This window comes from Ferrimonas sp. SCSIO 43195 (genome assembly GCF_023716685.1).
GTDB lineage: Bacteria > Pseudomonadota > Gammaproteobacteria > Enterobacterales > Shewanellaceae > Ferrimonas > Ferrimonas kyonanensis.
On sequence record NZ_CP072679.1, the window covers coordinates 3,436,539 to 3,551,881 of the forward strand.

The 115,343-nt window shown below is 55.9% G+C and carries 111 protein-coding genes, 1 tRNA gene and 1 pseudogene (2 of these 113 cut by a window edge); 63 read left to right on the plus strand and 50 right to left on the minus strand.

Annotation, left to right across the window (positions count from 1 at the left end; translation table 11 throughout):
- On the minus strand, positions 1–850 hold the beginning of the coding sequence (locus J8Z22_RS15900) for a VolA/Pla-1 family phospholipase (protein WP_252007039.1). 1,568 nt of this gene lie to the left of the window's left edge; 850 of the gene's 2,418 nt are visible here — the first part of the coding sequence; it begins with the start codon at positions 848–850; its stop codon lies beyond the left edge, outside the window.
- Positions 851–1,168: 318 nt separating this feature from the next.
- Here J8Z22_RS15900 and J8Z22_RS15905 point away from each other — a divergent pair, with 318 nt between their 5' ends.
- Entirely contained in the window at positions 1,169–1,912 is a 744-nt protein-coding gene (locus J8Z22_RS15905; protein WP_252007040.1) for a YciK family oxidoreductase, read from the plus strand.
- A gap of 225 nt (positions 1,913–2,137) precedes the next feature.
- Positions 2,138–4,789, plus strand: a complete 2,652-nt coding sequence (locus tag J8Z22_RS15910) for an EAL domain-containing protein (protein WP_252007041.1) — start codon at positions 2,138–2,140, stop codon at positions 4,787–4,789.
- A 57-nt stretch (positions 4,790–4,846) separates the two neighbouring features.
- Here J8Z22_RS15910 and rluB read toward each other — a convergent pair whose 3' ends face one another.
- The 5 genes from rluB to J8Z22_RS15935 form a co-directional block, all read right to left on the minus strand.
- A complete protein-coding gene (rluB, locus tag J8Z22_RS15915; RefSeq protein WP_252007042.1) occupies positions 4,847–5,710 on the minus strand; it encodes a 23S rRNA pseudouridine(2605) synthase RluB in 864 nt (287 codons plus the stop codon).
- Positions 5,711–5,722: 12 nt separating this feature from the next.
- Entirely contained in the window at positions 5,723–6,301 is a 579-nt protein-coding gene (gene scpB / locus J8Z22_RS15920) for an SMC-Scp complex subunit ScpB (protein WP_252007043.1), read from the minus strand.
- On the minus strand, positions 6,298–7,101 hold the full coding sequence (locus J8Z22_RS15925; RefSeq protein WP_252007044.1) for a ScpA family protein: 804 nt from the start codon (positions 7,099–7,101) through the stop codon (positions 6,298–6,300). Before J8Z22_RS15925 ends, scpB begins: the two co-directional genes overlap by 4 nt.
- A gap of 63 nt (positions 7,102–7,164) precedes the next feature.
- Complete coding sequence (locus J8Z22_RS15930; protein WP_028112964.1) at positions 7,165–7,785, minus strand: L-threonylcarbamoyladenylate synthase; 621 nt, start codon at positions 7,783–7,785, stop codon at positions 7,165–7,167.
- Entirely contained in the window at positions 7,782–8,615 is an 834-nt protein-coding gene (locus J8Z22_RS15935; RefSeq protein ID WP_028112965.1) for a PHP domain-containing protein, read from the minus strand. The genes J8Z22_RS15930 and J8Z22_RS15935 overlap by 4 nt, the downstream gene beginning before the upstream one ends.
- Positions 8,616–9,138: 523 nt before the next feature.
- Here J8Z22_RS15935 and J8Z22_RS15940 point away from each other — a divergent pair.
- The 29 genes from J8Z22_RS15940 (at position 9,139) to J8Z22_RS16080 (ending at position 35,825) form a co-directional block, all read left to right on the plus strand.
- Positions 9,139–10,152 carry a bifunctional 3-deoxy-7-phosphoheptulonate synthase/chorismate mutase gene (locus tag J8Z22_RS15940; protein ID WP_028112966.1) on the plus strand — a complete coding sequence of 338 codons (1,014 nt, stop codon included), beginning with the start codon at positions 9,139–9,141 and terminating at the stop codon, positions 10,150–10,152.
- Between the two features lie 2 nt (positions 10,153–10,154).
- Entirely contained in the window at positions 10,155–11,708 is a 1,554-nt protein-coding gene (locus J8Z22_RS15945; protein ID WP_252007045.1) for an anthranilate synthase component 1, read from the plus strand.
- The gene (locus tag J8Z22_RS15950; protein WP_252007046.1) at positions 11,705–12,301 is read left to right on the plus strand and encodes an aminodeoxychorismate/anthranilate synthase component II; all 597 of its coding nucleotides are present in this window, start codon (positions 11,705–11,707) and stop codon (positions 12,299–12,301) included. Before J8Z22_RS15945 ends, J8Z22_RS15950 begins: the two co-directional genes overlap by 4 nt.
- Positions 12,295–13,317, plus strand: coding sequence for an anthranilate phosphoribosyltransferase (trpD, locus tag J8Z22_RS15955; protein ID WP_252007047.1), 1,023 nt, complete (start codon positions 12,295–12,297; stop codon positions 13,315–13,317). The genes J8Z22_RS15950 and trpD overlap by 7 nt, the downstream gene beginning before the upstream one ends.
- Positions 13,318–13,320: 3 nt before the next feature.
- Entirely contained in the window at positions 13,321–14,673 is a 1,353-nt protein-coding gene (trpCF, locus tag J8Z22_RS15960; RefSeq protein ID WP_252007048.1) for a bifunctional indole-3-glycerol-phosphate synthase TrpC/phosphoribosylanthranilate isomerase TrpF, read from the plus strand.
- Positions 14,674–14,694: 21 nt separating this feature from the next.
- A complete protein-coding gene (trpB, locus tag J8Z22_RS15965; protein WP_252007049.1) occupies positions 14,695–15,882 on the plus strand; it encodes a tryptophan synthase subunit beta in 1,188 nt (395 codons plus the stop codon).
- Entirely contained in the window at positions 15,879–16,682 is an 804-nt protein-coding gene (gene trpA / locus J8Z22_RS15970) for a tryptophan synthase subunit alpha (protein WP_252007050.1), read from the plus strand. Before trpB ends, trpA begins: the two co-directional genes overlap by 4 nt.
- Before the next feature lie 105 nt (positions 16,683–16,787).
- Positions 16,788–17,339, plus strand: a complete 552-nt coding sequence (locus J8Z22_RS15975) for a septation protein A (protein ID WP_028112972.1) — start codon at positions 16,788–16,790, stop codon at positions 17,337–17,339.
- A gap of 179 nt (positions 17,340–17,518) precedes the next feature.
- Positions 17,519–18,310, plus strand: coding sequence for a helix-turn-helix domain-containing protein (locus J8Z22_RS15980; RefSeq protein WP_252007051.1), 792 nt, complete (start codon positions 17,519–17,521; stop codon positions 18,308–18,310).
- Positions 18,307–19,662: a L,D-transpeptidase family protein gene (locus J8Z22_RS15985; protein WP_252007052.1), complete on the plus strand. Its 1,356-nt coding sequence runs from the start codon at positions 18,307–18,309 to the stop codon at positions 19,660–19,662. Before J8Z22_RS15980 ends, J8Z22_RS15985 begins: the two co-directional genes overlap by 4 nt.
- 226 nt (positions 19,663–19,888) lie before the next feature.
- Entirely contained in the window at positions 19,889–20,080 is a 192-nt protein-coding gene (locus J8Z22_RS15990) for a Flp family type IVb pilin (RefSeq protein WP_028112975.1), read from the plus strand.
- A gap of 43 nt (positions 20,081–20,123) precedes the next feature.
- A complete protein-coding gene (locus tag J8Z22_RS15995) occupies positions 20,124–20,699 on the plus strand; it encodes a prepilin peptidase (protein ID WP_252007053.1) in 576 nt (191 codons plus the stop codon).
- Between the two features lie 150 nt (positions 20,700–20,849).
- A complete protein-coding gene (locus tag J8Z22_RS16000; protein ID WP_035415805.1) occupies positions 20,850–21,044 on the plus strand; it encodes a Flp family type IVb pilin in 195 nt (64 codons plus the stop codon).
- Between the two features lie 189 nt (positions 21,045–21,233).
- On the plus strand, positions 21,234–22,538 hold the full coding sequence (locus J8Z22_RS16005) for an AAA family ATPase (protein ID WP_252007054.1): 1,305 nt from the start codon (positions 21,234–21,236) through the stop codon (positions 22,536–22,538).
- Between the two features lie 37 nt (positions 22,539–22,575).
- A complete protein-coding gene (cpaB, locus tag J8Z22_RS16010; protein ID WP_252007055.1) occupies positions 22,576–23,406 on the plus strand; it encodes a Flp pilus assembly protein CpaB in 831 nt (276 codons plus the stop codon).
- A 34-nt stretch (positions 23,407–23,440) separates the two neighbouring features.
- Positions 23,441–24,895, plus strand: coding sequence for a type II and III secretion system protein family protein (locus J8Z22_RS16015; RefSeq protein ID WP_156896997.1), 1,455 nt, complete (start codon positions 23,441–23,443; stop codon positions 24,893–24,895).
- Positions 24,896–24,905: 10 nt separating this feature from the next.
- Positions 24,906–25,181 (plus strand): hypothetical protein, encoded by a 276-nt coding sequence (locus J8Z22_RS16020; RefSeq protein ID WP_035415806.1) that lies wholly within the window; start codon positions 24,906–24,908, stop codon positions 25,179–25,181.
- A 37-nt stretch (positions 25,182–25,218) separates the two neighbouring features.
- On the plus strand, positions 25,219–26,559 hold the full coding sequence (locus tag J8Z22_RS16025; RefSeq protein WP_252007056.1) for a pilus assembly protein TadG-related protein: 1,341 nt from the start codon (positions 25,219–25,221) through the stop codon (positions 26,557–26,559).
- A gap of 2 nt (positions 26,560–26,561) precedes the next feature.
- On the plus strand, positions 26,562–27,023 hold the full coding sequence (locus J8Z22_RS16030; protein ID WP_252007057.1) for a TadE/TadG family type IV pilus assembly protein: 462 nt from the start codon (positions 26,562–26,564) through the stop codon (positions 27,021–27,023).
- On the plus strand, positions 27,020–27,487 hold the full coding sequence (locus tag J8Z22_RS16035) for a TadE/TadG family type IV pilus assembly protein (RefSeq protein ID WP_252007058.1): 468 nt from the start codon (positions 27,020–27,022) through the stop codon (positions 27,485–27,487). Before J8Z22_RS16030 ends, J8Z22_RS16035 begins: the two co-directional genes overlap by 4 nt.
- A 22-nt stretch (positions 27,488–27,509) precedes the next feature.
- Positions 27,510–28,754, plus strand: coding sequence for an AAA family ATPase (locus tag J8Z22_RS16040; protein WP_252007059.1), 1,245 nt, complete (start codon positions 27,510–27,512; stop codon positions 28,752–28,754).
- A 3-nt stretch (positions 28,755–28,757) separates the two neighbouring features.
- Positions 28,758–30,074 (plus strand): CpaF family protein, encoded by a 1,317-nt coding sequence (locus J8Z22_RS16045; protein WP_028112985.1) that lies wholly within the window; start codon positions 28,758–28,760, stop codon positions 30,072–30,074.
- A gap of 11 nt (positions 30,075–30,085) precedes the next feature.
- Positions 30,086–31,060, plus strand: a complete 975-nt coding sequence (locus J8Z22_RS16050) for a type II secretion system F family protein (RefSeq protein ID WP_252007060.1) — start codon at positions 30,086–30,088, stop codon at positions 31,058–31,060.
- Between the two features lie 2 nt (positions 31,061–31,062).
- Entirely contained in the window at positions 31,063–32,040 is a 978-nt protein-coding gene (locus J8Z22_RS16055) for a type II secretion system F family protein (RefSeq protein ID WP_252007061.1), read from the plus strand.
- 26 nt (positions 32,041–32,066) lie between these two features.
- Positions 32,067–33,107, plus strand: a complete 1,041-nt coding sequence (locus J8Z22_RS16060) for a lipopolysaccharide assembly protein LapB (protein WP_252007062.1) — start codon at positions 32,067–32,069, stop codon at positions 33,105–33,107.
- A gap of 136 nt (positions 33,108–33,243) precedes the next feature.
- Positions 33,244–33,543 carry a YciI family protein gene (locus tag J8Z22_RS16065; protein WP_028112988.1) on the plus strand — a complete coding sequence of 100 codons (300 nt, stop codon included), beginning with the start codon at positions 33,244–33,246 and terminating at the stop codon, positions 33,541–33,543.
- 17 nt (positions 33,544–33,560) lie between these two features.
- On the plus strand, positions 33,561–34,376 hold the full coding sequence (gene xthA, locus J8Z22_RS16070) for an exodeoxyribonuclease III (RefSeq protein ID WP_252007063.1): 816 nt from the start codon (positions 33,561–33,563) through the stop codon (positions 34,374–34,376).
- A 329-nt stretch (positions 34,377–34,705) separates the two neighbouring features.
- On the plus strand, positions 34,706–35,032 hold the full coding sequence (locus J8Z22_RS16075) for a hypothetical protein (protein ID WP_051252658.1): 327 nt from the start codon (positions 34,706–34,708) through the stop codon (positions 35,030–35,032).
- 295 nt (positions 35,033–35,327) lie between these two features.
- Positions 35,328–35,825 (plus strand): glycine cleavage system protein R, encoded by a 498-nt coding sequence (locus J8Z22_RS16080; RefSeq protein WP_028112991.1) that lies wholly within the window; start codon positions 35,328–35,330, stop codon positions 35,823–35,825.
- Between the two features lie 79 nt (positions 35,826–35,904).
- Here J8Z22_RS16080 and J8Z22_RS16085 read toward each other — a convergent pair whose 3' ends face one another.
- The 3 genes from J8Z22_RS16085 to J8Z22_RS16095 all read right to left on the minus strand — a co-directional run bounded on the left by J8Z22_RS16085 (position 35,905) and on the right by J8Z22_RS16095 (position 39,612).
- Positions 35,905–37,413 carry a DUF3360 family protein gene (locus tag J8Z22_RS16085; RefSeq protein ID WP_252007064.1) on the minus strand — a complete coding sequence of 503 codons (1,509 nt, stop codon included), beginning with the start codon at positions 37,411–37,413 and terminating at the stop codon, positions 35,905–35,907.
- A gap of 563 nt (positions 37,414–37,976) precedes the next feature.
- On the minus strand, positions 37,977–39,392 hold the full coding sequence (gene panF / locus J8Z22_RS16090) for a sodium/pantothenate symporter (RefSeq protein WP_252007065.1): 1,416 nt from the start codon (positions 39,390–39,392) through the stop codon (positions 37,977–37,979).
- A gap of 4 nt (positions 39,393–39,396) precedes the next feature.
- Positions 39,397–39,612 (minus strand): DUF997 family protein, encoded by a 216-nt coding sequence (locus J8Z22_RS16095; RefSeq protein WP_028112994.1) that lies wholly within the window; start codon positions 39,610–39,612, stop codon positions 39,397–39,399.
- Positions 39,613–40,303: 691 nt separating this feature from the next.
- On the opposite strand from J8Z22_RS16095, the gene pflB reads away from it, so the two are divergent.
- Complete coding sequence (gene pflB / locus J8Z22_RS16100) at positions 40,304–42,586, plus strand: formate C-acetyltransferase (RefSeq protein ID WP_252007066.1); 2,283 nt, start codon at positions 40,304–40,306, stop codon at positions 42,584–42,586.
- A gap of 142 nt (positions 42,587–42,728) precedes the next feature.
- Entirely contained in the window at positions 42,729–43,469 is a 741-nt protein-coding gene (gene pflA, locus J8Z22_RS16105; RefSeq protein ID WP_028112996.1) for a pyruvate formate lyase 1-activating protein, read from the plus strand.
- Positions 43,470–43,548: 79 nt separating this feature from the next.
- On the opposite strand, the gene J8Z22_RS16110 is transcribed toward pflA, so the two are convergent.
- Positions 43,549–45,057, minus strand: coding sequence for an MFS transporter (locus J8Z22_RS16110; protein WP_252007067.1), 1,509 nt, complete (start codon positions 45,055–45,057; stop codon positions 43,549–43,551).
- A complete protein-coding gene (locus J8Z22_RS16115; protein WP_252007068.1) occupies positions 45,050–46,075 on the minus strand; it encodes an HlyD family secretion protein in 1,026 nt (341 codons plus the stop codon). Before J8Z22_RS16115 ends, J8Z22_RS16110 begins: the two co-directional genes overlap by 8 nt.
- Before the next feature lie 196 nt (positions 46,076–46,271).
- On the opposite strand from J8Z22_RS16115, the gene J8Z22_RS16120 reads away from it, so the two are divergent.
- Positions 46,272–46,868 (plus strand): TetR/AcrR family transcriptional regulator, encoded by a 597-nt coding sequence (locus tag J8Z22_RS16120; protein WP_028112999.1) that lies wholly within the window; start codon positions 46,272–46,274, stop codon positions 46,866–46,868.
- Positions 46,869–46,927: 59 nt separating this feature from the next.
- Positions 46,928–47,566, plus strand: coding sequence for a hypothetical protein (locus J8Z22_RS16125; RefSeq protein WP_051252659.1), 639 nt, complete (start codon positions 46,928–46,930; stop codon positions 47,564–47,566).
- 4 nt (positions 47,567–47,570) lie between these two features.
- Here the strand turns inward: J8Z22_RS16125 and J8Z22_RS16130 are convergent, their stop codons facing one another.
- Positions 47,571–48,158 (minus strand): acyl-homoserine-lactone synthase, encoded by a 588-nt coding sequence (locus tag J8Z22_RS16130; protein ID WP_028113000.1) that lies wholly within the window; start codon positions 48,156–48,158, stop codon positions 47,571–47,573.
- A gap of 283 nt (positions 48,159–48,441) precedes the next feature.
- On the opposite strand from J8Z22_RS16130, the gene J8Z22_RS16135 reads away from it, so the two are divergent.
- From J8Z22_RS16135 to J8Z22_RS16190, 12 genes are all read left to right on the plus strand, one after another.
- Positions 48,442–49,365 carry a hypothetical protein gene (locus tag J8Z22_RS16135; RefSeq protein ID WP_252007069.1) on the plus strand — a complete coding sequence of 308 codons (924 nt, stop codon included), beginning with the start codon at positions 48,442–48,444 and terminating at the stop codon, positions 49,363–49,365.
- A 28-nt stretch (positions 49,366–49,393) separates the two neighbouring features.
- A complete protein-coding gene (locus J8Z22_RS16140; RefSeq protein ID WP_252007070.1) occupies positions 49,394–50,650 on the plus strand; it encodes an efflux RND transporter periplasmic adaptor subunit in 1,257 nt (418 codons plus the stop codon).
- A gap of 22 nt (positions 50,651–50,672) precedes the next feature.
- Positions 50,673–51,374 carry an ABC transporter ATP-binding protein gene (locus J8Z22_RS16145; protein ID WP_252007071.1) on the plus strand — a complete coding sequence of 234 codons (702 nt, stop codon included), beginning with the start codon at positions 50,673–50,675 and terminating at the stop codon, positions 51,372–51,374.
- Complete coding sequence (locus J8Z22_RS16150; RefSeq protein ID WP_252007072.1) at positions 51,367–53,784, plus strand: ABC transporter permease; 2,418 nt, start codon at positions 51,367–51,369, stop codon at positions 53,782–53,784. The genes J8Z22_RS16145 and J8Z22_RS16150 overlap by 8 nt, the downstream gene beginning before the upstream one ends.
- A 261-nt stretch (positions 53,785–54,045) precedes the next feature.
- Positions 54,046–54,783, plus strand: a complete 738-nt coding sequence (locus J8Z22_RS16155) for a LuxR family transcriptional regulator (protein WP_028113005.1) — start codon at positions 54,046–54,048, stop codon at positions 54,781–54,783.
- An 18-nt stretch (positions 54,784–54,801) separates the two neighbouring features.
- A complete protein-coding gene (locus tag J8Z22_RS16160) occupies positions 54,802–55,032 on the plus strand; it encodes a hypothetical protein (protein WP_252007073.1) in 231 nt (76 codons plus the stop codon).
- 885 nt (positions 55,033–55,917) lie between these two features.
- Positions 55,918–56,376, plus strand: a complete 459-nt coding sequence (locus J8Z22_RS16165; protein WP_252007074.1) for a DUF4231 domain-containing protein — start codon at positions 55,918–55,920, stop codon at positions 56,374–56,376.
- Between the two features lie 14 nt (positions 56,377–56,390).
- Complete coding sequence (locus J8Z22_RS16170; protein ID WP_252007075.1) at positions 56,391–57,476, plus strand: nucleoid-associated protein; 1,086 nt, start codon at positions 56,391–56,393, stop codon at positions 57,474–57,476.
- On the plus strand, positions 57,473–58,459 hold the full coding sequence (locus J8Z22_RS16175; protein WP_252007076.1) for a GTP pyrophosphokinase family protein: 987 nt from the start codon (positions 57,473–57,475) through the stop codon (positions 58,457–58,459). The genes J8Z22_RS16170 and J8Z22_RS16175 overlap by 4 nt, the downstream gene beginning before the upstream one ends.
- Positions 58,460–58,550: 91 nt before the next feature.
- On the plus strand, positions 58,551–58,685 hold the full coding sequence (locus tag J8Z22_RS22240) for a zinc ribbon-containing protein (RefSeq protein WP_252007077.1): 135 nt from the start codon (positions 58,551–58,553) through the stop codon (positions 58,683–58,685).
- 11 nt (positions 58,686–58,696) lie between these two features.
- A complete protein-coding gene (locus J8Z22_RS16185; RefSeq protein ID WP_252007078.1) occupies positions 58,697–58,924 on the plus strand; it encodes a DUF2188 domain-containing protein in 228 nt (75 codons plus the stop codon).
- A gap of 139 nt (positions 58,925–59,063) precedes the next feature.
- On the plus strand, positions 59,064–59,315 hold the full coding sequence (locus J8Z22_RS16190; RefSeq protein ID WP_252007079.1) for a hypothetical protein: 252 nt from the start codon (positions 59,064–59,066) through the stop codon (positions 59,313–59,315).
- Between the two features lie 201 nt (positions 59,316–59,516).
- Here J8Z22_RS16190 and J8Z22_RS16195 read toward each other — a convergent pair.
- The 11 genes and pseudogenes from J8Z22_RS16195 to J8Z22_RS16245 all read right to left on the minus strand — a co-directional run.
- Positions 59,517–59,879 (minus strand): annotated as a pseudogene (locus tag J8Z22_RS16195) (DUF4268 domain-containing protein); the annotation flags it as partial.
- A gap of 60 nt (positions 59,880–59,939) precedes the next feature.
- Positions 59,940–60,680, minus strand: a complete 741-nt coding sequence (locus J8Z22_RS16200) for a hypothetical protein (RefSeq protein WP_252007080.1) — start codon at positions 60,678–60,680, stop codon at positions 59,940–59,942.
- Positions 60,681–60,821: 141 nt separating this feature from the next.
- Complete coding sequence (locus J8Z22_RS16205; protein ID WP_252007081.1) at positions 60,822–62,537, minus strand: ABC transporter ATP-binding protein; 1,716 nt, start codon at positions 62,535–62,537, stop codon at positions 60,822–60,824.
- A 14-nt stretch (positions 62,538–62,551) separates the two neighbouring features.
- A complete protein-coding gene (lanKC, locus tag J8Z22_RS16210) occupies positions 62,552–65,215 on the minus strand; it encodes a class III lanthionine synthetase LanKC (RefSeq protein ID WP_252007082.1) in 2,664 nt (887 codons plus the stop codon).
- Between the two features lie 201 nt (positions 65,216–65,416).
- On the minus strand, positions 65,417–65,524 hold the full coding sequence (locus J8Z22_RS16215) for a class III lanthipeptide (RefSeq protein ID WP_211227286.1): 108 nt from the start codon (positions 65,522–65,524) through the stop codon (positions 65,417–65,419).
- 27 nt (positions 65,525–65,551) lie between these two features.
- Positions 65,552–65,659, minus strand: coding sequence for a class III lanthipeptide (locus tag J8Z22_RS16220; protein ID WP_211227287.1), 108 nt, complete (start codon positions 65,657–65,659; stop codon positions 65,552–65,554).
- A 159-nt stretch (positions 65,660–65,818) separates the two neighbouring features.
- Complete coding sequence (locus J8Z22_RS16225) at positions 65,819–65,926, minus strand: class III lanthipeptide (RefSeq protein ID WP_252007083.1); 108 nt, start codon at positions 65,924–65,926, stop codon at positions 65,819–65,821.
- Between the two features lie 26 nt (positions 65,927–65,952).
- Entirely contained in the window at positions 65,953–66,060 is a 108-nt protein-coding gene (locus tag J8Z22_RS16230) for a class III lanthipeptide (RefSeq protein ID WP_252007083.1), read from the minus strand.
- 26 nt (positions 66,061–66,086) lie between these two features.
- Positions 66,087–66,194, minus strand: a complete 108-nt coding sequence (locus J8Z22_RS16235) for a class III lanthipeptide (RefSeq protein WP_252007084.1) — start codon at positions 66,192–66,194, stop codon at positions 66,087–66,089.
- A 210-nt stretch (positions 66,195–66,404) separates the two neighbouring features.
- Positions 66,405–67,028: a short chain dehydrogenase gene (locus tag J8Z22_RS16240; protein ID WP_252007085.1), complete on the minus strand. Its 624-nt coding sequence runs from the start codon at positions 67,026–67,028 to the stop codon at positions 66,405–66,407.
- Between the two features lie 248 nt (positions 67,029–67,276).
- The gene (locus J8Z22_RS16245) at positions 67,277–67,876 is read right to left on the minus strand and encodes a short chain dehydrogenase (RefSeq protein WP_028113013.1); all 600 of its coding nucleotides are present in this window, start codon (positions 67,874–67,876) and stop codon (positions 67,277–67,279) included.
- 94 nt (positions 67,877–67,970) lie between these two features.
- Here J8Z22_RS16245 and J8Z22_RS16250 point away from each other — a divergent pair, with 94 nt between their 5' ends.
- The 3 genes from J8Z22_RS16250 (at position 67,971) to J8Z22_RS16260 (ending at position 70,198) form a co-directional block, all read left to right on the plus strand.
- Positions 67,971–68,876 (plus strand): LysR family transcriptional regulator, encoded by a 906-nt coding sequence (locus J8Z22_RS16250; protein WP_252007086.1) that lies wholly within the window; start codon positions 67,971–67,973, stop codon positions 68,874–68,876.
- Positions 68,877–68,944: 68 nt separating this feature from the next.
- Positions 68,945–69,020 (plus strand) — tRNA-Arg (locus tag J8Z22_RS16255).
- A 152-nt stretch (positions 69,021–69,172) separates the two neighbouring features.
- Positions 69,173–70,198 (plus strand): NERD domain-containing protein, encoded by a 1,026-nt coding sequence (locus tag J8Z22_RS16260; protein WP_252007087.1) that lies wholly within the window; start codon positions 69,173–69,175, stop codon positions 70,196–70,198.
- A 632-nt stretch (positions 70,199–70,830) separates the two neighbouring features.
- On the opposite strand, the gene J8Z22_RS16265 is transcribed toward J8Z22_RS16260, so the two are convergent.
- The 5 genes from J8Z22_RS16265 to J8Z22_RS16285 form a co-directional block, all read right to left on the minus strand.
- Positions 70,831–72,297, minus strand: coding sequence for a hypothetical protein (locus tag J8Z22_RS16265; RefSeq protein ID WP_252007088.1), 1,467 nt, complete (start codon positions 72,295–72,297; stop codon positions 70,831–70,833).
- 2 nt (positions 72,298–72,299) lie between these two features.
- Entirely contained in the window at positions 72,300–73,418 is a 1,119-nt protein-coding gene (locus J8Z22_RS16270; RefSeq protein WP_252007089.1) for an ATP-binding protein, read from the minus strand.
- Positions 73,419–73,521: 103 nt separating this feature from the next.
- Positions 73,522–74,637, minus strand: a complete 1,116-nt coding sequence (locus J8Z22_RS16275; RefSeq protein WP_252007090.1) for a site-specific integrase — start codon at positions 74,635–74,637, stop codon at positions 73,522–73,524.
- 106 nt (positions 74,638–74,743) lie between these two features.
- Positions 74,744–76,564, minus strand: a complete 1,821-nt coding sequence (locus tag J8Z22_RS16280) for a tetratricopeptide repeat protein (protein WP_252007091.1) — start codon at positions 76,562–76,564, stop codon at positions 74,744–74,746.
- A 43-nt stretch (positions 76,565–76,607) separates the two neighbouring features.
- Positions 76,608–77,150 (minus strand): hypothetical protein, encoded by a 543-nt coding sequence (locus J8Z22_RS16285; protein WP_252007092.1) that lies wholly within the window; start codon positions 77,148–77,150, stop codon positions 76,608–76,610.
- Positions 77,151–77,577: 427 nt separating this feature from the next.
- On the opposite strand from J8Z22_RS16285, the gene J8Z22_RS16290 reads away from it, so the two are divergent.
- Together J8Z22_RS16290 and J8Z22_RS16295 are read left to right on the plus strand one after the other, a co-directional pair.
- Positions 77,578–78,369 carry an alpha/beta hydrolase gene (locus J8Z22_RS16290; protein ID WP_252007093.1) on the plus strand — a complete coding sequence of 264 codons (792 nt, stop codon included), beginning with the start codon at positions 77,578–77,580 and terminating at the stop codon, positions 78,367–78,369.
- 39 nt (positions 78,370–78,408) lie between these two features.
- Positions 78,409–78,786 carry a DUF2784 domain-containing protein gene (locus tag J8Z22_RS16295; RefSeq protein WP_252007094.1) on the plus strand — a complete coding sequence of 126 codons (378 nt, stop codon included), beginning with the start codon at positions 78,409–78,411 and terminating at the stop codon, positions 78,784–78,786.
- Between the two features lie 18 nt (positions 78,787–78,804).
- Here J8Z22_RS16295 and J8Z22_RS16300 read toward each other — a convergent pair whose 3' ends face one another.
- Positions 78,805–79,752 carry a carbon-nitrogen hydrolase family protein gene (locus J8Z22_RS16300; protein WP_252007095.1) on the minus strand — a complete coding sequence of 316 codons (948 nt, stop codon included), beginning with the start codon at positions 79,750–79,752 and terminating at the stop codon, positions 78,805–78,807.
- A 244-nt stretch (positions 79,753–79,996) separates the two neighbouring features.
- On the opposite strand from J8Z22_RS16300, the gene J8Z22_RS16305 reads away from it, so the two are divergent.
- The gene (locus J8Z22_RS16305) at positions 79,997–80,356 is read left to right on the plus strand and encodes a group 1 truncated hemoglobin (protein ID WP_252007096.1); all 360 of its coding nucleotides are present in this window, start codon (positions 79,997–79,999) and stop codon (positions 80,354–80,356) included.
- A gap of 129 nt (positions 80,357–80,485) precedes the next feature.
- On the opposite strand, the gene J8Z22_RS16310 is transcribed toward J8Z22_RS16305, so the two are convergent.
- The 6 genes from J8Z22_RS16310 to J8Z22_RS16335 all read right to left on the minus strand — a co-directional run bounded on the left by J8Z22_RS16310 (position 80,486) and on the right by J8Z22_RS16335 (position 87,370).
- Positions 80,486–82,360 carry a DUF262 domain-containing protein gene (locus J8Z22_RS16310; protein ID WP_252007097.1) on the minus strand — a complete coding sequence of 625 codons (1,875 nt, stop codon included), beginning with the start codon at positions 82,358–82,360 and terminating at the stop codon, positions 80,486–80,488.
- Positions 82,361–82,640: 280 nt separating this feature from the next.
- The gene (locus tag J8Z22_RS16315; RefSeq protein WP_252007098.1) at positions 82,641–82,817 is read right to left on the minus strand and encodes a hypothetical protein; all 177 of its coding nucleotides are present in this window, start codon (positions 82,815–82,817) and stop codon (positions 82,641–82,643) included.
- Between the two features lie 157 nt (positions 82,818–82,974).
- Positions 82,975–83,532 (minus strand): cold shock domain-containing protein, encoded by a 558-nt coding sequence (locus J8Z22_RS16320; protein WP_252007099.1) that lies wholly within the window; start codon positions 83,530–83,532, stop codon positions 82,975–82,977.
- 204 nt (positions 83,533–83,736) lie between these two features.
- Complete coding sequence (azu, locus tag J8Z22_RS16325) at positions 83,737–84,186, minus strand: azurin (RefSeq protein WP_252007100.1); 450 nt, start codon at positions 84,184–84,186, stop codon at positions 83,737–83,739.
- Positions 84,187–84,296: 110 nt separating this feature from the next.
- Positions 84,297–85,676 carry a lyase family protein gene (locus tag J8Z22_RS16330; protein ID WP_252007101.1) on the minus strand — a complete coding sequence of 460 codons (1,380 nt, stop codon included), beginning with the start codon at positions 85,674–85,676 and terminating at the stop codon, positions 84,297–84,299.
- A 656-nt stretch (positions 85,677–86,332) separates the two neighbouring features.
- Positions 86,333–87,370, minus strand: coding sequence for an IS110 family transposase (locus tag J8Z22_RS16335; protein WP_252007102.1), 1,038 nt, complete (start codon positions 87,368–87,370; stop codon positions 86,333–86,335).
- A gap of 1,926 nt (positions 87,371–89,296) precedes the next feature.
- On the opposite strand from J8Z22_RS16335, the gene J8Z22_RS16340 reads away from it, so the two are divergent.
- Positions 89,297–89,932, plus strand: a complete 636-nt coding sequence (locus tag J8Z22_RS16340; protein ID WP_051252902.1) for a response regulator transcription factor — start codon at positions 89,297–89,299, stop codon at positions 89,930–89,932.
- A gap of 73 nt (positions 89,933–90,005) precedes the next feature.
- On the opposite strand, the gene J8Z22_RS16345 is transcribed toward J8Z22_RS16340, so the two are convergent.
- The 5 genes from J8Z22_RS16345 to J8Z22_RS16365 all read right to left on the minus strand — a co-directional run bounded on the left by J8Z22_RS16345 (position 90,006) and on the right by J8Z22_RS16365 (position 94,043).
- The gene (locus J8Z22_RS16345) at positions 90,006–91,772 is read right to left on the minus strand and encodes a hypothetical protein (RefSeq protein WP_252007103.1); all 1,767 of its coding nucleotides are present in this window, start codon (positions 91,770–91,772) and stop codon (positions 90,006–90,008) included.
- Between the two features lie 20 nt (positions 91,773–91,792).
- Positions 91,793–92,287 (minus strand): hypothetical protein, encoded by a 495-nt coding sequence (locus J8Z22_RS16350; protein WP_084144553.1) that lies wholly within the window; start codon positions 92,285–92,287, stop codon positions 91,793–91,795.
- A gap of 239 nt (positions 92,288–92,526) precedes the next feature.
- Positions 92,527–93,288: a CsgG/HfaB family protein gene (locus J8Z22_RS16355; protein ID WP_028114569.1), complete on the minus strand. Its 762-nt coding sequence runs from the start codon at positions 93,286–93,288 to the stop codon at positions 92,527–92,529.
- Positions 93,288–93,674 (minus strand): curli assembly protein CsgF, encoded by a 387-nt coding sequence (locus J8Z22_RS16360; protein ID WP_051252904.1) that lies wholly within the window; start codon positions 93,672–93,674, stop codon positions 93,288–93,290. Before J8Z22_RS16360 ends, J8Z22_RS16355 begins: the two co-directional genes overlap by 1 nt.
- Positions 93,675–93,692: 18 nt before the next feature.
- Positions 93,693–94,043 carry a curli production assembly/transport protein CsgE gene (locus J8Z22_RS16365; RefSeq protein WP_156897129.1) on the minus strand — a complete coding sequence of 117 codons (351 nt, stop codon included), beginning with the start codon at positions 94,041–94,043 and terminating at the stop codon, positions 93,693–93,695.
- A 243-nt stretch (positions 94,044–94,286) separates the two neighbouring features.
- Here J8Z22_RS16365 and yegD point away from each other — a divergent pair, with 243 nt between their 5' ends.
- The 6 genes from yegD to J8Z22_RS16395 all read left to right on the plus strand — a co-directional run bounded on the left by yegD (position 94,287) and on the right by J8Z22_RS16395 (position 101,977).
- Entirely contained in the window at positions 94,287–95,657 is a 1,371-nt protein-coding gene (gene yegD / locus J8Z22_RS16370) for a molecular chaperone (RefSeq protein WP_252007104.1), read from the plus strand.
- A gap of 136 nt (positions 95,658–95,793) precedes the next feature.
- Complete coding sequence (locus J8Z22_RS16375) at positions 95,794–98,646, plus strand: alkaline phosphatase family protein (protein ID WP_252007105.1); 2,853 nt, start codon at positions 95,794–95,796, stop codon at positions 98,644–98,646.
- A 222-nt stretch (positions 98,647–98,868) separates the two neighbouring features.
- Complete coding sequence (gpt, locus tag J8Z22_RS16380; protein ID WP_028114574.1) at positions 98,869–99,327, plus strand: xanthine phosphoribosyltransferase; 459 nt, start codon at positions 98,869–98,871, stop codon at positions 99,325–99,327.
- Between the two features lie 238 nt (positions 99,328–99,565).
- Positions 99,566–99,985, plus strand: coding sequence for a rubrerythrin family protein (locus J8Z22_RS16385; protein WP_028114575.1), 420 nt, complete (start codon positions 99,566–99,568; stop codon positions 99,983–99,985).
- A gap of 48 nt (positions 99,986–100,033) precedes the next feature.
- Positions 100,034–101,362: a heterodisulfide reductase-related iron-sulfur binding cluster gene (locus J8Z22_RS16390; RefSeq protein ID WP_252007106.1), complete on the plus strand. Its 1,329-nt coding sequence runs from the start codon at positions 100,034–100,036 to the stop codon at positions 101,360–101,362.
- 15 nt (positions 101,363–101,377) lie between these two features.
- Positions 101,378–101,977, plus strand: a complete 600-nt coding sequence (locus J8Z22_RS16395) for a DUF3501 family protein (RefSeq protein ID WP_028114577.1) — start codon at positions 101,378–101,380, stop codon at positions 101,975–101,977.
- Here the strand turns inward: J8Z22_RS16395 and J8Z22_RS16400 are convergent.
- The 4 genes from J8Z22_RS16400 to J8Z22_RS16415 all read right to left on the minus strand — a co-directional run bounded on the left by J8Z22_RS16400 (position 101,974) and on the right by J8Z22_RS16415 (position 104,608).
- The gene (locus J8Z22_RS16400) at positions 101,974–102,723 is read right to left on the minus strand and encodes a putative DNA-binding domain-containing protein (RefSeq protein ID WP_252007107.1); all 750 of its coding nucleotides are present in this window, start codon (positions 102,721–102,723) and stop codon (positions 101,974–101,976) included. The genes J8Z22_RS16395 and J8Z22_RS16400 overlap by 4 nt on opposite strands.
- Entirely contained in the window at positions 102,720–103,559 is an 840-nt protein-coding gene (locus J8Z22_RS16405; protein WP_252007108.1) for a DUF692 domain-containing protein, read from the minus strand. Before J8Z22_RS16405 ends, J8Z22_RS16400 begins: the two co-directional genes overlap by 4 nt.
- Complete coding sequence (locus J8Z22_RS16410; RefSeq protein WP_371878138.1) at positions 103,556–103,813, minus strand: DUF2282 domain-containing protein; 258 nt, start codon at positions 103,811–103,813, stop codon at positions 103,556–103,558. Before J8Z22_RS16410 ends, J8Z22_RS16405 begins: the two co-directional genes overlap by 4 nt.
- A gap of 156 nt (positions 103,814–103,969) precedes the next feature.
- A complete protein-coding gene (locus J8Z22_RS16415) occupies positions 103,970–104,608 on the minus strand; it encodes a TetR/AcrR family transcriptional regulator (protein WP_028114581.1) in 639 nt (212 codons plus the stop codon).
- A gap of 109 nt (positions 104,609–104,717) precedes the next feature.
- Between J8Z22_RS16415 and J8Z22_RS16420 the strand changes: the two genes are divergently transcribed.
- The gene (locus J8Z22_RS16420) at positions 104,718–105,584 is read left to right on the plus strand and encodes a LysR family transcriptional regulator (protein ID WP_252007109.1); all 867 of its coding nucleotides are present in this window, start codon (positions 104,718–104,720) and stop codon (positions 105,582–105,584) included.
- 326 nt (positions 105,585–105,910) lie between these two features.
- Here J8Z22_RS16420 and J8Z22_RS16425 read toward each other — a convergent pair whose 3' ends face one another.
- From J8Z22_RS16425 to J8Z22_RS16440, 4 genes are all read right to left on the minus strand, one after another.
- On the minus strand, positions 105,911–107,029 hold the full coding sequence (locus tag J8Z22_RS16425; protein ID WP_028114583.1) for a hypothetical protein: 1,119 nt from the start codon (positions 107,027–107,029) through the stop codon (positions 105,911–105,913).
- 199 nt (positions 107,030–107,228) lie between these two features.
- Positions 107,229–108,485 carry a hypothetical protein gene (locus J8Z22_RS16430; RefSeq protein WP_252010488.1) on the minus strand — a complete coding sequence of 419 codons (1,257 nt, stop codon included), beginning with the start codon at positions 108,483–108,485 and terminating at the stop codon, positions 107,229–107,231.
- Positions 108,486–108,631: 146 nt separating this feature from the next.
- Positions 108,632–109,027, minus strand: a complete 396-nt coding sequence (locus J8Z22_RS16435) for a cytochrome c3 family protein (RefSeq protein WP_371878139.1) — start codon at positions 109,025–109,027, stop codon at positions 108,632–108,634.
- 29 nt (positions 109,028–109,056) lie between these two features.
- Positions 109,057–110,574, minus strand: a complete 1,518-nt coding sequence (locus J8Z22_RS16440) for a flavocytochrome c (protein ID WP_028114585.1) — start codon at positions 110,572–110,574, stop codon at positions 109,057–109,059.
- 268 nt (positions 110,575–110,842) lie between these two features.
- Here J8Z22_RS16440 and J8Z22_RS16445 point away from each other — a divergent pair, with 268 nt between their 5' ends.
- Positions 110,843–111,769, plus strand: a complete 927-nt coding sequence (locus J8Z22_RS16445; protein ID WP_252007110.1) for a LysR family transcriptional regulator — start codon at positions 110,843–110,845, stop codon at positions 111,767–111,769.
- A gap of 95 nt (positions 111,770–111,864) precedes the next feature.
- Here J8Z22_RS16445 and J8Z22_RS16450 read toward each other — a convergent pair whose 3' ends face one another.
- Positions 111,865–112,845 (minus strand): MDR family oxidoreductase, encoded by a 981-nt coding sequence (locus J8Z22_RS16450; RefSeq protein ID WP_252007111.1) that lies wholly within the window; start codon positions 112,843–112,845, stop codon positions 111,865–111,867.
- A gap of 548 nt (positions 112,846–113,393) precedes the next feature.
- Here J8Z22_RS16450 and J8Z22_RS16455 point away from each other — a divergent pair.
- Positions 113,394–114,494 (plus strand): hypothetical protein, encoded by a 1,101-nt coding sequence (locus J8Z22_RS16455; RefSeq protein WP_252007112.1) that lies wholly within the window; start codon positions 113,394–113,396, stop codon positions 114,492–114,494.
- Between the two features lie 39 nt (positions 114,495–114,533).
- Here the strand turns inward: J8Z22_RS16455 and J8Z22_RS16460 are convergent, their stop codons facing one another.
- On the minus strand, positions 114,534–115,343 hold the final stretch of the coding sequence (locus J8Z22_RS16460) for a DUF885 family protein (RefSeq protein ID WP_252007113.1). It continues 1,029 nt past the right edge of the window; 810 of the gene's 1,839 nt are visible here — the last part of the coding sequence; its start codon lies off the right edge, out of view; it ends in the stop codon at positions 114,534–114,536.

Genomic DNA, 115,343 nt, shown 5'->3' on the forward strand with positions numbered 1-115,343 from the left:
CGGTCCAGACCGGTTTAAATGGCGCGTGCTCGTCGGCGGGAGACACCACCAGTTGCTTGGTGATCTCCAGTACGTCAAACACCGATTGAGTGGTGTAGACGCCACTGTAGGTGATGCTGTCCGGGTCGACACCAAATCCGGCGGCCAGGCTGCCTTCGTAGTTGTTGACCAGCGCCTGCAGGTCTCGGGAGCTCCCTTCCGGCAGTGGCTTGGTATTAATATCTAACTTCAGCTGTTTATAGGTTTCCGAGGCTTGCAACTGGCGGCCATCGGAGTCCTGCAGCAGATCGGTGGTGATGTACAGGTAACCACTGGTGGCTGGCAGCGGCTTCAGCGGCTGGGCGATCACGGTGTTGCCGGATACGGCGGTAACAAAGTCGCTGCCCCAAACCAGCTCCTCGCCCACCTTACACACGCTCAGTGACGGCGCAGCGCTGCACTCGGCATCCGGCGACAGGGCGCCGCCCAGAGTCACGGAGAACACCCGCACGGCACCGGCCTGGGCCACGCTGGTGGCGTCAATGGTTAAGCCTTCCGGCAGTTCGATGTTCAGCTGAATCGGCTGCGTGGTGGACCAGCCATCCAGTGCGCCCAGGGCGACCGTAGGATCGGTGTAATCCGGCATATCGCCGGCGGCCACTTCATCGGGAATCTGCAAGGTTCCGTCGGGAGTCCCCAGGAACAACAGGTCATTCGGCAAAGGCAGCACACCATTTGCCGGATCAAAGGCCACACGGGCTGAAACTGGAATCGGTTTGGCGTTGTTCACGTCGTCGTTGTAGCTGTCTCCGTTACAGCCTGACAGTGCCAAAGCCGACAGGACGGCAGTACTAACCAGCAGTCGTCTCATTTTCTCTCCCCAATCCTTGTTGTAACCCACGGCTGCCCCCAAGGGATTAAGGGCTGAACAGGTCTGCGACCGTGAGTATTAGTTTTGTTTTCCGTAATTAATTTCGTCACAATAGACGCGATTCTGGCGAATATGACGCTCTATATGCCGATTGCGACCTATTTCAAAGTAACGCAAAAACCATAACTTAGCTACATTTTTGCAACGAGCAACCGGTTCTGTGGCCCTAACAAAGCAATCAAATGTTTAAAACAACTGTTTGCCGCCGCCGCAAAGCCACAAATGACGCGTATTACAAAAAAAGGATGGCGTTAAAGGATGTTGGATTACAGCCCCAAAAAAGATCTGCTTACTGACAAGGTAATCCTGGTCACCGGCGCCGGAGACGGCATTGGCCGTCAGGCTGCCCTGACCTACGCGGCCCACGGTGCCACCGTGATTTTACTTGGCCGCAGCGTCAACAAGCTGGAAGCGGTGTACGACGAAATTGAAGCCCTTGGCGCGCCACAAGCGGCGATCATTCCGCTGGATATGCAGGGCGCCACCGAGCAGAACTATATCGACATGACCGACACCATCGAGGGCCAGTTCGGCCGCCTCGACGGCGTGCTGCACAACGCCGGTATGCTCGGCAGCCTGACCCCCTTGGAACAGGTCTCCACCGAGATGTTCAATGAGGTGATGCAGGTAAACCTAACCGCTCAGTTCGTGATGACCAAGGCACTGATGCGCTTGTTCCGGCAGCAAAATGCCGGCTCCATCATCTTCACCTCTTCCGGCGTGGGTCGCAAAGGCCGGGCATTCTGGGGCCCCTACGCCATCTCCAAGTTTGCCACCGAAGGGATGATGCAAGTGTGGGCCGATGAACTGGACGACACCCAGATTCGGGTCAACTGCATCAACCCCGGCGCAACCCGCACCAAGATGCGCGCCCTGGCCTACCCGGCCGAAAACCCGGAAACCCTGAAGACGCCACAGGAACTGATGCCGCTGTACCTGTACCTGATGGGCGATGACAGCCTCGAGGTTAATGGCCAGAGCATCGACGCTCAGCCCAAATAGCCGTCACGGCACCGCTGATTCCAGGCGCGGGCTGATCACATTCAGCCCGTTTTTTTTAAGACAGGGCGCAATACTGGCCAAACCTTTGCCGCATTCATAAGCACTCTGTAACGAATTCATTATAATAGCCTGACTTAAGAGGGTTTAATGATGAAACCGACGCCAGGTCGTGACACACTAGATGCCCCGTTATGATGCCCCTATAGACAGAGCCCTTTTGAGCCAATGAAATGGAATAATGCTGCCCCCCTTCCCTCTGCAGCCAAACGGAACAGCAAGCGCTCGGACTCCGGCCTCAAACCTCTTTATGGCGCCGTGGCAGCTTCGGCCATCTTTATCTTTACCCTGGCCCTGACCATCAGCGCCGCCAAGACCATCGAAAACTACGAGACCGACAAGCAACGCAACCAGATCTACGACTTCCTCAGCAGTGCCGAAGAACGCATGGTCTCCGAGGTCGCCAAGATTCACTCGGCCATCTACCTGGCCGCGTCCTCCATCCAGCAGCACCACCAACAGCCCGACCTCAAGCAGCGGTTTCAGTCACTGGCCTATCTGGTGCTGCAGAATAACCCCAGCGTCCTCAGCCTGGATATTGCCCCGGAGGGACGCATCTGGGCGGTCTACCCCCAGATCAGCAACAATGCCATTGGCCACGACACCAGCGACACCCTCTCCAGCCGCGAGGCAAGGCGACTGCGAAAGGCGGTGATGGGCGGCCCCTATACCCTGTACGCCGGCGGCACTGGCCTGGTGCTGAGCCAGCCGATTTTCGTCTCGGACAACGCGGAAAATCCGCCGCTGACACCGGCCGATGGCGAGCGGTTCTGGGGCTACATCAATGCAGTGATGCGCTTTGGCGACAGCAAGATGCTCAGTGGACTGGATATCCTCGCCAACGACACCATCAACTACAGCCTCTATTGCGGCAACGTCATCGCCAAGCATGTGTACAACAACAGCGGCGACCCGGTGGAAAAGGGCCTCAAACGCAGCTTCACCGTCGATGGCCTCAGCTGTGAGCTCAGGGCCGAATCCAAACTGCAACAGCAGACCCCGATCTCGGCGCTGTTTATCTTCCTGTGCGGCCTGGTAACCGCCACCCTGATGAGTTTCTGGGCCTGGCAACAGAGCACCGCCAAGCGGCAACTGGAGCTGCTGGTGGCGCAAAAAACCAAGGCTCTGCAAGACTCGGAACTGCAGTTTCGCGAGCTGTCGGAACGCTCACTGACCGGCATCTTTATCATCGTCCACGGCCGCTTTACCTATACCAACCCCACCATGTGCAACACCCTGGGTTACAGCGCCGATGAACTGTTCGCCATCAAGGATCTGTCGGAGCTGATTCATCATCAGGACTACCTGCGCATTCAGGAATGGCTGGACGATCCCAGCACGGTGGAAAGCCCCAATAACGAGCGGGACAGCCAGCATCTGCACCAGCGGGTGCGCTGCTTCAACAAAGCCGGGGTCACCAAACACCTGGAGTTTTACTGCGTGACCACCGAATATCGCGGCGAAACCGCCATCTTCGGCTCCATGCTGGACGTCACCAGCCAGGTGGCCGCCGAGCGTAAGATCACCTACCAGGCCTACTACGATCAGCTCACCGGCATGCCCAACCGGGCGTCATTTCAACAGCGAATCAAGCAATCCATCGCCGCCGCCAGTGGCCATCAGCAACTGGCGTTGATGTTCATCGACCTGGATAAATTCAAGACCATCAACGACAGCCTCGGCCACGACTACGGCGATCAGTTGTTGAAGCTGGCGGCCTCGCGACTCAAAACCTCGTTAAGAAGCGATGACTTCATCGCCCGCATCGGTGGCGACGAGTTCTCCATCCTCATTGAGGACTATCAGGATAAACATCAGATAGAACAGATCGCCCAGCGGGCCATCAATGCCTTTAAGGAGCACTTTACCCTCAAGGGCAAGAACTTCTACATCGGCCTGAGCATCGGCATCTGCCTGTACCCCAATGACGGCGAAGACGCGGAAACCCTGCTGAAAAATGCCGACATCTCCATGTACCTGGCCAAGAATAGCGGTGGCTCCAGCTACAAGTTCTTTGACGAAAGTGAATCCCACCTGTTCTACAGCAAACTGGATCTGGAGAACGAACTGCGCAACGCGTTGGATCAAGGCGGGCTGCACCTGGAGTATCAGCCGCAAAACTCGCTGGTCAGCGGTGACATCATCGGCACCGAAGCCCTGGTGCGCTGGTACCATCCGGTCAAAGGACGGATTCCTCCGGTGGAGTTCATTCCGGTGGCCGAGGAGAGTAGCCTGATACTGGAGCTGGATCGTTACGTACTGGAGCGGGGCTGTAAGCAGTTGGCGCAGTGGCAACAGAAAGGCATCAACGTCAAGCTGGCCATCAATATCTCTTCGGCGCAGCTGGAGAAAGGCGATCTGCTGGGGCTGGTCAGTACCTGCCTCGATACCTACCAGATTCAGCCAGACAGGCTGGAGCTGGAGATCACCGAAAACTCACTGATCAAGAGCCCAACCGAAGTGGCCGCCATTCTCAGTGGTCTGCAGGAGATGGGGGTCAGCATCGCCATCGACGACTTTGGTACCGGCTACTCGTCGTTTGCCCTGCTCAAAGATCTGCCCATCAATAAGATCAAGCTGGATAAGAAGTTCATCGACGCCATCGAAACCGATGCCAAGGATCGCAAGATCATCAACACCATCGGCGAGCTGGCACGGTCACTGCAGTTGCAACTGATTGCCGAAGGGGTAGAGAGCAACTCCCAGGTAATGCGGCTCTTGGAATGCGGCTGCTATCAGGGCCAGGGGTTCCTGTTTGCCCGCCCCATGAGCGCCAGTGACTATGAAGAGATGCTGGCCCACAGCCACATCATCGACTAATCCCGGTCACAGGCACAAAAAAACCAGCCACTTGGCTGGTTTTTTATTGGCTTGCGCTTAGCGCTTCGGCCCCTTCGCCGGGCGATGCTTCTTAACGGCACGGCGAATCTTACCGGTCTTAATCTTGTTCTGACGTCGAGCCGCCTGCTTGTCCTTATCCATCAGGGTGCGGGACTCGGTGCCCAGGTCCACCAACTTGCGCAGGTAGTTAACCTGGTCCAGCTGCAGCTCTACCCAACCGCCGCGAGGCAAGCCTTTCGGCAGCGTGATGTCACCGTAGCGGATACGCATCAGGCGAGACACTTGCATTCCCTGGCTTTCCCACAACCGGCGCACTTCACGGTTACGCCCTTCACTGAGGATGGCGTGGTACCAGTGGTTAAGGCCTTCGCCGCCCGCGGCAATCAGTCGCTTAAACCGAGCCGGACCGTCTTCCAGCTCAACGCCGGTGCGCAGCGCCTGCAGATTCTGCTCGGTGACTTCGCCAAAGACCCGTACGGCGTACTCCCGCTCCACTTCCCGAGATGGGTGCATCAGCCGGTTGGCCAGTTCACCGTCGGTGGTAAACAGCAGTAATCCTGAGGTGTTGATGTCCAGGCGCCCCACGGCCACCCAGCGACTGCCGCGCACTTTAGGCAAACGATCGAACACCGTCGGCCGCCCCTGCGGGTCGGTGCGGGTACAGAGTTCGCCTTCCGGCTTGTAGTACGCCAGCACTCGGCAAATCACTTCATTTTCAGCCTGAATGGACACCAGGTGGCCGTCAACCCGAATCAGAGCATCGGTACCGGTCTCAACCCTATCGCCCAGCTTGGCGACACTGCCATTCACACTCACTCGACCGGCCTCAATCACAGCTTCCATCTCACGACGGGAACCGTGGCCAGCTCGAGCCAACACCTTCTGTAGCTTTTCGCTCATCAAATCTCTTCTTTAATGTACGGAGTCTGCGCTTTTGCCGGTATCGAGCAGGGCCTCGATGGCACCTTCATCACTCAATGCCGGCAACTGTGCCAGACTCTCCAGGCTAAAATACTGCAAAAATGCATCGGTAGTCGCATAGAGGGCGGGCCGTCCCGGCACCTCCTTATGTCCCACTACCTTAACCCAATCTCGTTCTGTCAGGGTGCGGATAATATTGGAACTCACCGCCACCCCACGAATTTTTTCAATCTGTCCCCGAGTCACCGGTTGCCGATAGGCAATCAGAGCCAGAGTTTCCAGCAGCGCCCTGGAGTAACGGGGCGCTTTCTCCTGCCACAGGGCACTTAAATGGCCGCTCAGATCCTGGTTGCTCTGAAACCGGTAACCACCGGCCACCTTGACCAGATTAATGCCTCGACCGGCGTAATCGCCTTCCAGCTCGTCCAGCACCTCGTTGATGCGCCCCTGGCTGACCTGCAGGCTGGCCAGCACACTCTGGCGCAACCCCTTGGCAGACATCGGTGCATCTGCCACAAACAACGCCGCCTCAATCAACTGCTTTAACTGAGTGTCATTAATACGACTCATGCTCGGGCTCTCACGTAGATGGCACTGTCAGGCTGGGCCTGTTGAATCTCAACTAAGCGCTCTTTCGACAACTCCAGTATCGCCAAAAACGACACCACCACACCGGCGCGCCCCTCTTCCGGCGTAAACAGAGCCACGAAGGGCGTAAAACGTTCCGGTCCCAATTGACTCAGGATGCGGCTCATCCGCTCCCGGGTCGACAGGGCCTCGCGCGCCACCTGGTGCTGTTCAAACAACTCCGCTTTAGCCAGCATGCCCCGCAGCGCCGACACCAACTCGTCCAACTCTACCTGGGGCGGCACCACCTGGGGCACCAGGTTAGCGGCACGGGCCGCCTGAGCCACCCAATGTTCGCGCTCCAGCCGAGGCAGTTGGTCCATCTGCTCGGCCGCCTGCTTCAGCACCTCGTAGGCCTGAAGCTGGCGAATCAGCACCATCCTGGGGTCGTCTTCCTCCCCCTCTTCGGTAGCCGGTTTGGGCAGCAGCAACCGGGATTTTACCTCCGCCAGCGTCGCGGCCATCACCAGGTACTCCCCCGCCAACTCCATCTGCATCTGATCCATCAGTGCAATGTAGTCCATATACTGACGTGTGATCTCAAACACGGGGAGATCCACAATATCCAGTTTATGACGACGAATGAGGTACAGCAGCAGGTCTAACGGTCCCTCAAATGCTTCGAGAATAACCTCGAGGGCATCTGGCGGAATGTACAGATCCGCAGGCAACTCCACCATTGGCTTGCCGCGAACCACGGCAAGGGGCAGAGGAGGCTGAACCGTTAATGGGGCTTGAGTCATATCAGATCATGCTCATAGCAAACGCCGCTATTATAGGTATTTGGGGGTAAAAAGCTAACCATACTATAAAAACGGAGTCGAATCCCCCGCCCCTTCACGAACCACAACCACGTCATCGTCGCTGCAATCCACCACCGTGGTCGGGCTTTCGCTGAGGTAACCGCCGTGAATGATCAGATCCACCTGGTGTTCCAAACGGTCACGAATCTCTTCCGGATCCGACTCGGCGAACTCTTTCCCTGGCAAAATCAGGGTGCTGGACATCAGCGGCTCACCCAGCGCTTCCAGCAACGCCAGGGCAATGGCGTTGTCGGGAATGCGAATGCCGATGGTCTTACGCTTGTCATTCAACAACCGGCGCGGTACCTCTTTGGTGCCTTTGAAGATAAAGGTATAGGCCCCCGGGGTATTGTTGCGCAGCAACCGGTACGCCTGATTGTCCACTTTGGCGTACAGAGACAACTCCGACAGATCCCGGCACACCAGGGTAAAGTTGTGGTCACTGTTGATCTGACGAATGCGGCAGATCTGTTCCAGCGCCTTTTTATTGCCAATCAGGCAACCGATGGCGTAACCGGAATCGGTGGGATACACCACCACGCCGCCGTTGCGAATGATGGCCACAGCCTGGCTGACCAGCCGGGTCTGCGGGGTTTCAGGGTGTACATAAAAAAACTGACTCATACTTCCTCCAGGCCAAGCCGTTGCCAGACACCGGGAAGATCCGGCAGATGCAGATGCCTTCCCAGTTCAATCCAACGGCCCGGTTGATGAAAATCACTGCCGACCGAAGCCAGCAAACCGTGCTCCTGGCACAGTTGGGCTAAAAATTGTCGCTCCTGAGGTGGCTGCTGACACAACACCACCTCCATGCCATCCCCTCCCACCTCGGCAAACAGCGCCAACAGCTTGCGCAGCCATTTGTTGGAGAGACGATAGCGGCAAGGGTGGGCAAGCACCGCCAGCCCCCCCGCCTGGTGAATCACCGCCACGGCGGTCTCGATATCACACCAGTTATTGGGCACGTAACCGGCCTTGCCCTTGCCTAAATACTTATCGAAGGCCGCCTGTTGTTGGCTGACCAGTCCCCGGTCCATCAGTACCTTGGCGAAATGACCACGGCCGACCGCACCATTACCAGCCTTGCGTTTGGCCTCCTCATAGACCCCGTCGATGCCCCGCTTCGCCAACCGCACTCCGATCTCCAGCGCCCTGGCCTCACGGCGCTGACGCTGCTGCGCCAGCAGTTCCACCATTGCCGGTTCGGCCGGATTGATGCCCAGCCCGACGATGTGGATATCGAAACTGTGCCAACGCGCCGAGATCTCCACCCCGTCGATGATGGTCAATCCGGTTCCCGCCGCCGCCCGGTGCGCTTCCTCCAGGGCATCGGTGGTGTCGTGATCGGTAATGGCCAGCACCGCCAACCCCTGATTACGGGCACGACCCACCAGTTCACTCGGAGTCAGGTCACCATCGGAGGCCTTGGTATGGGAATGGAAATCAAACTTCATCTATCGCCTTTTGACCGCGCCTTGGCAATCTCTCATCAATACAAAACCGCCAGGAAGCTGGCAAAACGTAAACCGGGAAAAAACAACGGGACAGGACAGTCCAGGCAACTAACCCGCATTCTGTTCCCTCTATTGTACGTTAGTTTGTAATATTCGCACCCCCAAGCACGGCTAACCGCGGCATTGGCCTGCAATTATTCGCCGATTCAATCTGCGTCCTGGGGCCACAGCACTTCTGTTACAAACAGCAACAAGGCATTTGCGCCAAAGGTGTTGACACCTCAGCTCCAGCAAGGTAATTTTGCTGTAAACGCCAAGCGTAAACTTATAGATACGGATTTACAGCAATGACTCAGGTTTCCATCTTCACCTCAGCTCACACCACTCAGTGGTGGTGGCGCATCCCAAATAAGCGGGGTGTACGGTGGCCTGTGCCTGAGTAAAAAGAGCACAAACCAAACATCAAAAACCCGCTTTTTAACCGAAGCGGGTTTTTTTATACCTTTTTGACGAGAATATGAACATGATCATTATCTTAAAACCACATGCCAGCAAAGAAGAAGCGCAAAAGCTGCTTCAGCAAATCGAGCAAAAAGGCCTCAAGCCACTGTACATGCCTGGCGTGGAACGTACCGTTATCGGCGCCATCGGCGACGAGCGTGTACTGCAATCCTTACACCTGGACAGTCACCCGCTGGTGGATCAAATCAAGCCCATCCTGTCCTCCTACAAGCTGGTCAGCCGTGAACTCTACCCCATCGACACCCGGGTCAAGGTGGGCCGCCACGCCGTCGGTGGCGAAACCTTTACCGTTATCGCCGGCCCCTGTGCGGTAGAAAGCCAGCAGCAACTGGACGGCATCGCCGATTACCTGACCACCCACGCCGTGGCCGGCATTCGCGGTGGCGCCTACAAACCCCGCAGCAGCCCCTACAGCTTTCAAGGCCTGGGCGAAGAGGGGCTGAAGATTCTGAAAGCCACCAGCGACCGCACCGGCCTGCCAACCATTTCCGAGGTGGTGGACGCCAACGACGCGCCGTTGATGGCTCAGTATGTCGACTGCCTGCAGATCGGGGCCCGCAACATGCAAAACTTCCGCCTGCTGGAAGCCGTGGGCAAGTTGGACAAGCCGGTTCTGTTGAAGCGAGGCATGAGCGCCACCATCGAGGAGTTGTTGCTGGCCGCCGAGTACATCGTCAATGCCGGCAACCCCAACGTGATTCTGTGTGAGCGTGGCATCCGCACCTTCGAAACCGCCACTCGCAACACCCTGGACCTCAACGCCGTGGCGTACCTGAAGCAGAAAACCCATCTGCCGGTACTGGTGGATCCCAGCCATGGCACTGGGGTCAGAGAGTTGGTGATTCCACTGGCCCGGGCGGCGGCGGCAGTGGGCGCCGATGGCATCATCGTCGAAACCCACACCAACCCGGCCGAAGCGCTGTCCGACGGACATCAAAACTTAGATCCGCAGCAATTTGATGATTTAATGAGCTCACTGAAACCGTTTGTGGAAGCCGCCGGAAGGAGACTGTAATCATGACCGAACTGCAGCCGGGTCACAGCCATACCCTGACCCTGACCTGTCGCTATCAACATCAACCGGCGGCCCTGTTTCAGGCCCTGTGTGGTGACAAGGCCAACAGCATGCTGCTGGAGTCTGCCGAGGTGGATACCAAGGCTGGCACCCAGAGCCTGCTGATGATCGATGCCGCCCTGCGCATCGAGTGCAACGGTCGCCAGGTGCGCTGTGAGCCACTGACGCTCAATGGCGAAAGCCTGATTCCGCTGCTCAGCGAACGCCTGGCCGCATTTTCCCCGCAGCTGCAGCAAGGCACCCTGTGTCTGACGGTACCAGAGCCACCACGGGATCTGGACGAAGACAGCCGCCTCAAAGCCCCTTCGCCGCTGTCGGTGCTGAGGCTGATTCAACAAAGCATCGAAGATGACGACGCCTGTGCCCAGTCACTGCTGCTGACCGGCGCCTTCGCCTTTGACCTGGTGGCCAGTGTCGAGCCCCTGCCCACGGTCAGCGACGGCCCCAACAACTGCCCGGATTTTCTGTTCTACCTGGCGGAAACCACCCTGGTCATCGATCACGTCCGCCGAACGGCGCGGCTGGTGGGGGCCCTTCAGGGCGGAGACTACAGCGAGCGCTACCACCACCACCTGAGTCAACGCCTGGCGGACCTGGCCCGACAGGTCGATGAGTTCGACGGCAACGAAACTCTGACCCCGGCCCCGACCGCCGCCGTCAGCATTAATCAGGACGACGCCCTTTTCCGCAGCAAAGTCGAGCAGCTGAAGCAGCACATTCGCGCCGGCGACATCTTTCAGGTGGTGCCCGCCCGCCGCTTTTCCCTGCCCTGCCCCCAGCCACTGGAGGCTTACGCCCGCCTGCGCCGGGACAACCCCAGCCCTTACATGTTTGTACTGCAGGACGCCAGCTTTACCCTGTTCGGTGCTTCGCCGGAAAGTGCACTGAAATACAGTGCCGAAAGCAATCAGGTGGAGATCTACCCCATCGCCGGCACGCGAAAACGCGGCCGTAAGCCAGGCGGCGAACTGGACCATGACCTGGATGCCCGCATAGAACTGGGGCTGCGCCAGGATCAAAAAGAAACCGCCGAGCACATGATGCTGGTGGATCTGGCCCGCAACGACATCGCCCGCATCAGCCAGCCCGGCAGCCGCCAAATCCCCGAGTTGCTGAAGGTGGACCGCTACAGCCACGTGATGCACCTGGTGTCCCGGGTGACCGGCCAACTGCGCACCGATCTAGATGCCCTGCACGCCTATCAAGCCTGCATGAACATGGGCACCCTCACCGGCGCCCCCAAGGTGCGGGCCGCCCAACTGCTGCGCCAGGCCGAAGGCGAGCGTCGTGGCAGCTACGGCGGCGCCGTCGGTTATCTCAATGGCCGCGGCGACATGGACACCTGCATCGTGATCCGCTCAGCCCTGGTCAACGAGGGTACCGCCCACGTCCAGGCCGGCGCCGGGGTGGTCTTCGATTCCGACCCGCAATCAGAAGCGGACGAAACCTGCAACAAGGCCATGGCAGTCATTCGCGCCATCGGAGGTTCCCTATGACCCCCATCATCCTGCTGGACAACTTCGACTCCTTTACCTGGAATCTAGTGGATCAGTTCCGCACCCTGGGTCACCCGGTCACCGTGTACCGCAACGACATCGATGCCCACACCCTGGCCGATACCCTGATCAACCAGCACCACAATGCGGTGCTGGTGCTGAGCCCGGGCCCCGGTGCCCCAACCGAAGCAGGCTGCATGATGACCCTGCTGTCTCTGGTGGCAGGCAAGCTGCCGATTCTGGGGATCTGCCTCGGCCACCAGGCGTTGATCGAACACTACGGCGGCAAGGTCGGATTCGCCGGCGAAGTGATGCACGGCAAGGCCAGTCCCATGCGCCACGACAATGGTCCGCTGTTTGCCGGCATGCACAACCCGCTGCCGGTAGCCCGCTACCACAGCCTGGTGGCACACCAGGTGCCGGATTGCCTGTCCGTACCGGCCCAGGTCGGCGACATGGCCATGGCGGTGGTCCACAACCAGCACCGCGCCGTCGGCTTTCAATTCCATCCCGAGTCCATCCTCACTCAGGATGGCAGCGAACTGTTAACCCGAACCCTGAGCTTACTCACCAAGGAGAGCCCGTTATGCTAACCGAATTGATGGCCACCGTAATGAACGGCCAAGCGCTCTCCCAGACCCAGAGCCAGCAACTGTTCGCCCAAATCATGGCCGGAGAAGTGGGTCAGATTGAACTGGCCGGGATCCTCACCGCCATGAAGATGCGCGGCGAGACCGTCGATGAGATCACCGGTGCCGCCAGCGCCCTGCGCGCCGCCGCCACTCCGTTTCCCCGCCCCAAGGGGGATCTGCTGGACATCGTTGGCACCGGCGGCGATGGCGCCAACACCATCAACATCTCCACCACCTCGATCTTCGTTGCCGCCGCCGCCGGAGCCCGCATTGCCAAACACGGCAACCGCAGCGTCTCCAGCCAGTCCGGCGCCTCCGACCTGTTGACCCAGTTCGGCGTTAATCTGACCATGAGCCCGCAGCAGTCGGCCCGCTGCCTGGAACAGCTGGGAGTCACCTTCCTGTTTGCGCCGCATTATCACGGCGGCATCCGTCATGCCATGCCGGTGCGCCAGGCGCTGAAGACCCGCACCCTGTTTAACGTGCTGGGCCCGCTCATCAACCCGGCCCGCCCCAACCAGATGCTGTTGGGGGTCTACAGCCCGGAACTGGTGCAGCCCATCGCCGAAACCATCGCCGCCCTCGGCGTCGAGCGGGCGCTGGTGGTGCACGGCCTGGGCCTGGATGAGATTGCCATCCACGGCGAAACCCATGCGGTGGAGCTGCAGCAGGGGCAGCTGATTCAGCGCCAGTACACCCCGGCGGATCTCGGTGTCAGCCAGCACCATATCGAGGCCATTAAGGGCGGCAATCCGGCCGAGAACCACGCCATCAGCCAGGCCATTCTCGGCGGCGGTGGCACCGATGCCCAGCGCAGCGCGGTGGCGGTCAATGCCGGTGCCGGCCTGTACCTGACCGGCAAGGCCGACAGCCTGGCAATCGGCACCGAACTGGCGTTTGCCACCATGGACAGCGGCAAACCCCTGCAGCTGATGCAGGCCTTCGCCGAAATGAGCAATCAGCAACCGGAGCAGTAACCGATGAGTACCATTCTCGACACCATTGTCGCCACCAAGGCCGCCCACATCGAAGCGCTGTCGCGGCGCTACGGCGAACGGTTGAGCCAGCGAGCGCCAAAGAGTGAGCGCTCACTGTTTGACGCCCTTAAAGGCGGCAATGCCGGCTTTATTCTCGAATGCAAGAAAGCCAGCCCATCCAAAGGGCTGATTCGCCCTGATTTCGATCCGGTGGCCATTGCCACCCTGTACCAACCCTATGCGGCGGCAATCTCGGTGCTCACCGACGAACAGTTCTTCCAGGGCGACTTCGACTACCTGCAAGCGATTCGACAGGCGGTCGAGTTGCCGTTGCTGTGCAAGGACTTCATCATCGATGTGCGTCAATTGCGACTGGCCCGTCACATGGGGGCCGATGCCGCCCTGCTGATGCTGTCGGTGCTGGACGACCCAACATACCGCGCCCTGGCTGAGGAAGCCGACGCCCTGGGCCTGGACATTCTCACCGAGGTCAGCAACCAGCAGGAGTTGGAGCGGGCCCTGGCCCTCGATGCCCGCATCATCGGCATCAACAATCGCGACCTGCGCGATTTGTCCATCGACCTGACCACCACCGAGCGATTGGCGGCGCAGATCCCTGCCGATCGAGTCGTCATCAGCGAATCCGGTATCGAAACCCACCAGCAGGTCCGCCAGTTGGCTCCCCATGCCGATGGCTTCCTGGTCGGCAGCAGCCTCACCGCCCAGGCCGACATCGATCTGGCCTGCCGCACCCTGATTTTTGGCCACAATAAGGTCTGTGGCCTGACCCGGCCCGAAGACGCCCGCCATGCCGCAGCCGCCGGTGCCGTTCATGGCGGCCTGATTTTCGCCGCCAAATCCCCCCGCTGCGTCAGTGAAGCCCAGGCCCGGGAGATTCGAGCCAGTGCCAACCTGAAATTTGTCGGCGTCTTCGTCAACCAGGCCATCGACGAGGTGGCCCGACTGGCACACGCCCTCAAACTGGATGCGGTGCAGCTGCACGGCAGCGAAGATGACCACTACCTGGCCGCGCTGCGCCCCCTGCTGGCTGACACCGAAATCTGGAAGGCGGTCAAGCCCGATGGCAGCAACCGGGTCGACAGCGCCGATCGGCTGCTGTTTGACTCCGCCAGCAACGGTCGCTTTGGCGGCACCGGCGAAACCTTCGACTGGCAACGGGTCGGCAGCGAGCGCCGCAACGCCATGCTGGCGGGCGGCCTGACCCCAGACAACGTACAACAGGCCGTGTCGGCCGGATTCCTCGGCCTGGATCTAAACTCCGGACTGGAATCGGCCCCCGGCATCAAACACCCCGATAAAGTCTCGCTGGCGTTTGCCCGCCTGCGACAGTACTAACGAAGAGGCTTAAGGAAACCCATGACCATTCTCAACCCCTACTTTGGCGAATACGGCGGCATGTACGTGCCGCAAATTCTGATGCCAGCCCTTAAGCAGCTGGAACAGGCGTTTGTCGACGCCCAGCAGGATCCGGACTTTCAAAACGAATTCATGGATCTGCTGAAAAACTACGCCGGTCGGCCAACGGCGCTGACCCTGACCCGCAACTTCAGCCCCAACCCCAAGGTGAAAATCTACCTCAAGCGGGAGGACCTGCTCCACGGCGGTGCCCACAAGACCAACCAGGTACTTGGGCAGGCACTGCTGGCCAAGCGAATGGGCAAAAAGGAGATCATCGCCGAAACCGGCGCCGGTCAGCATGGGGTCGCCACCGCCCTGGCCTGTGCCCTGCTGGGACTGAAATGCCGGGTGTACATGGGCGCCAAAGACGTGGAGCGTCAAAGCCCCAATGTGTTCCGAATGCGGCTGATGGGCGCCGAGGTGATTCCGGTCCATGCCGGCTCGGCCACCCTGAAAGACGCCTGCAACGAAGCGATGCGTGACTGGTCCGCCAACTACGACCACGCCCATTACCTGCTGGGAACGGCCGCCGGACCGCACCCCTTCCCCACCATCGTCCGCGAGTTTCAGAAGATGATCGGTGAAGAAACCAAGCAACAGTTGCTGCAGAAAGAGGGTCGGTTGCCGGACACCGTCATCGCCTGCGTCGGCGGCGGTTCCAACGCCATCGGCATGTTTGCCGACTTTATCGATAACGAAGAAGTTGCACTAATTGGCGTCGAACCCGCCGGCAAAGGCATCGAAAGTGGTGAACATGGCGCGCCTTTGGCCCATGGCACCACCGGCATCTTTTTCGGCATGAAGGCGCCGATGATGCAGAATGAACACGGCCAGATAGAGGAGTCCTACTCGGTGTCCGCCGGACTGGATTTCCCTTCCGTCGGCCCGCAGCACGCCCACCTTGCCGCCAGCGGCCGGGCGAGCTACCTGTCGATCACCGACGATGAAGCGCTGGAAGCGTTTCAGAAACTGGCCAGCAGCGAGGGCATCATTCCTGCGCTGGAGTCTGCCCACGCCCTGGCCATGGCCCACAAGCTGGCCACCGAGGCAACCGACGACACCTTGATGGTGGTCAACCTGTCCGGGCGCGGCGACAAAGACATCTTTACCGTACACGACATTCTGCAGCAGGAGGGCAAGCTGTGAGCCGTTATCACACCCTTTTTGACACCCTGGCCCAAAAGGGCGAAGGCGCCTTTGTTCCCTTCGTAACCCTCGGCGATCCCGAGCCGGGAATGACCCTGGACATCATCGATGCCCTGGTGGCCGGGGGCGCCGATGCCCTGGAACTGGGCATCCCGTTCTCCGATCCACTGGCGGACGGCCCCACCATTCAGGACGCCACGGTACGGGCACTCAATGCCGGGACCACCCCGGCTCTGTGCTTTGAGATGCTGACCGAGATTCGCCGCCGCTACCCGCAACTGCCCATCGGCCTGTTGGTGTACGCCAACCTGGTGTTCTCGCCAGGTCTGGATGCCTTCTACCAGCGCTGCCGTGACGCCGGTGTCGACTCGGTACTGGTGGCCGATGTGCCAGTGGAAGAGAGTGCGGAGTTTGCCGATGCCGCGCGTCGCCATGGCATCGCTCCCATCTTCGTCGCCCCGCCAAACGGCGATGAGGCGACGCTCAAAGCGGTGGCCGAACAGGGCGAAGGCTACACCTACCTGCTGTCCCGGGCCGGAGTCACCGGCACCGAGTCCAAAGCCGGTAAACCGGTGGGGCCACTGCTGGACACCCTGAAGCGCTTTCAGGCACCGCCGGCCATTCTCGGCTTTGGCATCTCTGAACCGCAACAGGTCAAAGACGCCATCGCCGCCGGGGCCGCCGGGGCCATCTCCGGCAGTGCCACGGTCAAACTGATCGCCGAGCATCGGCAGGACCCAGCCGCACTGACCCAGGCCCTGACCCAGTTTACTCAGGCGATGAAAGCCGCAACCCGCTGATTTTCGGGTTTTCTGGACCTAAGGTGAACGCCACAGGGCGTTCACCTTTCCTGCCCAGCCGGGATTGGTTAGAATGTGGCACCCTGCTCGCTGAAAACAGAATCCATGAAACAAATACTCGACTTTCTGCCCCTGCTGGTCTTCTTTGGTGTCTATAAATTCTATGACATCTACCTGGCCAGCGGCGCCCTGGTAGCCGCCTCCGCGGTTCAAATCGCCCTGCTGTATCTGCTGTACAAGAAAGTGGAAAAGCAGCACCTGATCACCTTTGCCCTGGTGGCGGTGTTTGGCACCCTGACCATGGTGCTTCGGGATGACACCTTCATTAAGTGGAAAGTCACCGTGGTGCAATTCCTGTTTGCCGGCGCCCTGCTGATCAGCGAATTGATGGGTCGCTCGCTGCTCAAAGCGATGCTGGGCAAAGAGATGCCGTTACCGGATCGCATCTGGCGCAACACCAGCTTTGCCTGGGTGGCGTTTTTTATCGCCAGTGGCATTCTGAATATGTACATCGCCTTCAATATGTCTCAGGAGGTCTGGGTCAACTTCAAGGTCTTCGGCCTGATGGGGATGACCCTGGCCTTTACCGTCGGCACCATCGTCTACCTGTACCGACACCTGCCCAAAGATTTCAAACCGCAGGACAAACAGAAATAATCCCTTCCAGCCCGCACCACGCGGGCTTTTTTATCCCCGCATTTCTCTGTGACTCTCGCTCGTGAGTGGTTAATTCCTAAGCAGATACTTTGCCAAGCGGCGAGCTTTGTACTAGCTGTTAATACTAAAGCCAGCCACCTTCAGAGCAGGCAAGTGATCAACTTAGAGGAAAGGATTCGATGATGACCGTCGCTTCTCCTGGGGTTTCCCTGTGCCATTTCGATCAAGAGAGTCCCGGTAAACTGGCGGCTCAGCTCAGCGACGCCCTCAAAGTCACCGTCCACCGGGTTTCGGCGCTGCCCGACGGCAACGATCCCTGCATTGTGGTTATGAACAAGCAAGACCATCGGGAGATGGCGGCGATCGAGCAGATTCGCCTCAAGCAACCCGGCCGCTGCCTAATGTTGCTGATGCCGAGATTGTCAGTCCCGGCACTGCGCTGGGCCTTAAGCCACAGCGTCACCCAGGCCTACTCCTACCCGCTTTCGGCTCTGGAAGCGACCGAATTGAAACTGCAGCTGAATGAGCACTACCACTGCCCGAGCGTCATGCAACGACACACTCACGACAAACTGCGCCAGGTGCTGGATCTGATCGAACACACCTTCGATCGCCCATTAACCCTGAACCAGTTGGCAACCGAGGTCGGTATCAGCCACAGCCGGCTCAGCCACCTGTTTCGCAAAGAATTGGGGATCAAGTTCAGCCACTACCTGATCTGTCGACGGCTGGAAGCGGCACCGGCACTGCTTCACGAAGAGGGGCTGACCGTCGCCGCCATCGCCTATCGGCTGAGCTTTTCGACACCGTCGCACTTTTGCCGCGCCTTCAAGGCTCACTTTGGCCTGACCCCGTCGGAGTACAAACAGGGCGCAAAATCCGGCCAGTACAGCAACTCCTATCGCCGCTACCTTGAGTGCCGCCAGCCGCAGAACCTCCGTCACGGTATCGCCCTTGCGAGCCTGGCATGAGGACAGCGGCGCTGCTACTGATGCTGTGGGTCAGCCTGGGGTTGCCCGCCGCCCTAGCCAATCCGCCCTTGTCGAGCGCCGACGATGCCAGGGTATCGTGGCCGACCAGTTGGGTAGACCTGCTTCAGGATCTGGCACTGCTGGCCGAACAACCTCACTACAGCGATGCAGAGCTCAAACACGCCTCCAAGGCCTTCATCAACCTAAGAGGGGAGATGCAGCGCAAGTCGGTGACCGACGAGCAAACCCGGTTTGATGCGCTGCAGAACAGCCACCAGCTGGAAAACTGGATACGGCTAAACCAGCCCCAATACCAGGCCTTTAGGCTGTTGCAGCACGCGCTAAAGTCGGAACAGCAACTGCAGAGCCTGCCAAGGCCCAATACCGACCTGATTCGGCACCTGTCGCTGGGGCAGAGCCACCCGGAAGTCGTGGTGCTGCGCCGCCTGCTCGCCGCCCGACTGGGAGAGAGATTACCGGCCCACCTAAACAATCGTGCGGTATGGGACCCAGCGCTGATAGAGGCACTCAAGCGTTATCAGGGCCACAACGGTCTAAACACCACCGGCACCCTGACTTCGGCAACCATCGACTCCATCATCGCCAGTGGCGAGCACCGAATCAAAGCCATTCGATACAGCTTACGGCAGTGGCTGCAGTTGCCTCCCAGGCTCAACGGAGACAGCATCATCGTCAACCTGCCGCACTTTAACCTGCTGGTACTGCAAGACAACCAGGTTCGGCTGACGCTGCCGGTGATTGTTGGCAACCCCAACACCCCGACACCAAGATTCAACAGCCGCTTCAACTCCATCACCGTCAACCCCAGTTGGACTCCCCCCTACAGCATCATCAGTAGCGAGCTGATTCCAGCCTATCACCGAGATTCCCAAAGCCTGAAACGGCAGGGGTTCGAACTGCTGTCCGGCCCCCGCAGCGCCCCGGAAAAACTGCCCTGGTCAGAAGTGGAATCCCTTGAGCGTGCGCTGGCCAACCACCGACTGGTCCAGCGTCCAGGCAGCAACAACGCCCTGGGAAAGGCGAGGCTGAACCTGGTCAACAGCAATGCCATCTATCTGCACGACACCCCCAATCGCAAGCTGTTCCGGCAAACAAACCGGGCGCTCAGCCACGGCTGCATTCGGGTTGGTAACATCGATGCCCTGCTGACCTACCTGGCTGATCAAGCCCCCAGGGCCAGTCGCGATGCGGTCCGGGCCGCCCTGAAATCCGGCGACTCACTGACCCGGCGAATTCGCAGCAAAACAGAGGTGTACATCGTCTACATGCCCGCTTGGCCCAACGCCGATGGCACCCTGTCCATCGCCGCCGACATCTACAATAAAATTTAAAAAGGCACTAATATCAGCTTGATAGCAAGACAAATGGCATAAGTTATGCCGGGAATATCTCAGCAAAAATTCATTTTAATGAAAGAAATAGCAACTTGGTGTTAGGCACAAGCAATTATTTGAACTAACTTTAATTCTGTGTCGAGCATCCACATGTACCCTATGCTCAGACATTTCCTAGTGCAACAACTACTAGGCATTAATCTAACTGCGCGGAGATATTGCTATGTTTAAGAAAGCACTCGTTGATTTCTGGAATGACGAAAGCGGTTTATCCGCGGTAGAGTATGCTATTGCTGGTAGCCTTGTCGTAGGTGGCATGGTTATCGCGTTTGGTGAGCTAGGGACAGAGGCCACACAGGAAATTTCCGCCTTGTGCGCTGCAGTAGATGCTGCAGGTGACTGTGACGGCCAATAGACAGGGAAGTTTAAATACTTTGTCGCGTTAAGAGCACTGCTTTATGGGCAGTGCTCTGTTTATTTGGGGGGGCGTTTTTATGCCGGAGCTGACGTTAATACAAGCAAAATACATTCTTGCCTCGGTCGTATTCATTATCGCCGTCATCACCGATTTAAAAACAGAAAAAATTCCCAATACCCTGGTGTTATTCGGTGTGATCGCCGGATTCACCGTTCAAACCTTCTACAGTGGTTGGTTGGGCATCCTGCATGCATTCGCCGGTGCGCTGACGGCCGCCCTCTGTTTACTGTTCTTTTATGCGAAAAAAATGCTCGGCGCTGGCGACGTAAAATTGATGATAGCCATTGGCACCATACTCGGGCCCTACATGGTGTTCTGGAACCTCTGCTTTGGCATTATTGCCGGGGGACTGACCACGCTGATTTTTGCGTTTTCCCGGGTCGGTTGGCGCGGCGTCTACACCAGCCTGAAGCGCTATTATCAATGCCTGCTCACCCGTACCTATTACAAGCCTGCCGCCGATGAAGCCGCCGGGCTGCAGGTACCCTATGCGCCGGCCCTGGCCATCGGCTGGCTGATCATCATGTGGGCACCATTACGCTTGCCCGGGCTATGATAGGAAGCAGGTACTCCAGACCACTCTACGCAACTGGGTGACAGAAAACCCCACACCTTACGACTATGCTTTAGTCATTATCGACGTGATTTAGGCTGTTGAACGTCAATCAGTTACGCAAAGACACGACAACCGTGCTGGAGAGACTCCATGGCCATACTTCATGCCGTTCGTACCTTCTGGCTCGATGAATCGGGCTTATCTGCAGTTGAATACGCCATCGCTGGCAGCCTGGTAGCCGGCGGCATGGTGATTGCCTTTACCGAACTTGGCACCGAGACATCGGAGCAGATTTCGGCCATGTGCGCCGTGGTCGATGCCGCAGGAGATTGCGACGGACAGTAATTAAAATCGAAACATAAGATAAACAAATCGTATATTCGGGCACTGCTTGGCAGTGCTCGAATATCTGCGCACGAAAAAAACAAACCCCATAGAAATTAAAAAATCACGCCAGAACACCCCTGTTTTGAATTGCCTTTGACCGCATCTGAACTAACTTAAATATAAGTGAGTTTTTCAAAGGATAGGTTGATGAACAGCGAGGTTAATCACCCCAGTGCCAGCACTGCTAACCAACTGGCGATAAAGCCGGCCTCGATGGCGGCCGTCGGCGTCGACCCTCAGTTACTGCAAAGCCTGCTGTTGAAGCATCTGCTCGACGGCGATGTCCTGACCATGGAGAACCTCAATCAACGACTGGCCCTGACTGGAACTCTGGTACAGCAGCTACTGGATAACGCCAAGCAAAACAGTCTTGTCGAGAACAAGCAAACCACCAGCGATGGTCAGATGCGCTATACCCTCAGCCACCTGGGGCGCGAGCAGGCTGAGTACGCGCTGAGTCGCAGTGGCTACCTGGGGCCGGTGCCGGTGCCTTTGGACCAATACTGGCGCGTCTGCAGGTTGCAATCCAGTCGCCAACACACCATTACCCGACCGATCATCAACCAGGCCCTCGATGGTTTGGTTCTTCCTCACCGGTTGATGGAAGAGATAGGCCCAGCCCTGAACTCCAAACGGCCGGTGCTGATTTACGGTCCTCCCGGCACCGGGAAAAGCTACCTGTGCCGCCATTTTAACCAGGTTTTTGGGGATGATGTGTTGATCCCCCATGCCATCGCCATCGGCCAGGCCATCATCCAGATCTTCGACCCTCAGTTGCATGAACTGCATGAAAGCAACGGCGACAACCAGTCGCTGCTGCTCACCGAAGGCCACGACCCCAGGTGGCACCGCTGTCGCCGCCCTCTACTGGTGGTTGGCGGTGAACTGACCCAGGAGATGTTGAATGTCCATTACGATCACAACAGCCGCACCTACCATGCGCCAATTGGCCTTAAATCCAACAACGGAATATTGTTGGTCGATGACTTAGGTCGGCAGCAAATTACTCCAAAAGAGATATTCAACCGCTGGATTGTTCCCATGGAAGAGAGCAAAGATTTTCTCTCTCTTCCCAGTGGCGAACATTTTGACGTTCCCTTTGAGCAAATATTGCTTTTCTCAACTAACCTTGATCCAGAGCAGTTGGTTGACGATGCATTTTTAAGACGGCTGGGATACAAAATTCAATTTGCAGCCCTCAACAAAGAGCAATTTAGTGATATTTGGCGACAAAATTGCCATGACTTCAACCTGAATTATGATCCTCACATATGCGACTGGATTATTGCCAATCTCTATGAACCGGCAAGCAAACCTTTATTGCCCTGCCACCCGAGAGATTTGCTGTCCATTGTCGCGGATCAAATTAGCTATAACGAGTTACCCGCAGAGGTAACCCAACAATTATTGCAGCGGGCTTGGTCAATCTACTTTGTAAATAGCGCGCACTAGTCGAAATCACCTCGATACGGCATTGCTGGGAGGAGAGATGAATACCCGATCATTATTTTTCGTTCTGTTATCACTGGTGTTTGGCGTCGGCGCCGTCATGCTGGCTCAAAACTGGCTGAAACAAAGCCAACCAACCTCTGATCACCCCGATCAAGCGGTGGTAGTCACCATGTCCGTCAGCGTCCCATCCGGAACGGTTCTGGAAGCCAAACACCTGTCTCTCCAGGCCATTCCTAAAGCTTTGGCCCCCCGTGATGCCCTGACCTCCATCGACCAGGCCGTGGATAAAGTGGCCAAATTCCCGATGCTACAGGGTGACACCCTGCATCCGGATAAGCTGGCTCTACGAGGCGAAGGCAGCGTCCTGGCCAGCCTGATTGAGCCGAATAAGCGCGCGGTCACCATTCGAGTCAACGACGTGGTCGGGGTCGCCGGTTTCCTGCTGCCAGGCAACCGGGTCGATGTGCTGGTGACCTTTAAAGTCGGCAACGTCCGCAATGTGGCCGCCGAAACGCAAACCGAAGTGGTGCTCAGCAACCTGAAAGTGCTGGCGGTGGATCAGAAAGCCAACCAGGACAGCAGCCAACCGCTGGTGGTCAGGGCCGTCACCCTGGAGGTCACACTTGAGCAAGCGGAATCCCTGATGAGTGCAAGAGGCAAAGGCACCATTCAACTGGCGCTGCGTAACCCAACCGATGATTCCGAAGTGTCGGTCGCTCAGGCATCACCAGAGCCACAACCGGGCACCCCCGTCACTCAGCCAGAGGCGGTTCCCGCCAAAGTGGCCCCTCGCCCGCCAGAGCAACAAAAAATGAAAATCGAAGTGATACGAGGAACGGCCCAGCAGACCGTCACCGTGGAAAGCTGATCTCGACCACCAGCATCATTAGGAACGCGAAACTATGGATACACTGACTCAGAAAATGGGCAAACTCCTTGGCCGCATCGCCATGCTGTTGCCTCTTATCGCCGCCCTGCAGTGGCACCATGCTGCCGTCGCCGGTGGCCCGACGGCCCTGCAACTACAGAGTTTTCCGGTTCCCATCTACAAATCCAGAACCCTGCCAATCAAGCAGGCGGCAGCCCGGGTTTCCGTGGGTAACCCCAACATCGCCGATATTCTGATCATGCAGCCAACCGAGTTGTACGTGCTCGGCAAACAGCTGGGCAGCACCAATATCCTGGTTTGGGATGACGAAGACCGGCTGGTGGACATCATCGACATTGAGATCACCCACGATCTCAATGGCCTCAAAGAGAAGCTGTATCGTTTCCTGCCGGAAGAGCCCATACAGGTTCACAGCTCTCAGGGACAACTGGTCATCGGTGGTCAGGTCTCCAACCTGGACCGAATGAACATGGCCATGAACCTGGCCCAGGGCTATGCGGTGGCAGCGGACACGTCTGGCAACCCCAGCACCGTGCTGAACATCATGTCGGTAGGCGGAGGTCACCAGGTGATGCTGGAGGTGACGGTAACCGAAGTGCAGCGAGAACTGGCGCGACAGCTGGACTCGGATTTTCAGTTAATCACCGAAAGCAGCGATTTCATCGGCGGCATCGTCGGCGGTGACGGCATCATCAGCGACAAGGGCTTCTTCGGCAGCTACGTCAGCGGTGACTTCCTGTTCAACTTTGCTCTGGATGCGGCCAAGCAGCAAGGCCTGGCCCGAGTTCTGGCGGAGCCCAATATCACCGCATTGAGCGGTCAATTGGCCGAGTTCCTGTCCGGGGGGGAGTTCCCGGTGCCGGTTCCTAGCCGTGAAGGCACCACCATCGAATACAAAAGCTTTGGTGTCGGCGTTAAATTTGTCCCCACCGTGCTGGACAGCGGCCGCATCAACCTGAACCTGAATGTACTGGTGAGTGAACTCAGTAACGCCAACTCGGTGGGCATCGTTCCCGAAGGCTCCACCGCGGCTCTGGTGACCCCATCCATCATCAAACGCAGCGCCAACTCCACCATCGAGCTGGGCGACGGCCAGACCATTGCCATCGCCGGTTTGCTCAGCAACACCGTGCGCGAAAGCCTGGACGAACTGCCTGGGCTGGGTGAAATCCCGATTCTGGGCCAGCTGTTCAGCAGTCAGGAGTACCGCAATGGTGAAACCGAGCTGGTGATTCTGGTCACCCCGAGATTGGTTCGTCCCATCATTCGTGACGACCTGATTTTGCCCACCGATGGCTTCGTCTCACCCTCCGATGTGGGCTTCTATCTGCTGGGCGAGATGTCTCAACGCGAAGAGCAAGATCACATCGACACCAACCCCAATACCGTCGTCAGCGAACAACCCCTGGCACCGGTTCCGGCCACCGACAACGGCGGAACTCAAAACAAATACGGCCATTCGCTGTAAGGAGCTAACTATGAAACGTCCCCTGTTCGCTGGCCTGTTGTTCCTGCTCCTAAGTGGGTGCGCTTCCGACGTAATGACCCAGTTTGAACTGGGCACCACGACGGCTCAGCTCAAGCAACAAGAGATTCTGGATCCGGACGCGGTCGCCCGCAACGCGGGTAAGGTCAACCAGCTTGATGGCCAATACGGAACGGCGGTAATGGAAAACTACCGCACCTCGACCTACCGGCCAGAAACCGCCCGCAGCCAATTTATCGACGTCAGCTTAGGTGGCGAAAACAACTAAGTTGACCAGGAGTGACTCTTTTTCCTTGGAGGTGAACATGAACGTTTCACGACGCCATTTTCCGGAACGGACTCCAGGAAAACAGCGCGGAGCCATCGTGGTTCTAGTGACCATCGCCCTGCTGACCATCGTCATCATGGGCGCCATGGCGCTGGAAAGCGGTCACCTGCTGCTGAGTAAAACTCGGCTCCAGAATGCCGTCGATGCGGCCGCCCTGTCCGCTGCCGTGTCTCTGGATGATGGTAACAACCATGCCGCAGCTCGCCAGAGTGCCGTCACCACCCTGACCACGGTACTGGGTGCGTCGGATTTCAGCCAGCTTAGCGGCGACATCGATCTGGCCAGTGCGTCGTACAGTCAGAACCAGGTAACCGCTCAGCTGGTCATCGAATTCTCCCTGCAGCCGGATCCCTTTACGGTGACCACCGACGTCGACGCCAAGTACGCCCGGGTGCGGGTCGATGATGTGGAGTTGGCCACCTACCTGGGCAAAGCCATCAACATGGATAAGTTCACCAGCGCCTCCGCCGTGGCCGGTCCCAGTACTCCCTTGGTCAACTGCAGCCTCAATGTGCTGCCGATGATGGTGTGCGAAGGCGACACTCCCGGCGAGCCCTTTGGCTACCCTCAGGGCAACATCATGTCGATGAAGATCTCCAGCCAACAAGACTCGCCTATCGGCCCGGGCAACTTCCAGCTGATCCGCCTCGGCGACAACTCCGGCGCCGCCGACATTCGCGCCGCCATGGCCGGCGAAAATGCCGGCAACAACTACTGTTTCGGCGGCGACGACGGCATCTCAACCGAGCCAGGTAACAACGTCGGCCCGGTGGCCACCGGCATGAACACTCGGCTGGGTAAGTGGCATGGCGGCACCGTCAACTCCACCGATCACCCCAGAGACAAAGACATCTGCGTCGGTGAAGAGCTGGAGATCAACGACGATGAAGAGATTGTATTCTCTTCTGATGGCGCCCTGGTGGATGGAACCGTCGCCACGCCGTCGCTGTATCGCTACTCAGATTACGCCGACAACTACGTCGACAACACCATCGATGGAGGCTCGCTCTACCAGAACAGCTGCGCCGCCACCGGTGACAGCTGGGACTCCGATGGTGGCGACAACCGCCGCGAGTTTGCCGTCGTGGTCGGCGATTGTGACGGCCAGAGCAATGGCCAGAACAACGACATTCCCTTCAAAGGGTTTGCCTGCTTCTACCTGATGCAGGAAGTGATTCAGAAAGGAAACCTGGCCTACGTGCTGGGCGAATTTGTCGAAGACTGCACCGGTACCGGAGTGGCCACCGATGACACCTCGGTCACCGATGGCCCCTACACCATTGTCCTGTATCGGGATCCCGACAATAAGGACTCCTGACCATGAAAACCAATGCACGCTCACTCAACAAGCAACAGGGGCTGGCGGCCATCGAAGCGATGATCACCCTGCCGATCCTGTTTCTGTTCTTCTTTGCCATCGGCGAGCTGGGCCGGGTGATGTACCAGTACAACCAGTTGAACAGCATCGCCCGCAACGCCTGCCGCTACCTGATCAACAACGCCAAGCCCGGCACCACCTCGCTGATCGATCTCACCGACGCGGTTCAGTCCCAGGCCAAGGACCTGGCGGTATACGGCATTACTGGTGGCAGCACCTCGCTGTTAAGCGGCTTTAGCGTCAATGACATCAGCATCTCGGTTCCCGCCGGAACCGATGTCATTACCGTCACCGCCACCTACAACTGGACGCCGATCTTCAACGGCAACCTGGCCGGTGACTATGGCACCACCGTCGATTACAGCTTTCCCCTGACGGCCACCATTTCGATGAGGGCACTATGAATCACAAAAACCAACGAGGGGTCTATGCGGTAGAGTTCGCCATCGTTGCCACGGTGGTGTTTGTGATCATCTTTGCCTGCCTGGAGGTCTCCAGGCTGATGTTCGCCTACAACGTGTTGACCGAAGCCTCCCGACGGGCGGCCCGCCTGGCCACCGTTTGTGCCCCCGACACCTCGGGCAACCCGACGGCACCGGTAGCGTTGCAATCCCTGGCCTTGTTTGACGGCGCCAACTTCGGCCCGGCCATCACCAATGCCAACCTGAACATTGAGTACCTGACCCTGGCTGGCGTCACCGCCACCTCCTTCTATGACATCGCCCTGGTCAGGGCCTCGATCACCAACTATCAGCACACCTTTGTGGTACCCGGCATCACCCTGCAGATTAACTCTCCGGACTTTGTCACCACCCTGCCCAGAGAAAGCCTGGGTGCCACACGATTTGGGACAACCGTATGCATTTAAACACCTATAGGGAGTGACCAGTATGGACAAATCCAACACTCCGCTGGCTCAGGAACAGTGGCAGGACACCCAAACCCAATCCATTAAGCCTGCCCGGCCAAAAGCACTACCGGTGCCCATGAGTGCACTGCTGGTGGCAGCCAACCTCACCGACCAAACCGCACTGGTGGAGGTGTTGCGCTCCACTCCTAACCTGCAGCTGGACTCTCTGCCAATCAACCAGATCAATACCGATCTGCTGGCCGCTACTCAGTTGTTGATCCTGCTGGTTCCCAACGACCCCAAGCAGGCCACCACCCTGATTCAGAGCTTTGCCGGCAAAAGCAAAAACATGATCATCCTGGGCAAAGAAGCCTCGCCGGAGGTGCTGCGCATCGCCATGCAATCCGGCGCCAATGACTTCATTCCCATCGAGTCCTCCCCGGAGGAACTGACCACCGCCATCCATAAAATTGCTCAGGAGCTGGCCCATTCCATGCACCTGGCACCGGTCATCGCCGTGGTCAACGCCAAGGGTGGCGCCGGCGCCAGCTTCATTAGTACCTCCCTGGCCGACGAATTCGCCCAGCGCGACAAGAAAACCAACGTCGCCCTGCTCGATGGCGATCACCTCAACGGCAACCAGATGCTGCTGCTGGACACCAAGCCTCAGTACTTCTTTCATGATGCCCTGTCTCAAGTAGAGCAACTGGATGACACCGCCATTACCGGCCTGATGAGCCAGATAGACAACATTCACCTGCTGCCGGCGCTGCCATTCAGTCAACTGGACAATCAATGTTTTCAGTTTGAACACCTGCCGACCCTGCTGTTTAAGGTGCGTACCCACTACCAGTCGGTCACCGTGGACCTGTCCCGGGGTCCGGACAACTGGTCGCTGCCGCTGCTAGTGGACGCCCAGCACGTTCTGGTGGTGATACAGGACAGCATCGCCTGCCTGCGAGATGCCGCCGCGGCCATTCGCTACTTCACCCTGCAGCTGGGCATTCCGCAGAACCGTCTGCACATCATCTTCAACCGCTACACCCCCAACCGCAGCCAAATCACCGTGGCCGACGTTAAAGAGACCGTCGGCGTGGACTCGGTATTCACCGTTCGCAACGACTACAAACGCGTCAGTTGCTGTGTGGACGAAGGCAAACGTCTGTCTGAATTCGCCGCCAAAGAAGCGATCACCAAAGACATCCGCAAGATCTGCGATGCCCTTATCCCGAACGAGGGTGAACAGCATCAGACCGGAATCTGGGCCAAACTCTGGAGAAAATAAGCTATGGACGCCTCACAAGACATCAGTAACAAGCTGCTTAATGAACAGGAAAACATCATTAAGAAGGAGCTGCACGACCGCCTGATGCAACTGCTGGACGTATCCCGTCTGGAGTCCATCAGCGAGACCGAGGCCCGTCAGCAGATCTCCAAGATCTGCAATGAGATTCTGTATGAAAATCCGCGCCCCATTAACCTCAGTTCGCGGGAAAAGATCATCAAGCAGATCAACGATGAAGTGATGGGACTGGGCCCTCTGGAGACCCTGCTCGAAGACCCCACCATCTCAGACATCCTGATCAACAACTTCAACAACATCTTTGTCGAGCGCTTCGGTAAACTGGAACAGGTGCCGATGCAGTTTAATGACAACCAGCACCTGCTCAATACCATCGACAAAATTGTCTCCGGCGTCGGCCGGCGGGTGGATGAATCCAGCCCCATGGTGGACGCCCGCCTCAAAGACGGTTCCCGGGTCAACGCCATCATTCCGCCCTTGGCCCTGGATGGCCCCAGCATGTCCATTCGTCGCTTCACCGTCGATAAACTCACCGCCGAGCAGTTGGTGCAATTCGGTTCCATGACCCAACAGATGTCTGACGTGCTCAATGGCACCGTGCTGGGCAAACTCAATATCCTGGTCTCCGGCGGTACCGGCAGCGGTAAAACCACCCTGCTCAACATCCTGTCCGGCTACATTCCCGACGATGAGCGCATCATCACCATCGAGGACTCGGCAGAACTGCAGATTCAACAGCCACACCTGGTCCGCCTGGAAACCCGTCCCGCCAACCTCGAAGGACGGGGAGAGGTCTCGCAGCGAGAACTGGTGAAAAACTCCCTGCGCATGCGCCCGGATCGCATCGTCGTCGGCGAGGTTCGGGGCGCCGAAGCCATGGACATGCTCACCGCCATGAACACCGGCCACGAAGGCTCATTGACCACCTTGCACGCCAACTCTGCCCGTGACGCCCTGAGCCGACTTGAAAACATGGTGTGCATGGCCGGGTTCGACGTGCCGGTAAAAAACATCCGTACTCAGATCGCCTCGGCCATCGACCTGGTGGTGCAGTTGGAGCGGCAGGAAGACGGCCGCCGACGCATCGTCAGCATTACCGAGATCAACGGCATGGAAGGTGATGTCATCACCATGTCGGAGATCTTCAGCTTCCAGCGCCAGGGACGTAACGAGCAGGGACAGATTCAGGGGAATTACCGAGCCAGCGGCGTGATTCCACACTTCCATGACGAGTTGAACAAGAAAGGCATTGTGCTGCCGTTTGAGCTGTTTGGCGTCGATAACAACATGGACATCATGTAGGAGAGGCGGTCATGAGCATTCAAGTCATCTTTCTGGGCTGCGTTTTCGCGGCGGTGCTATTGCTGTCTCAGGCTCTGTTTTTACCGGTCTACCGACCTCAGCGGGGCGATACCCGAGTCATCAAAGACCGCCTCAAGCAGCTGGCCAAAGAGCGGGGTGACAGTGCCGACGACGTCTCGTTGCTACGCCGTAACCGGCTGCAGAAAGCTTCCTCGCTGGGACGCAGCATGGAGCAGTTCCCTTTTATTCAGAACCTGTCCTTTAAGCTGGAGCAATCCGGGTCTCGCTACTTGGGACACCAATACCTGATGATGGCCCTGTTTACCGCCACGGTGTTTACCCTGGTGTGCTGGTTCCTTTCCAAAGACTGGCTGTTCTGTGCGCTGGTGTTTCTGCTGACCCTGACCCTGTTTCACTTCAAGCTGTCGCGGGATTTTGACAAACGCATGGAGACCATTGAAGAACAATTTCCCGAAGCCCTGGACATTCTTCGGCGGGGTCTGCAGGCCGGTTACGCCTTCTCCGACTCGGTCAAGCTGACCTACGAGGAGATGGAAGGGCCGCTGGCATTTGAGTTCCGGCTGATGTTTGCCGACATCAACTACGGCAAAGACACCAAGCGGGCGCTGCTGCGGTTTATCGAGCGGGTACCGTCGGTATCGGCCATGGCTTTCTCCTCGGCGGTGCAGGTGCAGAAAGAGACCGGCGGCAACCTAGCCGAGAACATGAAAAACCTGTCCCGGGTCATTCGCCAGCGGTTTACCTTTAAACGCAAAGTGAAATCCATGTCGGCCGAAGGCCGAATGTCCGCCTGGGTACTGGTACTAATGCCCCTGGGGCTGTTCGCATTCCTGTTTCTGACCTCCCCCAGCTACGCCCGCGAACTGACCGACAGTGAGTCGGGCAACGATCTGCTGATGTACGGCGCCATCGGCATGATGATTGGCACCTATTGGATTGGCCGCTTGATTCGAATCGAGGTGTAACCATGGACTATCTCTTAAACCTCCTCAACGAGCTGCTGCAAAATCAGACCTACTCGGTCTACGTGGTCTACCTGATTGCCGCCGGCGCCGGGGTTACCCTGGCCATCGGTGTCGGACTGTTGTTCAGCGGCCTGTATTCCCCTGCCCGTCAACGGCTGGCCCACCTCAAAGCCACCGAGGGCAACGCCGCACAACTGCATGACGACTTCGACGATTCTCTGGAGCATGGCCTGCACCATAAGAAGCATCAAAAGCTGATTGGCCGCTTTGCCTTTGGCAACGAAGACACTCGAAAACGACTGATTCACTCAGGCTTCCACTCCAATAACGCCCTGGCCGTCTACAACGGCTGCCGCATCCTGGTGTTCGCCGCCGCCATTGCCGGCTGCATGTATATGCTGCGGACCTTCACCAACACTTCAGGCACCATCTTGTTTTACGGCATGGCGGTGATCCTGGGCGTGGCCTTTGTGCTGCCCAGCTTCATCCTCGACACCCTGGCCGACAAGCGAATGCGCAAGATGCGGGTCGGTTTTCCCGACGCCCTGGATCTGTTGGTGGTGTGCTGTGAGGCCGGCCTGGGGCTGCTGGCGGCGCTGAACCGGGTGGCCGCCGAGATTCGCCTCAGTCATTTCGAGTTGGCCGAAGAGTTGCAGTTGGTGTGCCAGAAGAACCGGGCCGGATTGCCCATGAACGTGGCGCTGCAAGAGTTTGCCGATCGCACCGGGCTGGAAGACATTCGCGGACTCAACGGCTCCATTACCCAGTCGATGCGCCTGGGTACCGGCATCGCCGAAACCCTGCGAGTCTACTCCGAAGAGTACCGGGAAAAACGGATTCAGGCCGCCGAGGAGATGGCCGGGAAACTGGGGGTCAAGATGATGTTCCCGATGATCTTCTGCATCTGGCCATCGTTCTTCATTGTCGCCATCGGACCGGCGATGCTGAAATTGGCCGAAGTATGGGATGTCGCCTTCTAAATTTGCGTCTTCAACAAGGAATAATCATGACTAATAAGCTTATCTCAGCCCTGTTGACCGTCATTGTCACCTTGCAGCTCAGTGGCTGCGCCTCGGCTCCGGAGCCACCGGCGTACGAGCCCCCGGACATCAATAACCTGCTTGGCCAGGCGCAGGCGGCGCAAAAACGCGGCCAGTACGATGCCGCCCTCAAACATTACCTGGAAGCGCTGGAACAGCAACCCGGCGATGCCGACATTCTGTTTCACATTGGCCAGGTCCAGACCCAGCTCGGCAACACCGAGTACGCCTTGCGGGCGTTTCAGGACGTGCTTAAAAAAGAGCCCGATAACATCGAGGCCCTAACCGCCCTGGCACTGCATAAGCTCAAGGCCGGTGAGAACCAGCAGGCCCGCACCTACCTGACCAAAGCCAAAAGCCTCGACCAGCAGCGACTCCTCAGCGCCAACCATCAGGTTCTGGTGGGAGACGGAGACGAGCAGGCGCTGCAGCCACTGGATAAGACCTCCCCGCTGCGATGCTACAACGCCCTGGGGATCCTGCATGACCTCAGCGGCGAATACGCACAGGCGAGAGAGATGTACCAGCTGGTGCTGGCCCGGGCTCCGGGCGCCGCCAATGTCCTCACCAACCTGGGCTACTCCTACTACCTGGACGGCGACCTCAGGCAGGCGGAGATCCACCTGAGGCAAGCGGTTCAAAAGCAACCCGACTTTAAACGGGCCTGGACCAATCTGGGGCTGGTGTACGCCCGAATGAAGCACTACAAACGGGCGCTGGTATCTCTGAAACAGGTCATGCCCGAAGCCGACGCCCTCAACGATCTGGGTTACTTTGCCATGCTGGAAGGCCGCTACGCCGACGCCAAAGAGCTGTTCTGGCGGGCCATCGACGCTTCCCCCATCTACTTCGCCAAGGCTCAGGACAACCTGGAGAAACTGCAGGAGATGCAAGGCAAGAGCGTCACCGCTCACTCCAGCTACCGCCCAATGCCTTTGCTCATGGAAGCGAACTACAAAGCCGAAGTAAGCAACTCTGTAACCGCAGAGATTGCAGGAGAAAATTGATAGCGGCCCCGCCAGCACTGGCGGGGCAATGAGCTAAATTCATGATCCGAGAATTGAATCCGGGATACGGCCTTTACTCTGGCACAGTGAGCACTGATAATCAGACGGATTTCACTCACAAAACTAGGATCGCTCTATGTGGTATATGATCTACTCCGAAGACGTGGAAAACAGCCTGCCGATGCGCAAAACCTCGCGTCCCGCTCACCTGGCACGACTGCAGCAACTGAAAGAGGAAGGCCGCCTGTTCGCCGCCGGCCCGCTGCCCGCCATCGACAGTGACGATCCAGGCGAAGCAGGCTTTACCGGCTCACTGGTTATTGCCGACTTCGACTCTCTGGCCGACGCTCAAAGCTGGGCCGATGCCGACCCGTACATCGAAGCCGGCGTCTACGCCAACTCCACCATCAAGCCCTACAAGCTGGTTCTTCCCTAACCCATTAAGGTGACGCTATGAAGTTTGTGTCATTCAACATCAATGGCATACGCGCTCGCCTGCATCAACTGCAAGCCCTGATCGACGTCCACCAACCGGACGTCATCGGCTTGCAGGAGATCAAAGTCGATGACCCACAGTTTCCGCTGGAAGCGGTACAGGCCATGGGTTATCACGTCGAGCACCATGGACAGAAAGGACACTATGGTGTGGCGCTGTTGACCAAACAGCCACCTAAGAACGTCCAGAAAGGCTGGCTGACCGATGATGAAGACGCGCAAAAGCGGATGATCATGGTCACCATTGACGATGACGATGGCAGCCCCATTCGAATCCTCAACGGCTACTTCCCTCAGGGGGAGAACCGCAGCCACGAAACCAAGTTTCCCGCCAAGCAGAAGTTCTATGCCGATCTGATGAGCCACCTGGACTCCCACCACTCGCCGGACGACAAACTGGTGGTGATGGGCGACATCAACATCAGCCCGACCGATTTGGACATCGGCATCGGTGAAGCTAATGCCAAACGCTGGCTCAAAACCGGCAAGTGCTCATTTCTTCCCGAAGAACGAGAATGGCTAGATAAATTAGTTAGTTGGGGATTAACAGACAGTTTCAGATATTTAAATCCTGAAATTTGCGATCGCTATAGTTGGTTTGATTATCGCTCTAAAGGCTTTAATGATAATAGAGGGTTGCGAATAGATGTCATTCTAACAACCAAATCGTTATCGGAAAGACTATTAGAGTCGGATGTGGATTATGATTTGAGAGGTATAGAGAAACCGTCTGATCACGCGCCCATCTGGACGACAATTAGCAGCAAAACTTAACCAGAACTGAACCAATCCCCGCCATATCGACGGAGTCTATCACTAGATAAACTCCGCTTATTCTTGCAAATACACCTCTCACCCTTTTATTAGAGTAGTTATTCAACCCTTTACACAGTTATCGGGTTGTAAATAAAACGTCCGAATGAAGTTTTAATTATGCAGTTTTTTCAGTCGCAATGTATTCGAGATCAAATTTTCATTTTTTAAAACTGGCTATCGAACATATCTGCTGATATCAATACGCATGAAACACTCAATTGATCGCGATTTTAATTATAAGAATGCGTCGATCACCAAAGAGCCTTGACCAGAGGAAACAAAAAATAATGGCACAAGCTCAATTGTCCAAACTGATGGATGCCGTAGAGATTTTTAGAGACGTCTACTCTGAGATTCCCCCTCAGACTTGCCTGATGTTCATGCAGGTGTGTCAAGAGGAAGGGTGCTCCATCAAAGATCTGCAGGAACGCTTCGAGATGTCCCAGGCCAGCGCCAGCCGTAATGCCCGTCTGTTATCAGACCGCGTGCACTCCGGCCGCCAAGGACTGGGATTGGTCGAGTTGCGCATCGACGAACAAGACTACCGTATCAAACGCGCCTACCTGACCGAAAAAGGCCGGGAAATTCGCGACCGCCTCACCAGCATTGCCTAACCGCAATGCGGCCTGTGTGCTAACACTCTGGTGCCCGTCAGGGCACCCACCCTACTAACATGCCACCGCTTGCGGTGGCATGTTTTTATCTGCCCTTTCGACGCCATTGATTAATCTGGATCAGCGGTGGCCTCATCAGACCTGCTACAGTGATAGGAGCAGACTCCGGATTCAGCGCTCAACCTGACTCCGGGTAGGCTCGCAGCACCCATAACAATAAGGCGCAGGAACGCCTCTTTCGCACCGTGTCAGGCGACCTGCAGTCCCTCAGACCCTTCAGGGTAAGGAGTAGCGGATGAAGATACGCACCATCGCCACCGTCACCGGCGCCGACCGCTCCGGTCTGCTCAAGCAACTGGCCGGATTCACTCATGAGTTGGAAGGCAAGTGGCTCAGCAGCAAGGTGATCCACCTGGCCGGCCAAACCGCCATTTTGCTGGAGATTGAACTGCCGGAACACAACCTGGACGCCCTTCAGCGCCAGTTCAGCGCTCATCCCGACATCACCAGTCAGTTCACGCCTCCAGCCAGCCGCAACGATGCCCGGTTTACCCTGGCATTGCAGGTCGATGCCGATGACCGCGCCGGGCTGATACACGACATTACCGGCGCCATTCATGAGATGGACATCAACATCGTCAACTTTGACAGCCTCAGGCTGACGGCAGCGGATCTGGGCCGTACCGTCTTTACCGCCACCCTGGAGCTCAGTGCCCCGACTCAGATTGAATCCAAGGTGCTGGTCGAGAAACTCGAAGCCCTACCGGGCAACGTGCGGGCCGAGGCAGCCTAAACACCTCACACAGCCAAACAGCAGCCATAAAAAAACGCAGCCAGCTGGCTGCGTTTTTGTCTGTGGGGCAAAAGCCGGGTTACAGCAGAGCTGGAACGCCTGGCAGCATGCCCACGGCCAGCATGGCCGCGACACAGATGATAAAGGCACCACCAGGGATAATCAGGCGGTCAGCGAACGACAGCTTGTTGGCGCGCTCTTTGTCACCGATCAGGCCGTTGTTGTCCAGCAGCATGGTCAGGGCCCAGGCAAATACTGGGTTTACCACGATGGAGGCGAAGATACAGATACCGGCAGACTGGGAGTCTTTGGTGTCCTTCACCATCTGCATGCCCGCTTCCAGCAGCGGCAGGAATACCCCAACCAGCAGCGCGATGGACATAACAGGACGCCATACGGTGATGTCCATTGGGTAGCCGATCACAGCAACCACAATACACAGAACACCCAGTACGATGGCACCAGCAGGGATAGGACGCTTGGCAATCGCCGCCGGAATCATGTAAGTACCCCAGGAGGAGGTGATGTTACCGCCACCAAAAGCAGTACCCACCATCTGACGCAGGGAGCAGCAGGTCATGGTGTCATCCACGTCCATCAGCACCTTGTCGGTCTTCTTAGGGTAGTTCAGCTCCTGGAAGATACGGTGACCCAGGAAGTCCGGAGACCACATGGCAACCGCCAGGATGGCGAACGGCAAAGAGGCGATGAAGTGCTGCAGGTTAGGCAAGCCCAGCTGCCAGCCGGTCTCGGTGGAGCCCCACCAGTACACAGGGTTCAGGTTAGGCAGACCAGGAGCGGTTACGAACTTCAGATCCAGACCGGCGCCGAACGCAAAAGCGATGGCAACGGCGGCGATGGAACACAGTGGAATCGCCAACCAACGCTTACCCAGGCGCGCCAGCACCGAGTAGACGATGATGTTGACGGCCAGGATCATCAGAGCCACGTGGCTCAGGCTGTAATCCAGGGCGTGCTTCGCCTGCAGGCCTTCGGCCCAGGTAAACAGAGAACCGATCTGTCCCATGGAGCCCATGGCTCCCAGGTATACCAGCAGACCGCCGGCTACCCCCTCTCCGGTGAGGTTAACGAGTTTCGAGCCCCCCTTGAAGTAACTGAGCAGCAAACCAAAGACACCCAGCAGAATCGCCAGGGCCAGAGGGTGAGCGCCCGCCAGCGCGATGGCGCCGATCAGGGGAATCATCGGGCCGTGGTTACCGGCCAGGTTGGCACGCGGGTTAATGAAACCCGAGCCCAGAATACAAAACAGCAGAGCCGGGATCAGCATCTCAACGCGAACCACCTCAATGGCCCACTCGGCGCCCAGGTTCACGTGTTCCCACCGCTCGGTCAGGCCTGCACCCCAGGCTGCCATTACGGCGGAATACATCACGGTGATGCCGATGGTACCGGCGATGGCTGGTACCAAATCTTCCCACTCAAAACGGAAATCACGGCCAGGAAGGTTCAGACCCCAGCGACGTGGCTTCATAATTTGCAGCTCGTGGTCCAGATAGTCTGAACGGCTGTCAAATTCACTGCTAGGCTTGTGCAACTCGCTATAGCTCGAGTTTTCTACGTCCCGCATGCTTATCAACCTCGGTTAAAAATCACGATGGTGCTTGTGGCGGCGGCAACCAGCCGACACAACAACTTAACGCCTTACCTGACCGCCACAATCGGCTAATTGGTAAGACCATTTTACTAAAAATAAATCGGCTGAATTAAACTTCACCCCCGAATCGATGTCAAACCACGAAACGTTAGCCTGATCACAAAGAATCGGGATGGCCTTCAGGTCAATTTCAGGTGAAAGTTGATAAGTGCTGGTTATAAAAGATAAAAATGGGTTATTCCCACTCAAAAACAGCAGTTATCAAATGTTTGATCTTGAACAAGATTAGCGTAGATAGTCGCAGTCTGCCGATTGCGATTCAGTCCCACCCTAGTATCGATGCAATCCACGCCGGTTTGCCCTTGCCGTTCACCAATTGGGTCGACATCGGCGCAGCGATTTCGCCACCGGGCTCGCCACTCGCAACACCGGTTCAAATGCACGGCCTTTGCTGACACTCAACCCAGGGTTGCCGCCGCCGAGCTGACACAAAAAAAGCGACCCGAGGGTCGCTGTGTTCACACTCAGCTTAAGAGCTAACGACGCCGGCTCAGCCACCACTGCACCAGCACAAACCCCAGCAGCGACAGCGCCAACGCCGGCACGATGGCGTGCATGTTGGCCAGCTTGATCTTCATAAAGGTCATTGGCAGGTAACAGCTCAACCCAGTCAGCACCGAGGCCAAGGCCGCCTCGCTGCGGGCGGCGGGCCAGAATAATCCCAGCACCAGCGGCCACAGGAACACCACCTGCAGCGCCCCAAAGGCCGCCATATTCAGCCAGATGATCATCTGCGGCGGGTCCAGCGCCAACAGGGTGCAACTGGCGGCCACCACCAGAGTCACGCCCCGGGTCAGCCACTTCTGCTGAGATTCGCTGAGCTGACGCCCCTGCATCGCCAGGTCATTCACCAGGGTCGAAGTGGCCTGCAGCAGCATCGAGTCCACCGACGACATCACCGCCGCAATGGGGGCCGCCAGCAGCAAGCCCGCCACCCAGGGCGAGAACAGCTGAACCATCAGGGTGGGGATCACCTCATCCGGGCTGTTGAGGTTGGACACCAGCGGTCGCCCCAGAGCGCCGATCAGATGGGGAAGCAGCGTCACCAGCGCCGTTACTGCGGTCCCCAGTACCATGGCCCGGGCAATGGCCTTACCATCCCGGGCCGCCATCACCCGCAGCACCGTGTGAGGCAGGCCGATGGTACCAAAGCACACCAGCACCCAGAACGACAACAGAAACGGCCAGGACATGAAGCCATCCGGACCATGGGGCTGCAATAACCCCGGGTCGATCTGCGCCATCTGCGTAGTCAGGTGAGTCACACCGCCGCCATGGCTGAGCACCCCCATCAACAGGGCAAACATGCCCGCCAGCATGATCAGCCCCTGAATAGCATCGGTGTAGCTAACGGCACGAAAACCGCCCCATAAGGTGTAGATCACCACCGTGGCCACAAACAGCAGCAGCGCCGTGGTGTAGTCAATCTGCGCCACCACACTCAGCAACCTGGCACCGCTGGTAAACTGCACCACGATCATTCCCAGGAAACCCGCCACCAGGCTGATCCCCGCCAGCCACAGCAGCGGCTTGGATCGGTAGCGGTCGCGGAAGATGTCGAGAATGGTCACCGCCTGGCTGGATTTTGCCAGCGTCCACAACCGTGGCCCCAGCACCCCCAGGGTCAGCATCGCCACCGGCACCTGAATCACCGCCAGCAGCACCCAGCCCAGGCCATAGGTATAGGCGGCCCCCGGGCCGCCAATGAAGGAACTGGCACTGGTGTAGGTGGCCACCAGAGACAGCGCCAGGATGCCGCCGCCCATGAACTGGCCGCCGAGGAAGTGTTGGCGGGAAAAGCCCGCCTCGTTGGCAGAGCGGGCCGCCGCCAGGCGCGAGACCAGCAGCGTCAGCAGCAGGTACGCAAGAATGGAGATCAGTATTGGATTCACGGTATCAACGTCGCAGTAACAGCAGGTAGGCCGCCAGGATCAGTCCGCCCGGGGCCAGCACACAGGAAAACCAGAACCACAGTGGCAGCCCAGCCACCCGTTCCGGCACGGTGGCATCGCCACCAAACAACAGCGGCCCCAGGGCCCACAACAGGAAATAGGCCAGAGTCAGAGCCACCGCCTTGATGGTCAACCTGGCCGGAAGGGAGTCACCGCTCACAGCGTGTTCCTTTTCTTATTCAACATCAGTGCCTTCCCTTTATACCCCGAATCGAGACTTGTGGTCTTGGTCAAAGAACGAAAAACTGCTTGCAACAGGCCGATTTTACAGGGGGTCAGGCTGCGGCGATGGTAAACGATGACAGATAATTCGACAATCAATGGCAATGAAAAAGTGATTCACTATAAAAGCGTTTATTTTACAAACTAACCCCGATCCCCATCACATTTTTTCAGCAAATAATATCGATCCAGCGCATGACTCCATTCCAATTCATGATAGCCCTCACAAAGCTGACCATGATTAGGCCGAAAAGTTGTTACAGGGGCTATGCTCTGGAACAATGGTAAAACCAATTTGGTTGAATCGTTTTCAAACTACCCCAGACTGGGTAGCTTGGATTTCGCCACCGGAGTGTGACGAACAGAGCAATCTGGCGATGGCAGAGGGGCGTCACAGGCCTCCTCTACCTATACTCAAGGTTGGGTATAACGTGGTACCACCGAGCACACTGTGAATGAGTTAATGGTGGGGGCGTCAACCGACAGTTTTGCAGTTTTAATGCAACCGGTACTGCCTTTTGAGCAATCAGTTGGCGGTATTGAAAAATCGCTTCGTCATAAAGGGGACACCCTAACGTGCCGTCAATGACGAAACGTATCATCTTTACATTTGTTAAAGGTTAAACACTATGACAGAGAAAACGACTCAGTTTGCAAAGGCTTGGGAAGGCTTTGCAGCAGGTGACTGGAAGACCGAAGTTAACGTTCGTGACTTCATCCAGAAGAACTACACTCCTTATGAAGGCGACGAGTCCTTTCTAGCCGGTGCCACCAACGCCACCGACGAGCTGTGGGCTAAGGTAATGGAAGGCATCCGCATTGAGAACACCACTCACGCGCCGGTTGACTTCGACACCTCCAAAATCTCCACCATCACCGCTCACGACGCTGGCTACATCAACAAAGATCTGGAAACCATCGTTGGTCTGCAGACCGAAGCGCCTCTGAAGCGTGCCATTATCCCTAATGGCGGTATCCGTATGGTTGAAGGTTCCTGCAAAGCGTACGATCGCGAGCTGGACCCAATGACCAAGGAGATCTACACCGACTACCGTAAAACCCACAACGCTGGCGTTTTCGATGTCTACACTCCTGATATCCTGCGCTGCCGTAAGTCTGGCGTACTGACTGGTCTGCCAGATGCCTACGGCCGTGGCCGTATCATCGGTGACTACCGTCGTATCGCTCTGTACGGCATCGACTTCCTGATGCAGGACAAGCTGAACCAATTCCACAGCACCCAGAACGATCTGGAAAATGGCGTGGATCTGGAAGACACCATCCGCCTGCGTGAAGAGATCGCCGAGCAGCACCGTGCCCTGGGCCAGATGAAAGTCATGGCTGACAAGTACGGCTTCGACATCTCCCGTCCTGCGGAAACCGCTCAGGAAGCCATCCAGTGGACCTACTTCGGTTACCTGGCTGCCATTAAGTCTCAGAACGGCGCCGCCATGTCTCTGGGCCGCGTATCCACCTTCCTGGACGTGTACATTGAGCGTGACCTGAAAGCTGGCCTGCTGACTGAAGAGCAAGCTCAGGAAATGGTTGACCACTTCGTAATGAAGCTGCGTATGGTTCGCTTCCTGCGTACTCCTGAGTACGATCAGCTGTTCTCCGGCGACCCAATCTGGGCCACCGAGTCCATGGCTGGTATGGGCGTTGACGGCCGTTCTCTGGTTACCAAGAACTGCTTCCGCTTCCTGAACACCCAGTACACCATGGGTCCTTCTCCAGAGCCAAACATCACTGTACTGTGGTCTGAAGGTCTGCCTGAAGGCTTCAAGAAGTACTGCGCCAAAGTATCCATCGATACTTCTTCCATCCAGTACGAAAACGATGACCTGATGCGTCCTGACTTCCAGTCTGACGATTACGCCATCGCTTGCTGTGTATCCCCACAGATTCTGGGTAAGCACATGCAGTTCTTCGGCGCCCGTGCCAACCTGGCCAAGACCCTGCTGTACGCAATCAACGGCGGTGTGGATGAGAAGTCTAAGGCCCAGATCGGTCCTAAGATGGAAGCCATCACTGATGAGGTTCTGGACTACGATACCGTATACGCCAAGCTGGACACCTTCATGGATTGGCTGGCCAAGCAGTACGTTACCGCACTGAACACCATCCACTACATGCACGACAAGTACAGCTACGAAGCGTCTCTGCTGGCTCTGATGGACAAAGACGTTGAGCGCACCATGGCTTGTGGTATCGCCGGTCTGTCTATCACTGCTGACTCCCTGGCAGCCATTAAGTACGCCAAGGTGAAAGCGGTACGTGACGAAGACGGTGTTGCTACCGATTTCGAAATCGAAGGCGACTATCCGAAGTTCGGTAACAACGACCCACGTGTGGATGACATTGCTTGTGAGCTGGTTGAAAGCTTCATGAACAAGATCCGTGCGCTGAAGACTTACCGCAACTCCACCCCGACTCAGTCCATTCTGACCATCACCTCTAACGTGGTATATGGTAAGAAGACCGGTAACACCCCTGACGGTCGTCGCGCTGGCCAGCCATTCGCTCCAGGCGCCAACCCAATGCACGGTCGTGATGAGTCTGGTGCGGTAGCGTCCCTGACCTCCGTTGGTAAACTGCCGTTCGCCCACGCTAAAGATGGTATCTCTTACACCTTCTCTATCGTACCTGGCGCCCTGGGCAAAGACGACGACGGTCGCCGCGCGAACCTGGCTGCCCTGATGGACGGTTACTTCAAGAACACCCAGACTCGTGAAGGTGGTCAACACCTGAACGTGAACGTGATGAACCGCGAGATGCTGCTGGATGCCGTTGAGAATCCAGAGAAGTACCCTCAGCTGACCATCCGTGTATCTGGTTACGCCGTACGCTTCAACGCTCTGACCAAAGAGCAGCAGCAAGACGTAATCACTCGTACCTTCACCGAAACCATGTAAGTTTGGTGAAATCGAGTTAACATTAAGGCTCTGTCTCTGACAGAGCCTTTTTTACATTACAGGCCCGAGGTTTCCTCTTTTGAAGCTCGACATATAACGAACTGATAAAGAAGAACTTATTAACCGGGCAAACGGAGAGACAATGAGCGTCGAAGGCCGAATTCATTCTTGGGAATCCTGTGGCACCGTCGATGGGCCCGGAATCCGCTTTATTGTGTTCATGCAAGGATGCCTGATGCGCTGTCAGTACTGCCACAACCGGGACACCTGGGATCTCGACGGCGGTAAAATCGTGACCGTTGATGAGGTCATGAACCAAGTGGACTCCTACCGCTACTTCTTTGAAGCCAGCGGCGGTGGCGTCACCGCCAGCGGCGGCGAAGCCATCCTGCAGCCGGAGTTCGTCGCCGAACTGTTCCGGCGCTGTAAAGAGCACGACATCGACACCTGTTTGGACACCAATGGCATGGTGCGCACCTACACTCCCGCCATTGACACCCTGCTGGACAACACCGATCTGGTCATGCTGGATCTTAAGCAGATCAACGACGATATTCACCGCAACCTGGTGGGCGTTTCCAACAAACGGCCGCTGCAGTTTGCCGACTACCTGACCAAGCGCAATCAGCGCACCTGGATCCGCTATGTGGTGGTTCCCGGCTACACCGACGACGACGCCTCCGCCGAACAACTGGCAGAGCGCATCGCCCCCATGGGCAACGTCGAATTGGTCGAATTGCTGCCCTACCACGAACTGGGTAAACACAAATGGACCGCGCTGGGCGAAGAATACCAGCTGGACGGCGTCAAGCCGCCAAGCGGCGACACCATGAAACGCATCCAGGCGATCTTCGAAGCCAAAGGGCTGAAGACCAAATACTGATGCCGGCACACCGTGCCCACCAAAAAAAGGGAGCCTGAGAGCTCCCTTTTTACGGTCTGTCGATGGCCGAAGGCAACACTCAAGCGCTCTGACGCTGGGCCCACTTCATGGCACTGATCATCAGTACCGTACAACCGCCGATGGAGGCAATCAGCCACTGGAAACCGTTGATGCTCGCCACCGACGCCACCTGTTGCTGCAGGGCCTGGCCGATCAGCGCCGCACTGTGCCCTCCCACGGCCTGCTGCAGCTGCAACGACTGCTGAACAAAGGCATCACTGCGGCTGCTGAGGTGCCCCGCCAGTACCAGGCTGGCGTTGGCGGCATCAAACGCCTGCAAGCGGGAAAACTCGACACTGGCCAGCAAGGATCCCAGGTTTCTGAACAGGTAAAACCAAGCAATGGCCTCCACCAGTTGTGCCTTGGGCATCCGCCGCAGAATATGAATGGTCACGGTGACATTGAGAATGCCCACCGCCACCCCTTTGAGCAACATCGCCGGCCACAGGTCGCTGCGGCCACTGTCCGGGCTAACCCCGGTCAGTATCGAGCAGGCAATCACCATCAACAGCACGCCTAAGGGAATCACCTTCTCCGGCTTACCGCCTTCCGTGGTAGTGACCTTAATCGCCAGCATCAGCCCCAGCAACATGCCATAGAAACTGATCCGCTCCAGCTGCCCCAGTTGGGCGTGGCTGTACCCCAGCACTCCGGTCACAAACCCCGAGGTCAACATGGTCGCCGCCATTACCACAAACCCGGCCACCGCACCGTTGACCATTCCGACCCGGGCATTGGGCACCCGCAAGATGGCTGGACGCAGATACTCGCCCCGGCCCCAACCTCGGCGCAGCGCCAGCACTACGCCTGTGCCCAGTAGCGCTGTCACCACCGCCAGCACCACCCAGTCGGGATCGCGAAACCAGTTGTAGCGTTCCCCCTTCATCAGCAGTACCGTCAGCGCCACAATAAAGCCGCTCAACAACCCGGCCTGCAGCAGGTTCAATCGAATGCGTTGACGCGTATCCGGCCAGGGCCAGGGGCCAAAACGCACCCAGTACAACACCGCCGCGTAGGGAATCCACTGCAGCGCAAAGGCCCAGCGCCAACCGCCCGCCTCTGCCAACAGCCCCATCAACAACGGGTACAGCCCCATGGGAATCAACACAAACAGCAGCAGCATCACTGCTTCGGCCTTGGCGATGCGGACAAAATCCAGGTTGGTCATCACCAGTCGGTGTGCCAGCACCACCATCACGCTGGCGCACACCCCGTGGCCCAGCCAGGCCACGTACTGCCACAACGGCGCCTCGACCAGCACGCTGATCAGCGCACAACCCAGCCCCAGCGCCGCCGCCCAGCGCAACAGGCGCCGGTTACCCAAGCGATAGGCCGCCCAGCTGGCCAGGGGCAGCGCCAGCAGTTGGCCAACCATAAACAGCACATTGAACCAACTGGCCTCATCCAGCGACAGCCCCAGGGCGCCGGCGATGTCGGCGGCGCCGCTGCTGTAGATTCCCGATGCCAACCCTTGCGGGAGCAGCATCAGCAGCGCCAGTGGCAGCAATGGCCAGATTCGGTTACTCATGGCGGGCATCCACGGCCACTACCGCCGACAGCCCCGGCACCACCCGTCCCCGCAGCACCTCGGGCAAGCTCAAGGCAATCTTCACCGGCACCCGCTGCACCACTTTGACAAAATTGCCGGTGGCGTTGTCCGGCGGCATCATGCTGAACTGAGCCCCGGTAGCCGGCGCCATGCTGAGCACCCGGCCCTCAATGGGGTGATCGGGAAAGCCATCCACCTCCACCAGTACCGCTTGCCGAGGTTTCAGCCGGGCAATCTCGCCCTCTTTAAAGTTGGCTTCTACCCATACCTCGTCGGTAGGCACAATGGACAGTAGCGGCGTGCCTGCCGCCACCAGTCGCCCCTGGCGCACAGCGCGGTTACCCACCACCCCGGCCACCGGTGCCCGAATGTCGGTGTCCTCCAGGTTCAGCTGCGCCAGCGCCAGCTCCGACTCCGCCTGAATTCGTCGCGCCTGCAGCAACTCCAGCTGGCTGCGTGCCGTCGCCAGCGCCTGGCGGGCCCCCTCCAGCTTGAGCTTCGACGAGGTCAACGCCAGCTCGGCCCGCTCCATGCGGGTTTTCTGAGCGTCATGAGTCGATTTCGACGCCAGGTTGTCCCGCAACAGGTTCGATAATCGCTGCCACTCCACCCGCTGATAACGCGCATCGGTGGCGGCAGAGTCGATGGCCGTTTCGGCCTCCTTGACGGCAATGATCTGCATCTCGATCTGCTGCCGGGCACTGACAATGCTCGCCTCTACCTCCGCCAATGACCCGGCAGCCTTGTCCTTCAGCGCCAGGTAGTTGCGCTTATCCAGCTGCGCCAGCAAGGTGCCAGCCTCCACCCACTGGTTGTCGGTCACCAGTACCCGGGTCACCACTCCGGCCACCTCGGCACTGACCGGCGTAATCTCGCCCTGCACATAGGCGTTATCGGTTTCAATCCAGCCTTGCCGCGGCGCCAGATAGAGGTACAATCCGCTGATGACCAGCACCAGAGTCAGCGCCACCAGGACTTTCTTTTTTCCACTGTTCATAGACACAACCATTGAAGAATCAACCACCATCAGCATCCAGATGTCTGCAAACCCACCACGGCAACGCCTCGTCAAAGCCCACTGTCGTTTGGTCTGGTTCAACAGCCATTAAGATACTGTACTGTACAGTATCATATTTGAGTAGTAAGATGGATTTCAAGCCCTACCAGGCAAAAACTGTACTGAGGAGTACCATATGCGCCCTTCCAGCCTGAAAAAGAAGCAGAATTATTTGGATGTCGCCACCGAGCTGTTTCTGCAACAGGGCTTCGACGCCACCGGGCTGGACCAGTTGATCGAGCGCTGCGGTGGCTCCAAGCTGACCCTGTACAACTATTTCGGTGACAAACGTGGCCTGCTGAAAGAGGTGGTGACCCGGCTGACCGGCGAACTGCAGACCATCCTGGCCGTAGATTCGGATCTCAGCCACAGCACCGAGCAACAGCTGCAGCACTTCTGCCGCAGCTACACCAGCTTCGTCTATCACCCAAAAACCATGGGCCTGTTTCGGCTGATGATTGCCCAAAGCAAACAGGATCAGGAGCTGGTGGAGTTCTTTCTGGATCGCGGCCCTCGCCGGGCACTGGCCACCCTGGAACAGTTGCTGGTGCAACTGGTGGCCGATGGCCAGCTGCAATTGGACGACCCGCACAACAGCGCCGAGCAGCTGCTGGGGGCACTGCGGGGCTCCCGTTACTTCGAGGCCCTGTTGACGCCGCTGCCCTCGGATTCCGCTCAGTTACAGCGCTACGCCGATACCGCGGTGGCCACCTTCCTGAAAAGCTGCCGCTAAAGCAACCTGGGCCACAATGAGGTACTCTTTTAAAGACAGAGAGAGAAAAGGACACCTCAATGCCCTCAGCCGCCGAAGGCCTGGCCTGGGTACTGTGGATCTGGCTGACGCTGCACTGCCTGATCCGTGGCAACCTGTGGCAGGCCATTAGAGAACACGACTACGTCTTGCACCTGACCCTGGGGTTCGTCGTGGGCCTCAGCGGCTTATGGCAATTGCGAGCCGGGATCTACGACGGCCTGGAGCTGCACTTTGTCGCCCTCACCGTCACCACCCTGGTGTTCGGCTGGCGCAATGCCATCGTGGTCGGCAGCCTGGCACTGCTGGCCAGTGTCGGCCTGGGCAGCGAGCCCTGGCAGGGCGCCGGCGCCGTTGGCCTGCTGGGGGTGGCCGCGCCCATCGGCCTCAGTTTTGCCATCTTGACCCTGAGCCACAACACCCTGCCCCGCAACCTGTGGATCTACATCTTCGTCGATGGCTTTTTCAATGGCATTGTCTGCTTCGTGGCCCGCACCCTGTTGCTGGCCAGCTGGTTCAGCTTTGACTACGACTGGACCATTATTCGGGACAACTATTTGATTCTGATGCCGCTGTTTTTCTTCCCCGAGGCCATGCTCAATGGCTTCAGCACCACCCTGTTGGTGGTTCACAAGCCCCATTGGCTGGCGACCTGGCGCGAAGAGCAATACCTTAAGTAGCCCCTTAGCTGGCCAGTTGTACATTCAGGCTGTCGTCCACCTCTACCCACAGCGCCACCGAGCGCTCAATGCCGATCTGCAGCGATTTGCCGGCCCCCATGCGGCGGGTTTTCACCCCCAGCAAACGCAGAATTCGTTCACAGGCCACGGTGGTCACCAACACATAGTGCTTAATGTCATTGTCGATGGCGAAATCGTAGAACGACTTTACCAAAGCCGCGGTGGAGTGATTCACCAGGCCGCGGCCCTTCTCACCGTCGCCCTTGCGCACGGTAAAACGGCTGATCTCCCACACCTTCTCCTGCTGCGGCGCCGCTTCGCCCTGCAGCAACTCCGGAAACACGTCCTTCAACATGTACTGGCCCTGGGTCGGCAGCGCGCGCCAGCAGCCGATGACGCTGTCGTTGTGATCGGTCATGGCGATGTGCGACACCTGCAGCGCATCGAAGTTGTCGGTTTCCAGGCCGTCCTCACAGCTGACCTCCCAGCCAAGGCGCTGCTTAAAGGTCTCATTTCTAAGCTTAAAGACCTGATTCAACAGCTCAGGGTTGGCAGGAGAAGTGTGTGGGTTGATCACAGTAATGTTGGACATGTTGCTCACCTTTTCGGAATCGAAATCGTGAGCAAAAATTAAGAAATTCCCCGCCCCGGCATAACTGTCAGTTGTGCCCATGTCAGATCTGACAGGTGGTCGCCAGCGCCGCCGTCCTTTACCTTTACCGCCGTCACTGATGCACCGTCGCGACCCCCGCCAAACCGAGCATTGACGCGGATCGGGACCACAGCAATCAGCCCTACTGTCACAACTGACAGCTAACCCGGCACGGCACTTCGGGCTAGTCTGAACCCAATCACTGATATGGACGACGTTTGCCATGACTGCACAGGCCCACCACGCACAGCACACTCAACACAGCGCCCTGCCCGGCGAGCTGTTGTTTACCCTGGATAAGGCCCAGCACCTGTCCCGGCGTTCCGGCTGGGCCTGGTCCCTGACCCGCAACAACCGCCGCATCGGCTCCGGCTCCGGCATGTTTGGCTACCCGGTGTCATCGCTGCTACACGCGGCAGTGCAGGAGCAGGCCGACGCCCTGTACCTGTCGACGCCGCCACACGACGGCTTCATCACCCTGGGCGAGCTGTTACCCAGCCTGAAAGCGGCCAACATTCGTGAGCTCAACATCCCCAGCATCAATTGCCCCTGGTGGGTGTTTGGCCAACAGCAGAAACAGGCGTCGGATCACGGCATCACCATCAACCGTTTCCCGGTCAAGGACATCGGCAACCAGATCTATTACGGCCCCTACACCCTGGCCACTCAGGGGCGCCCCTGGGTGGTCGCGGTCTGCGCCACCACCCTGGGCGGCGGCGACCACCCACTGGCGACGTTCGATGGCGAGTTCGGTCACAACCAACGCATTCGCCAGCGAGTACTGAGCAGCCATGCCCTGGCCAGCGATCTGGCCGACGCCACCCAGGCCTACGCCGGCCTGCGTAACGCCGCCGGCAGCGAACTGTCGTTGCAGCAATTCGATGGTGCCGAGGCCTTTGCCCGGTTGCTGCTGCAACAGGCACAGATGCAGCTGCCAACGCTGGTGGTGATCACCAACCAGAGCCGCTGCCAGCAACTGATTCAACGGGGCTGGGTGGACGAACTGCTGCTCAGTTGCCAGCTGATCGACAGCCAACCCAGTCATCAGGCCCTGGCGCCGCTGACCAGCCTCAGCGGCTGGCAGATGAGCGACTGCCACTTGTTAAGCAACGGCGTGCAGCTGGAACTGCTGCGCAAGCCTTACTGATTACCACCTGAAGGAACAGGAGCCCCTCATGGACAGAAAAATCACCCCGAGCCGCGGCCCGGCCATCAAAAACGCCGTCATCGCCACCCTGTTGGGGCTGGTGCTGGCCTCGGCGGCCTACGCCCTCAGCCATGGCGACAGCGACCGCGTGCAGCAGCGGGTCGACAGCGCCACCCTGGTGGTCACTACCGTTCAAGCCGGTGCCTTTGAGGACACCTTGCGGCTGCGTGGCAGCATCAAGCCGAAAACCAGCATCTACCTGGATGCCATCAGCGGTGGCCGGGTAGAGCAGAAGCTGGTGGAACAGGGGGAGTTTGTCACCGAGGGCCAGCCGCTGGTGAAGCTGTCCAACAGCGCCCTGCAGCTGGACGTCATCAGCCGCGAGGCACAGATCACCGAGCAGCTCAACTTCCTGCGCAACACCCAGATGACCATGGAAACCAACAAGCTCAACCTGAAACGGGATCTGCTGGAGATTGAACACCAGATCAACCAATTGCAACGCAAGGTTAAACAGGCCATTGCCCTGGAGAAGCGCGACCTGATCCCCAAGGACGACCTGCTCAACCTGCAGCAGGATCTGAGCTACTACCAGAAACGCCGCCAGTTGACCCAGGAGCGCCAGCAGGCGGAAAACCTGATTCGCCAGGCGCAGATCACCCAGTTGGAGGACAGCGCCAAGATGCTGGACACCAACCTGGCCTTTGCCCGTAAGAACCTGGACAACCTGCTGGTAAAGGCGCCGGTGTCCGGCTACCTCAGCGATCTGGACGTGGTGGTGGGCGAGTCCAAGACCAAGGGCGCCCGTCTCGGCCAAATTGACCTGCCCGGCGAGTACAAGTTGGCGGTGGAGGTGGACGAGTACTACCTCAGCCAGGTGCAGCTGGGCATGGCCGCCAAAGTGCGGGTCAACGGCCGGCTGATCGACGCCATCACCACCAAGATCGACAGCCGGGTCAACGCCTCCCGCTTCACCGTGGAGATTGACCTGCCCGGCGACCTGGCCGGCATCAAACGTGGCCAGAGCCTGGACGTGGATCTGGTGCTGAGCAGCCCTCAGGACAACGCGGTGCTGCTGAACAAGGGCGCCTTCGTTAACGACAGCGGCGGCCACTGGGCCTTTGTGCTGTCGAGCGACGGCCACCAGGCCCACCGCACCGCCATTCGCCTGGGCAAGAAAAACGCCACCGTGTTTCAGGTGCTGGAGGGGCTCAAACCCGGCGACCGAGTGATCACCTCCAGCTATTCAAGCTTCGACAACGCCGACGAACTGCTACTCAACTAATCAATAAAAAAGGAATTTTGTCATGATTACCCTGACCGGCATTCATAAAGCCTTTCGCACCCACGACATCGAAACCGTGGCCCTGGACGCCCTGGATCTGACCGTGGCCCCCGGCGACTTTGTCTCCATCATGGGGCCGTCCGGCTGCGGCAAGTCGACCCTGCTGTCGATCATCGGCATGCTCGACCATCCCGATGCCGGCCAGTACCGTTTCGACGGTGAGCAGATTGAGGGCTTTTCCGAGCGGCAATTGGCCAGCCTGCGCAGCCGCAGCCTCGGCTACATCTTTCAGAGCTTCAACCTGGTGGACGACCTGACCGTGGCCCAGAACGTCGAACTGCCACTGCTGTACAACAAGGTCGCCAAGGCCGAACGACGCCAGCGGGTGGCAGCCATTCTGGACCAGCTCAACATCGGCCACCGCGCCGGTCACCTGCCGCAGCAGCTGTCCGGTGGTCAGCAGCAGCGGGTAGCCATCGCCCGGGCGCTGGTGATCAACCCCAAGCTGATTCTGGCGGACGAGCCCACCGGCAACCTGGACTCGGAAAACGGCCTCGAGGTGATGCGATTGCTGACCGAACTCAACCGCAAAGGCACCACCATCGTGATGGTGACCCACTCCCGCCGCGACGCCGACTACGGCAACCGCATCATTGAACTGCTGGACGGCAAGGTGGTCGACGGCGACCAGGGCCAGCCATTGAAGGAGGTGCAGTGTGCTTAACCAGTATCTGATCACCGCCTATCGCGCCATGCTGCGGCAGAAAAGCCACAGCCTGCTGAACATTCTCGGCCTGGCCGTGGGCCTGAGCGCCGCCATTCTCATCGCCCTGTTTGTCAGCTATCAGCTGTCCTTCGATCGCTTTTTGCCCCATGCCGACAACACCTATCGGCTGCAGCAGCACTGGCCCTCCATGGGCATGCAGGCACCGCTGGTCAGCTCCGCCTTTAACACCGAGCTGAATAACGTTGCCGCGGTAGAGCAGGTGTTTAACCTGATGGACCTGTCGCAGAAGGTCGACCCCAAGGTGGAGCACATCGGCCAGCAGTTGCAGCTGGGCACCCTGTTTGCCGCCAGCAGCAACCTGACCGAGCTGCTGCCGCTGACCACCCTGGCCGGCGACCTGCAACGGGCGCTGACCGAACCGGATCAACTGGCGCTGTCCAGTGACGAGGCCCGGCGCCTGTTTGGCCACACCGAGGTGGTGGGCGCCACCTTGCAGGGTAAGGCACAGCGCTGGACCATCGCCGCGGTGTTTGAAACGCTGCCGGACAACAGCCACTTCGCCTTCGACCTGCTCACCGCCGCCAACCCGGCGCTGATCGGCACCCCCTCCATGGGCCACAACAACAGCTACACCTACCTGCGTACCCGCCCCGGTGCCGACACCGAGCGTCTGGCGGCGGATCTGACCGCCCTGTACGACGCCCTGGCCTATGGCGGTAAAAACATGGTCACCATGGAGCTGCAGGCCATTACCGACATCCATCTGGACGCCGAGTCTCAGTTTGAGATGAAGACCAACGGCTCACGCTTTGTGGTCACCGTCTGCACCGGCCTCAGCCTGCTGCTGGTGGCCATCGCCCTGATCAACTTCGTCAACATGAGCACCGCCCAGGCCGGGCGCCGTGCCCGCGAAGTGGGCGTGAAAAAAGCACTGGGGGCCAGCCAACCACAACTGGTGAGCCAGTTTCTGTTTGAGTCGACCCTGCTGGCACTGGTGGCGGTATTGCTGGCCACCGGCCTGGTGCAACTGGCCCTGCCCTGGTTCAACGCCCTGGTGGAAGCGCCACTGGCGCTGACTGCCAGCCCGTCGCACCTGCTGGCCCTGGCGGGACTGACCCTGGGCATGGGCGTCAGTGCCGGCCTGTATCCGGCGCTGTTTCTGTCGTCGTTCAGCGCCAAGCGAGTGCTCAGTGGCGACCTGCAGCGCGGCAAGACCGCCATCGTGGTTCGTAAGTCGTTACTGACCCTGCAGGCGGCGCTGTCCATCGGTTTGATTGTGGCAGCGGTGGTGCTGTTCCAGCAGCTGGCGTTCCTCAAATCCCAGCCGGTAGGCTACGAGCGCAGCCAACGACTGGAGGTAAGCGGCCTGCCTAAAGCGGCGCTGTTTGATCACGCCGACGCCGCCCTGGTGCAGCGCATCGACGCCTTGCCGGGCATCAGCAACGTCAGCTTTGCCGACGCCTCGCTGACTGCCACCACCAACACCTCTACCAAGTTACTGTGGCCCGGTGCCAGCGCCGATGCACCGTTTCTGCCCTTCGTCGGCAGCGGCTACGGCATCGTTGAGGCCCAGGGGCTGACGCTGCTGGCCGGGCGCGACTTCGACAGCCGCTTTGGCGCCGACTGGTACCACCAGCAGGACGACGGCCGCGGCTTTGCCAGCATCATCATCACCGAGTCCATCGCCACCATGGCCGGACTGGGCAGCCCGGAGCAGGCCATCGGCAAGATCTGGCGCTTTAAGACCGGTCGCGGCGCCGACGCCGAGTTCCCGGTGAAGATCGTCGGCGTGGTGGCCGACATTCAGGTGGGCTCGGCCCGAGAGAGCCGCTCGCCACTGCTGTTCATCTGTGGCTACAGCTGGGTGTCTCAGGCCAACCTGATCGTCACCGCCACCCAAGGGCCGATCAATCTGGCCATCGGCACCCTCAAAGGCGAACTGCAACAACTGCTGCCACAGCAGGATCTGACCGTCACCGTGGTCGAAGAGAACTACCGCGCCCTCTACCGCCAGGATGAGCGGGTGGCCACCCTGGTGCTGATCTTCTGTGCCCTGGCGGTATTTCTGACCTGCATCGGCATCTTCGGCCTCTCCTCCTACAGCGCCCAGAGCCGCCGCAAGGAACTGGCGATTCGCAAGGTACTGGGAGCCTCCCGGCTGGATCTGGTTAACCTGTTAGCCAAAGAGTATGTGCTGCTGCTGGGGATCAGCGTGCTGGTGGCGGTGCCTGCCGCCCACCTGCTGCTGCAACAGTGGCTAAGCAGCTTTAACGACCGCATTACCCCGTCGCCGCTGCTGTACCTGGCCGCCACCGCCCTGGTGTGCGCCATCACCTGGCTGACCGTGGCCTCCCACGGCCTGCGCAGCGCCAGCGCCCGCCCGGCGGGGGTGCTCAAGGCCGAGTAACGCCCAGGCCTCTTCGGTTCCCTTGCCGAAGAGGCCGGCTCAGTGCCGCCCACCGCAACACGCCATTCGCGCCAATCTCTCACACGCTCGATCAGCATCTGCCCACAGCCTGCATGGCCAGCGCCTCGCGCCGGTTCAAACCAATGCCTCACAGCACCTATAAGCAATTGTTTTTCAATGCATTAGCCGCTTGAGCTTTTGCCGTAAGGGCAGTAGATTAGAGGGTGATATTCACTCAAAAAGCTCAGGAACAACACTGCCATGGACGGTAAGGTTTTCTCCCAAATCGTACAGAATCTGGAGCTGCTCAACTCCGCCGATCAGCTCAAAACAGCCTGTGAAGAGTTCTGCCAGCTGGTGGACATTCCCTACTACCTGATGGGGGTGGTGTCTCAGGACTCCCTCTACTCACCGAAGATGAGTGTGCTCAGCAACTACCCGGAAGCGTGGCTCAAACCCTACTTCGAGCAGGAGAAGCACAAGAGCGATCCGGTGGTGGCCTACATGATGACCAAGCACGCACCGGTGCAGTGGAGCCAGCTGATTCAGCAGAGCCAGTTCAGCGATCCGAAAAACCAGGCGCTGATGATCGAAGCCCGAGAACACGGGCTGGAGAACGGCCTGAGCATTCCCATTCGCTCCACCTCCGGCGAGTTCGCGGTATTCAGCCTGGCGGTGGACGACGGCAGCGAGGCCGGCAGCGACAAGCTCAACCAGGTGCTGCCGTTTGCCCACACCTTCGGGGTAAACCTGTTTGAGCGCCAGTTGAGTCTGATTGAGTCGGAAACCCTGGAGGCCAAACTCACCGCCCGCGAGAAGGAGTGTCTGTTCTGGGCCTGCGAGGGCAAAACCGCCTGGGAGATCTCGCAGATCATCGACATTACCGAGCGCACGGTGCTGTTCCATCTGAACAACTCCACCAAGAAGCTCGGTGCCACCAACCGTCAGCACGCGGTCGCCCTGGCGATGCGTTACGGGCTGATCACCCCCAACGTCTAAGCGCAAGGAAACGTTCCGATGCAGTGTTCCTGTGGCATCGCCCTCAACCTGTCGCTGTTCCGCAGCCACGACGGCCAGCCGTTAAAGAGCTGCCCCAAGTGCTCGATGCAACAGGGCAGACACGTGTTCTATCCGGAAACCCTGTTTGGCTGGCGCCTGCTCAAAGGCCAGAGCCAGTTGCAATCCTGGTGCCCCGCCTGCCGCTCCAAACGCGCCCCGGAGCAACCCGCCACTGCCCGTTGTGGATGAAGTCGCTACCTCACCCAATCTTTTTCTCCAACACAGTAAACCAAGCAGATTGGCGGTGCCTAGGTAACTGTCTGGCGAAAACTGCGCCGTCTGAAAGCTAACATGGTGGCTAAGGGTTCCCAACTGGTCCAAGTATGCCAGTCCGCCGACAACGGCGACTGGGCACCCTACCTGAAAGCAATGGCGGGCATTTCACCTAAAAGTGAACAGTCAGCTCAAGGTGGACACAGAATCGCTTGCCAAAGCGCCGAGTCATCTTTAGCTGGCAAACCAGCTTTAGCCCCCCTGTACGATTTTGACGGCACTTTGACCTATGCCCTGAAAGGGCTGCTCTATCAGGGCCAAAAGCTAATCACCCGTTACCACGAGTGGCGTTGGGCCAACGCTCCAGACGTCAACGCTGTTTCACTTGGAGTTCTGTGAATAACTTTACGGAAGCCCCCAGTTTCAAAGGAGCCAGAAAACTGTGTGTCATCAATTCCACAACTTGCACAAATCCGCAGGCTCTCATCACCCTGTCGACGGCTAGGGTCTAGAGTCCTTATGCTAGGGCCTCAGACCTGAAGCAAATCTCTATGCTAAATGTAAGAGATAACCCCTTGTTTCTCCCCGGCCTAAAGATGTAAATTAAATCAACAACATGTATCAAGCTAGGATGGTTACTGCATCACCCTCGGCGGAGCTATGTCTAACGCCCCAAAATAAGAACGTCATTACCCTATTATCTCAACGACTTAGTGGTTGGCGGGCGCTTACTTACTACCTAGGTTGTGAATCATACTAATTGCACACTTTCTGCAACATGTAAGACAAGGAATATCAACAAGCACTTGAGCCTAGTTGATTTAAGAAAAAATAGAAGACAATAAATATTGGTACACATTAATGCTAGAAGATGAAATCAGTTCAAAAATTGAAATTATAAAAGCCAAATCAGAATCTAACAAAAGAAAAACTGGATTTATAAATGGAATGTCCTTATCTCTTGGTGCCATTATAACCTTAACCTTGGGACTAAAATTGTCCTCTGAATATGGGCAAGCACAAAGTAACATAGCACTAACTTTGAGTGCATTACTGACAGTAATAAATGGCTGGGGAGCTCTATTCAATTACAGAAAGTTATGGCTTAGGCAAAAAAATACTTTACTAAAATTATATCAAATTCAGAATGAACTAAAATATAGAAAATCAAAGAATGAAGACTTCGATATCGACGAGCTATTTAACAAATATCAAAAAGTATGGGAACAAGATGGTTTAGAGTGGCAAATAATAAACAATAGCGCGCAAACGGAAAACAAACACAAAAACAACAAAGAAAAGATAACTCAAATAGCTTGAAGGTGGCATCCTTAATGGATATTTATAAGATAAACGTCAAAAAAATCATTATTCACCAAATTTTTAGAAGAGACGAGAATGGGAATAAAAGAACCCCAGAAAAAAGTACGGATTTCATTCTTTTTGATAGAAGCGCTATGGACACGTTCAAATCCAGAGTACTTGATGCTGTTGGTTCACAGTCAAAAGCAGTTCCAATGGAAATCGTGAATCAAGGCCCCGACGATATAGCATCGCTTATTAACCAGTTAACAGATTGTAACGACGGCGAATATATTGAAATATCTTATAAAATAGCTGACAAGTTAGCGGAATCCCAGCGTAGTAAAAGATTACCCGGGGGAATAGTAGTAGTGTTTAGCGGAACCTATGGTGATAGCCGCAATAAATTTGTAGGTATAATGAAAGCTGAAATACACAGCGCATATGAGAAGAAAACAAATCAATCAACTAAAGAGATTACTTTAAAATACGTCGAAGAAGCTCTACTTACTCCAGCGACAAAACTATATAAAACAGCATTTTTCACTCAAGTTCAAGATGAAGCTAACAATAAAGACATGAGAAAAAAATGGCTCCCACTTATATCCGACTCTCAAATTAGCAAGACTGAGGGAAAGGCAGCTGCTTTCTATTTTTACTCAAAATTTCTTGGGTGTGGATATCCTGAGTCTAGCGCTAAATCAACAAAGGAATTTTACGATGCCACATCTAATTACCTTAAGGGAATGGATGTAAGTGAAGAAGTTAGAAGTGATTATCACAATGCATTAGTCTCCTATTTGAAGTATGAGAAGTCTGAAGTGGTAAATCCTAATGAGTTTGCAGCCAGGTATTTTGATAGTGAAGAAGTAGATTTATACATTGAGCACTTAGAAGATCTGGACCTACCTACTCAATCATTCGCAAAAAACCTTGAGTTCATAGGAAGCAAACTAAAAATCAGAAAGTTATCTTTTAGTAAAAATGTAAAAATCACTGCTCCTTCACAAGTATTTAAGGAATTAATTAAGCTTGAATCCATAAATATGGATGAAAGCGGCCAACCAGTTAATTGGACTAATATTATTGTTAAAGACAAGATTGTAGCACAAGAATGAACGAGCAAGATTTTATAGCAAGGTGGGAAACCGAAAGGCTAATGTATAAAGCTTGGGGTACATTTGTCTCCGAGAAGATATGCCAGTGTCTAATCAATAAGCACTTTGATATAAAAGCCTTTCTAAAGCAAGATCCCAGTTGTAGAGTAAAAACTAACACTTCATTAATCGATAAAGCATTCTATAGAAAGAATAAAGATTATGAAAATCCATACGAAGAAATAGAAGACAAAGTCGGATGTAGGTTTGTTGTCCTACTAATAGAACAAATCGAACAAATATTAGACATCATTCATAATGAGGAAGCCTGGGCGTATAAGAGTTGCAGACATTTTAATATTGAAAAAGAAAAAGACCCTTTGCTATTCACATACCAATCTGTCCATTATGTAGTCAGGGCAAAATCAGACTTCTATCACGAAGGAATAAGAATTAAAGCAAATACTCCGTGTGAAATTCAGATAAGGACATTACTTCAACACGCATATGCAGAATTGACGCATGATGCGGTTTACAAAACAAAAAAAGTTGTTGAGCCCAAAGTTCATCGCACGATAGCTAAAAGTATGGCTTTAATTGAAACTACCGATGAATTTTTTGCCAATGTAAATTCTCGCTTAAACAATAGTTCTGCTGAAAATTTCAACTTCCATAATGAGATGGATCAAATATATACTGAGTTTGTTGGTGTTTGTCCAGATATGAGACAAAAATCATCAGTAGTCATATGTGATGAGTTTGAAAAACTCATCACAGAAGATACCACTGAAAAAATAAACAAGTTCTTATCAAAAAACAATTATATAAAATCTATTATCTCTGATGAAAGAACAAACTATCCTTTTTATAATCAGAGCGTGTCAATTTTTGTAATATGGCTAATAAAGAGAAGGAGAACATCCGTTATCGAAGGTTGGCCACTCAGTAGAAAAGTTTTACAAAAATTAGCAGCAGACGTTGGTGTATCTTTAGATACTGCATAATAACAATTTTAACCGAATGATGTAATTATGATATTTACTGCGAGCTACCAGCAGTATTTGAAATTGGTAGCAAACTATTAGGAGATATATTATGTCCTCAACTGGTGAAAAACCCGGAAAGGGTGTTTACACATGTACAAGATGTGGTCAAGTTGTCATTTTAGATGATGCTTCGGATACTTTGCCACCTTGCCCAAAATGTCAGGAAACTGAGTATACTCCATAGAGGAATGACAGATGAGCAGTAACACAACTCATGTGGTGCCCAATCCTGATGGTGGTTGGGATATAAAGCAAAGTGGTGGTCAAAGGTCTTCCGGACACTTTGATACAAAACAAGAAGCAATAGATCGAGCCCGAGAGATAAGTCAAAACCAGAATAAAGAGTTAGTTATTCACAATAAAGATGGTCAAATATCTGGCAAAGACAGTCACGGTAAAGATCCTTACCCACCGAAAGGATAATAAACACAAACTTAGCAGTCATATGACTACAGTATAAATAAATATGAATGCTATAGCCTATGGCTGCTAACTATCTAAAATCATTGTAAACATTTGCACGCGAAATTTATAGAAGCACATCATGAAGGGGTGTATTTATATGAAAAGCAAAGCCTATAAGGAAGGATTTAGAGCTTTTTCAAGCTCAACTTATAAAAATCCATACAATGAAAATACAGATGAGTTCGATGATTATGAAAGAGGTTACTTTCAAAGACTAAAACGCTCTAATTGTTCCGAAACATACTCTCATGATGGTTGGGATATAGGTCCTGCCCCACAAAGAGAAGTTACAATAAAGCCAGCCAAAAGACATGACATTAACCCATATGCATTAGCAAAAGGCAAATAGGGCACTACTGACCAATTTTCTCCAATAAAATAGTTAAATAATAGTTGAACTAACGTAGCTACTGCCACCTGTTAAAACATAGTAGCAACGGAACTCCTCACAAGTAACTTACTGGTACCTAACCTTCGCAGTCATTCTCATCCTCGAAAAATGAGGTAAAGATCAACTGCCACAACTTAATGAGCTTTAAAGATAATCATTCTAATTTTCGGTTCCATCACTGTCTCCTGTGCCAGCGATGAGGCTTTGCTTTAAAGACTTATTCAATTGCATCAATGGTGTTTTTAAAGCTTTTTCCAGTGCGTTTATATGGCTTACTAACCACTCTACGATCTCTGGCCAATTAGCACGATCATAACCATCAATCGAAGAAGCCAACTGTACTCTGCTCGATTTTTTGTCATCGAGGCGTAACCACTCCAACGACTGCCCAAATGCCTTCTCAATCTGATCTTGACGCTCATATAGCTGATCAAATAAATACTTGTTTTCTGTCTTATCATGGCGATTCAGGTCAAGCTGAACCCGCATTACCTTCTTTCCGAAGATCATCGTAAAGGGGCACCCTGTAACCCCAGAGCCTGTATTAAGCCAGTGATCTTTGCTGGGGCTGACATTGGCAAACTACTGGGTCGGGCTGGCTTTCATGGCTTCAAGCGCTTCTTCCCAAAATGCCAAGCGGATCTTGTGGCGGCTCTGAAGTTCAAATTCGGTGTTCTTCTCATCAGCCTCCTTGGCATTCATGCCAATCATCAACTCGCTCGCCTCGGGGGTGGGAATCACCTGATCGATGTTGAGAAATAACTGCTCGCCAAACTGATAAGGGGTAACCCGGAAGCACTGAACACGAATCCCATGGCTCATCAGCCACAACGCGGTACTGGTCACCTCTTTCCGAAAGGCTGCAGCAACCATGATCAAACGTTGATCATTACCTTTGTTGAGTACCACTTCATCTAGATCCGCAACCTCAAGAAAATCACAGAGATTGGAAGTGGCATCCCCGCCGTTACAGTAGCGCTCCAGATACCCTTGGTAGATATTGATCACTTGGCTTTTAGTCAAGCTCGAGCAGTAAGAGGCGTACTTCAACGCTTGCCAAACAACATCCCGGCCTGAATCATCTAATTTATTTTCAATCACCACCAAGTTTCGATTTTTATCCAAGGCTAATAGGTCTAACCGCTCTCGGGTATCATCAAAACCATCGAACTCCTTCTGGATGATAAGCAATGGCTCCCCCAATGCTTCTGGATTGTGAGCCAGCCACTCTTGAAGATCGCTGCGCTCGGTGAAGCCCAACTCAGTAAAGCGCTTGGCCTCCAGCTTAGTTATCCGTTTTTCATATCTATTGATCTGGTACATACCTGTGACCTAGTTCTTTTTCTTAACTATTTAAGCAGAGTCTATCTAAGCACCACGTTACCAGTGTTATCAGTCATAGATCTATCTCGAACACAAAACGGCCGCCTAACAGGCAGCCGTTTTATTGGCGAGCGATGCCGCTCAAGCCGGCATCGGTGTCAGGCTGATGCCGCCACGGCCGTCGATGGTCAGCGACTGATCAAACATGCGGGTAAAACGGTTGCCCTCGTGCATGATCATCATCAGTGATGCCCCTTGGGTAAAGCGGTCGATCAGGGTCAGCACTCTGCCCTTACTGGCGTCATCGATGTTGGCCAGCGGCTCATCGAACAGGTAGGTGGCGGCAGGTTTCAGCAGGCACACCGCAATCTGGCACTTCTTCTTCTGCCCTTCCGACAACGACTCGTAGCCACTTTCCAGGCAGTCGCTCAACCCCAGCTCTTTGATGAGCGGGGCCAGCCTGGCCTCGGTGCCGTACTTGGCGCTGACGATGGACAGGGTCTTGGCCACGTTGCCAGGCAGCATGCCAAAGGGGTACAACGAGGCACTCATGGCGCTCATCTGCGGGCCATCAATGCTGCCGGAATCGGGCCGATAGAAGCCCGCCAGCAGGTTGGCAAAGGTGCTCTTACCGGCGCCGTTGGGGCCGCTGATCAGCACTCGACTGTGGGGAGCGATGGTCAGATCCGCCTGGTCTAAAATGGTGTGGTCGCCATGACCAAAACCGACCTGGTGCAGGGCAAAGCCCTTGGCCGCTGGCTGCGGCTCGCCGCCTGCTTCACCCTTTACCTCATCCTTTATTTCAGCTTTCGCCTCGCCCCCAGTCTCAGCTGCTGTTGCAATCGCGGCTTGTCCGTTTATCACGCCGTTGCCGGTTTCCGGCAGGGGCTCGGGCGGCAGTTGCTCGGCCTTGAAGCTTCGATAGCGCTCCAGCAGCGCGTTCAGGGTTGCCAGTCGCGGCAGAATGGTTGAAAGCTGCTCCACCGACTGGATTACCATGGAAAACGCCCGGGTCAGGCCAAACAGGGCACCGATGGTAATGGCGCCGGTGATCACCTGAAACCCGGCCACCACAATCACCGACAGCTCGGCGTAGGACAGAAACACCGCACTGATGCTGCGGTACATGCTGGCGTAGCGCACGCTCTGGTAGCTGGCCTCCAGCGGCGCCTTCAGGCCTCGGCGCACCTCCTGGGTGGCGCTGTGGTTCAGATCAAACAGCTTCACCAGTTTGAAGCTGTCGATCACCGTCGACAGCACCGATTTAAACTGCGCCTCCGACTCCTGCAGGGTGTTAGTCACCTCGCCAATCTTGCCGCTGAAGCGGTTCGCCAGCAGGTACAGCGCCGGTACGATCACCACCAGCGCCAGAGTCACCTGCCAGCTGATCCAGGCGGCCACCGCCACCCCGCACAGGGCCACCACTACCCCGGTGACCAGCGACACACACAGGTCCACCAGTGACGCCAGTTGCTTGGGCTCGTCGTGCAGCCGCGCCATGTAGTAGCCCTTGCCGTTGTGGTTGATGCTCTGCAGGTCATGGCGGTAATACACCGCGGTGACCTCGGCGCTGATCTGGCGCTGCAATTGGTTCTTGAGCCGCTGCCGCAGCAGCGACGACCAGTAGATCAAGCCGCGGCCCAGGGTGGCCACCGCCGTAACCGCCACCGCCAGTATCAGGAAGAAGCGGGTATCGCCACTGCTGATGGCGTCGATCAGGTGCTTAAGCGCCAGCGGATCCAAAATGGCGAACACCACCGCCTGCAGCACACTGACCAACAGCAGCAGCGCCAGCTGGGAGCCACTGCCGCCCAGCAGGGCCAGTGCCGCTTTGAAGTTGTCTTTACTGATGGGCATGTTGCACTCCTTGTTTATCCGGCCAGGTCGTGCAGCCAACGGCTGGAGTTGGTCAGCAGCCGCTGCAGGAACAAGCCGACCCCGGCGGAGCCGTGGGCCAGATCCGTCGATAACCGAAAGCCGCCGCGGCCAAAATAGACCTTGCCCTCGGGGCGGCTGACGCTGAATAGCACAATGCTGTCGGCTATCTGGCAGGCCGCGCGATGGTATTGGTCGTCACCGGTGGCCCGGTGAATGTCCAGCAGCAGCTCCCCCAACCCGGCCAGACCGTTAAAACTGCCCTGGGCGGCGGAGTAGCGAGAGAAACTGGTGACCGCCAGTGAGGTCAACACCTGCCGATAATGGGCCTCGCCGGTGTGCTCGTAGAAGCGGGCAATCACCGCGCCGACGCCGCCGGAGCCGTACTCCCAGTACGGCAACAGCTGGGTGCTGTCGGCGGTTTCGCCCCAGCGGTAGCTGCCGTCGTCCTGGCGGCCGACCTCGATGTCGTAGGCCAGCGAGGCGGTGGCCAGCGCCAGTACTTCGGCATCCTCATTGACCTTGTGCAGTTGCAGCAGGAACAGGGCGATGCCAGCACTGCCGTGCACCAGCCCCACCGCGTCCCGCTCTTTGGTCTGGGGATAACGCACGCCCACTGGCATGGCAATGGCCCGCTGCGCCAGCGTCTCGGCAATGGCTTCGGCCTGATGCAGGTAGTTGTCGATGCCGGTGCGTTGGTGCAATGCCAGCGCCATAAAGCCCACCCCGGCCAGGCCATAGCCAAAGTCATTTCGTTCGCTCAGCAGCGGTGAGGCAAAGGCCCGGGCGGCGTGTCGCTCCGCCTCGGTGACTCGCCCCAGCGCCAGTTCGGCCATGGCCATGCCGGCACTGCCAATCAGCAGCCCGGGAAGGGAACCTCCGTCGTCGGCGGCATCAATTTTGTCCAGCAGATGCTGAGGCACCGCCAGCCCCTGGCGGGCCAGAAGCAGCGCCGGGCCATAGTAGCCGTAGGCCAGCGCCTTGGGGGTCAAGTCGAAGGCGTGGTAATCGATGGGCACAAAGTCACTGTGCTCGCCCCGCTGCACCCCGGAGGCGATGAAACGACTGATCTGGTGCAGATGCGCCGACAACTGCTCACGGCTATGACGGGGCGGCGTGTTCGGCAACCGGGTAAAGGGCTCGGCCTCTTTGGCGGCCCGAACCGGGTTGAAGCTGGCTTCCAGCTTTAGGGTCAATGCCAGCGCCTTTTGCGGCTGGCCCTTGGCCAGGGTGTCAATCACCTCGGCAATGCGACCGTCGAGGCGACAATCGGCCACCAGTTGCGGCAACAGTTCGGTGCGCAGCCGCCGCTCCACATCGAACTGATTCTGCACCGGCAGCATCATGCTGTAGAGCACCATCGCCAGGGCGTACCAGTCGCCCTGATAGGTGCTGCCGTCGCGCACCAGGGCGTCGAAATCGGAAAAACCGGGGGTGGTGAGCACCGGCACCTTATCGCGGCCCACTTCGGCCTCGCCGCCACGCTGGCGATAGGCGCCATCAAAGTCGATAAAGCGGATGCGCTGATGCTCGGCGTCCACCATGATGTTGTTGGGGGAGATGTCCGCCAGCACCACCCCACGGCGATGTGCAGCCAGCACCGCCTCGATGCAGCCCTTGGCCACCCAGGCGAAACAGCCCTTGAAGCGCTCGGCCGACTCCGGTGCATCGGTAAAGGGCACCAGGGTGCACTCGCCGCTGGCACGAAACTTTCGCAGCGGAATGCCAGCCACAAACTCCTCCACCAGGAAGGAGTGTTCCCATTCCACAAAGAAATCCACCGGCTGCGGGTAGGCGTCGCAGCCCTGCATCAGCTCCAGGGTGCGGTATTCATTTTTCAGCACCTGATCGGCGTAAACCCGGGTTTTACTCAGCGACTGAAAGTTGATGTGAGGGCGGGCCTCTTTCACCACCACCACGTTGCCGGTACGCAGATCCTTGGCCTTGTAGACCCCGCCACTGTTGGAGAACGCCAGTGCCTCGATTACCTGATAGCGCTGATTCAGCGGCGCGATCTCCTCCGACGGCGTGTGCTGATCCGCAAACGGCTCCGGCACCCAGTCCGGCAGTTGATAGAAGGCGCTGCGCTGATCCTCCACCAACTCGCCGGTGGGGGTTTCGATGCAGGCGGTGGTGGTGCCATCGGCACTCTGGCGCGATTTCAGCAGGAAGCCGCCGTAGCGGTAATGCACCACCTTGCTGTCCAGGTAGCGTTTGTCCGACAGAATGTAGGGGCCGACGCTGTCTTTATGGGCCAGATACAGGTCGTGGATCAGCGCCTTAAAGCAGTCGGTGGTCACCGGATACAGGGTCAGCAGTTTACCGCCGCCACTGCGGCCGGTGGACTTGGAGGTCATGTTGATGGCGAGGTCGTTGCGGCACACCACCTTGAACGAGGTGTTGTGTTTAACGCAGCAGGCCAGGGTTTTGCGAATTACCTCCAGCGACTGCTCGGCAATGGCCGATACGTGGATCTTGAACCCCTGCAGCGGCAGCTGTTGCCCGGCCGGGGCCGCCGCCAGCCAGATGCTTTTGCGGCTGCGGGTCCAGGAGGCAGGAATGGCCGACTCCAGCAACTGCTGAAACTCGGCGTCCGGGGACAACTCGGCCGGCAGGGTGAAATAACTGCGGTCGCCAAAGGTATAAAGATTGTCAGCCATTACAAAGTTCCCTTTTGTAAATAAAGACAGAAGAAAAAGAAAGAGAATAAACAGATATAAAAATGAACATCACCAGTAGCCATTGCCAATATCAATATTCACAACGCCTACCGGTGACCGTCCACTGCCTATCCAGAACACAACATCATGCGCTGAATATATTGGCCTGAATACGAGGGAGATCAGGCCGGCAATTCCAGATTACTTCAACTGCTGTTCGTTGTTGCAGTTCACGCTGAAAGTACTCCAGTCCATCAATTCGGCATCGGAGTCTACGGCCAGGGTTTGCAGGTTCAATACGTTATGCATGATCAAATTCCTTTTTTAACAGTGCAATTATTTAAGTTGAACTTCGTTATTACAGTTAACGCTGAAGGTGCTCCAATCCATCAGTTCGGCATCGGAGTCTACGGCCAGGGTTTGCAGGTTCAGTACGTTGTGCATAATCAAAATCCTTTTTGAAGTCGTGGGTTAGCGAATCTGTTGTTCGTTGTTGCAGTTAACGCTGAAGGTGCTCCAGTCCATCACATCGGCATCGGAGTCTACCGCCAGGGCTTGCAGGCTAAGTACATGTTGCATGGTCAAATTCCTTTTAGTGAGTGCTTACTTCAGCTGCTGTTCGTTGTTGCAGTTCACACTGAAAGTGCTCCACTCCATCAGCTCGGCATCGGAGTCTACAGCCAGGGTTTGCAGGTTCAATACGTTATGCATGATCAAAGTCCTTTTTGATTGGGTGATTACTTAAGCTGTTGTTCGTTGTTGCAGTTAACACTGAAGGTGCTCCACTCCATCAATTCAGCATCGGAGTCTACCGCCAGGGTTTGCAGGTTCAATACGTTATGCATGGTCAAAGTCCTTTTTAATTGAATGATTACTTGAGCTGTTGTTCGTTGTTGCAGTTAACGCTGAAGGTGCTCCATTCCATCAGTTCAGCATCGGAGTCTACCACCAGAGTTTGCAAGCCGAGTACGTTATTCATTGTGAATTCCTTAATCTTATTTAATGAGTCTGGAACACCGTTATTGGTTGTTGCCAGAAGACGAGATAAATCCTAGCCAAGATTAAAAAGTTCAATAACCGTCATATCTGACAGGGTGATTCCTTTATTGGCCCAAACCCGTCAGATCTGACAGCCATAAAAAAAGCACAGCCCTTGAGCTGTGCTTTTTTGCTGCCGTGATTAGAGCGCTCAGATCACCCAGTGACTGTCGGCATTCACGTATTCGGCCACCTGCAGAGTCTCGCCACTCATGGTTCCCAGCAGCGCCGCTTCGTACACCGCAGCGGTAAGCGACGCCGGTACGCAGTTGCTGGTGTCCATGCCCATCATCGCCATGGTTTCGGTCACAAACGACGGCGACACCACGTTCACCCGCAGGTCGGTCACTTCCACCGCCACCGCTTTAACAAAACTCTCCAGCGCCCCATTGGCCATGGCCACCGAGGCGCAGCCCTGCACCGGCTCCCGGGCGGCAAAGCCCGACGTCAGGGTGATGGAACCACCGCGGCACACCGCCTGGCGGCCGATGCGCAGCAGGTTGACCTGCCCCATCAACTTGTTGTTCAGAGTCTGGTGATAATCTGCTTCGGTCAGATGCTCAAATGGCCCAAAGCTGGTGACACCAGCGGCGCAGATAATGGCATCCACCTCACCGGCGGCATCAATCATGGTGCGAATGCTGTCGCTGTCGGTGAGATCAAAACGCAGATCGCCATGACTGTAGCCGGCGGTAATGATCTGATGATCGCCAGACAGGCGCTTGAGAATGGCACTGCCAATGGTGCCCGATGCGCCGGCAAGAAGAATTCTCATGAGTGGCGTTGCTCCTTCACTGTGCTAGTGACTGTTTCACCAGGTCCATTTATCTGATTCACACCGGCAGGGTATGGCCGGGATAACCAGTATAGGGCGACAGTTTACTAAGAGCATTGATTCTATGACAAAAAAAAGAGCCACACCTCTATCAAAGAGTGTGACTCGGGCAGTGATTTGGTCACTTAAAGAGTGTAATCCGCATTCAATTACACACAGGCATGATGAAAAAGCATAACTCCAACAACTTACAAGAAGTTTGGTGCATCCAAAGTCTCACCAGACATCTCGCCGGATACCGCGGCCTCGTACGCCTTGGCCGTGTCTGCGGCCGAGATGCCTGAGCTGGTATCCATGCCCATCATAGCCATGGTTTCCTTAACGAATGCTGGCGCCACCGCATTAACCCGCAATCCGTTCAGCTCCAGTGCAGCTGCTTTGACAAAACTCTCCAGGGCGCCGTTGACCATGGACACCGACGCACTGCCTGGCATCGGCTGGCGCGACAGGATACCGGAAGTCAGGGTGATGGAACCGCCGTCGTTAATGTAGTCGCTGCCTAGGCGCACCAGGTTCACCTGCCCCATCAGCTTGTTGTTCAGTGCCAGTTGGTAGTCGTCGTCACTCTGCTGTGCCAGCGGCCCAAACGCCGCCAATCCGGCGGTGGAGATCACCGCGTCCACCTTACCCACCTGCTCGAACAGGGCCTTGATGGACTCTGGGCTGCCCAGATCCACCTGCACATCGCCGTCACGGAAACCGGCTGCGATGACTTGATGCTGACCGCTCAGGCGCTCTGCGACGGCCTTGCCAATGGTTCCGGTTGCGCCAATCAATAGTACTTTCATGGCTGTCTCCAAATTCGTTGTTTGCTTAAGTTGGAGAAAGTGTAGCCACCGGCTTAGAATAGAAAAATAACCTGAAATCGAAATTACTTTTCTCATGGAAAGAAAAATAGATCTGCTTAAGGCGATGCGCACCTTCGTGGTGGTGGTGAACAAGCTCAGCTTCAGCGCCGCCGCACGCGAGCTCAATATCGTGGTATCGGCGGTCAGCCGCCAGGTATCGGATCTGGAAAAGCATTTCGACTGCATCCTGCTGTACCGCACCACCCGCGCCATGAAGCTGACTCCGGAAGGCCAGCATTACCTGGACGAGTTCAAGGCGGTGCTGGAGCGGCTGGACAACCTGGAGCTGTCGGCGGCCCAGCGCCAACACAAAATAGGCGGGCGACTGCGGATCACCTCGGCGTTCAACATTGACCAACTGGGGATTCAGCATGTGGTGGCCGACTTTCTGCGCCAGTACCCGGATGTACAGTTGTCGTGGGTACTGGTAAACCGCTACGTCAATCTCATCGAAGAGGGGTTCGATCTGGCCCTGAGGGTGGGCGAGCTCAGCGACTCCGGCTTTATCGCCCGTCACTACCTCAGCATGAAAATTCTGATGGTGGCCAGCCCCGACTATCTGGCCGAGCACGGCACCCCAGAACACCCCAAGGCGCTGTCGGAGCACCGCTGGCTGGTGGACTCTTCCAACCGCCAGCCCGGGCGGGTGCGCTACCAGGAAAACGGTAAACAACACCAACTCAGCGTTAATGGTCATGTCGACGTAAACCAGGGCACCCTGCTCGCCGACTTCGCGGCGGCCGGGCTGGGCATCGCCCAGTTGCCGGAGTTCATGCTCAGCCACCATCTGCAGCAGGGCAAATTGGTGCCCATCCTTGAGGAATACCAGTTGCCCGCGCTGGATGTGTCACTGGTGTACCCGGCCAGCAAACTCACCGATCCGACCCTGCGTGCCTTCATCGACCACCTGCTGGCGCACAAACATCTCAGCACTGAGTAAAAATTCTGCAATCAAATCAAAAGGGTTTTCAACCTTCAGCAAACCTCGCTAGAATGCTTAGCGGTTTCCTCCCTATAGCTCAACAGGATAGAGCAGTCGCCTCCTAAGCGATCGATCGGGGTTCGAGTCCCTGTGGGGAGGCCATATCCTCCTGTTATTCCTTAAGCTCATCAAAACGCTCAACAAATTTTCGCAAAATTGCACTCGCGGTCACCTTTATCTCGCCAACATTCTGAATAATACTTACTGTCCTTCTATGTCAGGACGACACAGCAGTTGCAGTAAGGAAACACAGCATGATTTTGAAAGAGCGGGACACTACCCACCAGGATCACCTCAACAAGCAGCGCCAGTTTGGCGCCAAGCAGGAACAAGAGGTGGCTTTCTACCTTAAGCGCGAGTTTGCCAACAACCCGGACGTTCTGGTCTTCAACGACCTTCGCTTCTCCCACCAAGGCGAGTACTCACAGATCGATCATCTGGTGATCCACCGACTTGGTTTTGTTCTGATCGAATCTAAGAGCATCTATGGTCAGGTACGGGTAAACAACGACGGCGAATGGTCGCGCAGCTACCAGGGTAATTGGCAAGGCTTAAAATCCCCGCTGCAGCAGATGGAACTTCAAGAGTTGGGGCTTAAGCGCCTGCTCACAGATAACGCCGACAAGATGCTGATAAAGATCCTTGGTTTGCAAACCTATTTCGGGGGCAGACAGTGGGACAAACTCTGCGCAATCTCAAGCGCCACCATGCTTCAGCGAGAGAGCATGCCCAAGGCCATCAGCAACTGCGTGGTCAAAAACGAGTTCCTGGGTAAGAAGCTCAAAGAGCTCTGCGACTACTCTGTTCTGACAGGCTTAATCAAAACCAAACCCGTTTTCTCCAAAAAGGAGATGAAGGCCATCAGCGACTTCCTGCTGTCCATTCATGAGCCGTTAACGCAGACTGATGAAACAGGCGGTGACACTCCCCCAGAAAATAGCGACTCTGCTGTCAGCGAGCCGACGCCCAAATACGAAGCTTCCCCCCAAGAGCAAAAAGTGCCGACTGTGGAGCAGACTGAACCCAATCAAAACCACTCCCCCTCCGAAGGCATTGCCTGTAAGAAGTGCGGTGAACGCGACAACCTAACTGGCGCCTGGGGCAAATATGGCTACTACGTTTCCTGCCAGAGTTGCACCACCAACACCTCAATGAAAGGCCCCTGCCCGGCCTGCAACAGCCAGGACAATAGAATCCGAAAGCGCGGTAATTTGTTTACCCGGCACTGCAATGGATGTGGGGCAGAGAGTACGGTGTTTGTAGAGAGAGCTTCAGCTTAGAGCTAAGCCCCTACACTAATTGATGCAATAGAGTTGCTTCTAACCAAGCGAAGAATCGTCCATTAGATGAAATCTCGGTGTTACGTAAATGCGAGAATCTCCACGTTAACCAATGGAGAGTAAACATTATGATCACTGGCTTTGTTATCGATATCATCACTATTTTAATCGTAGTCATCACCTTACGTTGTTACTTCACACTAACTGTCAACCTAACGTTGTCCTTCAAATAGCCTGTAAGTTGGCCACATCAATTACGTCTGGCGTGGGGCCAGACGTTTGGTTGAAGCCCTGCATCTATTCCTCCCCAAACAGTCGCAACCTATTGCTGACAGTGCCGATGCCTCGAACTAGGGATTCACAGAATCGATGGGAGGCGCAATTCTTCCCAGACGCCAGCGCCCGGCAAAGCCCTACTACAAAGAGCAGCTGGACGAGGAAACGGGAGAGCTAGCGCAAAGCGTCTACGAAGGAGAAGTGCTGGTACGACTCAAAGGGCTATCGGTATCGGGAATGAAAATAATTACCCGAATCAGACAGTGGACGGTTGTGAATAGCAGTCAATGGCCGGAAGACAGGAGCGGGCGAAGCCCGCTCCACTTGGAGTACTGTAAATAACTGTACTAAACCAACTAACCTCTGCTCGCCTCTTTGAGCAACAATTCAAACTGTTCTGAGTTAAATTCGAGCAACAAAGAAGGGCATTTCTTGATAACAGAAAAGACATCAACAATTTTCTTTCTGTTTTTATCTGTGACAAATTTCCAAGCGTTATTTCTAATACGCACTGGAGTTCCGTGAAAATCACTTTCGTCTTCAACCAACAAAGTTGTTATTTGTGGTATAACTATGTTTTCTTTACCTTGATAGTTATCTAGAAAAAACTCCAAATACCAATTCAAATTACTAAACTCTTCGACGCCTCCATACTTACTTTGATCAAACAAAACAATAAAATGAGAGCTAATATAGTTCCAATCAGGGTCGAATATATCAAATGCACTGTCACCAAGAATTTCAAACAGTTCCTTAACGTATTTAGATGTTTCCTCTCTCGCCTGACGAATATCGTTCCCAACAGAGCTGGAAAACCAATAATAAAAATCATTTGCAAAAGCAAAGTTCTTATTTACAATTTTTTTGTACTCAGATAAAAACCAATCAAGTATACTCGAATCCCTTTTTGCGTTCTCCACTAAATGCACCAATGAGAAAAATGACTTTGGCCTGAATGAAAATGTCTCTATGAAATTTCTATTGCCATGTTTGTCAAGGTAGAAATCCATTGACTTAGATGCAATGTCCAGTATTCTTTCAAACTGTAACACTTTCAAGCCAAAACATTCAATAAACGGAAATCCATCTTCCAAAATCAAATAACTTATAGCGTCATCGAAATTACCACTTGAAATTTCATTCGCACCTGCGCCTTTCATTTTACGGATAAATTCAAGCCAGTATTGATCAGATTTTTCTGTCTGATGCTTCTTGTCTATATAGAGCTGAAAGTAATCCCTTGGCCAACTACTTCTAATTAGCTGTTTTTCTCCTTGAGATGAGACAAAGTCAACATCATACTCCATCAAGTCTTTAATTATAGGCAATACATAAGAATTAAGAGGCTGACACTCTTTTTCAATTTCTTTTTCAAACCTTTCTTTTAGATTATCTTGTCTTCCAGCTTCTAATTGATGAATCCTTCTCAATTCACTTATATATCTCTTTAAGATTAATATTGTTTTTGGTACACAAACCTCCAATACATTAAGCATAAAAAGATCTTCTAAATCGATTTCTCCGTGAAGATAATGCCAGTTGTTTTTTGTTTGATTAAGTACTAACTTTAAGTTTCTTGGATTTGAAATCAAATATACAATATTTGCCAAGCTATCATCCAAAGAAGATGATAATGTTGAAGAGTACAAGTGTACACTGCCATCACTATTTCGAGAAGCTAATCGATTTAAACCTGGAAGCCTACCCTTCATATCATATTGTTTAGATCTCTGTTCACTATCAGTAACATCTATATAGTCGAAATCTGTTCTGAGACCGGATAAAACCAGATCAATAATATAGATAGCCTTATAAACATCCATAATCAAATAAACTCCACTCGATCAGATATTTTTCTAATTACTTCACCATGTTCAAAATCACTTCCAATAGATAATATAGTCATGAGGTTTTTCACTGACTTCAATCGATCAAGCAAAGCCGGCAGTTCATTCCTCTTCTCATCATTAAAGTAATTTCTATCTAAATCCTCTATTACCAACAATAGTTTTAGATCATTCCTACCGAGTAACTCCCCAAGTTTGTTATACATTTCAGACTCATCTGAAAACCCATTAAGCATCATCTGAAAAGTTCTAACCTTACTAAAGCTGAGATAAATATCTCTATAAGATGATGGCATTCCATTCAATGATGCACAATCAAAATAATTAGACAACTCCAATATTAAAAATCTAAGAAGACTATAAGCTATAGATGTCTGGTTTCTCCCCCAGGAATCATAACGTAATACAACATACTCTTCATTATTACATTTTTCTTTCAAACGAAATTCTATTAAATTAACTAGGCTCGACTTCCCAGAACCATATGCACCTTGCAAGCATACATTCTTAATCATTCCACTTTTTATCTCTTCGGAAAGAATATCTGCTCTAGCTGAAAAGCCAAATAAATCATCAACTGGATTATCTATCGGATCTTTATTCTCCAACCATTTCATATATTTTTTATAATCTGAACCCAAAGGTTTATAGTCTTTATTCTCATTATGCTTTGGCAACTGTTCTAATGGTAAGGAGGCATATACACAAACCTCATAAAAAAACCATCCCATCACAAAAGACAAAACAGCTAAATATAAAAACCAAAATTCATTGCAACTTAACTCAAATGCCCACAAAAAATTCATTTCAAGACAAAATGAAATTGCAAAATATAATGTTATTGGAGTTGGAAGCCAAAAAGGAAAATACTTTCTAACAAACCCAAAGTTATTCGCACTGCTATACGAACAACAAAATTTCAAAAAAATGGGGATTAAAAAAGCAACCAAAAACACCAACAAGTAACCATTAGTCTTGATCATACTAATTAATGAACTATTAATAGCAGAAAACTTTATAGAGCAAACCAATATATAAAATATCAATAGCGCAAAGCAATGAATTAGAGACACTTCAAAAAAACGTTTTTTCAACACAACTCACACCTTCAGCTCAGCTCTCTAAGCATCCAATGCTAAGCCACAAACTACTTCTAAGTCAAGTGCTTACACCAAGCCAAGGCCGAGCGTAAAAACTATTTCAGTCCAAGCTCTTTGCAAGCGATTTCAAAAGAATTAGCTTTTGATGTGTAGACAAACATTCGATTTTAGATTGGATATTTAGCAAGTCATCAATTTCCTCTATAGGTTGCAATAAACACCCTGAGACTTCATTCAACTCGTTCCTTATACTTGATACTTCAAGATGAGCATATGTACTCGCCGTAATACTAAGGTCACTGTGTCCCAATAACTTACTTGCTCCTTGAAGTGTTCCGCCACTCATAATGGTCCAAGTAGCGATCGTTCTCCGTAAGTCATGAATAGTTACAGTCTTATTTCTTTCAGTATCTCTCAGCCCAGCCCTAGTCGTTATTCGCCACCAAAAGCTGCTTTTTCCTGATCTTTCGATGATGTGACCCTTTTGGCTTCTGTCTGATGGAAACACATAGGGCTGGTTTGGTTCAGCCTCACTACTGCGCCTTCTGAGAACCTCCATGACTTGCTTGGTCAATGGCACCGCATGAGGACGTTTAGATTTCATCTTGCTGGTAGAAATCACCCAAACCTCATTGTGAGAGTCGATTTCAGACCACTCCATGCTAAACACGCAACTTTTACGCTGTCCTGTCAGTAGCAGCACCATCACCACATCTTGGTAAATCTGTGGCTCTGATTTCATCGCTTCAAACAGTTGGTCGAGTTCCTCTCTGTTGAGTACCCGTTCTCGCTTGGTATTGGGGATCTTCTTGATGCAGCGCAGTGGTTGATGCTCTAGCTCGCTAAATAGCGATTTCAGTACCGCAAGGCATTTGTTGTACACCCAAGGGGAGTGCTTCGCCATTATCACGCATAGAAACTGCTTAGCGTGATCTTCGGTTAAGTCCTCGGCTTTGACTTTCTCAAATCGAGCCCGCAGGTGCTTATTCCAGTTGTACTTAACGTCTTGCAGGGATTTAGGTCTTCGCTCACCCGTTCTGATCCTAAGTTCAAACTCGGCAATGTAGGCCTTGTAGAGTTCACCGATGGGAAGGGCAAATTTCTCTTGTTCCCATTCTAGTCGTTTTCGAGAATTCGGGTTTTGTCCCTGGCTCACTTCATTTGCCAGCTCCCGCGCAACCCGCCTTGCGGTATCGATGGTGGTCGCAGGAGACACCAGCTTACGTCTTTTGACGCGGTGGCTCGATCCTAGCCACCGCATCCGTTAACTGGATAACATCAGTATTTTCCGAGAGATTAATCGGTTAGTCCCACCTATTGCATTAGAGAATCTGCACGTCAAGATCCGCCAATTGCTCTAACAGTGAATTGGGTACCGATTTGATGGTGACCGTCTCTGTGCCCGAAAACTGGATGTAATAGTTGTCATCACCGCCAAAACGGCAACGACCAAAGCAATCTCGACCACCAGCAAGGGTTAGCTTGCCGTGGTAATCACCGGCGCTGACTTTCACCACCACAGGTTGCTTGAGAAGTTCTCGGTACAACTGCTCACTGTAGTCGCGCTTTTTTCGTTCACCGCTGTTGGCATACTTTTCTACCTTGACCGCCCAGGCACTGCGTTTCTGGCCAAATCGGCCTTCCTGCAGCTGTTGGTACACAAAGCGCCCTCGATTATAGGTATGAAAATCACGATTAAGCCCATCAAGGATCGGCTGATGGGCCATCGTCCAACTGATCGGCACCAAAAGATCCGAATGGCGGTCATCAGCGGGTCGAATCTCTAGCTCACCGACGGTCAGTTGCGTCTTATCTTTGATGGTACCCAGTACTTGATGCTGAAGTGATTCCGTTGCCTGCTGCCACTGAGTCTGTCCCTTTCCGGTCATTGCCTGCCAATCAATGGCTTTGCCATGCTTCGACAGTTCGACTCGGCGAATCTCCTTACCTTTATGGCGCAGCACCAAACTCAAAGTCAGCTCAGCGCCCGCACTAAGTTGATTCAGGTTTAACCCAGTGACTGCAATCGGATTAGCTTCCTTGTAGTTGAGCAACGGCATGCGCTGCCCGAGGTGGGTGGTCAGAACCGTAAACTGATCGTCACCTTTGTTTTTGCAGTCACTAAAGCAGTCTTGCCCCTGTGCCAACAACACCTGAGCTTGCTGACCACCAAAGCTGGCCTCCAATGCCAGTTGGTGCTTCACCAACCACTGAAAGAGATCCGCTGAATAGGGGTGTCTCTGGTGCTCACCCTGATTCCAGATGCGCCTAATGCCAAAGCCATTCGGCTTGCCTTGACGGCGCTTGGGCTGAATCACATCCTTAAGGGCGATGCGGCGGTTTTTGTAGTCATGAAAGTGTTTATTGGCAACCTTGAGCAACGGTGCCGGATCCAACTGCCACGTGAACGGCACCAGCAGCGTAAACTTGCCATCTGGCGTCGGCATCACCGACAACGTGCCTTGGGTAACGTGCGCTGGCTGCATCATGGCAAACAGCATCTGATCGCGCAGTTCGGCTTTGGCTGAGTCCACTTCACCCTGAGCCTGTTTGGCTTTGTCTGCCAAGCTGCCTTTAGGCAACGCAACCTTGGTCGCGTTATTCGTCGACTTGCTAGCCGCCGGTTTAACCTGTTCCCGCTCAGCTTTTTTAGACGCATTGAGTGCCTGAACCGCCTCCAAAGAGCGGCGGGCCTGTTTTCGCTGCTCTTTTTTGTAGTCTTCATAAGCGGCATTGCCAACAACCAGCCCCATAGCGACCAGTAGCACGATTAAAATGGCTTTGCCGACTTTACTGGGTTTGGGCGAATCCCAATTTTGGCCATCACCTTGATGCGGTTTCGCGGTATGCAGAGTATTGGCTCTTGCTTGGCTCTTCGCCTCGGCAATCTGCTCAAGTTGTGCCACTACGTGATCGCAGCGGCGAACAAACTCCTGCTGATCGTCAATTTCAAAGCCCTCTTCGTGAACCGCTTTGTTGCGCACCGTAGCAATCCAGCGGATCTGGCGTACCAATAGTTTCGGCAATTGAGCTTCACAACTGCTGAGCTTTTCATGAAGGCCTCGCCCTTCGGCCCCCAGCTCACTGACTAATTTGGACTCAATCCGTTTCGATTGCTGAACGGCAACTTCAATACTTCCCACAAATACCCTTTAAACCTTTTCTAATTAAAATTCTTGCCTGGATTTACCAGTCATTATCAAAACTGGAACCGCCACTAAAACTGTCATCAAAGCCGCTGCTGATATCTGAATCGAAACCGATGCCCGAACTCAGCCCCGTGTCTGAAAAGCCGTAAGCATTGCCGCCAACATCCAATCCGCCAATCCCATCCATCATCGGTAAACCGGAAGCTGGATTGATATCCATGTGGTTAACGTCAGAAAGCAGAGGCGTTGAGCTGCACCCCATTGGCTCCTCATCGAAGAGACCGTGTGAGCCACTATCAGCCTCTATCGACGACTCATTGGCGCTAAATAACGGCGCTTCGAACAAGGTTAGTCGCTGCGGTTCTGAGTCAGGCGTAACCAACGACTCAAACAGATCATTGCCCTCATGAATTAAGGCTCGCTCCGGACTTGGCTGGCTTTGGACGTCTGGCTCGAAAAAGGCGGGATCAATCTCAAAAGGATCCGAGTTCACTGGAGGGCAACTAACCTGATCCTCGTAAGGCATTGGCTCAACAGGTTTGGGCTTGGCCTGGCCAAACCACCGGGTTAAAAAAGACAACAGAACTGAGGATCCTATCCAACAAAACTGAGGTTGATTTTAACAGATTAACTCTAAATTCTTCAGGTAAAAAAGGCAGTTAAGTCTTACAAATGAGCTAAGGTCAGTAACAGATTTCCCAACCTCCTCAGTCAGACTGTAGAGCATCAACGAACCTGTCCGGCTCAGTGTCAATCAAGTTGACCGGTTAAGGCTCCTCTATTTTTCCTAAGCTAACTGCGATGTCCTGCGATGGCTTTCTCCTCTGAATGGTATCGGCGTGGCGTCATCAACCCGCCTATCGATGACCGCAACTGTGCCTCTCCGGCTTGCCCTATTACCACCCGCATCGACGTTGGCAATGCCAAGGTGCTCATTCGCAACCATACTTACTCCGTGACTGTCATTGCCTGTGCCGCAGAGGTAGGCTTCAACCAAGGGGGAGACAATGAAGCACCTGTTGCTGACCCTGGGTCTGTCCTATCTGCTGATGTGCCTTGGGCTGTTTTTGGCCCAGCGCCGCTTTCTGTATTTCCCCACCCCGCCACTGCCGCTCAGCGGGGCTCAGGCGGTGAGCTTCAGCCACGGCGACCTCACCTTAAGGGGATGGGTGACTCACCCGGGACAGGACAACGCCCTGCTCTACTTTGGTGGCAACGGCGAGCAGGTCGAGCAAAACCTATCCCAATTCCGCCGCTGGTTCCCGGACCACAGCGTCTACCTGATCCCCTACCGTGGCTACGGCAACAGCGACGGCAGCCCCACCGAGCAGGGGCTGTATGCCGATGCCCTATTTCTGTTCGACCGGCTGCAACAGCAACACCAGAGGGTGGCGGTGATGGGTCGCAGCCTCGGAGCTGTGGTCGCGGTGCAGGTGGCCGCCCAGCGGCCGGTAGAGCGTGCGGTGCTGATCACCCCGTTTGACAGTGCCCTGGCGCTGGCCCGGTCCCACTACTGGATGTTTCCCGTCGCCCTGCTGATGCGGGATCGCTACGACGCCGCCGCACTGGCACCAAAGATCTCCGCCCCCAGCTACGTGATCATCGCCGGAGACGACGAGGTGGTGCCGCTGGTTCGCACTCAAGCATTGCTGACAACGCTGACACCGAGCCTGCGCTGGAGCCGGGTGATAGAAGGGGCAGGCCACAATACCCTATCGATGCTGCCCGAATACGACCAGGCACTGAGAGACAGCATGGCGGAGAGAGAGCCAGGCTCCTCTTCGGCCTCAGGCCAATAACACCGCCTTATCCCGAAGAGGCAACAGCAGGAGACGTACATGTTCTACCGACTGGCTGCAGACGCCGTACTGGTGATACATCTGCTGTTTATCCTGTTCGCCCTGTTCGGCGGACTGCTGCTGCTGTGGCGGGGCTGGTTGATCGCCCTGCACCTGCCCACCGCCATCTGGGCCACGGTGGTTGGCTTTCTGGGCTGGGTGTGCCCGCTGACGCCGCTAGAGAATGAATTGCGGGCGGCCTCTGGCGAGCAGGGTTACGACGGCGGCTTCATCGAGCACTACCTGCTGCCGTTGATCTACCCGGCTAACCTCACCCTTAACATGCAGCTGTTTTTCGGCATCACCGCCCTGAGCATCAACCTGGCGATCTACTCGCTGGTGCTGTACCTGCGCAGCCGACAGAAAGGTAAGCTGTGAAGGCGATGCCGTATCGCATCAATTATCGGGCTCGGTAAACCCCAGTGGCGGCATCGGCCGACGGTCGACCGTCAGAGAAAAGATGTCCGGCCGGTGATAGTGGCCGCTGACATCCAGGGATTTGCGGGCCTCGGCCGCCGCCTCAGTATTGATGCGGGCATAGAGTAGGGTTTTCTCATTCAGCACCGGCCCCGCAGCCACGGCCCCCGAAGGCTGAACCACCACGGCGCCACCCGCATTGATCCATTCATCGTTTTTGAACAGTTGCTCGCGGCCGGGAAAGTCATTTGGCAAATCGCTGCCCTCCATCGCCGTGGCGGTACTGAGAACCCAACAGCCGCCTTCTCGGGCGATGTGACGCATCGAGGCCAGCCAGGCCTCACCGCAATCCCAGGTGGGCGCCACATACAGGTCGATATTCTGGGCATAGAGGGAGAAACGGGCCAATGGCATGTAACTCTCCCAGCAGATCAGGCAGCCGATGCGGCCCACCGCGGTCTCCACCACTCGCAGACCGCTGGCATCACCGGCCCCCCAGACCATCCGCTCCGGGTTGGTCGGCATCAGTTTTCGGTGGCGATTGACGATGCGGCCATCGGCATCGATCACCACCACGGTATTAAACAGCGTGCTGCCACTGTAGTCGCTGTCCACCTCATTCAAGCCCATCACCACCACCATCTGATGGCTGGCGGCGGCATCACAGAGGGGGTCGAGTGCGCCTGCATTGATGTCTACGGCATTTTGACGAAGGCGGCTGTGGATCTCATTGCCCAGCGCCATGTCGCCTCCGGGCCGAAGCCGCCACACCCAGGTCGGGTATCCCGGCAGATAGGCTTCGGGAAACACCAATAACCTGGCGCCATTCTCCGCTGCCTCCTCGATGATGGTAATAGCACGCTGCAATGACTCCGCAAGATCGAGCACAGCCGGCGGTTTCTGGCTAATGGCGATGGTAATGTCCATGTCGATTCTCTGCCATAACAGGGGGGGAGTCTTTAACCCTAGTCCATCGCCCACCAGACGCAAAAATGCATGCCCGCCGTTAAGGGCATTGGCAGAAAACAGGACGCCTAACCACCGCGGCAGTGGTCGTATTTCCTGCCTTGGTGGACGACGCTTTGAACTGGACTGCAATGCAAAGGCAATAAACGGCAAGAGGAATATCGACTATTCTCAATATCGCTCACAACAACAGAGGGATGTTCAGATGTCTGATTCACTGTATGTGCGGTTAGGTGGTAGCGAAGGCATTACCCAAATAGCCAGTGATTTGGTTGATATCCATTTGGCAAACCCGAGTATCTCTCCGAGGTATGCCAACAGTGATGTCGCGGCGCTAAAAAATGGTGCGGCAACCTTTTTTATCGCAGGAACCGGCGGCCCCAATGTCTACAAGGGCAAAGACATGGTTGCCACTCACAAAGGCATGAACATCAGTGGCGATGAGTTCTTAGCCGTGTTGGATGATGCGCTGCAGGCGCTGCAAAAGAACGACATCGGCCGCAGGGAGCAGGAGGAGGTGCTGTTCGTGTTGTATAGCATGAAACCGGAGATTGTGCGGATATAGCCCAGTGCGAAGCGTCGCACCGAGCTTTGGAATTAGCACACTTAAGTGACACCGCACCCGTTCGGTTGCGGTGTCACTAAACCACTGTCTGGGCACTACATCGCATTCATCCTCGCAGTCCCCCCAGCATCACACCTCGACGTCATCCCACAGCCTCTCGCGTTGCAGTTGCTGTTCGGGTTCGGTGACTTGTTCCTGATAGCGGCTCTGCCAGCGGCCTAAAATCCAGCTTTCCAGCTCTTGGCGACGCTGCATCAGGGTTTCTGGCGTCCAGTCGGAGTACTGAGCCAGCTTGCGCTCCTGCTTAATGCAGGAGTCGCTGTAACTGGGGCTGACGCCGGGCGCGCCCTTCTTGCGCTGAAACTCGAAATTGGAGTAGCTGGCGTTATCCTTGGTTAGCACCAGATTGCCCAGATCGTGCTGGTACGTCGCCCTACTGTCCTGATCCCACACCGCCAGCCAATGGGAGCCCTCGGCCGGGTTCTGCGGCAGAATGTGTTCAAGAGTAGAGTCGCGTGCCAGCTCCTCCCAGGTGATTTTAGGTGTACTGCCCTTGCCCTCTTTGTCCATCAGGTGCTGTTCGTACTCAAACAGGGTGTATTTCAACAACCGGCGCCAGTGATACCACTTGCCCGGCTGCGCCAGTTGCGCGACGAAGGCACTGTCGCTGGCGTAGTAGCGAATCAGGTCATGAATCTTGGCAACGATGGCCTCAAGTTGCACCTCGTCCTGATTGAACAGCTCGTGGCCCCAGCGATACAGGGTAGAGCTGCCGGAGTTGCTGCGCCGGCCCTCAAACAGGAACACCCGGTAGGCGTAACACTCCAGTGCCTGCAACAGCTCAATGTACTGAGCTTCCGAGAGAGTGCCCGCCAGCCAACGACTTCGGGCCGCCACCAGCAGCGGCAGGAAGTTGGCGATGTTGCCGCTATTGTTGATGCGCTGCAGCCAGGCCAACTCCGCCGGCGAGTCGGTGTTATCCGCACTGGGGCTGACGATGCTCTGGTAGTGGCGAGCCACCTCCGGCAGGCCTTTGACAAAGGTCAGCAGGAACGCCTTGGTTTGTGCCTTGGTCTTACCGGCGCCAGCTTGGCCGTCAGCAGCAAAGTTACGCAGCGGCAGGTACTGCGGCTGTTTAAAGCCCTCGTAGCCTTTCCAGTTCTTCGGCAAATGATGGCAATACAGGGTCCAGGCCAGCCGCAGGCATTGAGACTCGTTGCCACTGGAGTCGCCGACAAACCCGTAGGTGTCGCGCCAGGCTAGGTTGACCCGGGCGGTTAACTCCTCCCGCTCGTCGGCGGCGCCGTTACGGGCAATCCAGTGCATCAGGTAGTTCTTCAACAGCTCCAGCACCGATAACTCCTTGCCTCGGGAGTTCATCAGCTCAAAGGTCATGCCGATTTCGCACTCCTCCTCGATGGTGTAGGAGGTAAACACTAACTTACCGGTTATCGCCTCAAACAACTGAGTTAGGTAGTGGGTGCCCTTATCGGCGTCGGCCAGCAAGGTGTCTACGTGCCCCTGAAAGTAATCGGTGGCCTCGCACAGCCGCCGTTGATGAGGGGTGACCGGGGCTTTCAGGGGGCGGCCCTCAGACAGCAGCCGATGAAACAGCTCGCTGGTGTCGTTGTTGAGGGTGAGTTTGCAGCGCAGGCCGTCATAGAGGAAATCGGCAATGTCGCGCTCGTACTCGGTTCTTCCGGCTTTGATCAGGGTGCGAATCAACACCGACAGGTACAGACAGGTGGTGGTCAGGCGCTGCTGGCCATCAACCACATCCACTAACTTTGCCGGCCGTCGGCCGTAAGTGGCGCTGTCGTTGTTGGCCTGATAGGTCACCACGGTGCCGGTGTAATGAAAGTGGATGTTGTCATCGGTCACCAGTGCATCCAGATCCTCTACAAAATCACGCCACTGCTTTTTCTCCCAGGCGTAGCCACGCTGGTAGTCGGGAATGGTAAACAGGGTGCTGGAGAACAGATCGGAGAGCGATTGCTTATTCATGGATGACGTACCTGGGTGATATTGGGGCGAGATTATGGATGAATCGTGCCAGCTAGGGACTTACCACCAACATTTTTGATTACACTTCAGCTGGTTAGCCAACCGGCGGCAACCGACATCATGCCGTAAAAACCCGGATTGGTCGACAACCGAACCACCAGTGAGTGCGCCAGCTAACACACCATTGCCACGATGCCAGCAGCCAAGGTATCGGCCTCACCAAAAAGGGAGCATGTGCTCCCTTCAATTGGCTTGGCGTTAGATCAACTGCCAATGAAAATCAGTCACTCACCGGCAGGTCTTTTCCTGGCTCTCGCCCACCATCATTAACGGTCACTGGCGGCGTAGGGCAACCATGATCGGGAGACTCCTGCTCACCGTGGCGCTTGTTGAGCTCATCTTCCTTAATCTTACGTTTCTTGCGTCGTTCACTTTCCGATACTCGAGTTATGGTCATATTGCACTCCGCTTCCATTCCGTTGTCTGTAGTAACCATGACTCCTTCAGCATACTCCGACCGGTTTATTCCTCCCTCGCCGAGATCAAAAAAAGTACCGAATATTCGATGCTAACTCCCCCTGTTCATGGGCCTGGATTCAGTAAGACTCCGCGCCCTAGTTACACCACTGGCTTTCACAGGGCACGCCGTCGCCGTCACCATCGGTGAGCTGGTTCGGACAATGATTCAGATAGAAAGTCGCCTCGGCGCAGGAGTTCATCTGCGAGCAATGCTGTTTGCCCTCGCAGCGGAAGGTATCGGTGGCCGCCTCTGGCGACGGCAACGATTGAGGCTGAGCCTCGGGCTCTGTGGGCGCTGACTGCTCTGACGGGGCAGGCGTTAATCGGGGGACAATGAACTTATCGGCGGTCCAGACGGCGCTGCCAACCGAGACCAGCGCCAACACCAGAAACGCCGGTGACCACAAGGCGAAACGGTGTCGTGACTCTGGCCGGAATCCGGGCTCCAGTTCGGCCTCGATGCGAATGGCCCGCGGCCCTTTCGGTCCGCCGGTTTCCAGATCAAACGTGAGCCTATCGCCAATTTGTGGCCGAATCCGCTGCTGACGAAACTCGCTGATGTGGGCGAATACCGCAGGCCCGCCTTTGTCCGGCTCGACAAAGCCATAGCCCTTGTTGTCGTTCCAGCGAACCAGTAGTCCTTGCTGTCGCACGATGCCTCCCGGTGTTGTCTTTTTACCTTTACCGGGCGCACTCACCGAATCCCGGCCTTTCTATCAGTGTACGCCATCGGTGCCACAGACCAACAGCCACACGAGTTCAATCAATGGAGAGTGAAGAGAGGTATCACCTCAGCACGAGGCTGAAACAGCAGCGGAGCAATGCATCAGGGGCCGATGGGCCCCTGTGACTGGTGGTTACTTAAACTCAAACTTACCCTGCATGATGGCCCAGTGGCCTGGGAAGGTGCACAGGAAGGTGTAGTCACCGCCTGCACTGAGCTTATCGGTCTTGAAGGTCAAGGTGGTGGTTTCACCGCCGCCAATCACCTTTGACGCCGCGTACACTCGCTCATCGCCGGGCTTAACGTAGTTGTTATCCAGTCCGGCCGCCATGCCGTCGGTGCCCACCGCCTGCACGTTGGCAGTATCGGTAATCACCACGTTGTGGCCCATGGCCTGAGCCGGTGACTTACCGGTGTGCTTCAGGTTAATGCTGACCTCTTCACAACTGGCAGGCACGCTGATGAGCTTGGTGGAAAACTGCATCATGTCATTGGCTTCCAGGGCTACCTCGCACTCTGACGCAGTGGCACCGAAACTCAGGCTCAGCATCAAACCGGCGGCAGCCAGAATTCGTGTTGTCATGGTATTTCTCCGTGTCGTTAATGGTCTGTATTGTTATGGCTAGATAATAGAGTTACGTTTCCGGCGCACTCTTGGATGAATTTGACCCACTTCATGGCAGGCCGTAATCACTACAGCCCGCCTTGGGTCAGCTTAGCCGGGTCGAGCAACCGGGTCAGCTCCGCCACACTCAGATCGGTGTGCTCGGCGGCCACGTCGATGATGGGGCGCCCTTGCTGGTAAGCCAGCTTGGCAATCTCGGCCGCTTTCAGGTAGCCAATAATGGGGTTTAAGGCGGTGACCAGTATCGGATTTCGGTCCAGTGCCTGTTTCAACCTGGCTTCATTGACACTGAAGCTGGCGATGGCCTTGTCCGCCAGCAGCCGACTGGCACTGGCCAGCAAAGCGATGCTGTCCAGAAGATTGGTGGCGATCATCGGCAGCATGACATTCAGTTCGAAGTTGCCGGATTGGCCCCCAAGGGTAATGGCGGCATCGTTGCCCACCACCTGGGCGGCCACCATGGCCGCGGCTTCCGGCACCACCGGGTTGACCTTACCCGGCATGATGGAGGACCCCGGCTGCAGCGCCTCCAGTTCAATCTCCCCCAACCCGGCCAAGGGTCCGGAATTCATCCACCGCAGATCATTGGCAATTTTCATCATCGAAACGGCGGTGGCCTTCAGTTGTCCCGATAGGGCCACGGCCACGTCCTGAGAGCCGATGAGGCTGAAGAAATTGGCAGCCGGCGTGAAGTTCATGCCGGTGTCCCGGTTCAGAGCCTGGCAAAACTGCTCGGCGAACTGTGGGTGGGCGTTGATGCCGGTGCCCACCGCCGTGCCACCTTGGGCCAACGTCTGCAGGGCTGGCAGCGCCTGTTGCAACCGGTCGATGTTCATCTCTATTTGGCTGGCCCAACTCAACAGGCTCTGGCTCATGCTCACCGGCATCGCATCCATCAAATGGGTGCGACCGGTTTTTATCTGCCCCTGAAGCTGGTCGGCTTTATCGAAGATGGTCTGGTGCAGATGTCGCAATGCCGGCAGCAACTCCCGGGTCAATTCCAGGGCGGCACTGATGTGAATAACCGAGGGAATAACGTCGTTGCTGCTCTGGCCACAGTTGATGTGATCGTTGGGGCTGACCGGCGCCCCATGAAGGATGGTCGCCAGAGTGGCGAGGACTTCGTTGGCGTTCATGTTGGAGCTGGTGCCGGAGCCAGTCTGATAGACGTCCACCGGGAAATGCTGCATCAGTCGCTCGTCAGCCAGCAACTGTTCGCAGGCCTGAACGATGGCACTCACCATTGGCGGTGGCACCTGCGCCAACTCGCCATTGGCTTTGGCGGCGGCAGCCTTGGCGGCGATCAGGGCTCTCACAAAGGCTTCTGGCATCCTTCTGCCACTGACTGGAAAGTTATTTACCGCTCGCTGAGTCTGTGCCCCGTAGAGGGCGTGCTCGGGCACTTCCAGCTCACCCATGCTGTCTTTTTCAATGCGGGTTGCCGCCATAATACTGTCCTTATTTATGCGCACGGTCATCTTGGTAATAGTAGATGCTGAGGGCAAAGCAACGTCCGGTCACTGCTCCAACTCGCAAATGATAACGATTCACATTCGCACAAAGCAATAGCCTGGGTAATTTTATTGCCGGTTCAGTAGCGCACCTCATCCGTCGCCCATTGCGCACGTGAGGGCCCAGTGGCTTTGATTGTCGACTAACCAACGAAAGACACTGGATACCCGCGTTCGCGGGCATGACGGAGGGGTGTTTAAGGTTGGTGAGAAGAACAACCCGCACCGAGCTCTGCCGACACCGCAATTACTGCCCGTTTACTGCCAACTCTCCCAACAACACCGTCGCCCTTGCGAACGCGAGGGCCCAGTGGCTTTGACTCTGGGTTTAACCAACAAAAGACGTATATGGACGCCCCTGCAACTGCAAGACTTTGATGAGGTCGGTTTGCGGACGTATATCCGGCGTCTGTTTTACCTTCTCGAGGTAGCGCCATAATGTGGTCCGAACCTGGCAGCCTACACGCTGGGACGACATTTACTGTCGGTCTTATTTCAGGCTCTTGCCAGGCCGGATTACCGTTTGTTCATCAAGGTTTGCAAACTCAGGTTACGCGGTACTCAATGCACCTCCCTGACTTCAGGGAGCTTAACTACTTGGTTACTGCAAACGCATGGGTCAGTTCAAACTTGTTGCCGCTGACCGTCATGCTCCAGGCTATTCGCGCCAACTTGTTCGCTAACGCCACTATCGCTTTGCGCTTACCTCGGCGCACTATTAGCTTGTTCAGCCATCGCCCCAGTCTGTCATTTCGGTTCGACACATGAGCAAATACCGCTCTCGCTCCGTGTATCAGCAACACCCTCAACTGCTTATTCCCGGCCTTAGTGATACTGCCTAACCGGGTCTTGCCTCCGGTACTCCGCTGCTTGGGAACCAGACCGCACCAAGCCGACAATTGCCGGCCATTAGAGAACTGAAGACCATCCCCCACTTCACTGACGAAAGCCGCCGCAACTATAGGACCGAATCCGGGGATGCCCTGCAGCAATTGATATCGAGGCTGCTGTTTACACAACTGATGAATATCCTGCTCTAGGGCTTTGATTTCCTCATCCAGAGCCCTGAGCTCACTCTGCATCCGTAGCAATAACCCCCGCATGACAACACTCAGGTCGTTATCACCGTCCTCTATCGTGTCAGGGAGCTCTTTCCTCAGCACCTTTATCCCAGTGCCGAAGTTCACACCATACTCCCCTGCTAAGCCGCGCATCTGACAAGCAAGGGCGGTTCGGTATTCAACCATCCTCTGCCGAACGCAGCGCAAAGCCTTTATGTCTTGCTGCTCGACGGTCTTTATGGGAACCGAGTGCAGCTTCGGCCGGAACGCCGCTTCGCAAATAGCTAACGCATCATTGGCATCATTCTTCTGCGCTGACACCATCGGCTTAACGTGTTGCGCGGGGATGAGCTTCACCTGATAGCCAGCCTGCTCAAGCCGCCTTCCCCAATAGTGGGAGCGAGCACAAGACTCCATCGCCACCAACGTTTTAGCAGGAAAGTTGCGCAGGGTATGAAGCAACTTCTCCCTTTTGACCTTGCGGTTCCATAGGATTGAACCATCCTCCTGCAGAACACATACCTGAAAAACACTCTTGGCTAAATCGATTCCAATGGCTTTAATAGACATGATGGACGCTCCTCTGGGAATTATGTTTCGCAACTTAATTCTGGCGCATTTGACGCCGTATCGTAGGGGGGCGTCCATCACATCACTGGATACCCGCGTTCGCGGGCATGACGGAGGGGGGGTTAAGGTTGGTGAGAAGAACAACCAGCACCGAACTCTGCCGACACCGCAATTACTGCTCGTTTACTACTCCCCCTCCCCATAAGCACCGTCGCCCTTGCGAACGCGAGGGCCCAGTGACTTTGACTCTCGATTTAAACAAAAGACGCTGGATACCCGCGTTCGCGGGCATGACGGAGGGGTGTTTAAGGTTGGTGAGAAGAACAACCAGCACCGAACTCTGCCGACACCGCAATTACTGCTCGTTTATTACTCCCCCTGCCCATTAGCACCGTCGCCCTTGCGAACGCGAGGGCCCAGTGGCTTTGATTTTGAGAAAGACACTGGATACCCGCGTTCGCGGGCATGACGGAGGGGTGTTTAAGGTTGGTGAGAAGAACAACCCGCACCGAGCTCTGCCGACACCGGAATAACTGCCCGTTTACTACTCCCCCTGCCCATTCGCACCGTCGCCCTTGCGAACGCGAGGGCCCAGTGGCTTTGATTTTGATCTTGGGGAAAGACACTGGATTCTCGCCTGCGCAAGAATGACAAAAGGCGCAGACGCTGGATACCCGCGTTCGCGGGCATGACGGAGGGATATTTAAAGTTGGTGAGGAGAACAACCAGCACAGAGCTCTGCCGACACCGCAATTACTGCTCGTTTACTACTCCCCCTACCCATTCGCACCGTCGCCCTTGCGAACGCGAGGGCCTAGTGGCTTTGCTTCTCGACTAACCAACAAAAGACACTGGATACCCGCGTTCGCGGGCATGACGGAGGGATATTTAAAGTTGGTGAGGAGAACAACCAGCACAGAGCTCTGCCGACACCGCAATTACTGCTCGTTTACTACTCCCCCTACCCATTCGCACCGTCGCCCTTGCGAACGCGAGGGCCCAGTGACTTTGATTTTGATCTTGGGGAAAGACGCTGGATTCTCGCCTGCGCAAGAATGACAAAAGGCACAGACACTGGCTACCCGCGTTCGCGGGCATGACGGAGGGGGGTTTAAGGTTGGTGAGAAGAACAACCAGCACCGAACTCTGCCGACACCGCAATTACTGCTCGTTTACTACTTCCCCTACCCATTCGCATCGTCGCCCTTGCGAACGCGAGGGCCCAGTGACTTTGACTCTGGATTTAAGCCAACGAAAGACACTGGCTACCCGCGTTCGCGGGCATGACGGAGGAAGGGTCGTCGCTCATTGCGAACGCAAGGCCCAACCCCCATCCGTCGCCCTTGCGCACGCGAGGGCCCAGTGACTTTGACTCTGGATTTAAGCCAACGAAAGACGCTGGCTACCCGCGTTCGCGGGCATGACGGAAGGTTTTTTAGATTGTTGAGTGTAATGACCCGCACCGATCTCTGCTGCAACGTCACAACTGCTCGTTTACTACTCCCCCTCCCCATAAGCACCGTCGCCCTTGCGAACGCGAGGGCCCAGTGACTTTGACTCTGAAGTTCGCCAACACCAAGACTCAGTCTCCGTCAACATAACTGCAACATGCTCATTCTGGTTGCATCAGGCCAGCTGCCGGTGCTCTGGCATTGCGCTAACGAGTGTTTCAATAAACGCAATTCACCCGTTCAAAAACCAAGATTCACTTACCGCAAATGGCTTACTGACGGGCCTGAGCAGCGCATTTCATTTTTGCCACATTGACTGGCCCGACCATTAGAAAGATCTAATAAAATCATTACCTTTGAGAAAGGAGCCGCATCGGAATCATTGTTGATCGCAATCAAAGTGACCCAGCCAAGTGTTACGATATTGTGAAATGACGAGCCACTTACCCACAGTGGACATGGATAAGAGGTCAACATGGAGAAGTCGATAACCAGCATCTGTTTTTTGCACTCGCCCGGGCTGAATTCACCTTTGCATCAGCTTTGCCAAACATTGGCGAGTGAGGTGGCCGAACTCAATGGCCATCATCAGGTCACCGAGTATGCCGAGCGCCATCCGTCGACCCTGTTTATGATCGCCGCCGATCGCATGCCCGCCATCAACGGTACCGTCGCCAGTTGGCTGGAGCCACTGCTACTGCATCAATTCGTTACCGTCTACGATGCCGTCGAAAGTCGCTGCAATCCGGTCACCCTGATTCACCACGGCGTGCGCGGCATCCTGTACCGCAGCGACAAGGTGGAACGGGCACTCACCGGTGTACAGACCATGCTCAGCGGCGGTTTATGGTTTAAACGCCAGCATATGGAGCAGGCCCTGTCACAACTCATTAAGGACAACCATAAGCTCCACATCAGCAATGGCGATGGCATCAGCAAACTGACCGAGCGGGAACTCGGTGTGGTTCGCCTGGTGGCCCTGGGGGCCAGCAACAAGGAGATTGCCCGCCAACTGTTCATCAGTGAGTGCACCGTAAAGGCCCACCTGGCATCGGTATTTCGTAAAACCGAAACCCACAGCCGCGCCGAGCTGGTCGGCAAGCTGAACTGAATCCCTCCTGTTTAATCCGCTGTAAAAAGGCTCCCGCCCGAAGGCGGGAGCCATCACAGGCATTCAGCGCAGATTAGAACTGGCTGACGGAGATGACGTTGCCTGTGCCTTGCTGGGTGAAGTCAGCGGTGTTGCCGTAGGAGGTCTGGCGGAACGTAATGACGTTGCCAGTGCCTTGCTGATCGGCCAACAGGGTGTTGCCGCCGGACTTCTGATCGCCGCTCAGCGTATTGCTGTTGCCTTGCTGGCTGACGTCGATGATGTTACCCACACCGTTGGAGTTGGTTTCCAGATCTACGACGTTGTACTCGCCATTCTGATCGATCTCCGCCCACAGGTTGGCGGCGGTGGACATCAGGGAGATGGCATTGAGGCTACCGTGTTGATTCATAGCCACATCGGTCCCCTGATCTTTACCGTTCAGATTCAGCATCGCGGTATTCTGCTGGCCATGTTGGGCAGCGCGAATCTTGGCATTGTCGACATCGGTAACCAGGGCGGTCAGTTGGTTCATCTGTCCCTGCTGATCGGTGGTCAGTTTCAGACTTTCGCCCTCACCAACAACCTGCAGATTGGCGACGTTGTACTGACCCTGCTGCTTGGCTTTGATGTTGCTGTCTTCGATGCCATTAACACCCAGTGCCAACTGGTTGCCTACGCCCTTCTGCTTCAGCAGCATTTCTGAGCGTACCGCATTGGTCACCATGGCACCCAGCGCATTACTTTCGCCTTTCTGGGCCACTTCGACCTTGGCGTTTTCGAAGTTAATGCCGATCAGTCCCAGGTTCGCTTGATTGTATTTCCCCTGCTGATCCGCCTTGATCTTGCTCTCTTTTACCATCATCACGTTGGCAGCAGCCATGTTGCTTTCACCCTGCTGACGAACAACCACTTTGGCACTGTCTGCCCAGCTGACGGTGGCCGAGATCATGTTGGCCTTGCCATATTGTTCGGTCTTCAGCTCGGTGTCTTTCACGGCAGTCACGGCGCTGCCCAGCACGTTACCATTGCCCTCTTGCCTCGCTTCAACCAACGAGGTGTCGGCCATGGTCACGAATGACTGCAGGCGGTTGTCTTTACCATGCTGAGACAGGTTTACCTTGGCATCCATTGGGCGGCCACTTCCCACCATCAGCAGTTGGGCCTGGTTGCGCTGACCGTCCTGGTCAAACTTAGCCATGCTGCTATCCACGAAGTTCAGTCGAGCACCGATGACGTTTTCGCGCCCATGCTGATCCGCCATCACGGTGTTATTGTCAGCGAACATGCCGGTGTAGGTGATGCTGTTTTCAGCGCCGTACTGCTTGATGGTGTAGTTGTTGTCATCACTGCGAACGGTGTACATCTCAACCCGATGACCAACTGGATTAGGGCCATCACCGGAGATCTGAGCAATGTCGGCCTTCTCACCGTCCCCCTGCAGCTCCATCTTCAGCAAGTGGCCGGCACCAGCAGCGCTATCCTGCACCAGTTTCATGTTGTAACCGTCGCCGTCGACAACGCCACGATCCAGGTTAAATTCGATGGCATTCTGATGGCCTTTCTGGTCCATCTTCAGGGTATGGTTGCCGCCGTCTTCGAAGTCGGCCTGGGTAATCACGTTGCCTTCACCATGTTGACGGTAATCCATCTGGTTGTTGGTGGATTTCACGTCGGCGGCGTTGATCTCGTTGAACTGGCCGTTTTGACGGAAGCGCGCGTCGTTGTCGCCCCAGGAGCGGTATTCGGCGCTGTTTTCCACGCCCTTCTGATCCACCTTGACGGTATCGGCGGCGTTGACACAGAAGCCCACACTGAGCAGGGCAATGGTGATTACTGACAGATTGAATCCACGTTTCATCGTACTCTCCTAATGTCATCTCAATAGTGATTCACGATCACCGTGCGGAAACTTCCGGTTTGGTTGAACTGCTGTTCCAGCGGCGTACCACCACCAGAAAAGTCGTTCACTATGATTTTGTTGAAGTTCCCGGTTTGGTTAATGCCGATGTCACTGTTGTCGGTAATCTGGGTATTGATGGCGAGATTGCCGCGTCCGGTCTGAGTCACCGACGACGCATTACCACTACCAATCTGAGTGACAATCGCTGTGTTGCCATTTCCATGTTGATTCAGGGTCGAGCGTTGTTGCCATCCTGTTTGCGTTAATACGACCACATTCCCAACGCCGCCGGCCTGCACGATCTCGGCCTGGTTGACGCTGCCCAGTTGATGAACCAGTGCATAGTTACGACTGTTTTGCTGTAATAAACCATCCACAGATGGTCGATTAATCAATGCTTGCAAAGGCAGAGACAGCTCCGTGGCACATAGCCATGAACTGGTCATCAAAAGTAAAACAAGCAGATATTTCATAACACCCTCAGACTTAGCAAGCCTCTATAGAGTAAGAACATTAAAATGGAAAAAACATAGTCCGTACGGCTGAATAAAAATAACCAAAAACAGATAAACCAATGAATTAAAACAAGGTAACAAAAACAATTAAATCCGGACTAGAACATTCAGACTAATAAGCTCTAATTGACTAATCCCATTTTATTTCAGCCATAAAAAAGGGCCGCTTTCGCAGCCCTGAGACACGCTCTCAAGATTTAACTTTCTGCCGCCCAATACCCCAGCAACACCCCCCGTTCGATCACCTCGATCACCGCCGCTTCCAGTGCCTGTTTGACGCACAGCTGCACCGGCTCGTTGGTGCTGTAGCCCGCCTCGGCCTCCGCCAGCCGGTTTAGACTGACGTAGCGGAAAAAGCCGGCCCGCAGTTCCTGAGAAAAGATGTATTTGGTGGCCGACACCGAAATCAAGATCTTACCGGTCACCACATCCACGGCGCGCAGGTACAGGGTCACCTGGTCTTTGCGGAACAACTCCGACGCACCGATGCCGTAGTACTCCATTCCGATGCCCCCGGTCTCCACGTCGGTGTCGTAGGACACGATGCCGCCCTCAAACAGCAGCCTTGCATCGGCCAGAGTGCCCATGGTATCGGCATTGCCATCCATTCTCTGGCGAATGATCTTGCGCTCGGTCAGCAGGTTCTGCAGCCCTTCACGCTCGACCGGATCAAACCAATGGGTGTCCAGCAACGTCTGAATCAGCATCGAGGTAGCCCCTTGAGTGACCGCGGTCGAAAATGAACTGACGTTGGCCTGAGGCTTGTACTGACCGGTCTGATCCCGGAACGCGTACACCGCCACCGGAATCCGGTACTGAGGCGTCGGCTGCTGCTGCAGACTCTGCATGGTGTCACTCACCGGATCGATTAGGGCGGGTTCAATAAACAGTTCTGGCTTGGAAAAGGCTGCACACCCGCCGAGCAGCAACAGGCCAAGCATCAATGACAGTTTTTTCATCAGTAACTCAGCCTCGGCAGAATGATTTCGGTTATTTCTCCGGTCGCGATATCGGTAATTTTCACCAGAATATTGTCCGGATCGGTATCCAGCACTTCGACGATATACTCGCCGGTATTATAGGTGCCGGCAGTAAATTCACCGTTGGAGATGTCACTGGTCAGGCTATATAACAAATTGCGTTCCAGTGCATCCTGGAATTGTTCAACAAAGCTGGCTTCTTTATACGCTTCTTTATGATCGTTCTGCGATTGTGCTTTATTTAACAGGAAAGACCCATTTAAGGGGTTACCACCAAAACTCGGATTAATTGGCGTGTACGTCAGCTGCGTCGCCCCCACCGGCCCGCTCACCAACAGCGCCATCATTGCCACTGCCCGTTTCATCGTCACTCCTTAGCCGTGTCACCAGCGTTGGTCCTGATGCCCCAGCATGATGTCTGCCTTGACCTGGGCCACATGATCAATGGTGATCAGCATGGCGTCGTCGGCGCGCTGCTTCATGTTGTTGTGGCGCCGCCCAAAGTAGGTTTCATACACCTTGGTTTGATTAATCAGTATCCACAGTCGAGTACCGGCCTGGGGATACACGGTTTCATAGACGGTGACCGTGAAGCCCTGGGTGCCGGGCAAATCACGCCAGTAGTTGCCGTAGTAATACAAAAAGTCCTTACCAAAGCGGGTAATGGTGCGGTCGATAAGCATGCCGTCCAGCTCAATGTCGGCCCCGGCAGATGCCACCGGCATCCCGCCCATCAGCGCCGCCAATGCCAGCAGTCCGATCAGCAACCATCGCCGCAGTGCATTGTTGCCGGCTTTCGCCATGTCGACGCTCCCGAATCCGTCCCAGTCAGTCCCGATGGTAAAGCGCACCAGAGCAGCGGGGTACTAGCCAAATGGCGGGTTTGAAGCGCCAGCGGACTAATCCCCGTCACATCGCTTGTATGGCAGCAGCACATTGGGTATTCTGCGCGGCTTTTCTTCGACGACGGACAGGCCATGACACACTCCAACATCGCAGGTTTTGATTTCGGCACCTCCAACTGCGCCATTGGCGTGATGGCCGGTGCGGCAGTTCAACTGGTGGAGCTGCCGGATCACGGTCGCTACATGAGTTCGACGCTGTTTGCTCCGCAGCGGGAGATGATGGCGGCCTGGCTGTTTAAACAATTACAGCAGCACCAACTGCACTCACCGTTCCAGCAAGCCCGTCGTGGCCAACTGCCCGCCAGCACCCGCGCCATGAACGAACTAAAGCTCGATGGCTATGGCGACTCACTGGAGTTTGGCGCCAGCGCCCTGAATCACTATCTGGAAGACCCCGCCGACTGTTATTACGTCAAATCACCGAAGAGTTTTCTCGGTGCCAGTGGCCTGTTACCGCCGCAACAACAGCAGTTTGAAGATGTGGTCGCCGCCATGATGTGGCACCTGCTGTGCCAGTTGGATCAGGCCGGTCAGGCCCGTCCCGACAAGGTGGTCATCGGTCGTCCCATTAACTTCCAGGGCCTGAACAGCGATGACAGCAATCGTCAGGCCCTGCAGATTCTGAACAACGCCGCCCGCTTTGTGGGCTTTAAGCAGGTGGAGTTTTTGTACGAACCCATGGCCGCCGGCCTGGCCTATCAGCAGCAGCTGACCGAAGAACAGAAGGTACTGGTGGTGGACATCGGCGGTGGCACCAGCGACATCTCTTTGGTCACCATGGGGCCGAATTACCTGCAGCAAAAAGACCATCAAGACCTGGTTCTCGGGTATGCCGGGGTCCGGGTGGGCGGCAACGACTTCGACATCGCCCTGAACTTCCAGAGCCTGATGCCTCATCTGGGCTCACGGCTGATGCAGCCCAGTGGCAAGCCGGTGCCGGTTAAGCCGTACTGGGACGCTGCCGCCATCAACGATCTGTCGTCACAGACCCGCTTCTACGACGCCGACACCCGCCGGCTACTGGACAGCCTGAGACGGGAACCCGAGCTGACCGAAGTGGGCCGGCTGTTGACTCTGGCCAACGAACGCCAGACCTACCAGTTGAGCGCCTACGCCGAGCGAGCGAAGATCGCCCTCAGTGACCAGCCCAATACCCAGGTGGATCTGAGCTTCCTGGAGGCGAGCCTGCAGGCTCAGGTCGATCAGCAGCAGTTTCAAGCCAGTGCCGAAAAAGCACTGGACACCATTGGTCGCCTCGCCGACGATGCCATCGCCCAGGCCGGCTGTCAGCCGGACGTCATCTTTATGACCGGCGGCACCTCCAACTCCCCCCTGGTACAGGAATTTTTCCGCCAACGTTATGGCCTGCCCCTGGTGGCCGGCGACAACTTTGGCAGTGTCACCACCGGCCTGACCCTGTGGGCTGACCACATCTACCGCTGATTCAAACCTGGCCTAACGTACCGTGGGCGCGCCGATTCCTTACCGGCGCGCTCATGCTTTGCCATTTCATCACTCCCTCCCGACGCGATTTTCCGCTACCCTGTGCCTTGTTGTTTGAAAAACAAAGGATTACACCATGATGATGCGGACTCTTTGCGGCGGATTGCTGCTGACGCAACTGCTGCAACCCGCCCTGGCTGCCGACATTGGCAAAGTGCCCGTGGTGGGTGGCCTCTATCACGCCAGCCACATCATCAAGGAGCAGATTCTCGACACCAGTACTCTGGTGGCCACCACCACCCGTGACCTGACCCTGTTTACCATCGGTGGCACCACCCTGGACACCTACATCCTGACCCTGCCACTGGACAGTGCCACCAAGGGCCGGGTCATCAGCCGCCTGGCCAACCCGATGTACGCCATTCAGCTGGGTCACTTCCTGTACATGTTCAAAGACCGCTACGGCGGCTACGACAGCAACGATGTGTTCAAGGCCTACCTGAAACAGCAATACTCAACCGACGAGCTCAAACGCTATGAGCATTCGCTGTTCAGCGTCGATGACCCGGTCGCCGACGCCGCAGAGCCGGAAGGGGAGCTGATCAACGATCGGCTGATTGCCACCCTGGTATCCCTGTACGACGCCCTGTTTAACAACGACGAATGGGTGCTGGGTCGTCATCTGCCCGCCGAGTACCGCTACCTGGACGACAGCGCCGCCGACCGGGCGCTGATTCAACGGGTGCAACCGCTGATCATCGGCCTGTTGACCGATTTCGAGGCCAACATGACCCCGGGAGAGTTTAAACACGCCGTCGCCGCCATCATCGCCGATGCGGCGCCGGAGCGGGCCGGCTCGGTCAACAACAAAGCCGAAGCCGTCACCATTACCCTCATCGACTTTGTCCGCTACAACGTGTTGAAAAACTACCGCCAGTTTGCTCTGGAGCAAAAACGCATCGATGCCTTCAGCGATTGGATGCAGCAGCAGATGGACGACGACCCAGACGCATTGCGCGCGTTTTTAGCCAGCCAGGATCAACGGGGCTTTGCGGTGCAGGTGGCGGTGGACGGCCTGCAGCAGGGACTGATGCGAGCGCTGGTGACACCAACCCCGACGCCCTTTATCACCCATGCCCTGGCCAACTACCGTCAGCACAAAACCTACCGCCCCCATAACGACAGCGTGGTAGAGCCGGAACACCGCCAGCAGCTGAATTACCTTACAGCCCGGGCCGAAGGCGTCGATACCGATCCCCATTACCTGCCGTTCTTTAAAACCCTGTACCGTACTCAACCGACGGCCATCACCGAGCACGGCACTTCGACCACCCCCACCATCAGTGTCCGCAACCTGCCGATCATCAAAACCGGCGCCACCGTCGCCGGGCCCGGGGGCACCGGCATTCCCAATTTCCACTTCGTGGATCGGGATAAGGACCGGGCCTACTACTTTTTCGGCAACGACGCCCTGCAACTGGAGAAGCTGTTTCAGGACCACGGCGCCAAGACCATGTTCGATCGCCTGCCCCACCTCAAAACCATGAACTGCAATGCCCAGTATGACTGGAACGCCCAGATCAGCTATGACGCGCTGGTGAACCTGGGGCTGGGAGAGGCCATTCGCGACTTTGGCGAACGCCGCTGCGCCGGAGAGCTGGCAAGGCGCGCTCAGGCAGAACCCAAGATTCGCGCTGAGCGCCGTGCCTTAATCGAGGAGATTGAGCGTTACCAGCAGCAGAGCTGGTGGGCGCCACTGAGCAAACTCAGCCGCAAACAGTTGCTCAAAGAGCGACTGGGCAAGCTGGCGGCACTGTCGGAACAGGGGATGCCCGATTATCTGCTGATGTACCTGCCCTGGCCGGATCATTTCGCCCATTTCAAAGGTCCCTTCAGCGATGAGATCATCGCGCCCACCGGCGAACTGAATCGACTCGACTACTGGCTTGGCCGCTACACCGAGCTGTATCAGCAGGCCGGCATCTACGATCAGACCCTGTGGGGCATGGCCGGCGATCACGGCCTGGCGCCCATCTACTACGCCCTCAACCCGGAAGTCGAGGTGCTGCAGGCACTGGAAACCGAATTGGGCTATCCCCTGTCGGTGCGCAAGATCTCCTCCGACGAAGGGGAGGGCCCCAAGATCACCAACGCCCATCACTACCCCAGTAACCGTGAGCTGGATGTGGTGATCGCCTCCACCGCCGGCGGCAACTTTATGCTGGATCTGTTCAACGCTCGCAGTGGCTGGCAGACCCAGCCGCTGTACCATGAGCTGACCCACTGGACTCCACTGCAAGCTCCCGAGGGCAGCCGAGTCGATCTGATTGACGCCACCGCCCGCCGCCTGCACGACTCGCTGGATTATCTGGCCGTCAGGGAAACCCCTTGCAGCCCCGACCGCTGCACCCTGCGGTTGGTGGGCTATCGCGACGGCGTCCGTCAGGATGAGATCATTCAGCGCCACGGCAATCGACTGTTCTACCGCCGCGCCGACAACCACGGCCAGCCAAAACTGCTGGATGTGGACCGCAGCAATCCCTATCTGGCGCCCCTGTCCGAGCGTCAGAGTGCGGAAAAACGAGCGCTGCTTCGTCGCTGCCTGACCGAGGCGACCCTGACTCAGCCCGACAGCTGGTGCACCGACACCCAGTGGCGCACCCTGACTCAGTTTGGCCCACGGCCCGATTCGGTCAACCAGCTGGCCCACCTGTATGACGAAGACCGCGCCGGCACCATCAACCTGTTCCCGAAAGAGGGCGTGGGTTACAACACCCTGGTACCCGGCCGCCATGCCGGTGAGCACTACCTGGAAAAGGACGCCTTCTTGGGGTTCTGGGGCACCCCGATCACCAGCCGTACGCCGCTGCCGGCCGCCGTCAATGGTTCACTGGCACCAACCTTATATCAGTATTTGACCGGCGAGCCGGTGGTGGCTGGCGAACAGGGCTGGGGCTTCCCCTCGCTGTGGCCGCAGTTGCAACACTAACCGCAACGGCCTGGTGACTCGCTGTCACCAGGCCAGTCACCACTCTAAAAGGATGGATTTTTAGCCATTTAGACTTTGAACCCGAATCAGATCACTGTTTTTTAAACTTTAGGATGCGAATTCCGGGCCACAAACCGGTTTTTTTGCTAGAATCACCGCCCAATAAATTTTCATAAGTTAGTACAGCGGACCCGGTCCCTGTCTTTTGAGGTTCATTGGATCATGAGTAACAAGTTCGTCATCACCTGGGACAACATGCAGATGTATTCCCGCCAACTGGCCGAGCGCCTTCTGCCTGCGGATCAGTGGAAAGGGATCATCGCCGTAAGCCGTGGCGGCCTTGTACCATCAGCGATTCTGGCCCGCGAGCTCGGCATTCGCTACGTCGATACCGTCTGCATCTCCAGCTACGATCACAACCACCAGCGCGACCTGACCGTGGTCAAGCAAGCCCCGGGCGACGGCGAAGGCTTCATCGTTATCGACGACCTGGTCGACACCGGCGGCACCGCCGAGATGATTCGCGAGCTGTATCCTAAAGCCCACTTTGTTACCGTTTGCGCCAAACCTGCAGGCAAACACCTGGTGGACGATTATGTGGTCGATATTCCTCAGGACACCTGGATTGAGCAGCCCTGGGACATGGCCGTCACCTTTGTCGACCCTCTGGTCAAAGGCTAACGTGCCCGCGCAGAGGCGTCCGTCTCTGCGCACCTTCTCTCCACACTGCTTTCCCTCTCCCCGTCAGACACTTGAGCTGGCCAGGTCTCATTATGCAGTCGCCCCATCCAAGATGCCGATGAATTCAATCTAAATATTCTATTTATATTCACTGGTGAAGCGTTTTTGCAGTAACTACCTTTGAGTAACAGCCCTTTTCTCAGGCTCGCACCCCAGTCTCTGTAACGAGGAAGTGCCCATGTCGCTTAAAGGATCCAAGACCGAGCAAAACCTGAAAGACGCCTTTGCCGGTGAATCACAAGCCAACCGACGTTACCTCTATTTCGCCTCCAAAGCCGACATCGAAGGCTATAACGATGTGGCGGCGGTGTTCCGTTCCACAGCAGAAGGAGAAACCGGCCACGCCCATGGCCACCTGGAGTACCTGGAAGAGGTGGGCGATCCTGCCACCGGCCTACCTATCGGCGCCACTGAGCACAACCTCAAGGCCGCCATTGCCGGCGAGACCCATGAGTACACCGATATGTACCCGGGCATGGCTAAGACCGCCCGCGACGAGGGCTTTGACGAAGTAGCCGACTGGTTTGAAACGCTGGCCAAGGCCGAGCGCAGCCACGCCAACCGCTTTCAAAAAGCCCTGGATAACCTGGATGGCTGAGCCATCCTCGACGTCAAGTTTCGCTAACCCGAGCTAAGGAGGCCATCGATGGCCCACAGGGAAGGCAGTCTGGACGCTCCCACTCGTCATCCGCTGGACTGGAAATCAGCCAGCTTCTACGACCGGCAATCGCTGGACCACGAGTTGGAGCGGGTGTTTGATATCTGCCATGGCTGCCGCCGCTGCGTCAGCTTGTGTCAGGCCTTCCCTACCCTGTTCAGCCTGGTGGACGACTCCGACACCATGGAGGTGGATGGCGTCCGCAAAGCCGATTACGCCCAGGTGGTCAATCAGTGCTACCTGTGCGATTTGTGTTACCTGACCAAGTGTCCCTATGTGCCGCCCCACGACTGGAACGTGGACTTTCCCCACCTGATGCTGCGGGCCAAGGCGGTTCAGTTTCAAGAGTCGCCGCCGCCATTGCGGGATAGGCTGATGACCAGCACCACCGCCGTCGGCAGGCTGGCAACGCTGCCACTGGTGGACGTTACCGTCAACGCCCTCAATCGTTCCAGCGGCTTTCGCAAAGGCCTGGAGGCGACTCTGGGTATCGACCGTCGAGCCACCCTCCCCCAATACCATCGCCACACCATTCGTCAACGTACCCGACCGCTGGCCCAGGAAATCACCCCGGTGGCAGCGGGAGAGACCAGCGGTAAAGTGGCGCTGTTTGCCACCTGCTACGGCAACGCCAATCGACCGGATCTCGGCGAAGATTTCTTTAAGGTGTTTCAGCACAACGGCATCCACATCGAGCTGGTACCCGGCAATCACTGCTGCGGCATGCCCAAGCTGGAGCTGGGGGATCTGGCCAGTGTCGAGGCGTTAAAACAGCACAGCATTCCCATACTGGCGGATCTGGTTCGCCAGGGATTCGATGTGATCGCGCCGGTGCCCTCCTGTGTGCTGATGTTCAAACAGGAGTTGCCGCTGATGTACCCGGACGACCCCGACGTGACGGCGGTGCAGCGGGCGTTCTTCGATCCATTTGAGTACCTGCATCAGCGCCACAAGGCCGGGCTGATGAACACCGAGTTTGCCAATGAACTGGGTGACGTCAGCTACCACGTCGCCTGCCACCTGAGGGTGCAGAAGATCGGTCTCAAGACCCGCGACATCCTGCAGTTGATCCCCGGCACCCGCATCGACGCCATCGAGCGCTGCTCCGGCCATGACGGCACCTACGCCCTCAAGGTTGAAAGCTACGACCACGCGGTCAAAATCGCCCGGCCGGTAGTACGAAAGCTGGCACAGCAGGCCGCCCCCCATCTTGCCAGTGATTGCCCCATGGCCAGCGCCCACCTGGCCTCCCTGCAGGAGGGCGACGCTAAACCCAGTCACCCGATGACCCTGCTCAGACACGCCTATGGGTTGTAATTGTCGGAGTCCGCTATGAGTAAACTGACCCGGGACCAGCTGTGGTCTCTGGAAACCTACGCAGAAAAACGGCCGTTGTTCCGGCGCCAGATCATGGAGCACAAACGGCTGCGGCAGTTGCAGTTAGGCGAGCACATTCGTCTCAGCTTCGAGGACGCCCTGACCATTCGCTACCAGATTCAGGAGATGCTGCGCATCGAGGGAATATTTGAACGGGCCGGCATTCAGGAGGAGCTGGATGCCTACAATCCGCTGATCCCCGATGGCACCAACCTCAAAGCCACCATGCTGATTGAGTACACCAATGTCGATGAGCGCAAACTGCGACTCGCACAGTTAGCGGGCATCGAGCATACCCTGTGGCTTCAAGTGGGAGACGGCCAGCGAATCATGGCCATCGCCGACGAGGACATGGCCCGCAGCGAGGCCGATAAGACCTCCAGCGTTCACTTTCTTCGATTTGAGTTTCCGCCCGAGGCGATCATCGACATCAAGCAAGGTGCATCGCTGCACTGCGGCATCGATCACCCCCTGGCCGGCGTCGCCAAGATCACCGCTCCCCCCGAGGTGCGAAACGCCCTGGCCCGAGATCTGGAGATGCATTACGCCAGCTAACCATCCCGGGCCACCAGCCACTGGCACTGGATCATCGTCACCAGATGCTCGGGATTCAGCCTAACCGGCCGCTCGCTGAGTCCGCGCAGCGGCAGGCGCAGCGTTTGCAGGCTGGCCAACTCCGCTGCCGTCAGCCGTCGGTACTCCACCCCAGTCGGCGTCGGCCAGATGGCCCAGCAGGCCATCGCGCCTCGCTCAACCTGCAACTCCTCATCACTGCCCTCGACCAGGCGCCTGCCGCCAAGCCACAGCGATTCGATGGCATAGGACGAGGCCACCAGCGTCAGTGCAGGATTCAATCGCCACGGCGCCAGGGTCGAGCCGTCGCCGCCCAGCCACTGCTGACACCGAGACGGGTTCAGCGGTGGCCAGTCGTAGGCATAATAAGCGCCGTGCCAGCCGCACTCCCACTGCAGCAGCGCCGGCAGGAAAGGGTAATCGGCAAACAGCGCTGCCCCCTGAGGCTGCCCCCTTAACCAGGGCAGCAGCTGCGCCCCCACCCGCTCCAGGCTTTGATCCGCGTCCAGCGATGCCGCACAGTTGCGGCAGATCGCCAGCATCAATGCCTCTCCCAACACATAGCGGCACACCGGAAAAGTACTCAGCAAAGCCTGCACCAGGGCTCCGGCACGATTCTGGCGATAGACCTCCAGCGCCTCATCCAGGCTGATGCCGTCCGCCAATGGCTGAAACCCGGCCGGCCCCTGAACGCGGTGGTACTGCAGCGGATCCCTGACCCAGTTCATATCGCCTCCTGCTGCTGCATCAACGTCTCCGCTCGCCGAGCCTCTTCAAGCAGCACCTCCAGCGGCGGAATGTCGTTGTCCCACTCGATGATGGTTGGCCTTGGGCCCATGGCGGCGAGCACCTGGGCGTACAATTGCCACACCGGCTCGCTGACCCGGCTGCCATGGGTGTCCACCAGCAGATGACGGCGTTGCTGATAACCGGCGAGGTGACAATAGGCCACGGCGCCCAGGGGGAACCGACGCAACAGCGCCATTGGCGACTGCCCCAGGTTATGCGCCGTCACATACAGGTTGTTGATGTCCAGCAGCACCCCGGCGCCCGTTCGCCGGTGCAACTCGTCGAGCAACTCGCCTTCATCGAGGCAGTCGTCGGCATAGGCCAGATAGCGGGAAATATTCTCGATGATAAAGGGCAGGCCGGTGACGTCCTGAATCCGATGGATGGCCGCCACCAACGGTGGCAACATCTCCGGACGGTAGCGGATGGGTAGCAAGTCATGCACCCGCCCCCCGGGCAGTTGGCTAACGCTGAGGTGATCGGACACCGCAATGGCCCCCAACTCCGAGGCCATGCGACCCAGGCGGCGCAGGTAATCGTCATCGGCGCCGCCAGAGCCCGGAGACAACCCCACGCAATGCAGCACCACGGGATAGCGCCGCGCCACCTGTTGCAGCAGCTGGTAATGGGGGCCGCGAAGCGCCAGGTAGTTGTCTGCCATCACCTCAACAAAAGGCAGCGGCTCCCGCCGCTGCAAAACCTGCTGCAGGTGTTGTTCCCGCAGACTGATGCTGACGCTGTCAGGCTCGATCCCGGGCAACCGCCCAGAGATCATGACTTCTTCATCCCCTTGGCGGGTTTCACCTTGGCCACTTTACCGCCAATCTTCTTGCAGGTGCCTTGGGGAACGTACACCCACTCCTGGGCACTGTTGTCGGTTTTGGCCTGACCGGCACAGCCGTGGCTGCCATCGAGGGCGCCGCAATCATTCATGCCCTTTTTGGCCACTCCGGCACACTTCTCCCACGCCTCGGGCTGATCCGGCACGGCCTGGGCTTGATTGGCGGCCACAAGGAAACCCACCGACATCAAGCCGGCGAGCGTTGCATTGAGGGTTTTGCGCTTATCCATTGCCTGTCTCCAGTTAAACACAGAGGGTTCAACTAGAAGATAGGTGTTTGACCGAGTCTGTTACTCAATTGCTGATAACAATATGGTCCATCAATAGACCATAAGTGCATTAGTTCAGGCGGCCTGCTGCAGGTGAATCAGCCATTGAGACAGTTCGTTGCGGGTGGGAATCCGCTTATCGGAGTGACCCAGCAGTTGCGCCAGGGCATAACAGTACTGGTGGTACAGCTCGATGTCACAGCAATCGGTATCGCCTTCATCGATGTTCACCATGGTGCCGCGAACGAAGTTACGAACCAGAGTGCCCCGATCGAACCCCTGCACTTCGCCCATCTCTCGAATGAGATCCTTGTTCCACTGGTTGTAGTCGTTCCAGGCTTTGTTGTACGCCGCCTGGTAATATTCGCCGGCCTGCTCCAGCAGATCGGTATTGGGCATCACTCGGGAGATCACGAAACGATCGTTGCACAATACGTCGCGCATCCGCCAGCAATGGTGGTACAGAAAACGGTGCAGCGGATCGGCGTAAGTTTCTTCATCCTGAAGGGCCTGTTGCAGAAAATCCCGGAACTCGGCGATGGCCACCGCGACCACCAAATCCGCTTCATTGGTAAAATGGTTGTACACCGTGCCCTTGGAAATTTGACTGGCCTTCACCAAATGTGAACGGCACAAATTAAAGCTCTTTTGTCCCCGCAAACAGCGCTGTGCTACGGAAACCAGAAAATTGCCCCGTTGTTCCCAATTGCTCATGGCCGGCTCCAGATTTTTAATGTTGAAACTCACAGTTACACCATAGCAACCTTTGGTCATACCTAATATTGAGTAATACTTGGGGCATCATTTGCAAAGCGAATACACCATGCTCAAAGTCGAACTTTTAGAGAGTTTCATCGCCGTCGCCGAAACCGGCAATATGTCAAAAGCGGCAGATCGCGTTTGTCGTACCCAGTCCGCGCTGAGCTTGCAGATCAAAAAGTTGGAAGAGAGCGTCGGTCAGTCCCTGTTGGAACGCGACAACCGCGGCACCACCCTGACCGAAGCCGGTGAAAAGCTGCTCAACTACGCCTACAAGATGGTGCAGTTGAACTCTCAGGCTCTGGATGACCTCAAGGACACCGATACCAAGCAGATCATTCGCCTGGGGGTGCCAACGGATTACGTTAAGTGGTACCTGGAAAGTGGCCTGATTGAATTCATTCGCGAATTCACCAACCTGGCGCTGGTGATCGATACCGACGTCAGCGGTAACCTGTTTAAGCGCCTGCAAAACGGCGAGTTCGATGCCATCATCGCCACCCACTGGCATCCACAGCCTCACGGCGACCTGCTGTTTGAACGCCGCTTTGTCTGGGCCGCCGCCAAGAACGGCAATGCCCACAACCGTTCGACCGTGCCCATGGCGCTGTACCCGGAAAACTGTCCCATCCGCGCCCAGGTGTTCGCCAACCACAACATCTCCATGCGCCCCATCAACGTGCTGCTGTCGACCCCATCGCCTCAAGCACTGTGCATGGCGGTGGAAGACGACCTGGTGATTGCCCCCATCGCCGAGTTTCGAATCAGCGACAAGATGCAGGTGCTGGATGCCGCAGAGCACAAGTTGCCACCACTGCCGATGTTCAACGAGTCGTTCTACATCAACCCGGCGTCGGAAACCAAGGCGCTGGAACAGTTGCGGGCACTGCTGAAGGCCAACATCAGCAAGATGGTCATCGACCCCAGCTAATCGAACCCATTCGAAAAAAAGCCCCGCTACTGCGGGGCTTTTTCATGTCTGACACTCAAACTCTGCTGATCGATTCGCTGTTACGCAGCAGCCCCTACCTTGGCAGGGAGCCTAAAAAAAGTGCGCCGCAACAAGGTTGCGGCGCACGATTCAGGACGGAGTTCGGTGACCCAGGCATCGAACCTAAGGCCAATGCAGGGAGTTTTGATGATGATGAAACCGCACAGCTATTCAGAGGATGCCCCGGTCACCAAACCCCTACCGCCGCTCTCTCCTTCGGCGGTAACCTGTTGGGGACAAGACTGCTGTCCCCTGTGTCTGGCTACTTAGAAGTAGTAGCCAAAGTTAACGTTGATGCGGTTGTCCCAGCCACTGTCGGTCTGAGCCAGGCCAACGTGGTCGTTGACACCGGCGGCGTACATGTTCTCACCGGCAATGAAGTCGATGTAGGTGTACGTCGGGCCAGCGGCGATGGCCATGCCGGTGACGTTCATCAGGCTGTCGTCATAGCTGGAATCGTCGGTGTCCGGCGTCAGCATACCGAAGTCGTTATACACGGTGATGCTGCCCCAGGAGGTAGGGAAGCTCTTCGCCAGGTTAACGCTGTAGATCTGACCCTTGGCGGCCACTTCGTACTGCCAGGCATAGGCGGATACCGCAATCTTGTTGGCATCTTGTGGGCTGTCGGCATCGTACTCGTACTGCATCGCCTGCAGTTGCAGCTTCCAGTCGCCGTACTTGGCATCCATGTGCAGCGCCACTGCGTAGCGATCGCCGTTGTCGCCGGTCTTGCTGTTGTAGATCTGGCCCCACTCCAGTGAACCGCCCAAGGTCGCGCTGCCGCCATCATAGTCCATGATGTACACTTGGCGCAGGTTTAACTGGTTGGTTTCTTCGTTGTTGTACTCGGTGCCGTTCACGGTGCCTTTGTACAAGTCAGTCGAGTAGCGCTCGTTACGAGAGGCGCTGTATTCGGCATTCTTAAACAGGCCGATGTCGGTCTTCCAGCTGCCACCGTCGTAGTGGAAGGTGGCGCCCATATCGTAATCGTCTTCAAAGCCCAGGTAGTAAGGCAGGCCAAACCAGAAGCTGTTGGAGATGTAACCCGGGTTACCAAACGGCACGTTGGTCAGGCCGAAGCGGCCCTGCCACTGCTCGTTAAAATCATAGAAAGCGTAGGCATAACGCAGGCTTTCCCAGCCATCGAAGAAGCGGTATTCCGCCGCCATGCCAATGCCATTGAGCTCACCACTGAATTTCAGCGCCATCATGTCGAACTTGAAGTCGCCCATCTTGTCTTCGGAGGCGTCGCTGTAGCTTTTGTACTGGTAGTTGGCGCGAACGGTACCACCGACATCGATGCCGTCTTCAGCCAGTACGGTAAAACTGCCGCCGGCCATCAGGGCTGCCACTGCCATGGCCAGAGTGTTTGTGTATTTCATCATTCCTGTCCTTAATTATTTTAAGAATCATTGTTTTTCAGGCGCAACAAAGCCGACTTGCTCACGCAAGCGGATGCTGTTGAGTCTGTGAAAGCCGCGCGGATGCCCAGGGGCGCGGTCCTGTAGTTATAGGGGTGGTGCAGGCATCCAACTCACAAGGGCAACAGCCGCCCCCCACCGGGGGCAGCCATCGGGTGAGTCGTTAGAACTTGGTCTTGGTCAGGTCACAGCGGATCTTCTCGCCGCGCATGGCCGGAGTGTCCGGGTGCTCGGCCGATTCGCACAGGCGGGTGGTGCCGTAGTCGTTGCGCTTATCGTTGGCGTTAGAACGGGCCCACACGGTCACAATCGCCTTCTCTTCTGGCTTGGCGTGACAGTTGGCACCGTTGTAGTTGAACGCGTGGATGGTGTTCTGATGGAAGTAAGCCAGGTCGTCTTTTTTCGGAGAGGTATTGGCCCAGAACCACGCCTCATTCGGCATGCCGGCGTCAATCTCCACCTCACGAATGGTGTCGGTTTCGCTGATGGTTTTCACCAACGGGCTGTCTTCACGAACGGCAAAGTTCTGGAACTCATCGGCACACGCTGGCTCGCGCATGGTGTAGTAGATCTCGGAGATGGCGTGGTTGTGGTACGGGTAGAAAGAGTCGATGCGCTGAGTCACCATGCCCACTTCGGCGCCCACTTTCTCGTTGTTGATCTCATCGATGCGCAGCAGGCCCCAGTGACCGAAGACTTCGGCGTAGGCGTAGTTACCACGGGTCTTATCGAAGTTGCGCTTGTTGCGCTCACTGTCTTCGGCGTACATCGGGAACCAGCCCACAGAGGCCCACAGGTTCGGCAAGGCATTGGCACTGACGTCAAACGGGAAGGCGGCCGGCAGTTGAATGTCATCACCGGTCACCATCTTGGCAAAGTTCTTAGTGAACGATTTACCAAACTCCTTCACCTCTTTGTCGGTCACCTTCTTGTCGAAGAACTCTTCAAAGGTGGTGCGGTTCAGCCACTGGGCAACCGGAGAGTTTTTCTCCAGCTCGCCACCTGGGCTGTAGATCCAGTTCACATCTTCACGGGCACCGAAGCACTGCTTGGCTTTGTCCGGATTGTTGATCACCGCGTAGATGTGCTTGACCATCAGTTTCATGTCGCGACGGTCCATGATGCACATGTACTGCGGACCTTTCAGGTCGTGAGTATTGGTCTGATACATGGTCTGATCTGAGTTACGGCAGTTGCCGTCAGTGGTACTCAGTGCCACGGCGTACCCTTCCAGGTACTTCAGAGTTTCCTGCCACAGAATATCAACGTACTTCTGTTCAGATTTAGAATAAATTGCTGGTTCACCCAGGCATTTAAATTCGGCATTCTGAATTTCTTTTTTATCAAGAAAATCAGGAATGTCTGCTGCAATCGCGCTATTTGCGGCCAACAGGCCAGCCAACAGAATTGAGGTTTTCATCATCGTGTCATCCAAAAATAAAAGCCCTCTTACTTTAACAACGGTAAGAGGGCTAAATAGTGTCCGGCACCCAAGGAGCGGTGGCGCTTATCGGAAGGGGATGCCCCTAAAGATGCCGGTTAACCCATAAAGTTCAGCAGATATTTTTAGTGCTTATGCTTGTCGAACTTAAAGGTGTGGCAGTCGTTACACAGTGGCTGCTTGGCTTCGTGCTCAGCGTGACACTCGGTGCAAGGCACCTCTTTGCCGTAGTGCAGGTTGTTGTGCGGGTTCTGCCATTCTTCTTCGCCTTTACGGGCGGTTTTCTTGGCCAGCTTGTCCACTTTGTGGCACTTCAGGCAGGTGTCATCAGCAGGACGGTAGCTTGGCGCGTTGGTGCCGTGACACACCTTGCAGTTCTCTTTGTCGTAGAACTTCTGGTGATACGTACGGCCTTCAACCATACCCTGGTCTACCAGGGAAGCGTCTGCCTTGATCTCAGCAGCAACGTTTGTGCTAGCCAGCACAGCAGCAACAGCAGCCAGGGTCATTAACTTTTTCATCATCTATTCCTCTATAAACCGTTGTTGACTCAGGCGCCCATGATGCTGCGTGCAGCGGTCATGCCCATTACCATACACTCTGGAATGGAGCAGCTACCCAGACGGCTGACACCGTGGATACCGCCACACACTTCGCCGGCGGCGTACAGACCTTCGATGCGCTGGCCAGTGAAGCTGTCTTTCACTTCCGCTTTGGTGTTCACCTGAACACCGCCCTGGCAGTAGTGCACTTTTGGCCACAGACGTACCACGGTGAATGGCGCTTTCAGGTACTTACCTTTGGCTTTACCCATGTTCTTGCCGAACTGCTCATCCACACCGGACTTCACGTAGCCGTTGTACTCTTCGATTTGGGCTTTCAGAGGCTTCAGCGGCACGTCGAAGTGCTTCGCCAGCTCTTCCAGAGAGTCAAACTTCCAGCCGACACCGTACTTCAGAACTTTCTTACAGTTCGGGTGCTGGTTGGCGTGCTCGTAGCTGGTGATCATGATGGGTGGCAGGGCCTCACCCTTAGCATCACGACAGGACAGCTCGGCGTCCGCACGGGTCTTACGGTCGGCAATTTCGTTCATGAAACGCTTACCGGTCATGCGGTTTACCGCGATGGAGTGCGGGAAGTTAAAGATGGAGTAGTTAGACACGTAGCCGAAACCACCTTCATCCGGAGACGCCCATGGGCCGGACTGAATGTGAGCCATGTGCACTGGAATCGCGCCCAGACGGAACATTTCGAACATGCCTTCACCGGTCGCGCCCTTGGCGTTGGTGCAGCCTACTTCGGCGGTCAGGGTTGGATCCTGGGCCATACGCAGGTCGATGTTCTGAGCAAAACCACCGGTGGCCATGATCACGCCGCGGGTCGCACGAACATAGATGCTTTCGCCGGTATCTTCTTCACCGAAGTAGTAGCCCTTCTTCAGCTTCACGCCTTCCACTTTGCCCGCTTCATCCAGGATGAAACCGTCAAACTTGGTACGGCTAACCAGGTTTACGCCCACCTTGCGGCACTCACGTACCAGAGGTTGAGTAATACCAGCACCACAGCTTACCGTGGTCTGGTAGGTACGAGGTACGGAGTGACCGCCCAGTTGCTGCAGGTAAGGGTGGAACACCGCACCGGCATCCTGAGTCATTCTCAGCGCTTCGTTGGCGTGAGAGGCCACGTGACGCAGCAGCGCCTCGTCGGCGATACCGCGGCCAGACTTCAGCTGGTCGGCAACCATCCGGTCTACGGAATCCTTCACGCCCTTCTCTTTCTGCATCGGCGTGCCCGGTGCGGCAAACAGACCACCGTTAATGGCGGAGTTACCACCGAATACCGGCATCTTTTCAAAGATGGTGACTGACTTACAGCCCTTACGAGCAGATTCGATGCCTGCGGCCAGACCGGCAAAGCCGGAGCCGATGATGGCGATCTCTACTGTCTCATCCCACTTCACACCGTCGGAACTGATGGAGGTAGCCATGGCCGGTGCGGCCATAGCGACACTTGCTGCGCCCAGTCCCTTAATAAAGTTACGGCGTCCTAACAGATCAACATTACTCATCTGGTTCTCACCCTTGTTTAGTTATCTCAGGACAAATCATAAAGATGGAACCAATTCCAAAACGGGATAGTCAGACCCTTATCACGAATTATTTTTTCTGAAGAACAAATATCGGATAAATATCGAATTAGCAGGAAAAACAATGTCAGAAACCTATTATGGAATGGGTTCCAAATCGGGCATGAGCGCAAATATTGCAAGAAAGAAAGGATCCTTTTTTCTCTCAGGCTGATATTGTGATCATGTTCAGATTAGCAACGAGCAAATAATGGAATTAGAAGAACTGTATCGCCGAGATCTTAGCCTGTTGATTGCCTTGCAAGTTCTTATCGAAGAGCGCAGCGTCACCCAGGCCGCCAAACGATTGCACTTAAGTCAGTCCGCCACCAGCCGGATTTTATCCCGTTTACGCACCATGCTCGGTGATCCGCTGTTTACTCGAGTCGGTCCCAGCCTGCAGCCCACCGACTTTGCCCTAAGCTGCCAGCAACGGTTGCAGGCCCCCATCGCCGAACTCAGTCATTTATTGGCACCGAGGGAGTTTACTCCAAGCCAATGTCGACAAAAATTTACCATTGCCGTTACCGACTTTGCCATGCAGGCGCTGATGCCATTAATTCTGCCGCGGCTGTATTCACGTGCCCCGGAGATTCAGATTGAAGTCACTCCGGTTCAGCATCAGGAATTGCAAACTCAATTGGGGTTAAAAGGGGTGGATGTGGCCATGTGCCGAGCCATCAATAATAACACCCAACTGATGCAGAAAGAGATGGGCCAGGTCGGCGTTCGCCCCGTGGTGGCACCGGATCATCCCCTTGCCAATAAACAGTTGCAGCCCGAAGATTTTCAGCGTTATCCCCTGGCGATCGTCGCCATCAGCGACGGCGTCAAGGCACTGCTGGATGAAGCAATGGCCCCCTGGCCCGGGGGGCAAGTGATACTGCGCACCCCCAGCCTGGATAATGCCCTGACACTGATGGGCTTCAAGCAGATGATTTTGATCCTGCCATCCGGCCTGGCCGAACAGGTCGCCCAACAACATGAGCTTAGGGTGAAAACCCTGCCGTTTCCCCTGCCCCGTATCGATTACCACCTGTTTTGGCATTCGAGAATCGATCACGACTCGGCGCAGCAATGGCTGCGGGAGGAGATCATCGCCGCCACCGCACCGGTACTCAGCGGCACTCTGGCTTGATGGCCCGCGGCCACTGAACGAGCATTGAAGATGATAAACAAAAAAATCCGCCATCAGGGCGGATTTTTTGATCGCGATACACCGAGAAACGGCGATTACAGGGCGACAATCACCCGGCCAGTCACCTGACCTTTGACGATCTCGCTGGCATACTCAGGCACCTGAGCTAGGCTGATGGTCTGACACGCCTGCTGATAGAAGCTCTGTGGCAGAATCTTCAGCGCTTGTTCCCAGGCCTGCTGGCGCTTATCGAACGGACAGGCCACAGAATCTACGCCTTGCAGACGTACGCCACGCAAAATGAACGGCATCACCGTGGTCGGCAGGGCAAAGCCGCCGGCCAGACCGCAGATGGCAGCGGTACCACCGTAGTTCATCTGTGCCAGGGCCGTCGCCAGCACCTGATTACCGACGGTATCGACGATGCCGGCCCAGCGCTGACGCTCCAGTGGCCGAGACTTGGCTTCCAGCTCTTCCCGCGCCAGCAGATCCGACGCCCCTAAACTGCGCAGCAAGTCGCCATTTTCCTCGATGCGGCCGGTGGATGCGACGACCTTGTAGCCCAGTTCGGCCAGCAGGGTAACGGCCACAGAGCCAACACCACCACTGGCACCGGTAACCAGAATTTCACCGTCTTGAGGCCGCACGCCGCCCTGTTGCAGGGCCTGCACACACAACATGGCCGTCAGACCGGCGGTGCCGATCATCATCGCCTTGTGCTCATCACAGCCAGCAGGCATAGGCACCAACCAGTCGGCTTTGACCCGGGCACGTTCGGCCATGCCGCCCCAGTGGTTTTCACCCACGCCCCAACCGGTCAAAATCACTTTATCACCGGCTTGATAGCGATCGTCTGAAGACTCCAGCACAGTGCCGGCAAAGTCGATGCCAGGAACCATGGGGAACTCACGAATGATCTTGCCGGTGCCGGTGATCGCCAGACCGTCTTTGTAGTTCAGCGACGAGGCACTGACGCTGACCAGCACCTCACCCTCGGGCAGGTCACTGTCCTGAATTTTTCCCAGTTGAGCCTGAGTGGTTTTGCCCTCTTGGGTCAATAACAGCGCATTAAACATGTTAGTTTCCTATGGATGTGTGGATAAAGGCCGGCCCACTCCATGCTTCCGCTCACAGAAACAGGCCGTTCCCCGTTGGCGCCCACGCCAACGGCAATAGGCGAACGCACGATGACCCAAGCATATGTCAGAAAAGCCACCAGAAACATTGATTTCACTGCATATCCAACATGCACATAACGCCCGATCACCAAGATGTGATCTCGAATCTCATGCATACCCGTCGATCAGGATCCAGCTCACACCGACTGGAAGAAACGCTTCAAAACACCGAATTAGTTTTAACCAATAAGTTCAATAAGACTACAGGAAGCCACTAAAAACATGGATTGTGAAAACAATAATGACAGATTTGGTTAAAACTTTTGATCGAAATCAGGGTTTGAGCTGGTCAAGAAGCGTACGCTTTAAATACGGAAAGGGCACCGTCCATTGCGAGCCAGGCGGAACGCCGGTGCAACGACCGTGATAACAACATTCATCTCACGTCATGATTCGCCAGCCATTGTCCCTGCGATGGCTGGTTTTTTTTCAATGAGGCTAGGAAGATGCGATCTGAACACAGAAAAACCACGCCGTTTGCCCATTTTTTGTTGTGGTGCGCCATCAGTTTCGGCGCCCTGATCTCCGCCACTCTGGCTGCTGGTAGCAATGACTACACCACCTACAGCGATTTCTGCGCGGGATACGGCAACCTCTATACCGTCGGCGGTGTTGGCAAAATTCGGGACAAATACGCCAACGGTTGGCGGCCTCAGTTTGAAGCGGCGCCCGCCACCCGGGCCGAGCTTTCCCGGCCTCACCACGCCATCGCCGACGCCAGAGGCAATATCATGGTGGTGGACAAAGACGCCCATGCCATTCGCAAGATCAGCGCCGATGGCCGCATTTTCACGGTTGCCGGCACTGGCGAAGCCGGCGACGACGGCAACCAACCCGGCCCGGCCACAGAGCGACGACTCAATGGCCCCAATGGCCTGTGGGCCTACCCCGATGGCACCACCTTCATCCTCGACACCGGCAACGGCAAGGTTCGCAAGCTAAGCCGCAGTGGCGAACTCTCGACCCTGTTCACCGATCCCGATGGCATTCAGACCGGTCGCGGTCTCTGGGTGAACCGGGATGCGTCTCTGGTGTACTACAGCTCGGGCAAGCTGTTGAAACAGTGGACACCAGAACACGGGATTAAAGTGGTGGCGGACGGCTTCAAACAGTTGGCCAACCTGGCGGTGAACGGCCAGGGCCAGCTCTATGTCACCGACCGGCAGGCCCACCGAGTCTATCGAATCTCCGCCGATGGCAGTAAACAGGTGGTGGCCGGAAACGGGCGAATCAATGGCGGTGGCGATGGCTTTAAGGCCACTCAGACCGGACTGTATCAGGTACGCGGTATCTGGTTTCACCCCAACGGCGGCTACTTCCTGGCCACTCATAAGGGCGGACAGGTGTGGTTTGTCGACCCGTCCGGGTTCATCCACCTGTTTGTAGACGGCGGCCGCGACCATCAGCATGGCGGCGACGGCCGGCCGTTTAATCAACCGGGAGAGAAAATCAGCGAACCCCGGGCCATCTCGCTGGATAATCTGGGCAACCTGCTGATCACCGAAAGCGACTACGGTTTCATTCGCGTGGTGACCCGCCTCAAATAACAACGGGGCCATGGGGCCCCGTGTCATTGTTGGCAGCGATTAGCCGGCCTTGGCCAGGCTCTGGGTGGTGGCGATGTACTCATCCACCACCTGCTCCAGAATGCTCAACGGCAAGGCGCCGTTTTTCAATACCGCATCATGAAATGCCGCCAGTTCAAACTGCTCACCGAGGGCCTGCCTGGCCTTTTCTCTCAGTGCCAGTATCTTCATCATACCGACCTTGTAGGACGTGGCCTGCCCCGGCATGACGATGTAGCGCTCAATCTCCGCCACTACGTCGGAATTGGCCATGCCGGTGTTGGCCTGCATGTAGTCGATGGCACGCTCTCGGCTCCAACGCTTGGCATGGATGCCGGTGTCCACCACCAGGCGGACAGCGCGGAACAGCTCCGCCTGCAAACGGCCCAGGTTGTCCAGCGGATCCTGTTGGAACCCCAACTCCCAGGCCACCTGCTCCGCGTACAGGGCCCAGCCCTCGACGTAAGCGGTAAACGGCGACATGCGGCGGAAAAACGGCAGGCCTTCTAACTCCATGGCCACCGCAATCTGAAAGTGGTGACCGGGAATCCCTTCGTGATACGCCAGGGTACGCATGCTGTACTTGGGGGTTGCCCTGATGTCATACAGGTTGGCAAAGAAGCGGCCCGGACGAGCGCCATCCAGTGATGGTTGCTCGTAATAGGCGCCAGGGGAAGTCTTCTCTTTAAACTCAGGAATTCGAACGACCTCCATGCCGGCCCGAGGGCGAATGTTAAACGCCCCATCCAACCCGGCATTGATCTCATCCAGAATGCGCTGATACTCAGCCAGGATCTGCTGTCGCCCCGCATCACTGTCTTCGAAATAGAA

Coding starts and splice junctions, on each gene's coding strand:
- J8Z22_RS15905 (WP_252007040.1), top strand. CDS start 1,169: ATGTTGGATTACAGCCCCAAAAAAGATCTGCTTACTGACAAGGTAATC.
- J8Z22_RS15910 (WP_252007041.1), top strand. CDS start 2,138: ATGAAATGGAATAATGCTGCCCCCCTTCCCTCTGCAGCCAAACGGAAC.
- rluB (WP_252007042.1), bottom strand. CDS start 5,710: ATGAGCGAAAAGCTACAGAAGGTGTTGGCTCGAGCTGGCCACGGTTCC.
- scpB (WP_252007043.1), bottom strand. CDS start 6,301: ATGAGTCGTATTAATGACACTCAGTTAAAGCAGTTGATTGAGGCGGCG.
- J8Z22_RS15925 (WP_252007044.1), bottom strand. CDS start 7,101: ATGACTCAAGCCCCATTAACGGTTCAGCCTCCTCTGCCCCTTGCCGTG.
- J8Z22_RS15930 (WP_028112964.1), bottom strand. CDS start 7,785: ATGAGTCAGTTTTTTTATGTACACCCTGAAACCCCGCAGACCCGGCTG.
- J8Z22_RS15935 (WP_028112965.1), bottom strand. CDS start 8,615: ATGAAGTTTGATTTCCATTCCCATACCAAGGCCTCCGATGGTGACCTG.
- J8Z22_RS15940 (WP_028112966.1), top strand. CDS start 9,139: ATGATCATTATCTTAAAACCACATGCCAGCAAAGAAGAAGCGCAAAAG.
- J8Z22_RS15945 (WP_252007045.1), top strand. CDS start 10,155: ATGACCGAACTGCAGCCGGGTCACAGCCATACCCTGACCCTGACCTGT.
- J8Z22_RS15950 (WP_252007046.1), top strand. CDS start 11,705: ATGACCCCCATCATCCTGCTGGACAACTTCGACTCCTTTACCTGGAAT.
- trpD (WP_252007047.1), top strand. CDS start 12,295: ATGCTAACCGAATTGATGGCCACCGTAATGAACGGCCAAGCGCTCTCC.
- trpCF (WP_252007048.1), top strand. CDS start 13,321: ATGAGTACCATTCTCGACACCATTGTCGCCACCAAGGCCGCCCACATC.
- trpB (WP_252007049.1), top strand. CDS start 14,695: ATGACCATTCTCAACCCCTACTTTGGCGAATACGGCGGCATGTACGTG.
- J8Z22_RS15975 (WP_028112972.1), top strand. CDS start 16,788: ATGAAACAAATACTCGACTTTCTGCCCCTGCTGGTCTTCTTTGGTGTC.
- J8Z22_RS15980 (WP_252007051.1), top strand. CDS start 17,519: ATGATGACCGTCGCTTCTCCTGGGGTTTCCCTGTGCCATTTCGATCAA.
- J8Z22_RS15985 (WP_252007052.1), top strand. CDS start 18,307: ATGAGGACAGCGGCGCTGCTACTGATGCTGTGGGTCAGCCTGGGGTTG.
- J8Z22_RS15990 (WP_028112975.1), top strand. CDS start 19,889: ATGTTTAAGAAAGCACTCGTTGATTTCTGGAATGACGAAAGCGGTTTA.
- J8Z22_RS15995 (WP_252007053.1), top strand. CDS start 20,124: ATGGGCAGTGCTCTGTTTATTTGGGGGGGCGTTTTTATGCCGGAGCTG.
- J8Z22_RS16000 (WP_035415805.1), top strand. CDS start 20,850: ATGGCCATACTTCATGCCGTTCGTACCTTCTGGCTCGATGAATCGGGC.
- J8Z22_RS16005 (WP_252007054.1), top strand. CDS start 21,234: ATGAACAGCGAGGTTAATCACCCCAGTGCCAGCACTGCTAACCAACTG.
- cpaB (WP_252007055.1), top strand. CDS start 22,576: ATGAATACCCGATCATTATTTTTCGTTCTGTTATCACTGGTGTTTGGC.
- J8Z22_RS16015 (WP_156896997.1), top strand. CDS start 23,441: ATGGATACACTGACTCAGAAAATGGGCAAACTCCTTGGCCGCATCGCC.
- J8Z22_RS16020 (WP_035415806.1), top strand. CDS start 24,906: ATGAAACGTCCCCTGTTCGCTGGCCTGTTGTTCCTGCTCCTAAGTGGG.
- J8Z22_RS16025 (WP_252007056.1), top strand. CDS start 25,219: ATGAACGTTTCACGACGCCATTTTCCGGAACGGACTCCAGGAAAACAG.
- J8Z22_RS16030 (WP_252007057.1), top strand. CDS start 26,562: ATGAAAACCAATGCACGCTCACTCAACAAGCAACAGGGGCTGGCGGCC.
- J8Z22_RS16035 (WP_252007058.1), top strand. CDS start 27,020: ATGAATCACAAAAACCAACGAGGGGTCTATGCGGTAGAGTTCGCCATC.
- J8Z22_RS16040 (WP_252007059.1), top strand. CDS start 27,510: ATGGACAAATCCAACACTCCGCTGGCTCAGGAACAGTGGCAGGACACC.
- J8Z22_RS16045 (WP_028112985.1), top strand. CDS start 28,758: ATGGACGCCTCACAAGACATCAGTAACAAGCTGCTTAATGAACAGGAA.
- J8Z22_RS16050 (WP_252007060.1), top strand. CDS start 30,086: ATGAGCATTCAAGTCATCTTTCTGGGCTGCGTTTTCGCGGCGGTGCTA.
- J8Z22_RS16055 (WP_252007061.1), top strand. CDS start 31,063: ATGGACTATCTCTTAAACCTCCTCAACGAGCTGCTGCAAAATCAGACC.
- J8Z22_RS16060 (WP_252007062.1), top strand. CDS start 32,067: ATGACTAATAAGCTTATCTCAGCCCTGTTGACCGTCATTGTCACCTTG.
- J8Z22_RS16065 (WP_028112988.1), top strand. CDS start 33,244: ATGTGGTATATGATCTACTCCGAAGACGTGGAAAACAGCCTGCCGATG.
- xthA (WP_252007063.1), top strand. CDS start 33,561: ATGAAGTTTGTGTCATTCAACATCAATGGCATACGCGCTCGCCTGCAT.
- J8Z22_RS16075 (WP_051252658.1), top strand. CDS start 34,706: ATGGCACAAGCTCAATTGTCCAAACTGATGGATGCCGTAGAGATTTTT.
- J8Z22_RS16080 (WP_028112991.1), top strand. CDS start 35,328: ATGAAGATACGCACCATCGCCACCGTCACCGGCGCCGACCGCTCCGGT.
- J8Z22_RS16085 (WP_252007064.1), bottom strand. CDS start 37,413: ATGCGGGACGTAGAAAACTCGAGCTATAGCGAGTTGCACAAGCCTAGC.
- pflB (WP_252007066.1), top strand. CDS start 40,304: ATGACAGAGAAAACGACTCAGTTTGCAAAGGCTTGGGAAGGCTTTGCA.
- pflA (WP_028112996.1), top strand. CDS start 42,729: ATGAGCGTCGAAGGCCGAATTCATTCTTGGGAATCCTGTGGCACCGTC.
- J8Z22_RS16110 (WP_252007067.1), bottom strand. CDS start 45,057: ATGAGTAACCGAATCTGGCCATTGCTGCCACTGGCGCTGCTGATGCTG.
- J8Z22_RS16115 (WP_252007068.1), bottom strand. CDS start 46,075: ATGAACAGTGGAAAAAAGAAAGTCCTGGTGGCGCTGACTCTGGTGCTG.
- J8Z22_RS16120 (WP_028112999.1), top strand. CDS start 46,272: ATGCGCCCTTCCAGCCTGAAAAAGAAGCAGAATTATTTGGATGTCGCC.
- J8Z22_RS16125 (WP_051252659.1), top strand. CDS start 46,928: ATGCCCTCAGCCGCCGAAGGCCTGGCCTGGGTACTGTGGATCTGGCTG.
- J8Z22_RS16130 (WP_028113000.1), bottom strand. CDS start 48,158: ATGTCCAACATTACTGTGATCAACCCACACACTTCTCCTGCCAACCCT.
- J8Z22_RS16135 (WP_252007069.1), top strand. CDS start 48,442: ATGACTGCACAGGCCCACCACGCACAGCACACTCAACACAGCGCCCTG.
- J8Z22_RS16140 (WP_252007070.1), top strand. CDS start 49,394: ATGGACAGAAAAATCACCCCGAGCCGCGGCCCGGCCATCAAAAACGCC.
- J8Z22_RS16145 (WP_252007071.1), top strand. CDS start 50,673: ATGATTACCCTGACCGGCATTCATAAAGCCTTTCGCACCCACGACATC.
- J8Z22_RS16155 (WP_028113005.1), top strand. CDS start 54,046: ATGGACGGTAAGGTTTTCTCCCAAATCGTACAGAATCTGGAGCTGCTC.
- J8Z22_RS16160 (WP_252007073.1), top strand. CDS start 54,802: ATGCAGTGTTCCTGTGGCATCGCCCTCAACCTGTCGCTGTTCCGCAGC.
- J8Z22_RS16165 (WP_252007074.1), top strand. CDS start 55,918: ATGCTAGAAGATGAAATCAGTTCAAAAATTGAAATTATAAAAGCCAAA.
- J8Z22_RS16170 (WP_252007075.1), top strand. CDS start 56,391: ATGGATATTTATAAGATAAACGTCAAAAAAATCATTATTCACCAAATT.
- J8Z22_RS16175 (WP_252007076.1), top strand. CDS start 57,473: ATGAACGAGCAAGATTTTATAGCAAGGTGGGAAACCGAAAGGCTAATG.
- J8Z22_RS22240 (WP_252007077.1), top strand. CDS start 58,551: ATGTCCTCAACTGGTGAAAAACCCGGAAAGGGTGTTTACACATGTACA.
- J8Z22_RS16185 (WP_252007078.1), top strand. CDS start 58,697: ATGAGCAGTAACACAACTCATGTGGTGCCCAATCCTGATGGTGGTTGG.
- J8Z22_RS16190 (WP_252007079.1), top strand. CDS start 59,064: ATGAAAAGCAAAGCCTATAAGGAAGGATTTAGAGCTTTTTCAAGCTCA.
- J8Z22_RS16200 (WP_252007080.1), bottom strand. CDS start 60,680: ATGTACCAGATCAATAGATATGAAAAACGGATAACTAAGCTGGAGGCC.
- J8Z22_RS16205 (WP_252007081.1), bottom strand. CDS start 62,537: ATGCCCATCAGTAAAGACAACTTCAAAGCGGCACTGGCCCTGCTGGGC.
- lanKC (WP_252007082.1), bottom strand. CDS start 65,215: ATGGCTGACAATCTTTATACCTTTGGCGACCGCAGTTATTTCACCCTG.
- J8Z22_RS16215 (WP_211227286.1), bottom strand. CDS start 65,524: ATGCATAACGTATTGAACCTGCAAACCCTGGCCGTAGACTCCGATGCC.
- J8Z22_RS16220 (WP_211227287.1), bottom strand. CDS start 65,659: ATGCACAACGTACTGAACCTGCAAACCCTGGCCGTAGACTCCGATGCC.
- J8Z22_RS16225 (WP_252007083.1), bottom strand. CDS start 65,926: ATGCATAACGTATTGAACCTGCAAACCCTGGCTGTAGACTCCGATGCC.
- J8Z22_RS16230 (WP_252007083.1), bottom strand. CDS start 66,060: ATGCATAACGTATTGAACCTGCAAACCCTGGCGGTAGACTCCGATGCT.
- J8Z22_RS16235 (WP_252007084.1), bottom strand. CDS start 66,194: ATGAATAACGTACTCGGCTTGCAAACTCTGGTGGTAGACTCCGATGCT.
- J8Z22_RS16240 (WP_252007085.1), bottom strand. CDS start 67,028: ATGAGAATTCTTCTTGCCGGCGCATCGGGCACCATTGGCAGTGCCATT.
- J8Z22_RS16245 (WP_028113013.1), bottom strand. CDS start 67,876: ATGAAAGTACTATTGATTGGCGCAACCGGAACCATTGGCAAGGCCGTC.
- J8Z22_RS16250 (WP_252007086.1), top strand. CDS start 67,971: ATGGAAAGAAAAATAGATCTGCTTAAGGCGATGCGCACCTTCGTGGTG.
- J8Z22_RS16260 (WP_252007087.1), top strand. CDS start 69,173: ATGATTTTGAAAGAGCGGGACACTACCCACCAGGATCACCTCAACAAG.
- J8Z22_RS16265 (WP_252007088.1), bottom strand. CDS start 72,297: ATGGATGTTTATAAGGCTATCTATATTATTGATCTGGTTTTATCCGGT.
- J8Z22_RS16290 (WP_252007093.1), top strand. CDS start 77,578: ATGAAGCACCTGTTGCTGACCCTGGGTCTGTCCTATCTGCTGATGTGC.
- J8Z22_RS16295 (WP_252007094.1), top strand. CDS start 78,409: ATGTTCTACCGACTGGCTGCAGACGCCGTACTGGTGATACATCTGCTG.
- J8Z22_RS16300 (WP_252007095.1), bottom strand. CDS start 79,752: ATGGACATTACCATCGCCATTAGCCAGAAACCGCCGGCTGTGCTCGAT.
- J8Z22_RS16305 (WP_252007096.1), top strand. CDS start 79,997: ATGTCTGATTCACTGTATGTGCGGTTAGGTGGTAGCGAAGGCATTACC.
- J8Z22_RS16310 (WP_252007097.1), bottom strand. CDS start 82,360: ATGAATAAGCAATCGCTCTCCGATCTGTTCTCCAGCACCCTGTTTACC.
- J8Z22_RS16315 (WP_252007098.1), bottom strand. CDS start 82,817: ATGACCATAACTCGAGTATCGGAAAGTGAACGACGCAAGAAACGTAAG.
- azu (WP_252007100.1), bottom strand. CDS start 84,186: ATGACAACACGAATTCTGGCTGCCGCCGGTTTGATGCTGAGCCTGAGT.
- J8Z22_RS16330 (WP_252007101.1), bottom strand. CDS start 85,676: ATGGCGGCAACCCGCATTGAAAAAGACAGCATGGGTGAGCTGGAAGTG.
- J8Z22_RS16335 (WP_252007102.1), bottom strand. CDS start 87,370: ATGTCTATTAAAGCCATTGGAATCGATTTAGCCAAGAGTGTTTTTCAG.
- J8Z22_RS16340 (WP_051252902.1), top strand. CDS start 89,297: ATGGAGAAGTCGATAACCAGCATCTGTTTTTTGCACTCGCCCGGGCTG.
- J8Z22_RS16345 (WP_252007103.1), bottom strand. CDS start 91,772: ATGAAACGTGGATTCAATCTGTCAGTAATCACCATTGCCCTGCTCAGT.
- J8Z22_RS16350 (WP_084144553.1), bottom strand. CDS start 92,287: ATGAAATATCTGCTTGTTTTACTTTTGATGACCAGTTCATGGCTATGT.
- J8Z22_RS16355 (WP_028114569.1), bottom strand. CDS start 93,288: ATGAAAAAACTGTCATTGATGCTTGGCCTGTTGCTGCTCGGCGGGTGT.
- J8Z22_RS16360 (WP_051252904.1), bottom strand. CDS start 93,674: ATGAAACGGGCAGTGGCAATGATGGCGCTGTTGGTGAGCGGGCCGGTG.
- J8Z22_RS16365 (WP_156897129.1), bottom strand. CDS start 94,043: ATGGGCGGGATGCCGGTGGCATCTGCCGGGGCCGACATTGAGCTGGAC.
- yegD (WP_252007104.1), top strand. CDS start 94,287: ATGACACACTCCAACATCGCAGGTTTTGATTTCGGCACCTCCAACTGC.
- J8Z22_RS16375 (WP_252007105.1), top strand. CDS start 95,794: ATGATGATGCGGACTCTTTGCGGCGGATTGCTGCTGACGCAACTGCTG.
- gpt (WP_028114574.1), top strand. CDS start 98,869: ATGAGTAACAAGTTCGTCATCACCTGGGACAACATGCAGATGTATTCC.
- J8Z22_RS16385 (WP_028114575.1), top strand. CDS start 99,566: ATGTCGCTTAAAGGATCCAAGACCGAGCAAAACCTGAAAGACGCCTTT.
- J8Z22_RS16390 (WP_252007106.1), top strand. CDS start 100,034: ATGGCCCACAGGGAAGGCAGTCTGGACGCTCCCACTCGTCATCCGCTG.
- J8Z22_RS16395 (WP_028114577.1), top strand. CDS start 101,378: ATGAGTAAACTGACCCGGGACCAGCTGTGGTCTCTGGAAACCTACGCA.
- J8Z22_RS16400 (WP_252007107.1), bottom strand. CDS start 102,723: ATGAACTGGGTCAGGGATCCGCTGCAGTACCACCGCGTTCAGGGGCCG.
- J8Z22_RS16405 (WP_252007108.1), bottom strand. CDS start 103,559: ATGATCTCTGGGCGGTTGCCCGGGATCGAGCCTGACAGCGTCAGCATC.
- J8Z22_RS16410 (WP_371878138.1), bottom strand. CDS start 103,813: ATGTCGGTGGGTTTCCTTGTGGCCGCCAATCAAGCCCAGGCCGTGCCG.
- J8Z22_RS16415 (WP_028114581.1), bottom strand. CDS start 104,608: ATGAGCAATTGGGAACAACGGGGCAATTTTCTGGTTTCCGTAGCACAG.
- J8Z22_RS16420 (WP_252007109.1), top strand. CDS start 104,718: ATGCTCAAAGTCGAACTTTTAGAGAGTTTCATCGCCGTCGCCGAAACC.
- J8Z22_RS16425 (WP_028114583.1), bottom strand. CDS start 107,029: ATGATGAAATACACAAACACTCTGGCCATGGCAGTGGCAGCCCTGATG.
- J8Z22_RS16430 (WP_252010488.1), bottom strand. CDS start 108,485: ATGAAAACCTCAATTCTGTTGGCTGGCCTGTTGGCCGCAAATAGCGCG.
- J8Z22_RS16435 (WP_371878139.1), bottom strand. CDS start 109,027: ATGAAAAAGTTAATGACCCTGGCTGCTGTTGCTGCTGTGCTGGCTAGC.
- J8Z22_RS16440 (WP_028114585.1), bottom strand. CDS start 110,574: ATGAGTAATGTTGATCTGTTAGGACGCCGTAACTTTATTAAGGGACTG.
- J8Z22_RS16445 (WP_252007110.1), top strand. CDS start 110,843: ATGGAATTAGAAGAACTGTATCGCCGAGATCTTAGCCTGTTGATTGCC.
- J8Z22_RS16450 (WP_252007111.1), bottom strand. CDS start 112,845: ATGTTTAATGCGCTGTTATTGACCCAAGAGGGCAAAACCACTCAGGCT.
- J8Z22_RS16455 (WP_252007112.1), top strand. CDS start 113,394: ATGCGATCTGAACACAGAAAAACCACGCCGTTTGCCCATTTTTTGTTG.